This window comes from Pigmentiphaga sp. NML030171, from assembly GCF_002188635.1.
Classification (GTDB): Bacteria; Pseudomonadota; Gammaproteobacteria; order Burkholderiales; family Burkholderiaceae_B; genus Pigmentiphaga; species Pigmentiphaga daeguensis.
This window is the reverse complement of record NZ_NINX01000038.1, coordinates 55,935-169,395: the sequence shown is the minus strand read 5'-3', so window position 1 is coordinate 169,395 and position 113,461 is coordinate 55,935. Positions and strand designations below refer to the sequence as shown.

General features: G+C 68.0%; 99 protein-coding genes, 1 tRNA gene and 1 pseudogene (1 of these 101 running past the window's edge). 63 read left to right on the top strand and 38 right to left on the bottom strand.

Going from position 1 to position 113,461, the window contains the following annotated elements:
* On the top strand, positions 1–785 hold the 3' portion of the coding sequence (locus CDO46_RS18575; RefSeq protein ID WP_087839965.1) for a sigma-54 dependent transcriptional regulator. 559 nt of this gene lie to the left of the window's left edge; the window shows 785 of its 1,344 coding nt (coding positions 560–1,344); its start codon lies beyond the left edge, outside the window; it ends in the stop codon at positions 783–785.
* On the opposite strand, the gene CDO46_RS18570 is transcribed toward CDO46_RS18575, so the two are convergent.
* Positions 772–1,233 (bottom strand): STN domain-containing protein, encoded by a 462-nt coding sequence (locus CDO46_RS18570; protein WP_087839964.1) that lies wholly within the window; start codon positions 1,231–1,233, stop codon positions 772–774. The genes CDO46_RS18575 and CDO46_RS18570 overlap by 14 nt on opposite strands.
* An 87-nt stretch (positions 1,234–1,320) precedes the next feature.
* Positions 1,321–2,352, bottom strand: a complete 1,032-nt coding sequence (locus CDO46_RS18565) for an NADP-dependent oxidoreductase (protein WP_087839999.1) — start codon at positions 2,350–2,352, stop codon at positions 1,321–1,323.
* Positions 2,353–2,451: 99 nt separating this feature from the next.
* On the opposite strand from CDO46_RS18565, the gene CDO46_RS18560 reads away from it, so the two are divergent.
* A complete protein-coding gene (locus CDO46_RS18560) occupies positions 2,452–2,658 on the top strand; it encodes a hypothetical protein (RefSeq protein ID WP_087839963.1) in 207 nt (68 codons plus the stop codon).
* A 22-nt stretch (positions 2,659–2,680) separates the two neighbouring features.
* Here CDO46_RS18560 and CDO46_RS18555 read toward each other — a convergent pair whose 3' ends face one another.
* A complete protein-coding gene (locus tag CDO46_RS18555) occupies positions 2,681–3,763 on the bottom strand; it encodes an exonuclease domain-containing protein (protein ID WP_087839962.1) in 1,083 nt (360 codons plus the stop codon).
* Between the two features lie 126 nt (positions 3,764–3,889).
* Here CDO46_RS18555 and CDO46_RS18550 point away from each other — a divergent pair, with 126 nt between their 5' ends.
* The 8 genes from CDO46_RS18550 (at position 3,890) to CDO46_RS18515 (ending at position 11,407) form a co-directional block, all read left to right on the top strand.
* On the top strand, positions 3,890–6,121 hold the full coding sequence (locus CDO46_RS18550) for an acyl-CoA dehydrogenase (RefSeq protein WP_087839961.1): 2,232 nt from the start codon (positions 3,890–3,892) through the stop codon (positions 6,119–6,121).
* Between the two features lie 204 nt (positions 6,122–6,325).
* Positions 6,326–6,853: a MarR family winged helix-turn-helix transcriptional regulator gene (locus CDO46_RS18545; protein ID WP_087839960.1), complete on the top strand. Its 528-nt coding sequence runs from the start codon at positions 6,326–6,328 to the stop codon at positions 6,851–6,853.
* Between the two features lie 67 nt (positions 6,854–6,920).
* Entirely contained in the window at positions 6,921–7,454 is a 534-nt protein-coding gene (gene ectA, locus CDO46_RS18540) for a diaminobutyrate acetyltransferase (protein WP_087839959.1), read from the top strand.
* A 93-nt stretch (positions 7,455–7,547) separates the two neighbouring features.
* Positions 7,548–8,867, top strand: a complete 1,320-nt coding sequence (gene ectB, locus CDO46_RS18535; protein ID WP_087839958.1) for a diaminobutyrate--2-oxoglutarate transaminase — start codon at positions 7,548–7,550, stop codon at positions 8,865–8,867.
* Positions 8,864–9,262, top strand: coding sequence for an ectoine synthase (locus CDO46_RS18530; protein WP_087839957.1), 399 nt, complete (start codon positions 8,864–8,866; stop codon positions 9,260–9,262). Before ectB ends, CDO46_RS18530 begins: the two co-directional genes overlap by 4 nt.
* Before the next feature lie 67 nt (positions 9,263–9,329).
* Positions 9,330–10,262, top strand: a complete 933-nt coding sequence (thpD, locus tag CDO46_RS18525; protein ID WP_087839956.1) for an ectoine hydroxylase — start codon at positions 9,330–9,332, stop codon at positions 10,260–10,262.
* 148 nt (positions 10,263–10,410) lie between these two features.
* The gene (gene panD / locus CDO46_RS18520; protein ID WP_087783350.1) at positions 10,411–10,776 is read left to right on the top strand and encodes an aspartate 1-decarboxylase; all 366 of its coding nucleotides are present in this window, start codon (positions 10,411–10,413) and stop codon (positions 10,774–10,776) included.
* Positions 10,777–10,792: 16 nt separating this feature from the next.
* Positions 10,793–11,407 (top strand): LysE family translocator, encoded by a 615-nt coding sequence (locus CDO46_RS18515; protein ID WP_087839955.1) that lies wholly within the window; start codon positions 10,793–10,795, stop codon positions 11,405–11,407.
* A gap of 67 nt (positions 11,408–11,474) precedes the next feature.
* Here CDO46_RS18515 and CDO46_RS18510 read toward each other — a convergent pair whose 3' ends face one another.
* Positions 11,475–11,936, bottom strand: coding sequence for an MmgE/PrpD family protein (locus CDO46_RS18510; RefSeq protein WP_087839954.1), 462 nt, complete (start codon positions 11,934–11,936; stop codon positions 11,475–11,477).
* A gap of 10 nt (positions 11,937–11,946) precedes the next feature.
* On the opposite strand from CDO46_RS18510, the gene CDO46_RS18505 reads away from it, so the two are divergent.
* Complete coding sequence (locus CDO46_RS18505) at positions 11,947–12,723, top strand: LysR substrate-binding domain-containing protein (protein WP_087839953.1); 777 nt, start codon at positions 11,947–11,949, stop codon at positions 12,721–12,723.
* Here CDO46_RS18505 and CDO46_RS18500 read toward each other — a convergent pair.
* Positions 12,720–13,760, bottom strand: a complete 1,041-nt coding sequence (locus CDO46_RS18500; RefSeq protein ID WP_087839952.1) for an NAD(P)-dependent oxidoreductase — start codon at positions 13,758–13,760, stop codon at positions 12,720–12,722. The genes CDO46_RS18505 and CDO46_RS18500 overlap by 4 nt on opposite strands.
* Positions 13,761–13,792: 32 nt before the next feature.
* Here CDO46_RS18500 and CDO46_RS18495 point away from each other — a divergent pair, with 32 nt between their 5' ends.
* The 3 genes from CDO46_RS18495 to CDO46_RS18485 all read left to right on the top strand — a co-directional run bounded on the left by CDO46_RS18495 (position 13,793) and on the right by CDO46_RS18485 (position 18,535).
* Positions 13,793–14,839, top strand: coding sequence for a CDP-6-deoxy-delta-3,4-glucoseen reductase (locus CDO46_RS18495; protein ID WP_087839951.1), 1,047 nt, complete (start codon positions 13,793–13,795; stop codon positions 14,837–14,839).
* A 68-nt stretch (positions 14,840–14,907) separates the two neighbouring features.
* Entirely contained in the window at positions 14,908–16,098 is a 1,191-nt protein-coding gene (locus CDO46_RS18490) for an acetylornithine transaminase (protein WP_087839950.1), read from the top strand.
* A 100-nt stretch (positions 16,099–16,198) separates the two neighbouring features.
* Entirely contained in the window at positions 16,199–18,535 is a 2,337-nt protein-coding gene (locus tag CDO46_RS18485) for an ATP-dependent DNA helicase (protein ID WP_087839949.1), read from the top strand.
* Here CDO46_RS18485 and CDO46_RS18480 read toward each other — a convergent pair.
* From CDO46_RS18480 to CDO46_RS18465, 4 genes are read right to left on the bottom strand one after another with little or no spacing between them, the layout of a single operon-like run.
* Entirely contained in the window at positions 18,523–19,683 is a 1,161-nt protein-coding gene (locus CDO46_RS18480) for a hybrid sensor histidine kinase/response regulator (protein WP_087839948.1), read from the bottom strand. The genes CDO46_RS18485 and CDO46_RS18480 overlap by 13 nt on opposite strands.
* Positions 19,684–19,695: 12 nt before the next feature.
* Positions 19,696–20,310 carry a chemotaxis protein CheB gene (locus CDO46_RS18475; RefSeq protein ID WP_087839947.1) on the bottom strand — a complete coding sequence of 205 codons (615 nt, stop codon included), beginning with the start codon at positions 20,308–20,310 and terminating at the stop codon, positions 19,696–19,698.
* Position 20,311: 1 nt separating this feature from the next.
* Complete coding sequence (locus CDO46_RS18470; RefSeq protein WP_087839946.1) at positions 20,312–21,133, bottom strand: protein-glutamate O-methyltransferase CheR; 822 nt, start codon at positions 21,131–21,133, stop codon at positions 20,312–20,314.
* A 20-nt stretch (positions 21,134–21,153) separates the two neighbouring features.
* Entirely contained in the window at positions 21,154–24,285 is a 3,132-nt protein-coding gene (locus tag CDO46_RS18465) for a response regulator (protein WP_087839945.1), read from the bottom strand.
* Between the two features lie 296 nt (positions 24,286–24,581).
* Between CDO46_RS18465 and CDO46_RS18460 the strand changes: the two genes are divergently transcribed.
* From CDO46_RS18460 to ugpQ, 12 genes are all read left to right on the top strand, one after another.
* Positions 24,582–25,745 (top strand): ABC transporter substrate-binding protein, encoded by a 1,164-nt coding sequence (locus CDO46_RS18460; protein ID WP_087839944.1) that lies wholly within the window; start codon positions 24,582–24,584, stop codon positions 25,743–25,745.
* A gap of 10 nt (positions 25,746–25,755) precedes the next feature.
* Entirely contained in the window at positions 25,756–26,619 is an 864-nt protein-coding gene (locus CDO46_RS18455) for a branched-chain amino acid ABC transporter permease (RefSeq protein ID WP_087839943.1), read from the top strand.
* Entirely contained in the window at positions 26,616–27,614 is a 999-nt protein-coding gene (locus tag CDO46_RS18450; RefSeq protein WP_087839942.1) for a branched-chain amino acid ABC transporter permease, read from the top strand. Before CDO46_RS18455 ends, CDO46_RS18450 begins: the two co-directional genes overlap by 4 nt.
* A complete protein-coding gene (locus tag CDO46_RS18445) occupies positions 27,611–28,351 on the top strand; it encodes an ABC transporter ATP-binding protein (RefSeq protein ID WP_087839941.1) in 741 nt (246 codons plus the stop codon). Before CDO46_RS18450 ends, CDO46_RS18445 begins: the two co-directional genes overlap by 4 nt.
* On the top strand, positions 28,348–29,067 hold the full coding sequence (locus CDO46_RS18440) for an ABC transporter ATP-binding protein (RefSeq protein WP_087839940.1): 720 nt from the start codon (positions 28,348–28,350) through the stop codon (positions 29,065–29,067). The genes CDO46_RS18445 and CDO46_RS18440 overlap by 4 nt, the downstream gene beginning before the upstream one ends.
* A 33-nt stretch (positions 29,068–29,100) precedes the next feature.
* Positions 29,101–30,300 (top strand): cytochrome P450, encoded by a 1,200-nt coding sequence (locus CDO46_RS18435; RefSeq protein ID WP_087839939.1) that lies wholly within the window; start codon positions 29,101–29,103, stop codon positions 30,298–30,300.
* Positions 30,301–30,311: 11 nt separating this feature from the next.
* Entirely contained in the window at positions 30,312–30,632 is a 321-nt protein-coding gene (locus tag CDO46_RS18430) for a 2Fe-2S iron-sulfur cluster-binding protein (RefSeq protein WP_087839938.1), read from the top strand.
* Between the two features lie 34 nt (positions 30,633–30,666).
* Positions 30,667–31,239, top strand: a complete 573-nt coding sequence (locus CDO46_RS18425) for a MarR family winged helix-turn-helix transcriptional regulator (protein ID WP_087839998.1) — start codon at positions 30,667–30,669, stop codon at positions 31,237–31,239.
* Positions 31,236–32,447 (top strand): NAD(P)/FAD-dependent oxidoreductase, encoded by a 1,212-nt coding sequence (locus CDO46_RS18420; protein WP_087839937.1) that lies wholly within the window; start codon positions 31,236–31,238, stop codon positions 32,445–32,447. Before CDO46_RS18425 ends, CDO46_RS18420 begins: the two co-directional genes overlap by 4 nt.
* A 139-nt stretch (positions 32,448–32,586) precedes the next feature.
* Positions 32,587–33,837: a D-amino acid dehydrogenase gene (locus CDO46_RS18415; RefSeq protein WP_087839936.1), complete on the top strand. Its 1,251-nt coding sequence runs from the start codon at positions 32,587–32,589 to the stop codon at positions 33,835–33,837.
* 42 nt (positions 33,838–33,879) lie between these two features.
* Complete coding sequence (locus tag CDO46_RS18410) at positions 33,880–35,331, top strand: extracellular solute-binding protein (RefSeq protein ID WP_140416876.1); 1,452 nt, start codon at positions 33,880–33,882, stop codon at positions 35,329–35,331.
* Complete coding sequence (gene ugpQ, locus CDO46_RS18405) at positions 35,328–36,104, top strand: glycerophosphodiester phosphodiesterase (RefSeq protein ID WP_087839934.1); 777 nt, start codon at positions 35,328–35,330, stop codon at positions 36,102–36,104. The genes CDO46_RS18410 and ugpQ overlap by 4 nt, the downstream gene beginning before the upstream one ends.
* Before the next feature lie 4 nt (positions 36,105–36,108).
* Here the strand turns inward: ugpQ and CDO46_RS18400 are convergent, their stop codons facing one another.
* The 3 genes and pseudogenes from CDO46_RS18400 to CDO46_RS28830 form a co-directional block, all read right to left on the bottom strand.
* Positions 36,109–36,852, bottom strand: coding sequence for a metallophosphoesterase (locus tag CDO46_RS18400; protein WP_087839933.1), 744 nt, complete (start codon positions 36,850–36,852; stop codon positions 36,109–36,111).
* Between the two features lie 49 nt (positions 36,853–36,901).
* A complete protein-coding gene (locus tag CDO46_RS28700; RefSeq protein WP_254914630.1) occupies positions 36,902–37,024 on the bottom strand; it encodes a hypothetical protein in 123 nt (40 codons plus the stop codon).
* A gap of 28 nt (positions 37,025–37,052) precedes the next feature.
* Positions 37,053–37,559 (bottom strand): annotated as a pseudogene (locus tag CDO46_RS28830) (LysR substrate-binding domain-containing protein); the annotation flags it as partial.
* 19 nt (positions 37,560–37,578) lie between these two features.
* Between CDO46_RS28830 and CDO46_RS18390 the strand changes: the two are divergent.
* The 10 genes from CDO46_RS18390 (at position 37,579) to CDO46_RS28065 (ending at position 48,297) form a co-directional block, all read left to right on the top strand.
* Positions 37,579–38,037 carry a tripartite tricarboxylate transporter substrate binding protein gene (locus tag CDO46_RS18390; RefSeq protein WP_132979226.1) on the top strand — a complete coding sequence of 153 codons (459 nt, stop codon included), beginning with the start codon at positions 37,579–37,581 and terminating at the stop codon, positions 38,035–38,037.
* Between the two features lie 139 nt (positions 38,038–38,176).
* Entirely contained in the window at positions 38,177–38,983 is an 807-nt protein-coding gene (locus CDO46_RS18385; RefSeq protein ID WP_165963056.1) for a TcpQ domain-containing protein, read from the top strand.
* A 54-nt stretch (positions 38,984–39,037) separates the two neighbouring features.
* A complete protein-coding gene (locus CDO46_RS18380; protein WP_132979227.1) occupies positions 39,038–40,597 on the top strand; it encodes a hypothetical protein in 1,560 nt (519 codons plus the stop codon).
* A 6-nt stretch (positions 40,598–40,603) separates the two neighbouring features.
* A complete protein-coding gene (locus tag CDO46_RS18375) occupies positions 40,604–41,917 on the top strand; it encodes a type 4b pilus protein PilO2 (RefSeq protein ID WP_087839929.1) in 1,314 nt (437 codons plus the stop codon).
* Complete coding sequence (locus tag CDO46_RS18370) at positions 41,904–42,434, top strand: hypothetical protein (RefSeq protein ID WP_087839928.1); 531 nt, start codon at positions 41,904–41,906, stop codon at positions 42,432–42,434. Before CDO46_RS18375 ends, CDO46_RS18370 begins: the two co-directional genes overlap by 14 nt.
* A complete protein-coding gene (locus tag CDO46_RS18365) occupies positions 42,431–44,356 on the top strand; it encodes a GspE/PulE family protein (protein ID WP_087839927.1) in 1,926 nt (641 codons plus the stop codon). Before CDO46_RS18370 ends, CDO46_RS18365 begins: the two co-directional genes overlap by 4 nt.
* On the top strand, positions 44,353–45,456 hold the full coding sequence (locus tag CDO46_RS18360; protein ID WP_087839926.1) for a general secretion pathway protein: 1,104 nt from the start codon (positions 44,353–44,355) through the stop codon (positions 45,454–45,456). The genes CDO46_RS18365 and CDO46_RS18360 overlap by 4 nt, the downstream gene beginning before the upstream one ends.
* A gap of 9 nt (positions 45,457–45,465) precedes the next feature.
* A complete protein-coding gene (locus CDO46_RS18355; RefSeq protein ID WP_087839925.1) occupies positions 45,466–46,050 on the top strand; it encodes a prepilin-type N-terminal cleavage/methylation domain-containing protein in 585 nt (194 codons plus the stop codon).
* Positions 46,051–46,059: 9 nt separating this feature from the next.
* Positions 46,060–47,628 (top strand): type II secretion system protein, encoded by a 1,569-nt coding sequence (locus CDO46_RS18350; RefSeq protein WP_087839924.1) that lies wholly within the window; start codon positions 46,060–46,062, stop codon positions 47,626–47,628.
* Positions 47,629–47,637: 9 nt separating this feature from the next.
* Positions 47,638–48,297: a hypothetical protein gene (locus tag CDO46_RS28065; RefSeq protein ID WP_132979228.1), complete on the top strand. Its 660-nt coding sequence runs from the start codon at positions 47,638–47,640 to the stop codon at positions 48,295–48,297.
* A 29-nt stretch (positions 48,298–48,326) separates the two neighbouring features.
* Here the strand turns inward: CDO46_RS28065 and CDO46_RS18345 are convergent, their stop codons facing one another.
* Positions 48,327–49,187, bottom strand: a complete 861-nt coding sequence (locus CDO46_RS18345) for a CAP domain-containing protein (RefSeq protein ID WP_165963057.1) — start codon at positions 49,185–49,187, stop codon at positions 48,327–48,329.
* Positions 49,188–49,559: 372 nt separating this feature from the next.
* On the opposite strand from CDO46_RS18345, the gene CDO46_RS18340 reads away from it, so the two are divergent.
* The 4 genes from CDO46_RS18340 to CDO46_RS18325 all read left to right on the top strand — a co-directional run bounded on the left by CDO46_RS18340 (position 49,560) and on the right by CDO46_RS18325 (position 54,030).
* Positions 49,560–49,751, top strand: a complete 192-nt coding sequence (locus CDO46_RS18340; protein ID WP_087839922.1) for a YqaE/Pmp3 family membrane protein — start codon at positions 49,560–49,562, stop codon at positions 49,749–49,751.
* A 164-nt stretch (positions 49,752–49,915) separates the two neighbouring features.
* The gene (alaS, locus tag CDO46_RS18335) at positions 49,916–52,531 is read left to right on the top strand and encodes an alanine--tRNA ligase (protein ID WP_087839921.1); all 2,616 of its coding nucleotides are present in this window, start codon (positions 49,916–49,918) and stop codon (positions 52,529–52,531) included.
* Between the two features lie 38 nt (positions 52,532–52,569).
* Complete coding sequence (locus CDO46_RS18330) at positions 52,570–52,797, top strand: sulfurtransferase TusA family protein (RefSeq protein ID WP_087839997.1); 228 nt, start codon at positions 52,570–52,572, stop codon at positions 52,795–52,797.
* A gap of 108 nt (positions 52,798–52,905) precedes the next feature.
* Positions 52,906–54,030: an SGNH/GDSL hydrolase family protein gene (locus tag CDO46_RS18325; protein WP_087839920.1), complete on the top strand. Its 1,125-nt coding sequence runs from the start codon at positions 52,906–52,908 to the stop codon at positions 54,028–54,030.
* Positions 54,031–54,047: 17 nt separating this feature from the next.
* Here CDO46_RS18325 and CDO46_RS18320 read toward each other — a convergent pair whose 3' ends face one another.
* From CDO46_RS18320 to CDO46_RS18295, 6 genes are all read right to left on the bottom strand, one after another.
* Positions 54,048–54,350: an addiction module antidote protein gene (locus tag CDO46_RS18320; protein ID WP_087839919.1), complete on the bottom strand. Its 303-nt coding sequence runs from the start codon at positions 54,348–54,350 to the stop codon at positions 54,048–54,050.
* Positions 54,347–54,655 carry a type II toxin-antitoxin system RelE/ParE family toxin gene (locus tag CDO46_RS18315; RefSeq protein ID WP_087839918.1) on the bottom strand — a complete coding sequence of 103 codons (309 nt, stop codon included), beginning with the start codon at positions 54,653–54,655 and terminating at the stop codon, positions 54,347–54,349. The genes CDO46_RS18320 and CDO46_RS18315 overlap by 4 nt, the downstream gene beginning before the upstream one ends.
* 155 nt (positions 54,656–54,810) lie before the next feature.
* The gene (locus CDO46_RS18310) at positions 54,811–57,660 is read right to left on the bottom strand and encodes a valine--tRNA ligase (protein ID WP_087839917.1); all 2,850 of its coding nucleotides are present in this window, start codon (positions 57,658–57,660) and stop codon (positions 54,811–54,813) included.
* Between the two features lie 108 nt (positions 57,661–57,768).
* Complete coding sequence (locus CDO46_RS18305; RefSeq protein ID WP_087839916.1) at positions 57,769–58,173, bottom strand: hypothetical protein; 405 nt, start codon at positions 58,171–58,173, stop codon at positions 57,769–57,771.
* 6 nt (positions 58,174–58,179) lie between these two features.
* A complete protein-coding gene (locus CDO46_RS18300) occupies positions 58,180–58,611 on the bottom strand; it encodes a DNA polymerase III subunit chi (protein ID WP_087839915.1) in 432 nt (143 codons plus the stop codon).
* A gap of 13 nt (positions 58,612–58,624) precedes the next feature.
* Entirely contained in the window at positions 58,625–60,133 is a 1,509-nt protein-coding gene (locus CDO46_RS18295; RefSeq protein ID WP_087839914.1) for a leucyl aminopeptidase, read from the bottom strand.
* Positions 60,134–60,209: 76 nt separating this feature from the next.
* Between CDO46_RS18295 and lptF the strand changes: the two genes are divergently transcribed.
* From lptF to CDO46_RS18280, 3 genes are all read left to right on the top strand, one after another.
* Positions 60,210–61,289 carry an LPS export ABC transporter permease LptF gene (gene lptF / locus CDO46_RS18290; RefSeq protein WP_087839913.1) on the top strand — a complete coding sequence of 360 codons (1,080 nt, stop codon included), beginning with the start codon at positions 60,210–60,212 and terminating at the stop codon, positions 61,287–61,289.
* A gap of 159 nt (positions 61,290–61,448) precedes the next feature.
* Positions 61,449–62,396, top strand: coding sequence for a CysB family HTH-type transcriptional regulator (locus CDO46_RS18285; protein WP_087839912.1), 948 nt, complete (start codon positions 61,449–61,451; stop codon positions 62,394–62,396).
* Positions 62,397–62,517: 121 nt separating this feature from the next.
* A complete protein-coding gene (locus tag CDO46_RS18280; RefSeq protein ID WP_087839996.1) occupies positions 62,518–62,910 on the top strand; it encodes a DUF2325 domain-containing protein in 393 nt (130 codons plus the stop codon).
* Here CDO46_RS18280 and CDO46_RS18275 read toward each other — a convergent pair.
* Positions 62,864–63,499 (bottom strand): C40 family peptidase, encoded by a 636-nt coding sequence (locus CDO46_RS18275; protein ID WP_087839911.1) that lies wholly within the window; start codon positions 63,497–63,499, stop codon positions 62,864–62,866. The two genes, CDO46_RS18280 and CDO46_RS18275, sit on opposite strands and share 47 nt — an antisense overlap.
* A gap of 252 nt (positions 63,500–63,751) precedes the next feature.
* On the opposite strand from CDO46_RS18275, the gene CDO46_RS18270 reads away from it, so the two are divergent.
* Complete coding sequence (locus CDO46_RS18270; RefSeq protein WP_087839910.1) at positions 63,752–64,159, top strand: heme-binding protein; 408 nt, start codon at positions 63,752–63,754, stop codon at positions 64,157–64,159.
* Between the two features lie 23 nt (positions 64,160–64,182).
* Positions 64,183–65,508 carry an MFS transporter gene (locus CDO46_RS18265; RefSeq protein WP_243724413.1) on the top strand — a complete coding sequence of 442 codons (1,326 nt, stop codon included), beginning with the start codon at positions 64,183–64,185 and terminating at the stop codon, positions 65,506–65,508.
* Here CDO46_RS18265 and CDO46_RS18260 read toward each other — a convergent pair.
* The 3 genes from CDO46_RS18260 to CDO46_RS18250 form a co-directional block, all read right to left on the bottom strand.
* Complete coding sequence (locus CDO46_RS18260; protein WP_132979234.1) at positions 65,489–65,887, bottom strand: hypothetical protein; 399 nt, start codon at positions 65,885–65,887, stop codon at positions 65,489–65,491. The two genes, CDO46_RS18265 and CDO46_RS18260, sit on opposite strands and share 20 nt — an antisense overlap.
* A gap of 184 nt (positions 65,888–66,071) precedes the next feature.
* Positions 66,072–67,583 carry a fumarate hydratase gene (locus CDO46_RS18255; RefSeq protein ID WP_087839908.1) on the bottom strand — a complete coding sequence of 504 codons (1,512 nt, stop codon included), beginning with the start codon at positions 67,581–67,583 and terminating at the stop codon, positions 66,072–66,074.
* Positions 67,584–67,650: 67 nt separating this feature from the next.
* Positions 67,651–68,289, bottom strand: a complete 639-nt coding sequence (locus CDO46_RS18250) for a YqhA family protein (RefSeq protein WP_242621400.1) — start codon at positions 68,287–68,289, stop codon at positions 67,651–67,653.
* A 239-nt stretch (positions 68,290–68,528) separates the two neighbouring features.
* Here CDO46_RS18250 and acs point away from each other — a divergent pair, with 239 nt between their 5' ends.
* Together acs and CDO46_RS18240 are read left to right on the top strand one after the other, a co-directional pair.
* Positions 68,529–70,508: an acetate--CoA ligase gene (gene acs, locus CDO46_RS18245; protein ID WP_087839906.1), complete on the top strand. Its 1,980-nt coding sequence runs from the start codon at positions 68,529–68,531 to the stop codon at positions 70,506–70,508.
* A gap of 424 nt (positions 70,509–70,932) precedes the next feature.
* Positions 70,933–71,022: transfer RNA gene (locus CDO46_RS18240), tRNA-Ser, on the top strand.
* Between the two features lie 137 nt (positions 71,023–71,159).
* Here CDO46_RS18240 and arsH read toward each other — a convergent pair.
* From arsH to CDO46_RS18215, 5 genes are read right to left on the bottom strand one after another with little or no spacing between them, the layout of a single operon-like run.
* Positions 71,160–71,900: an arsenical resistance protein ArsH gene (gene arsH / locus CDO46_RS18235; protein WP_140416875.1), complete on the bottom strand. Its 741-nt coding sequence runs from the start codon at positions 71,898–71,900 to the stop codon at positions 71,160–71,162.
* Positions 71,878–72,300 carry an arsenate reductase (glutaredoxin) gene (arsC, locus tag CDO46_RS18230; protein ID WP_087839905.1) on the bottom strand — a complete coding sequence of 141 codons (423 nt, stop codon included), beginning with the start codon at positions 72,298–72,300 and terminating at the stop codon, positions 71,878–71,880. The genes arsH and arsC overlap by 23 nt, the downstream gene beginning before the upstream one ends.
* Before the next feature lie 21 nt (positions 72,301–72,321).
* A complete protein-coding gene (arsB, locus tag CDO46_RS18225) occupies positions 72,322–73,389 on the bottom strand; it encodes an ACR3 family arsenite efflux transporter (RefSeq protein ID WP_087839904.1) in 1,068 nt (355 codons plus the stop codon).
* Positions 73,390–73,398: 9 nt separating this feature from the next.
* Positions 73,399–73,890 (bottom strand): arsenate reductase ArsC, encoded by a 492-nt coding sequence (locus CDO46_RS18220; protein ID WP_087839903.1) that lies wholly within the window; start codon positions 73,888–73,890, stop codon positions 73,399–73,401.
* 31 nt (positions 73,891–73,921) lie between these two features.
* A complete protein-coding gene (locus tag CDO46_RS18215) occupies positions 73,922–74,266 on the bottom strand; it encodes a helix-turn-helix transcriptional regulator (RefSeq protein ID WP_176400786.1) in 345 nt (114 codons plus the stop codon).
* 313 nt (positions 74,267–74,579) lie between these two features.
* On the opposite strand from CDO46_RS18215, the gene CDO46_RS18210 reads away from it, so the two are divergent.
* Positions 74,580–75,323, top strand: coding sequence for a sulfite exporter TauE/SafE family protein (locus tag CDO46_RS18210; RefSeq protein ID WP_087839901.1), 744 nt, complete (start codon positions 74,580–74,582; stop codon positions 75,321–75,323).
* A 19-nt stretch (positions 75,324–75,342) separates the two neighbouring features.
* On the opposite strand, the gene CDO46_RS18205 is transcribed toward CDO46_RS18210, so the two are convergent.
* A complete protein-coding gene (locus CDO46_RS18205; protein WP_087839900.1) occupies positions 75,343–77,286 on the bottom strand; it encodes an FAD-binding monooxygenase in 1,944 nt (647 codons plus the stop codon).
* Positions 77,287–77,405: 119 nt separating this feature from the next.
* On the opposite strand from CDO46_RS18205, the gene CDO46_RS18200 reads away from it, so the two are divergent.
* A complete protein-coding gene (locus tag CDO46_RS18200; RefSeq protein ID WP_087839899.1) occupies positions 77,406–78,788 on the top strand; it encodes a GntP family permease in 1,383 nt (460 codons plus the stop codon).
* A 31-nt stretch (positions 78,789–78,819) separates the two neighbouring features.
* Here the strand turns inward: CDO46_RS18200 and CDO46_RS18195 are convergent, their stop codons facing one another.
* From CDO46_RS18195 to CDO46_RS18185, 3 genes are all read right to left on the bottom strand, one after another.
* A complete protein-coding gene (locus CDO46_RS18195) occupies positions 78,820–79,299 on the bottom strand; it encodes a bacteriohemerythrin (protein WP_087839898.1) in 480 nt (159 codons plus the stop codon).
* Between the two features lie 94 nt (positions 79,300–79,393).
* Positions 79,394–79,870 (bottom strand): hemerythrin domain-containing protein, encoded by a 477-nt coding sequence (locus CDO46_RS18190; protein ID WP_087839897.1) that lies wholly within the window; start codon positions 79,868–79,870, stop codon positions 79,394–79,396.
* A gap of 61 nt (positions 79,871–79,931) precedes the next feature.
* Entirely contained in the window at positions 79,932–80,825 is an 894-nt protein-coding gene (locus tag CDO46_RS18185) for a LysR family transcriptional regulator (protein ID WP_087839896.1), read from the bottom strand.
* Between the two features lie 115 nt (positions 80,826–80,940).
* Here CDO46_RS18185 and CDO46_RS18180 point away from each other — a divergent pair, with 115 nt between their 5' ends.
* Genes CDO46_RS18180 through gtdA form a run of 3 tightly spaced genes read left to right on the top strand, consistent with a single transcriptional unit; the run spans position 80,941 to position 84,031 of the window.
* Positions 80,941–81,816, top strand: coding sequence for a fumarylacetoacetate hydrolase family protein (locus tag CDO46_RS18180; protein ID WP_087839895.1), 876 nt, complete (start codon positions 80,941–80,943; stop codon positions 81,814–81,816).
* Positions 81,813–83,003 (top strand): 3-hydroxybenzoate 6-monooxygenase, encoded by a 1,191-nt coding sequence (locus CDO46_RS18175; protein WP_087839894.1) that lies wholly within the window; start codon positions 81,813–81,815, stop codon positions 83,001–83,003. Before CDO46_RS18180 ends, CDO46_RS18175 begins: the two co-directional genes overlap by 4 nt.
* On the top strand, positions 83,000–84,031 hold the full coding sequence (gtdA, locus tag CDO46_RS18170; RefSeq protein WP_087839893.1) for a gentisate 1,2-dioxygenase: 1,032 nt from the start codon (positions 83,000–83,002) through the stop codon (positions 84,029–84,031). Before CDO46_RS18175 ends, gtdA begins: the two co-directional genes overlap by 4 nt.
* 9 nt (positions 84,032–84,040) lie before the next feature.
* On the opposite strand, the gene CDO46_RS18165 is transcribed toward gtdA, so the two are convergent.
* Positions 84,041–84,934, bottom strand: a complete 894-nt coding sequence (locus CDO46_RS18165; RefSeq protein ID WP_087839892.1) for a LysR substrate-binding domain-containing protein — start codon at positions 84,932–84,934, stop codon at positions 84,041–84,043.
* A gap of 107 nt (positions 84,935–85,041) precedes the next feature.
* On the opposite strand from CDO46_RS18165, the gene CDO46_RS18160 reads away from it, so the two are divergent.
* Together CDO46_RS18160 and CDO46_RS18155 are read left to right on the top strand one after the other, a co-directional pair.
* Complete coding sequence (locus CDO46_RS18160) at positions 85,042–86,025, top strand: tripartite tricarboxylate transporter substrate binding protein (protein ID WP_087839891.1); 984 nt, start codon at positions 85,042–85,044, stop codon at positions 86,023–86,025.
* A 22-nt stretch (positions 86,026–86,047) separates the two neighbouring features.
* Positions 86,048–87,727 (top strand): FAD-dependent monooxygenase, encoded by a 1,680-nt coding sequence (locus tag CDO46_RS18155; protein ID WP_087839993.1) that lies wholly within the window; start codon positions 86,048–86,050, stop codon positions 87,725–87,727.
* A 123-nt stretch (positions 87,728–87,850) separates the two neighbouring features.
* Here the strand turns inward: CDO46_RS18155 and CDO46_RS18150 are convergent, their stop codons facing one another.
* The 4 genes from CDO46_RS18150 to CDO46_RS18135 all read right to left on the bottom strand — a co-directional run bounded on the left by CDO46_RS18150 (position 87,851) and on the right by CDO46_RS18135 (position 95,439).
* Positions 87,851–88,792 (bottom strand): VOC family protein, encoded by a 942-nt coding sequence (locus CDO46_RS18150; protein WP_087839890.1) that lies wholly within the window; start codon positions 88,790–88,792, stop codon positions 87,851–87,853.
* Positions 88,793–88,826: 34 nt separating this feature from the next.
* Positions 88,827–89,663, bottom strand: a complete 837-nt coding sequence (locus CDO46_RS18145) for a fumarylacetoacetate hydrolase family protein (RefSeq protein ID WP_087839889.1) — start codon at positions 89,661–89,663, stop codon at positions 88,827–88,829.
* Positions 89,664–89,885: 222 nt separating this feature from the next.
* The gene (locus CDO46_RS18140) at positions 89,886–90,908 is read right to left on the bottom strand and encodes an amidohydrolase family protein (RefSeq protein ID WP_087839888.1); all 1,023 of its coding nucleotides are present in this window, start codon (positions 90,906–90,908) and stop codon (positions 89,886–89,888) included.
* A gap of 193 nt (positions 90,909–91,101) precedes the next feature.
* Entirely contained in the window at positions 91,102–95,439 is a 4,338-nt protein-coding gene (locus CDO46_RS18135) for a DEAD/DEAH box helicase (protein WP_087839887.1), read from the bottom strand.
* A 205-nt stretch (positions 95,440–95,644) separates the two neighbouring features.
* Here CDO46_RS18135 and CDO46_RS18130 point away from each other — a divergent pair, with 205 nt between their 5' ends.
* On the top strand, positions 95,645–96,637 hold the full coding sequence (locus tag CDO46_RS18130) for a tripartite tricarboxylate transporter substrate binding protein (RefSeq protein WP_087839886.1): 993 nt from the start codon (positions 95,645–95,647) through the stop codon (positions 96,635–96,637).
* 3 nt (positions 96,638–96,640) lie between these two features.
* On the opposite strand, the gene CDO46_RS18125 is transcribed toward CDO46_RS18130, so the two are convergent.
* Complete coding sequence (locus CDO46_RS18125; protein WP_243724414.1) at positions 96,641–97,363, bottom strand: TetR/AcrR family transcriptional regulator; 723 nt, start codon at positions 97,361–97,363, stop codon at positions 96,641–96,643.
* A 72-nt stretch (positions 97,364–97,435) separates the two neighbouring features.
* On the opposite strand from CDO46_RS18125, the gene CDO46_RS18120 reads away from it, so the two are divergent.
* The 8 genes from CDO46_RS18120 (at position 97,436) to CDO46_RS18085 (ending at position 113,440) form a co-directional block, all read left to right on the top strand.
* A complete protein-coding gene (locus CDO46_RS18120; protein WP_087839885.1) occupies positions 97,436–98,452 on the top strand; it encodes an HlyD family efflux transporter periplasmic adaptor subunit in 1,017 nt (338 codons plus the stop codon).
* Positions 98,449–100,209, top strand: a complete 1,761-nt coding sequence (locus CDO46_RS18115) for an ATP-binding cassette domain-containing protein (RefSeq protein WP_087839884.1) — start codon at positions 98,449–98,451, stop codon at positions 100,207–100,209. The genes CDO46_RS18120 and CDO46_RS18115 overlap by 4 nt, the downstream gene beginning before the upstream one ends.
* Entirely contained in the window at positions 100,206–101,345 is a 1,140-nt protein-coding gene (locus CDO46_RS18110; RefSeq protein WP_087839883.1) for an ABC transporter permease, read from the top strand. Before CDO46_RS18115 ends, CDO46_RS18110 begins: the two co-directional genes overlap by 4 nt.
* A 3-nt stretch (positions 101,346–101,348) precedes the next feature.
* The gene (locus CDO46_RS18105) at positions 101,349–102,464 is read left to right on the top strand and encodes an ABC transporter permease (protein WP_087839882.1); all 1,116 of its coding nucleotides are present in this window, start codon (positions 101,349–101,351) and stop codon (positions 102,462–102,464) included.
* Positions 102,465–102,477: 13 nt separating this feature from the next.
* Positions 102,478–104,100, top strand: a complete 1,623-nt coding sequence (locus CDO46_RS18100) for an efflux transporter outer membrane subunit (protein WP_087839881.1) — start codon at positions 102,478–102,480, stop codon at positions 104,098–104,100.
* A 39-nt stretch (positions 104,101–104,139) separates the two neighbouring features.
* Complete coding sequence (locus tag CDO46_RS18095; RefSeq protein WP_087839880.1) at positions 104,140–104,544, top strand: Hsp20/alpha crystallin family protein; 405 nt, start codon at positions 104,140–104,142, stop codon at positions 104,542–104,544.
* Between the two features lie 44 nt (positions 104,545–104,588).
* Positions 104,589–107,018, top strand: a complete 2,430-nt coding sequence (lon, locus tag CDO46_RS18090; protein WP_087839879.1) for an endopeptidase La — start codon at positions 104,589–104,591, stop codon at positions 107,016–107,018.
* A 146-nt stretch (positions 107,019–107,164) separates the two neighbouring features.
* Entirely contained in the window at positions 107,165–113,440 is a 6,276-nt protein-coding gene (locus CDO46_RS18085) for an autotransporter outer membrane beta-barrel domain-containing protein (RefSeq protein WP_087839878.1), read from the top strand.
* The last annotated feature ends 21 nt before the right edge of the window (positions 113,441–113,461 follow it).

Below are 113,461 nucleotides of genomic sequence, written 5' to 3'. Positions count from 1 at the left end.
TGCACGACCACAGCAACCGGCGCGATCGCCATTTCTCGGCCTTGAACTGCGGCGGCATGCCCGAGACGCTGTTCGAGAGCGAGGTGTTCGGCCACGAGGCCGGCGCGTTCACGGGCGCGGCCAAGCGGCGCATCGGCAAGATCGAGTATGCGCGCGGCGGCACGCTGTTCCTGGACGAGATCGAGACCATGCCCATGGTGTTGCAGATCAAGCTGCTGCGCACCTTGCAGGAGCGGGTGTTCGAACGGCTGGGGTCGAACGAGCCTCAGCCCATGGACTGCCGGGTCGTGGCCGCCACCAAGAGCGACCTGCTGGCCGAATCGGAGCGGGGCGCGTTCCGGGCCGACCTGTACTACCGGCTGAGCGTCGCGGTGCTGGAGATCCCGCCGCTGCGCGAACGGCGCGAGGACATCCCCCTGCTGTTCGAGCATTTCATCCTGCAGGCGGCCCTGCGCTATGGGCGGGATGCGCCGGTGCTGTCGGGGTCCCAGTTGCAGTCGCTGATGGCGCATCACTGGCCGGGCAACGTGCGCGAACTGCGCAACGTGGCGGACCGCTACGTGCTGGGGCTGGCCAAGGACGGCCCGGCCGGCGCGGCGGCCAGCGCAAGGCGCTCGCTGGAAGAGCAGATGACCAGCTTCGAACGCCTGCTGATCGAGGACGCGCTGAAGAACTGCTCGGGCCGCACGGCGGCGGCCAGCGAGATGCTGGGCCTGCCGCGCAAGACGCTCTACGACAAGATGCACAGGCTGGGCCTGAGCACCGACGACTTCAAACAGGCGTAAGGGCGCCCACCAGGCGCGGTCCGCTGGGCGGCCGCTTGCCGGCCGAGGCGGGCGGCTCGGGAATCAGGACGTAGCGTCCGCCTTCCTGGGCCGCGGTATACCCGGTGCCCCGCAGCAGGGTGTCCAGCCCGTCCTGGATCGTGTAGCGGCCGGTCAGCCCGGGCGTCGTCAGGCCGGCCACCAGGGCAGGATCGAACGACAGCCGTATGCCCGCCTGGCGGGCATATTTTTCGAGCGCAGGGCGCAGGTCGCCGCTGGAAATGGCGAAATCCAGCCGGTGCTCGGCCGAGGCCGTCGGGCCGGCCTGCGCATGCGGCATGCCGGGCAGGGCCAGCAGCCAGCCTATCGACAGGGCCACGGGTACCGCGACCATCCACGATTTGCCCGGCACGGTGAACGTCCGCCGTTTGGCGCGGCGTGGCCGCAGGGGAATCACTTGGCACGTCATACGAGTCTCCTGTTGCGGGACTGCGCCGTGGCGCGACCTGCTTGTAATTGTTCGATGACGCCCCTAGGGTAGCACGCCGCGCCCCATCTAGTGGGCGACCCGCACCACCAGCTTGCCGAAATTGCGTCCCTCCAGCAGACCCATGAACGCGGCGGGGGCGTTTTCGAGCCCGTCCACCATGTCTTCCCGGTACTTGATGCGCCCGTCGGCGATCCAGTCCGACATCTGGCGGGTGAACTCCCGGTAGAGCGGTCCGTACCAGTCCGAGACGATGAAGCCCTGGATGCGCAGGCTCTTGGTCAGCGCCAGGCGCATCAGCATGGGCAGGCGGTCCGGGGCCTCGACGCCCGGCACGGCGTTGTACTGCGAGATCAGGCCGCAGAGCGGGATGCGGGCATGGCGGTTGAGCAGCGGCAGGACGGCGTCGAACACGGCTCCGCCCACGCTTTCGAAATAGACGTCGATGCCGTTGGGGCTGGCCGCGGCCAGGCGCTGGGCGAGGTTGGCCGCGCGATGGTCCACGCAGGCGTCGAAGCCCAGTTCGCGGATCGCATGGTCGCACTTGTCCGGTCCGCCGGCGATGCCCACCACGCGGCACCCGTGCAGCCTGGCCAGTTGTCCCACCACCGATCCGACGGCTCCGGTCGCGGCGGCGACGGCCACCGTCTCGCCCGCCTTGGGCGTGCCGATCTGCATCAGGCCCACGTAGGCGGTGAATCCCGGCATGCCCAGCACGCCCAGCGACCATGAGGGATGGGCAAGGTCCGCGGGCAGGCGGGTGAGCCCCTTGCTGGACGACAGCGCGTAGTCCTGCCAGCCGCTGGCGGCCAGGACCAGGTCGCCGGCGGCGAAGTCAGGATGGCGCGATTCGGCCACGCGGCACACCGTGCCGCCCAGCATGACGTCCCCGATGTCCAGCGGCTTCGCATACGAGGCCGCGTCGCTCATGCGGCCGCGCATGTAGGGATCGAGCGAGAGGTAGAGCGTGCGCAGCAGCACCTGGCCGTCGGCCGGACTGGGAACCGCCTCGGTTTCAAGGCGGAAATCCTCGGCCACCGGCGTGCCGGCGGGGCGCCTGGCCATGACGATGCGGCGGTTCATGGGCGCGGACGGGGGCATGTCGTTCTCCTGGCGGTCGTGGTCGGGCACGTCTCGTGCTGATCGGCGATGATCCACCCGCGGGTGGATCGGATCAACGATAAGCCGTCCGGAGCATTTATGAAACCTTCGTCCACCAAGCCTTCCGAGCCGGCCGCCCGGCCCGCCCGCAAGCCGGAGCGGCAGGCCGCCGAGACCGATCTCAAGCGAGAGCAGATGGCCCGCCAGAACGACCGGAATACTTCCGCCGATGACCTGGGCCGTTCGCCCAGGTCGAACAAGCTGTCGGGCAGCGGCATCGACGTGGCGGGACCGGGAGGGAAATAGCCGCCGGTCCGCCGCCGCGCCCTCAGTCCGTGCATGCGCGGTCCAGCCTCAGCAGCGGGACCTGCGCCAGCCGATCGCGCAGGATGCGGTGGACTTCGTGGTCGTATTCGGCGCGCCCGCCGTCCAGCAGGCCGTACAGGGCCTGGTCGTCGGTCGCGCTGCCCAGGAATTGCCAGCGTTCCACGACGTGGATGACGCGGGCCTCGCGTATCCCCACCGGACCTTCGTAGGGCCAGTGCGTGTCGCCGGCCAGGGCGGGCGTGCGCGCGCGGCGATTGTGCAGCGGCGCCAGGGTCCGCAACAGCCGGTTCTCGTGCAGCAGGGCGCCGATCGCGCCGCCCGTCTCCAGCCATTCGATGTGCCGGACCTGCTCGGCCAGGCGCCGTGCCTTGGCCGATTTCCAGGCGCCCGGCTGGAAATGCGCCAGCACCTTGTCCCGCAGCCTGGAGGCCCGCCCGACATACAGCGGCTGGTGGTTCACGTCGCGCAAGACGTAGACGCCGTGGCTGTCGGGCAGCAGGCGGGGCAGGGCCGGGTCCAGGTATTCGGGCCAGGGCACGCGGCCGGCCAGCGCATCGACGAGCTCGCCGAGCTGCCCGGCCGGAAACTCGCGGTGGATGTCCTGCCAGAAGTGCCACAGCAGGCGCGCATCGTCGAGCGCACGATGGCGGGCATGCACATGCAGGCCGTGCCGGGCGATCAACGCATCCAGGCTATGGCTGCGGTACTGCGGGTAGAGCTTGCGCGACAGGCGGACGGTGCACAGGACATCGGGCCGGAAGGGCCGGTCCAGCCGGTCGAACTCCTCGCGCAGGAAACCGTGGTCGAAGCGGGCGTTGTGCGCGATGAACAGGTAGCCGTCCAGGCGCCGGGCGATGTCGTCGGCCAGGGCCTCGAAGGGCGGGGCGCCAGCCACCATCGCGTCCGTGATGCCGGTCAGCGACTGAATGGCCGGGGGAATGGGGCGGCCCGGGTGGACCAGGCTGCTCCATTCGCGCATGCCGTCGGCATCCACCTGAACGATGCCGATCTCGGTGATGCGGTCGCTGCGCGGCGTCGTGCCCGTGGTTTCCAGGTCGACGAAGGCCAGGCGGGGAGGATGCATGGGAATGGGTGAAGAACGAGCAGCCCCTATTTAACCAGACCCTGCCTGCCCGGGCCGCGCGCGGCCGCGGTCGCGTCTTCCGGCCGGCTTACTATATGAGGTAGATAGTCGACAAGGAGACATCCGATGGCCGCATCCTCATGGCGCCGCGAATGGCTGTCCAAGCCGCTGTTCCGCTGGGCCGCGAAGGCGCTGCCGACCATGTCGGACACCGAGCGCGAGGCCATCGAGGCCGGGGACGTGTGGTGGGACGCCGACCTGTTCACCGGCAATCCGGAGTGGCGCCGCCTGCTGGACATGCCGCCGGCCAGGCTCAGCGACGAAGAGCGGGCCTTCCTGGACGGGCCGGTGGCCGAGCTGTGCGCCATGGTCGATGACTGGCGGGTCAACTGGGAACTGCATGACCTGCCCCCCGACATCTGGGCGTTCCTGAAGGCACGCAAGTTCTTCGGCATGATCATTCCGCGCAAGTACGGCGGACTGGGATTCTCGGCCTACGCGCATTCCGAAGTCGTGCGGCGGATCTCGACCCGGTCGCTGACGGCGGCGGTCACGGTCATGGTGCCCAACTCGCTCGGGCCGGGCGAGCTGCTGCTGCATTTCGGCACCGACGCCCAGCGCGAGCACTGGCTGCCGCGGCTGGCGGACGGCCGCGACATCCCGTGCTTCGGGCTGACCAGCCCCGAGGCGGGATCGGACGCGGCCGCCATGGTGGACCACGGCGTGGTCTGCAAGGGGATGTGGCAGGGACGCGAAGTGCTGGGCATGCGGCTGACCTGGCACAAGCGCTACATCACGCTGGGGCCAGTCGCGACCGTGCTCGGGCTCGCCTTCAAGCTGCGCGATCCCGACCGGCTGCTGGGCGACCGCGAGGACATCGGCATCACCGTCGCGCTGGTGCCTACCGATACGCTAGGGGTGGAGATCGGCCGGCGGCACCTGCCCGCGATGCAGGTGTTCCAGAATGGCCCGAACCAGGGCAAGGACGTGTTCATCCCCATGGAGGCGGTCATCGGCGGCGTCGAGCGGGTGGGGCAGGGCTGGCAGATGCTGATGACGGCGTTGGCGGCGGGCCGGGGCATTTCCCTGCCATCGCTGGCGGCGGCCTCGTGCGTATTCTCGGCGCATACCAGCGGTGCCTATGCGCGCGTGCGCCAACAGTTCGGCATTCCTATCGGCAAGTTCGAGGGCGTGCAGGAGAAGCTGGGCCGGATGGCGGCCCTGGCCTACCAGGTGGATGCCGCGCGCCGCCTGACCTGCGCAGCGCTGGACGCGGGGCACAAGCCCGCCGTGATCTCGGCCATCATGAAATACCACGCCACCGAACGCATGCGCATCGCGGTGAACGACGCGATGGACATCCACGCGGGCAAGGCGGTGATCGACGGCCCGCGCAACTACCTGTCCAACGTCTACCGCGCCATCCCCATCGGCATCACGGTCGAGGGCGCCAACATCCTGACCCGCTGCCTGATCGTCTTCGGCCAGGGGGCCATCCGAGCGCATCCGTTCCTGATGCGCGAGATGGCGGCGCTGGCCGACAGCGATCAGGCCAGGGGCCTGGAGGAATTCGACCGTACCTTCTGGCGTCATGCCGGCCACGCGACGGCCAACGCGCTCCGTGCCTTCGGCCGCGCCTGGACCGGTGGCCGGTTCGCGCCGGCACCGCGCTCGGTCGGTCCGGTCGCCCCCTACTACCGCGCACTGGGCCGCTATGCCTCGGCATTCGCGCTGGTGGCCGACGTCACGCTGGCGACGCTGGGCGGCGCGCTCAAGCGCAAGGAGATGCTGTCGGCGCGGCTGGGCGACATCCTGGCCGAGCTGTATCTGCTGTCCGCCGTCCTCAAGCGCTGGCACGACGAAGGCCGGCAACCCGACGACCTGCCGCTGGTGCAGTGGTGCATGGAAAGCGGCCTCGCCGCCATCGAGGCGAGCCTGGACGCGGTGCTGGCCAATCTGCCCGCGCGGGCGGCCACGGGGGTGCTGCGGTTCGTCTGCCTGCCCCGGGGCGTGCGCCGGCGCGGCCCGGCCGATGCCGTCACCCTGGCCTGCGCCGAGCGGCTGCTCGAGCCGTCGCCGGCACGCGATCGCCTGTTGCCCGGGTTGGCCCGGCCACGTCCGGGCGAGGCGCTGGACAGGCTGGCACAGGCCTTCGATCTCGCGGCGCGTGCCGCTCCGGTGCTGGACGAGCTGCGCCATGCCGGTGTCCGCGACTGGCGCGACGGCGTGCGCGCCGGAAAGGTGGACGCGGCCCAGGCCTTGATGTTCGAAGACCTGGAACGCGCCATCGCCGACGTCGTCGAGGTCGATAGTTTCGACCCTGCCGAACTGGCCGGAAAGCGCGTGGCGCAAGGCTGAACCCCGGTTTTTCATGTTTCAGCGGGATGTCGGCGGAATCGAAGCGGATAAGGGTAATTTCGGAGCCGTTGACATCGGAATCCAGGGTTTGTAGGGTTGACACCCCGAGTCTTTCTGACTAGAATGATTTGAGTTGAAATCATTGCTCTACATTGATTTGTGGGCAGTGATTTTTTTTCACCAAGCACTTTCGATTTCCTGGACATGGACCACATCGGCTCGGCCGCGGACACGGGCGTCAACTACAACCTGCGCATCCTGCGAGCCTTGCGTCGCATCACACGCAACATCGCGCTGCACTCCAAGCAGTTGGCGGCGTGCAGCCATATCACCGCGCCGCAGCTGGTCTGTCTCCTGGCCGTGATCGAGTCGGGGCCGCTGACGGCCACGGCCATCAGCCGTGAAATCTCGGTCAGCCCGAGCACGGTCGTCGGCATCCTCGACCGGCTGGAGGAGAAGGGCTGGGTCAAGCGGGAACGCAGCAGGGAAGACCGCCGCACGGTCCTGGTATCGGCCACCGATGCCGGCTGCGAGGTGGCCAGCCAGGCACCGTCGCCGCTGCAGAAGACGCTGGCCGATGCCCTGGGCGCGCTGCCGGAACTGGAACAGGCCACGATCACGCTCTCGCTCGAGCGCATCGTCAGCCTGATGGAGAACCCGGGTTCGGACACCTCGCCCATCCTGGACATCAATGCATCGGATACGTCTCCGGAGTCGGGCCTGGCGGTGTGACCCGGAGCCATCAAACCCAGTGCGTCGCCGCAAGGCGCCGGCGTGCGAAACATAGGAGGGTCGTAGTCTGAAAGCGATCGACGACACGCTCATCCAACCTGCGGTATTCAATCCGGCCCTGGAGAATTTCGATCTCCGGCCACCTGAAATCGAAGATGCCGCGGACGTCCAGCGACTCATACAGGAATCGCCGCCGCTGGATGTCAATTCCACCTACGCCTACCTTCTTCTGTGCCGGCACTTTCGCGATACCTGCGTAGTGGCCACCCGGCAAGGGCAATTGGCAGGGTTTGTTTCTGCCTACCTTCCGCCCAAGCAATCCAACGTGTTGTTCGTCTGGCAGGTTGCGGTCCATCCCATGGCACGCGGCCGTCGCCTGGGCCAGCGCATGCTCGAGCACCTGCTGGCCAGGCCGCTGCCGCAGCCCATACACAGCATCGAAACCACCGTGTCCCCATCCAACCAGCCGTCGCGGCGCATGTTCGCGGCGCTGGCGCAGGATCGCGGCGCCCAGTGCGTGGAGCAGCCCATGTTTCCGCCCGAACTGTTCGGCCAGGCCGAGCACGAGGACGAGCGGCTGCTGCGCATCGGCCCGTTCTAGCAAAGGCCGGATGCCCCTCGTATCCGTCCCGGTTCGTCCGGGTCCGCCTATACGTCTTTCACGCTTCTAGAAGCAAAACAGGAGGGAAAAACCATGGATCTCAAGATCTTCGACCGTCTCGAATCGGAAGTCCGCGGCTACATACGCTCGTTTCCGGTCGTCTTCAGCAAGGCCAAGGGCTCGCTGCTGTTCGACGAAGAGGGCCGGCAGTACATCGACCTGTTTGCCGGCGCCGGCACGCTGAACTACGGCCACAACAACCCCGTGCTGAAGCAGCCCCTGCTGGACTATGTCCAGGCGGACGGCGTGGTGCACGGCCTGGACATGGCCACCTCGGCCAAGAAAGATTTCCTGGAAGCGTTCGAGCGGCTGATCCTGAAACCGCGCGGCATGAAGTACACGCTGCAGTTCACCGGCCCGACCGGCACCAACGCCGTGGAGGCCGCGCTCAAGCTGGCCCGCCGCGTCAAGCAGCGCCCGAACATCGTTTCCTTCACGCACGGCTTCCATGGCGTGAGTGCCGGCTCGCTGTCGGCCACGGCCAACGCCAAGTACCGAGAGGCAGCCGGCGTGAGCCTGGGCAACACCACCTTCATCCCGTACGACGGCTATTTCGGTCCGGACGTGGACACCATGGCGTACTTCGAGCGCATGCTGGAAGACCGCAGCAGCGGCATGGACACCCCAGCCGCGGTGATCGTCGAGACCGTGCAGGGCGAAGGCGGCGTGAACGTGGCCACGCTGCGCTGGCTGCAGGAGCTGCAACGCCTGTGCCGCCGCCACGACATGCTGCTCATCGTCGACGACATCCAGGTCGGCTGCGGCCGCACGGGCACCTTCTTCAGCTTCGAGTCGGCCGGCATCCAGCCCGACATCGTCACGCTGTCCAAGTCCCTGAGCGGCTTCGGCCTGCCCATGGCCATGGTGCTGATCAAGCCCGAACTGGACATCTGGAAGCCCGGCGAGCACAACGGCACCTTCCGCGGCAACAACCTGGCCTTCGTGACCGCGCGGCAGGCGCTGGAACATTACTGGAGCGACGGCGCCTTCACCCGCGAGATCCAGGCCAAGGAGACGCTGGTGCGCGACTGGCTGGAGAACATGGTCCACAGCCATCCGGAGGCGGACCTGTCGGTGCGGGGACGCGGCCTGATCCAGGGCCTGGTCAGCGGCGTGCCGGGACTGGCCAACAAGATCGCGGCCCAGGCGTTCAAGGGCGGGGTGGTCATCGAGACCTCCGGCGCCAACGACGAAGTGCTCAAGCTCCTGCCCGCGCTGACCATCGAGGAAGGCCAGCTCCGGCAGGCGCTGGAAGTGCTGGACCGCGCGGTGGCCGAGGTGGTGGCCGCCGAGCAGCTGGCCCAGAAGCAATCGAATGCCCGTGTATTGAAATTTGGAGGAAAGGGACGATGATCGTACGCGACATCAAGGACATCATAGGCACCGAGAACGAAGTATCCACGCCGACCTGGACCAGCCGCCGCGTGCTGCTGAAGAAGGACGGCATGGGGTTCTCGTTCCACGAGACCATCATCCATCCCGGCACCGAGACCCACATCTGGTACAAGAACCACGTCGAGGCCGTCTGGTGCATCGAAGGCGACGGCGAGATCGAGACCGTCGCCGACGGCAAGGTCTACAAGCTCGGCCCGGGCGTGGTCTACGCGCTCAACGACAACGACGAGCACTACCTGCGCGGCGGCAAGGAGCCGCTGCGGGTCATCTGCGTCTTCAATCCGCCGCTGACCGGCCAGGAAGTGCACGACGCCGAAGGCGTCTATCCCCTGGACGAAGCGAAGGTCGCCTGACGGCCCTCGGCAAGGGGCCGCGCCCGCCGGCGGGCGGGGCGGCGCCCATGAGAATAGGAGGACAACCATGATTACTCCCGCACGCGATATCTATTCCTCGCGCGCCGACCGCGCCGCCGGCATCGTGCAGCGGCGCGACCCCGTGGTGTACGGCAGCGCCAAGGTGGAGCCGGGTACCGGCCTGGACGCCGAGCAACTGGGCGGCTACGAGCGCAACGGCTATATCCTGCTGAAGAATTTCTTCTCCGCGCAAGAGACCCAGGCGCTCAAGCGCGAGGTCGAGCGGCTGGTGCGCGACCCCGCCATCCGCCGCCGTGAAGAAGCCATTACCGAGAAGGGCACCGACGTCGTCCGGTCGGTGTTCATGGTGCACAAGCTGAGCAAGCTGCTCGGCCGGATGTCGCAGGACATGCGATTGGTCGGCATCGCCAGGCAGATCCTGGGTTCCGATGTCTACATCCACCAGTCGCGCGCCAACATGAAACCGGGTTTCAAGGGCAAGGAGTTCTACTGGCACTCGGACTTCGAGACCTGGCACGTCGAGGATGGCATGCCGGCCATGCGGGCGCTGAGCTGCTCGGTGCTGCTGACCGACAACGACGCCAGCAACGGGCCGCTGATGGTGGTGCCCGGTTCGCACCGCCAATTCGTCTCGTGCGTGGGCGAGACGCCGCAGGACCACTACAAGCAGTCGCTGAAGAAGCAGGAATACGGCGTGCCCGACCCCGTCAGCCTGCAATTGCTGGTCGACCAGGGCGGCATCGACGTGTTGTCGGCGCCCGCCGGTTCGGTCGTGTTCTTCGACTGCAACATCATGCACGGCTCGAACAGCAACATCTCGCCCTATCCGCGATCGAACGTGTTCATGGTGTATAACAGCGTGGAAAATACCCTGAACCCCCCCAGGTACGGCCTGAATCCGCGGCCGGAGTTCATCGCCACGCGCGAAAGCTTCGCGCCCATCCAGGCGGTGGAGCCCGGCTATCTGCGATCGGTCTGACGGCGCGCCGTCGGTCCGGCCGGCAAAGGGCGCCTGCGGGCGCCCTTTGCCGCTGGAGGCGGCGCCAGGCCGCCATTGGTGCGGTCCGGCCGGGATCGGGTATAAACGCACCTGGCCGTTTGCGGCCGCTTCCTAGGACACCCGAGTTATGCAACGCATCATGCTTCGCGCCAAGATTCACCGTGTCGCGGTGACTCAGGCCGATCTGAACTATGAAGGCTCGTGCGGAATCGATGAGGATTTCCTCGATGCCGCCGGCATGAAAGAGTACGAGCGCATCGAGCTCTACAACATCAACAACGGCGAGCGCTTCTCCACCTACATCATCAAGGGCAAGCGCGGCAGCGGGGAGATCTCGCTGAACGGCGCGGCCGCCCGGCGCGCCCACGTGGGCGACCTGATGATCATCTGCACCTACGGCCCGATGACGGACGAGGAAGCGGCCGAGCACAAGCCCATCGTGGTCCTGGTCGACGAGAACAACCGCATCAAAGAAGTGATCCGGAAGTCCTGAGCCTGCCGGTGCGCCGATGCAGGCCGATCTGCTGCTCTTTCTTTCCCTGTCGGTGGGCGTGACCATCGCGCCCGGCCCGGACAACCTCCAGGTACTTGCCCGCTCCCTCAGCCAGGGCCGCGCCGCCGGCATCGCGGCCGCGCTGGGCTTCGCCTCGGGCTGCCTGTTCCACACCACCTTGGCCGTACTGGGCGTGGCGGCGCTGCTCCGGGCGTCGCCCATGGCGTTCGACGCGATCCGCCTGGCTGGCGCCGCCTACCTGATGTGGCTGGCGGTGCAGGTACTGCGCAGCCGAGGCGGCTTCTCGCCCACGGGCGGCCCGCCGCCGCTCGGCTTGGCGCGCATCTTCGGCCAGAGCGTGCTGGCCAACATGCTGAATCCCAAGGTCACGCTGTTCTTCCTGGTCTTCCTGCCCCAGTTCGTCAATCCCTGGGTCGGGCATCCCGACTGGCAGATGCTGTGGCTGGGAGTGATCTTCATGGTCCAGGCGGCGGTCGTGTTCTGCCTGATCGCCTGGTTCGCCGGCCTGCTGGGGCAGTTGCTCAGGCGCCGGCCGCAGGTCGGCGTATGGCTTGACCGGCTGGCGGGCCTGATTTTCCTGTTCCTGGCGGTACGCATCGTGTGGGAATAGGCAGCCTGCGGCCACGCATGCTCCGGGCCATGGCTGCGGGATGCCTCGCCGGCATGAAGCCTGGCAGTCAGAGGCGTGTGAGCGATGACAGGAACTCGTCGGCAGGCCAGTTCGCGGCGCTGGCGGCGTCGTTCAGCCGTATCCATAGGTCGCGGCCGCGTCCGTCGGGCCATCGGCGGGCTGAAAGCGCGTGGAATTTGTCAGCCAGCAGCGGGAGGGCCTGATCGCGACGCGACGGGTCGCCTGCGGGAAACCGCGTCTCGATCCAGGGCGACGCCGTACCGTCGTCCAGTGTCACCCGCACGGCATTGGCGCAACTTCGAATGGCCGGATCGTGGTGCTCCCGGGTATAGGCCGGATCCTCGGCCAGGCGGGTCAGCGCGCGCAGGCGGTCGATGCGGGGGTCGGCAGCGGTGGCGTCGTCATAATCATGGTGGTCGAGGCGCCCCTTGAGCAGCGCCACGGCCACGACGTACTGCATCGAATAGTCGCGCGCCGCCGAGGAACTGTGCGTATCGCACGGCGCCATCAGCAAGCAGGTGCTGAATCTCGAGCGCTGGCTGGGCGCGGCGCTGTTCGACCGGCGCGGACGCCGGCTCGAGCCCACCGTGGCAGGGCGGGTGCTGGCGGGCGAACTGCGAGACGCGTTCGACCGCATGGCGGGCGCGGTGGAGCGCGCCCGTCCCGAGGCCGGCCGCAAGCTGGTGGTCAGCGCGCCGCCCACCATGACCCTGCATTGGCTCGTGCCCAGGCTGACCGGGTTCCTGCGCCAGTATCCCGACATCCAGATCCAGCTGAACAACCGGCGCGATCGCGCGCACGCGCTGCCGGGCGGGGTCGATGCGGCGATCCGGCGCGGCCGCGGCGGCGAGCCGCACCTGGTCGAGACACCTTTCATGAAAGAGGCGGTGACGCCGCTGCGGGCCGGACCGCTCAGGCGCCGGCCCGCCTCGATCGACTCGCTGGCGCGGGAAACCTGGCTGACGGCCGACATGCGGCCCGACGACTGGCAGCGCTGGCTGGCGGTGGCCGGCGTGCCGCATCTGCAGCCGCGGGCAAGCCTGGGCTTCGATCATACCTATCTGGCGGTCGAAGCCGCGCTCGACGGACTGGGTATCGTGATGGGTCCCCGCTACCTGATGCAGGAGGAACTGGAGGCCGGACGGCTGGTGGCGCTGTTTCCCGAGGTGCTGGCGCCGGCCGACGATTATTTCTTCGTGCACGACAAACAGCGGTCGGCCGATCCGGCCATCGCGACGCTGCGCGCCTGGCTGCAGGCCGAGGGGCAGGCGCACGAGGCCCGCATCCGGGCCTAGCCGGCGGGCCGATACCACGCGTCCAGTGCATGCCGGACGGTGGGATGACGCAGGCGCACGCGCAGCTCGGTCACCAGGCGGCGGTTGTCCAGCCGCCGTGACTCCTGCATGAAGGACCACATCGCCGGACTGACCGCGGCGCGGACGCCGGCCGCCGGCAGGCTGGGCGGGCGAGGCAGGCCGGCGGCGTCGGCGACGGCATCGAAGTAGTCGCCCATCTTCAGGTCCTGGCCGTCCGCGGCATGGACGATGCGCTGCGGCCGTCCGCGATACAGGGCGGCCTCCAGGGTTCGAGCCAGGTCGCCGATTTCGATATGGTTGGTGTAAACGTCCTCGCCGGGGGCCAGGCGCGGCAGGCCGGCGCGCAGCCGCTCCAGCGGCAGGCGGTCGCGCCCGTAGATGCCGGGAATGCGCAGCACGACGGCGCGCCAGGGAGCCAGGCCCAGGCGCGCCCGGCGAGCCCGGGCCGGGCCGGGCGTGCGCCAGGCGGCCTCGGCGTCCACCCGGCGCCGGCTGCGGGGGGACGCGGGGTGCACGGGCGCGGTTTCTGGCAGCCGGCGGCCCCGGGCGTCGCCATAGACGCCGGTGGTGCTGGCGTAGACCACCGTGAGCGCCCCGGCGGCCAGGGCGCCGCGGCGTGGTTTGGCTACAATGGGGGGATGCCGGATTTGCCGTGGGCCGGGGCCCATCGCAGCCGGCCGGACGCGCGCTTTCGGGGCCGGCCGCCGCAGGACGGCCGCCAGCCTGCGGGAGCGAGGATCGCCTTCGCCCTGTCCGGGCGGGGGGGCCAGCATCAGGACGTCGGCTGCCAGACCGCGCAGGCGGGCCAGTTGCCGCGGGCAGTCCAGGTTGCCCAGCAGCGGGATGGCGCCCGCGGCGCGCAGCTCGGGCAGCCGCTGCGGGCTGGACGTCAGCGCGAAGACCCTTCTGCGGCCCGCCAGCCGCTCCAGGACGTGCATGCCCGTGTCGCCGCAGCCGACGATCAGCAGGCGCGGGCGACCCAGGCGCGCGGCATGCGCAGGCTGCGGGATGTTCATCGTATTTCCACCGTTTTCATAGGATCCAGGTGATGAGTCATCAGGTCACCGTTCTGCCCAGCGGTCATCGGTTCACGGTCGAACATGGCCAGACCGTGCTCGATGCGGCGCTGCAAGCAGGCGTAATGTTGCCCTATAGCTGCAAGAATGGGGCATGTTCGTCGTGCAAGGGCAAGCTGGTCGCGGGCGAGATCGAGCTCGGACCCCACCAGGCCCAGACGCTGACGCCCGAAGAGGCCGAGCTGGGCCTGACCCTGTTCTGCGTGGCGCGCCCGCTGACCGATCTCACCATCGAGGCGCGCGAAGTCATGGGCATCGCCGACATCCCCATCCGCAAGATGCCTTGCCGCGTCCAGGGGCTGGCCGAGGCGGCGCCGGACGTGCGGATCGTGCGCCTGCAATTGCCGGCCACCGAGCAACTGCGCTTCAACGCCGGGCAATACGTCGAGATCATCATGAAGGACGGCCGGCGCCGTTCGTATTCCATGGCGAACGCACCCCACGAGGAAGGCGGGCTGGTGCTGCACATCCGCCACCTGCCCGGCGGCGCCTTCACCGACCACGTGTTCGGCGCGGGCGCGACCCAGCTGAAGGAACGCGACATCCTGCGCTTCGAGGGCCCGTTCGGTTCGTTCTTCCTGCGCGAGGACAGCCACAAGCCCATCGTCATGCTGGCCAGCGGCACCGGCTTCGCGCCGATCAAGGCCATGGTCGAGCACATGATCCACAAGGACATCCGCCGTCCGGTCCATCTGTATTGGGGCGGCCGCCGCCCGCGCGACCTGTACATGGACGAGGTGGCCCGGGAGTGGGCCGCGGCCCGCCCGGATTTCCGGTACGTGCCGGTGGTGTCGGACGCGCTGCCCGAGGATGCCTGGACCGGCCGCACGGGCTTCGTGCACCAGGCGGTGATGGACGACCTGCCGGATCTTTCCGGCCATCAGGTGTACGCCTGCGGCGCGCCCGTCATGGTCGAATCGGCGCATAGGGACTTTGTACAACAGTGCGGACTGCCCGATGACGAGTTTTATGCGGACTCTTTCACGTCCGAGGCAGACATCGCCCGCAACACGGTGTAATGTTTATCGACCCGCCGCGTCGGCGGGTTTTCCATTTTTCGCCCTCGGGCACGCAAGGAGTTTGAGTCATGGAATTCGGCCAGTTCAACGTCAACGCCCTCATGGAGATCACGCAGCGCCCGGACCTCGTGTTCGTCCGAGGGCAGGGGTCGTGGCTGGAAGACCATGCAGGCAAGCGCTATCTCGACTTCATCCAGGGCTGGGCGGTTAATTGCCTGGGGCATTGCCCGCCGGAAATCGTCAAGGCCGTGGAGACCCAGTCGCGCCAGCTGCTGAACCCGTCGCCGGCCTTCTACAACCTGCCGTCGATCGAACTGGCCACGCGCCTGACCCAGGCTTCGTGCTTCGACCGCGTGTTCTTCGCCAACAGCGGCGCCGAGGCCAACGAGGGCGCGATCAAGCTCGCGCGCAAGTGGGGGCAGGTCCACAAGCAGGGCGCCTTCAAGATCATCACCTTCAACCACAGCTTCCATGGCCGCACGCTGGCGACCATGTCGGCCTCGGGCAAGCCGGGCTGGAGCACGATCTTCGCGCCCCAGGTCGACGGTTTCCCCAAGGCTGAGCTGAACGACCTGGCATCGGTCGAGGCGCTGATCGACGACCAGACCGTGGCCATCATGCTGGAGCCGGTGCAGGGCGAGGGGGGCGTCATTCCCGCGACGACCGAATTCATGCAAAGCCTGCGCAAGCTGGCCGACGCGCGCAAGCTGCTGCTGATCGTGGACGAAGTGCAGACCGGCATGGGCCGTACGGGCACGATGTTCGCCTACGAGCAGGCCGGGGTGCGCCCCGACATCATGACGCTGGGCAAGGGCATAGGCGGGGGCGCACCGCTGGCGGCGATGCTGGCGCGCGAGGAGGTCTGCGTGTTCAAGCACGGCGACCAGGGGGGCACCTACAACGGCAACCCGCTCATGACGGCCATCGGCGTGGCGGTGTTCGACGCGCTGGCCGCGCCCGGCTTCATGGAAGGCGTGCGCGAGCGCGGCCAGTACCTGTCGCAAGGCCTGGTGAAGCTGGCCGCCAAGTGGGGCATGCCCGGCGAACGCGGCAACGGCCTGCTGCGGGCGCTGGTCATGGACCGCGAGGACGGCCCGGCCATCGTCGAGCGCGCACGCACGCTCGAGCCCAATGGCCTGCTGCTGAATGCGCCGCGCGGCAACCTGCTGCGTTTCATGCCCGCGCTGAACGTATCCACGGACGAGATCGACCAGATGCTCGAGCAGCTCGACGGCATCATCGCGTCGATGCGCAAGTAGGCCGGCGCCCGGCACCGGCCGGACCCGAAGCCCCTCGTCCCACGGACGAGGGGCTTTTTGCATGCGCCGCCGGCGGCGGGCGGGCTGCTATGATTACTGTATGGATATACAGTCTTCCGGGACCGCCCCGGCGCGGGACGAGCTCCCGTCGCCCGCGTACGTCGTGGCCGTGCGCACCCTGTGCGAGTTCACCGCGCGCCAGGGGGATCTCGACCTGCGCTACACGCCCGCGCCGACCGCCCAGGAGGGCCAGGCGGGACACGTCCTGGTCGCGGGACGGCGTGGAGACGGCTACGAAGCCGAGATCGCGCTGTCGGGGGACTACGGCGTGCTGCGCGTCCGGGGCCGCGCGGACGGCTATGATCGCGCGGCGAACCGGCTCGAGGAAATCAAGACGCACCGTGGCCGGCTCGATGCGCTGCCCGGACACCGCCGCGCCCTGCATTGGGCACAAGTCCGGATGTATGGGCACTTGCTGTGCCGCGAGCGGGGATTGACGGAACTGGAACTGGCCCTGGTCTACCTCGACGTCGCCAGCCGGCGCGAGACGGTGTTGACGGAACGGCTTTCCGCCGCCGAGCTCGAGGCCTTCTTCAACGAACAATGCGAACGTTTCCTGGCATGGGCGCTGGCCGAACGGTCCCATCGCCAGGACCGCGACAGCGCCCTGGCGTCGCTGGCGTTCCCGTACGCCAGCTTGCGCACCGGCCAGCGCGAACTGGCGGTGGCCGCCTTCCGGACGGCACGCGACGGCCTGTGCCTCATGGCGCAGGCGCCCACCGGCATAGGCAAGACGCTGGGCACGCTTTTTCCCACGCTGAAAGCCTGCGCGGCGCAACGCCTGGACAAGATCTTCTTCCTGACCGCCAAGAGCTCCGGCCGCGCGCTGGCCCTCGACGCGATCGACCGGCTGGCCGCGGGCGCCGCAGGCAGGCTTCCGCTGCGCACGCTGGAGCTGGTGGCGCGCGACAAGGCTTGCGAGCATCCAGGCCGCGCGTGCCATCCCGACGACTGCCCATTGGCCCGCGGCTTCTATGATCGCCTGGCCGCGGCGCGCGCCGACGCGGTCGCGGCCGCAGGCCGCTGGGATCGGCCGCGCGTGCGGGAGATCGCGCTGTCCCATGGTCTATGTCCCTACTTCCTGGCACAGGAACTCGCGCGCTGGAGCGACGTCGTGGTGGGCGACTACAACTACTACTACGATGGCAACGGACTGTTGTACGCGCTGACGGTTACCCAGGGCTGGCGGGTGGCCGTACTGGTGGACGAAGCCCACAACCTGGTGGAGCGGGCGCGCGGCATGTACAGCGCGTGCGTCGACCAGTCCGCGTTCCAGGCCGCGCTCGCCGCCGCGCCTCCCGCGCTGCGCCGCCCGCTGAATGCCGTGCGCCGGCAGTGGAGCGCATGGAACCGCCAGCAGACGGCTCCCTATCAATGCCATCCGGCCGTGCCGGCCGCGTGGCTGGCCTCGTTGCAGCAAGCGACGGCATCGATTACCGACCGCCTGGCCGAGACGCCCGTGGGAATGGCGCCGGCGTTGCAGCGCTTCTACTTCGATGCGCTGCACTTCATCCGCCTGGCGGAGCAGTTCGGCTCCCATTCCCTGTTCGACGTGACGCTTGCACCCGGGCGCCGCCCGGTTTCCACGCTATGCCTGCGCAACGTGGTGCCGGCGTCCTTTCTCGCGCCCCGCCATGCGGCGGCGCACGCCACCTTGCTGTTCTCGGGCACGCTGGCGCCATCCGGCTTCTATCGCGATACGCTGGGCCTGCCGGTGTCCACGGGCTGGATGGAGGTGCGGGCGCCGTTCAGGCCCACGCAGTTGTCGGTGCGGATCGCCGGACACATCTCCACGCGTTTCCGCGATCGCGAGCGCTCGGTGCCGGCCATCGCCGGCCTGATCGTGCGCCAATACGCGGCCAGGCCCGGCAACTACCTGGTGTTCGCCAGCAGCTTCGACTACGTGCGGCGCCTGGCCGAGGGCGTACGGGAGCATGACGGGCAGTGGCCCATCTGGGTGCAGACGCCGGACATGGACGAGGCCGGCCGCGCCGGCTTTCTGGCCCGTTTCGTCGAAGGCGGACAGGGGCTGGGCTTTGCCGTGCTGGGAGGCGCCTTCGCCGAAGGCGTGGACCTGCCGGGTTCGCGGCTGATCGGCGTGTTCATCGCCACCCTGGGGATGCCGCAGGTCAATCCCGTCAACGAACGCATGCGGGACGTCATGCAAGCCCGCTTTGGCCGGGGATATGACTACACCTACCTGTATCCGGGCCTGCGCAAGGTGGTGCAGGCCGCCGGACGGGTGATACGGACCGAGCACGACGAAGGCGTGCTGGTGCTGATCGATGATCGGTACGGGCGGCCCGAGGTGCGGCAGCTCTTTCCCGCCTGGTGGCGGGTGGGGCCCGGGGCGGACGAGCCCCTTCAGCGGCGGTGAGCCAAGGGCGCGGCCAGCGAGGCCGGGACCTTGTTTTCGCCGGCGGTTCCGGATCGGCGCGGCAGGACGACTTCGAAGACCGTCAGCCCCTCGGTGTCGCAATTCACCGTCAGCCGGCCCTGGTGGATGGCTACCAGTTCCTTGACGATGTAGAGGCCCAGCCCGAGCCCGCCGGAGGGCCGCGACCGGCCCGCCGTGGTGGCGAAGGGTTGGAACAGCCGGGTGCGGACGTCGGGGTCGAGCGAGCCTGAATTGGCCACCTTGACCGTGACGGAGCCGTCATTCGTTCCGTCTATGCTGATGGACACCGGTTCTCCCGGCATGCCGTGCTGCAGCGCGTTGCCGAGCAGGTTGGAAAAAACCTGTTGCAGGCGGTCCTGGTCCCAATGCCCGTGCGTGTCGCCGGAGCACTCCAGCCGGATCGCGCGCCGGTCGTCCAGCGGGTCCAGTTCCTGCACGATGCCACGGCACAGACCGGCGAGATCGACCGGCTCGTGTCCGATGGCCAAGGTGAGCGTTCCCGTGCGCATGTGCGCGAGGTCCAGCATCTGGTCCACCATGCGCGACATCCGGGTCCCGCTGTTCCGGATGCGGCCCGCCCAGTCCCGCGTGCGGTCGTCCGTGGCGGTCTGGACCAGGACTTCCGAGATGTTGACGATGGCCGACAGCGGGTTGCGCAGGTCGTGGCCCAATACGGCGACGAACATTTCGTTGGTGCGCAGCAGCTGCGTCAGTGTGTCGAGCTGTTCGGCCAGTTGCAGGCGCTGGTGTTGCAACTGTATGAAGACGTCGATCTTGCTGCGGAGTATGTGGGGGTCGAGGGGTTTGTAGAGGAAATCCACCGCGCCGGCTTCGTAGCCTCGGAACGTCCGATGGGTGCTGCGGTCGGCGGCGGTCAGGAAAATGATGGGGACGTGGCGGGTACGGGGACTGCCGCGCATCAGTTCCGCGAGTTCGAAGCCGTCCATGCCCGGCATGTGCACGTCGAGCAGTGCCAGGGCGACGTCGTGTCCGAGCAGCAGCTCCAGCGCCTCCGGCCCCGAATTGGCCCGCAGCAGCTCCACGTCGGGACGCTGCACGAGCGCCTCCAGCGCGACGATGTTTTCCTCGATGTCGTCCACCACGAGAATCTTCACTGAGCGTGGCATGCGTTTTTCCTTCTAGATCTGGTCCGCCGGCGCGCCGCCCCGGGCCGTGCCGAGCTTGCGCAGGGCGGCCGCCATGGCCGCCAGTGGCAATACGGCGTCGGCCGCGCCGGCCTCGATGGCGCTGCGTGGCATGATGGGAGCGGGCGCCGTATCCGGGTCCTGCGCCCAGGTGATGCCGCCCGCGCGGCGGATGGCGAGCAAGCCGGCCGTGCCGTCGCTGCTGTTGCCGCTCAGGACGATGCCGAGCAGGCCGCGGCCGTAGACGTCGGCAGCGGTCTCGAACAGCACGTCGATCGACGGCCGGGAATGATTGACCGGTTCGTCCTGCGTGAGCGACCACGTCCGGTCGCCTTCGGCCTGCAGATGATAGTCGGGCGGTGCGAAATAGACATGTCCCGCCTCGGCGGGCTGTTTGTCGTCCGCCTCCACCACGGGCAGCGCGCAGCGGCCGGCGAACAGGGCGGCCAGCATGCTGCGCTGGGCGGGGGCGATGTGCAGGACCACGGCAACCGTGGCCGGCAGGCCGTCGCGCAGCGCCGGAAGCAGTTCGCTCAATGCTTCGATGCCGCCGGTGGAAGCGCCGATGGCTATGGCCTCCAGGTGCGACGGGAAGGGCGCCGTGTCCATGTCATTGTTTCCGATAGATCTTCTCGGCCGGGACGAAGTCTTCGAATGCCTCGCTGGCGGCGGTGAACCGGATGTTCTCCTTGCTGCCCAGTCCCAGGAATCCCCGCCGCACGAGCGCGTCGCGGAACAGGCCCAGGGCCCGGTCCTGCAGCGTGCGGTTGAAATAGATGAGCACGTTGCGGCAGGACACCAGGTGCACCTCGGAAAACACGCTGTCCGTCGCGAGGCTGTGGTTGGCGAAGACCACCTGCGGCTTGAGCGAGCGGGCGAACGACGCCGCTCCGTACGCGGCATGGTAGTAGTCCGACAGGGAGCGCTTGCCCCCGGAGGCCAGGTAGTTGCGGCTGAACTCGCCGATACGTTCGGTGGGGTAGATCGCGGCCTCCGCGGCGCGCAGGGCTTGCTGGTGGATGTCCGTCGCATAGAACAGCGTGCGGTCGCCCAGTCCTTCCTCCTCCATCAGGATGGCCAGCGACCACAGTTCCTCCCCGGTGCTGCAGCCGGCCACCCAGATCTTGATGGATGGGTAGGTTCTCAGCACCGGCACGACGTGCTCGCGCAGCGCCCTGAAATAGCCGGGATCCCTGAACATCTCGCTGACCTGGATGGTCAGGTACTGCATCAGCCTGGGGAACGCCTCGGGTTCGTGCAGGATGCGGTCCTGCAACTGGGACAGCGTCCTGCAGTCGAACGCGGGGAGCGCCTGCGCGATGCGCCGGCGCAGCGAAGTGGGCGAGTAGTCGCGGAAGTCGTACTGGTACTTGAGATAGATGGCTTCCAGCAGCAGGCCGAGTTCCAGGTCGAAATCCTTGTCCGTGGGCATGAGGGCTCCCTGGTCCTTTCCTATTGAGGCAGCCATACCCGGCATAGCGAGAGCAGTTTGTCGACGTCCAGCGGCTTCGAGATGTAGTCGCTCGCGCCCGCGTCAAGGCAGCGCTGGCGGTCGGCGGGCATGGCCTTGGCCGTGAGCGCGATGATGGGCAGCTTGGCGAACTGCGGGCGGCCGCGGATTTCGCGGATGGCGGTCAATCCGTCCATCTCGGGCATCATGATGTCCATCAGCACGAGGTCGATGTCGCTCGAGCGGGCCAGGGCTTCCAGCGCTTCGCGGCCATTGCGGGCGATTTCCATCTGGGCGCCGAGCGGTTCGATGACCTGCGACAGCGCGAAGATGTTGCGGATGTCGTCCTCGGCCAGGAGGATGCGCCGCCCCTCGAACGCGGAGTCGCGGCTGCGTGCTTCCTTCAGCATGCGCTGCTGCTCCGGCGGCAGGTCCGACTCGACGCTGTGCAGGAACAGCGTGACTTCGTCCAGCAGGCGCTCCGGCGACCGGGCGCCCTTGATGATGATGGACTTCGAGTAGCGGCGCAGCCGCTGCTCTTCGTCGGTGGTCAGCGAGCGTCCGGTGTAGACGATGACGGGCGGGAAGGCGTAGGGACCGTCGCCGGCCATTTTCTCGAGCAGGTCGTACCCCGAGCCGTCGGGCAGCGCGAGGTCCATGATGACGCAATCGAAGCTCCTGGTGCGCAATTGCTCCAGCGCGTCGGCCATGGTGCCGACGCCCGTCTGTTCGAGTCCGGGGGATTGCAGCAGCAGCTGTATGTTGCCGCGCAGCGCCGCGTCGTCCTCGATCACGAGGATACGGCGCAAGCGCTGCCTGAGCCGGGCTTCCAGCGATTGGATCGCGCCGGCCAGCTGTTCGCGCGCCGACGGCTTGAGGGTGTAGCCGATGGCGCCCAGTTGCAGGGCTGTCTCGGTGTAGTCGGAAACGGAGACCACGTGGACCGGCACGTGCCGCGTGGCCGGATCGCGCTTCAGGCGTTCCAGGACGCTCAGGCCGGAATCGTCGGGCAGGCCCATGTCCAGCAGGATGCCGCAGGGCTGGAGCTTGCGGGCCAGTTCCATGCCTTCGACCGCGGTCATGGCCAGCACGCAATCGAAATCCAGCTCGTGGGCCAGGTCGTACAGTATCCGGGCAAAGGCGAGATCATCCTCGATGGCCAGGATCAGCCTGCCTGTCCGCGTGAGCTGGTGGCGATCGTCAGGCATGGCGTCCTGGCGCGGTGTCGCGGGCGCTTCCGGGGCGGCGGGCGAGGCGCGCTGCGCGGGCACGTCGGGTACTGCGGGCGGCGTCGGCTGGACAGGCGCGGCGTTCCGCGCAGGAGGCCCGGCCGGGGAGGCGGCTTCCTGCGGCGCATGGATCGCCACCGTGAGCGAGAAGGTGCTGCCCGCGCCGACCTCGCTGGAAACGGTGATGTCGCCTCCCAGCAATTGCGCGAACTCCTTCGAGATGGACAGCCCCAGGCCGCTTCCGCCGTATTTCCTGCTGGTGGTGCCGTCAGCCTGGCGGAACGCCTCGAAGATCACGCCTTGCTGCGACGGCGCGATGCCGATGCCGGTATCCACCACGTCGAAGCGCACCTGCTCCTCGCCGGCCGGCGCCACGCGCAGGGTCACGCTGCCCGTCTCGGTGAACTTGAAGGCGTTCGACAGGAGATTCTTGAGGATCTGCTGCAGTCTCTGGTTGTCCGTCACAAGGACTTCGGGGGCATGCTGGCCGCGTTCGACGCGGAATTGCAGTTGCTTCTGGCCGGCGACAGGTTCGAAAGACCGCCGCATCGCATCCAGAATGCTGTCGACGGTGACGGGCTCTGCCTGGATGTCGATATGGCCCGCTTCTATCCTGGACAGATCCAGGATGTCGTTGATCAGCAGCAACAGGTCGGTGTTGGACGAGTGGATGGTCTGCGCGTAGCGGATTTGCTCGTCGGTCAGGTTGCCGTGCCGGTTCTCGGCCAGCAGCTTGGCAAGGATCAGCGAACTGTTGAGCGGCGTGCGCAACTCGTGGGACATATTCGCCAGGAATTCGGACTTGTATTGGTTGGCCCGTTCCAGCGCGCGGGTGTTCTCGGCCAGGGCGCGTTGCGCGGCGATGAGATTGTTCTTCTGCCGCTCGAGGCTGTCGGTGTATTCCTCCAGCTGGCGGTTGGTCTGCTCGAGCTCGGCCTGCTGGGTCTCCAGCCTGGACTGGGAATCCATGAGCGCCCGGCTCCGTTCTTCCAGTTCCTCGTTGGAAACGCGGAGTTCCTCCTGCTGGACCTGCAGCTCTTCGCTCTGGCGCTTGGTCTCGGCCAGGAGGGCCTCCAGGCGGGTGCGGTACTGCGCCGCCCTGAGGCCGGCGCCTATGCCTTCCGTGGCAGCCTGCACCATGTCGATGACGTCCGCCGTGGCGCCATCCGTTCCCAGGAAACCGAGCTCGATGGCGCCGACGACGGCGCCGTCCGCGAGCAGCGGTGCCGCCACGATGCCGGCCGGTTCCGTGGAGCCGAGCGCCGAGCCGATCTTCAGGTGGCTGGACGCAAGGCCCTGCAGGACCAGTGGCCGCCGCTCGAGCACGGCCTGGCCGATGGCGCCGTCGCCGATGGGTATCTCGGCCGGCGCCCGTTCGCCCTCGGGCAGCGCCCAGGCTGCGACCCTGCGCAGCCTGCCGGCATCCAGGGAATAGAGCACGCCCACCTTCGCGTCCAGATAGTCCGCCAGCGCGCGCAGCACGCCGGTGGAGAAATCCGCTTCGCTGTTCTCGCCCTGCACCGCGGTGGCCATCCTGACCCTGCCTTCCTGTATCCAGGCGATGCGCCGGAGCCTGGCGCCGGAGTCGATGTACAGCGAGGCGACCGTCGCCAGCGCGAACAGGGTGATGGCCCCGATCACCCGGTTGATGGCCGCCATCGCCGTCAGCTCGGCGTTGGTCGGCGACCAGACGTAGCCGATGGCAAGCAGGATGGTGCAGGCGATGGCCACGAAGTAGGGGGCCATGCGATCGCGGGACAACAGGCAGCCGGTCACCGGCGCGATATAGAGGATCCACTCCACGAAGCCGATGGGAGTGAAGATGTCCGTGATGAAGACCAGGGCGGCCATCGCGCCGGTCAACAGGTAGACGTGGAAGGACGACAAGTTGCGGGGCAGGGCCATGGGCGTCTTCGTGCGCGGGAGCCGGGCGGGCCTGCATAGGCGCATGCCCGGCGTCGAAAGGGAAGGGGCCGAGGGAGTGGCTCGCGGGCGGCTCGGCCGGCAAGCGCAAAAGCATATATCGGTATCAATCGAGGTGCAAAACCGGCGCCGCCCGGAGCGATCCTCAGCGTCGGCGGGCCTGCCCCGTACGGTCGAGCTGAAAGTTAGGGTAATCAACTAGTTGATTAACCAACTTTCTTGCCACAGAATCGCCCTCACTGCACAAAAGATTCGCCACGAGACGAGGAGCAGGAGACATGAGGAAGCTGATAGGCGGGGCCATCGCGGCCGCGGCGGTGGCCTGTGCCGCCCAGGCGCAGGCGGCGACGATCAAGGTGGGGGTCATCGGTCCGTTCTCGGGCCCGTTCGCCCACTACGGCAAGCTCTACAAGGACAGCGTGGAGGCCTATCTGGCCAGCCACGCAGGCAAGCTTGCCGGGCACGAGGTGCAGGTGCTCTACCGTGACAACGGCGGTCCCAATCCCAGCGGCACGAAGGCGCTGGCGCAGGAACTGATCGTCAAGGACAAGGTGGACTACCTCGGGGGCTTCGTCTTCACGCCCAATGCGATGGCGGTCGCGCCGCTCATCACGCAGTCGAAGACGCCCACGGTCATCTTCAACGCCGCGACCTCCGACATCACCGAGAAGTCGCCCTATTTCATCCGTACGTCATACACCCTCTGGCAGGTAACCGTTCCCGCCGCGCGCTGGGCCTACAAGCAGGGCAAGCGCAAGATGGTCACCGCGGTCACTGACTACGCTCCCGGCGTCGATGCCGAGACGGCCTTCAAGACCGAGTTCGCCAGGCTCGGGGGCACCGTGGTCGAGTCCATCCGCATGCCCATCAGCACCACCGACTTCGCTCCTTTCGTGCAGCGGATCAAGGCCAGCGGTGCGCAGGGCGTCTATGTCTTCCTGCCCGGCGGGCCTCCCAACCTGGGGTTCGTGAAGGCCTACAACGAGAACGGGCTGCGCGCGGCCGGCATCGACTTCCTGGGATCGGCGGAGACCGATGAATTCGACCTGCAGAAGTTCGGCGACGCCGCGCTGGGCCTGACCACCGCATTCCATTACTCGGCCGCGCACGACTCCGACGCCAACCGTAAATTCATCGAGGCGCTGCGCGGGCAGAGCAAGGATGCGATCGCGAACTACGCGTCGGTGGGCGCCTGGGACGGCATGGCCGTCATCCACAGGATGATCGAGGCCACCGGCGGCAAGCGCGACGGCGCGGCGGCGATCGAGGCGGCCCGCAAGCTGTCCTGGGAAAGCCCGCGCGGACCCGTGTCCATCGATCCGGCCACGCGCCACGTGACCCAGAACGTCTATCTGCGCAAGGTCGAGCGCAGCGGCGGCCAACTGGTCAACCGCGAAATCGAGAACTTCGGACCGCAGCCGGACTTCGGGCTCAGGAAGTAGGCGCCGCCTCATGCACATTCTCGCCAACATCCTGATCGACGGAATTTCCTACGGCATGGTGCTGTTCATCATCTCCGTGGGGCTTTCCATCACCCTGGGGCTGATGCGCTTCATCAATCTCGCCCATGGCGCCTTCGCCATGACCGGCGGCTACCTGGCCGCCTGGCTGGTGCGCACCCAGTCCTGGGGCTACGCCGCGGGCGTCGCCGCCGCGGTCGCGCTGACGGCGGCGCTGGGGGCGGTGCTGGAAGCCGTCGCCCTGCGGCGCCTGTATCGCCGGTCGGAGCTCGACCAGGTCCTGTTCACCATCGGCCTGGCCTTCGTGTTCGTGGCCGCCACCAATCTCGTCTTCGGGCCGCAGGTACAGCTGATTCCGCTGCCGCCCTGGCTGGCCGGCTCGGTCGACCTGGGCATGCGCACGCTGCCCATGCAGCGCATGCTGGTCATCGCCATGGGAGCCGCGGTGGCGCTGCTGTGCGGCCTGGTGGTCTCGCGCTCGCGCTTCGGCGTCTGGCTGCGGGCGGCGGTCGACAACAAGGATGCGGCCGCCGCGCTGGGCATCAACATACGCCTAGTCGGCGGACTGACCTTCGCCGCCGGCTGCGGGCTGGCGGCGCTGGGCGGCGTGCTGGGCGCCGAACTGATGCCGCTCGAACCCTACTATGCCCTCAAGTACCTGGTCCTGGTGCTGGTGGTCGTGGCCGTGGGCGGCATGGGCAGCATTGCCGGCACGCTGGCCGCGGCGCTGCTGCTGGGCGTGATCGAGACGGCCAGCAAGTACCTGGCCTCGGAATACGGCAGCCTGTTCTTTTTCGTCGCCATGATCCTCGTGCTGTCGGCGCGGCCCCAGGGGCTGCTCAGGAGGGCCGCATGAGCCGTGCGGATATCGAGCGCGCGCTGGCGCCGTCGTCGCCGCTGCGGCATTGCGCCATCATCGCCGGCGTCGGCCTGTGCGGCCTGCTGTTGCCCGACCAGTGGCCGCTGCTGGCGCGCATCGCCGTGATGGCGTTGTTCGTCCTGTCGCTGGATCTGGTGGTGGGTATCGCGGGGCTGGCCACGCTGGGCCACGTAGCCTTCTTTGGCATGGGCGCCTACGCGGCCGGCATCGTCGCGCTGCGCTGGAGCGCCGACCCGTTGCTGGGGCTGGCGGCGGGCGCGGCGGCGGGCGCGGCGACCGCTGCCGTCTCGGGCCTCCTGGTGCTGCGCTACCAGGGGTTCACCTTCCTGATGCTGACGGTGGCCGTCGCGCAGATCCTGCACAGCCTGGCCAACAAGCTGCGCGGATGGACCGGCGGCGACGACGGGCTCTCGGGCTTCGTCATCGATCCCGTCCTGGGTATCGCGCCGTTCGACCTGGAAGGCAAGGTTGCCTATCTGTACGCGCTGGCGGTGCTTGTCGGCAGCTATTACCTCGTCAAGCGCATCGTCGATTCCCCCTTCGGCCTGTCGGTGCGCGGTATCCACCAATGCCGCCCGCGCATGCCCGCGCTGGGCACGCAGGTCGGGCTTCAGTTGTGGAAGATCTACGTGGTCGCCGGCCTGTTCGCGGGCATGGCGGGCGCGGTATCGGCGCAGATCAGCGGCATCGTGGGGCTGGACAGCTTCGGCTTCTCGCTGTCGGCCGAGGCGCTCGTCATGCTGATACTGGGCGGGGCCGGACGCTTGTACGGCGCGCTCGTCGGCGCAGCGATCTTCATGGTCCTGCATCACACGGCGTCGTCGATCAATCCCTACCACTGGCTGTTCGTCATCGGCGGCCTGCTGATGGCGATCGTGCTGGTGCCGCGCGCATCCCTGGCGGCCTGGTTCCGGGCGATGCCGCGGCCATGGGCCCATGGCGCGCGGGCCGGCAAGCAGGAGGCCGCATGACGCTCAGCGTACGCAAGCTCGACAAGTCCTTCGGCGGCCTGCACGTGACGCGCGCGGTGTCCTTTGACCTGGCGCGCGGCGAACGCGTGGCCCTGATCGGCCCCAACGGCGCGGGCAAGACCACGCTGGTCAACCTGATTTCGGGCACGCTCAAGCCCAGCGGCGGCGAGGTCCTGCTGGAGGGCCGGCGGCTGACGCACCTGCCGCAGGCCCGGCGAGTGGGCTGCGGTCTGGCCCGCACTTTCCAGATCACCACGCTGCCCGCGCGCATGCCGGTGCTGGACCAGGTCGAGATGGCCATCCATGCGCGGCAGGGCATGGCGCATCGGTGGTGGCGCCCTGCCAGCGTCTACCGCGAGGTGCGCGACGAGGCCTGGGCCATCCTGGAGCGCCTGTCGCTGGAGCCGGCGGCGGGCCGGACGCCCGGCGACCTGGCCTACGGCGAGCAGCGCCTGGTGGAGATCGCGCTGGCCCTGGCGCTGCGGCCCTCGGTGCTGATGCTGGACGAACCCATGGCCGGCGTGCCGCGCGGGGAAGGGCGCACCGTGCTGCGGGCGCTGGAGGAGCTGCCCGGCAGTCTTTCCATCCTGATGATCGAACACGACATGGACCTGGTCTTCAGTTTCGCGCAGCGCATCATCGTGCTGGCCGAGGGACGCATCATGGCCGAGGGCACGCCGGACGAGATCCGCCGCCACCCCCAGGTGCGGGCGGCCTACCTGGGAGCGAAGGCATGAACCCCGGCGCTCCCTTGCTGGAACTGCAGGGCGTGGTGGCCGGCTACGGCCCGGTCACGGTGCTGAACGGCCTGGGCATGGCCGTGGAGGCGGGCAGCCTGACCGCGCTGCTGGGCCGCAACGGCGTGGGCAAGTCCACCACGCTGAAGGCCATCATGGGCCTGGCCCAGGTCAAGGCGGGACGCATCCTGTTCGAGGGGCGCGACATCACGCGCTGCCGGCCGGACGAACGCGCCGGCCTGGGATTGGGCTACGTGCCGCAGACCCGCGACATCTTTCCTTCCCTGTCGGTGGAGGAAAACCTGGTGGCGGGCCTGAAGCGCTTTCCCGCCGGCGATCTCGACCAGGCCTACGCGCTATTCCCGCGACTGCGCGAGCGGCGGCGCAACCGGGGCAACCAGTTGTCGGGCGGCGAACAGCAGATGCTGTCCGTGGCCCGCGCGCTGCTTGGCCGTCCGCGCCTGCTCCTGCTGGACGAACCGCTGGAGGGGCTGGCGCCCGTGATCTGCCAGGAACTGCTGGAAGCCTTCCGCCGGCTGGCGGCCCAGGGCGGGCCCACCATGCTGATCGTCGAGCAGCAGGTGCAGGAGGTCCTGGCCTTCGCCCGCCAGGGCGTCATTCTGGAGCGCGGGAGCGTGGTCCACCAGGGAGACTGCGCGCAACTGCGTACCCGCGACGACATTCTCGATCGTTACCTGGGCATGGCCGTCGCGTGACGGCCATGCCCCGAACCTACCCGTGAGGCGAACATGACCGATATAGCCGCCGACATTCCCGTGGTCGATTTCGACCCGTTCAGCGACGAATTCCTGACCGACCCCTACGACTACCACCGCCGGATGCGGGATGCCGGCCCGGTGGTACACATTCCGAAGTACGGCATCCTGGCCGTTGCCCGGCATGCCGAGGTCCATGGCGTGCTGAACGATTGGCAGACCTTCATCTCGTCGGCGGGCGTCGGACTCGCCAATTTCCGCACGGAAAAGCCGTTCCGGCCGCCCAGCCTGATCCTCGAGGCCGATCCGCCGCAGCATACGCGCTCGCGCACGGTGCTGGGCCGCATCCTGTCGCCCAGGACCGTGCAGCAGATCCGTCCGCAATTCCAGGCGGTGGCCGAGGCGCTGATCGACCGGTTGGTGGAGAAGGGCACGATAGACGGTGTCAAGGAACTGGGAGAGGCCTATCCCCTGAAAGTGTTTCCCGACGCGGTCGGCCTGACGGAAGACGGGCGCGAGAACCTGCTGGCCTATGGCGACATGGTGTTCAATGCCTTCGGCCCTCGCAACCAGCTGCTGGTCAATGCCGCCAAGCGGGTCGAGCCGCTGACGGACTGGATCATGACCAACTGCCAGCGCCGGAACCTGCGCCCGGGCGGATTCGGCGACCAGATCTACCAGGCGGTCGAGACCGGCGAGCTGACCGAGACCGAGGCGCCGATGCTGGTGCGCTCCTTCCTGTCGGCGGGCGTGGACACCACGGTGAACGGCATCGGCAATGCACTGTGGTGCCTGGCGAACCATCCGGACCAATGGGACAAGCTGCACGCCAATCCTGCGCTGGCCCGCCAGGCCTTCGAGGAGTCGCTGCGCTTCGAGGCGGCGGTGCAGACTTTCTTCCGCACCGCCAGCCGCGATTGCGAACTGGCCGGCGTGCCCATCCGCTCGGATACCAAGGTGCTGACCTTCCTGGCCTCGGCCAACCGCGATCCGCGCCAGTGGCAGGACCCCGACGTGTTCGACATCGAGCGCCGTGCCACCGGCCACATGACCTTCGGTTCGGGCCTGCACGGCTGCGTGGGGCAGGCCGTGGCGCGGCTGGAAGGCGAACTGATCCTCTCGACGCTGGCCCGCCGCGTGCGCCGCATCGAGCCGCTGGGGCCGCCCACGCGGCGCCTGAACAACACGCTCAGGGCGCTGGCGAGCCTGCCCCTGAAACTCCACGCAGCATGAAGGAAGGATGTATGCCCGAAGTTCATCTGATCCAGCCCGACGGCCGGCGTGTCACCCTGGACGTGCCGGTGGGCACCAGCATCATGCAGGCGGCGGTGTCGGCCGGGGTGGCCGGCATCGTCGCCGAATGCGGCGGTTCGTGCATGTGCGCCACCTGCCACGTCTATGTGGACGAGACCGCCCTGGCCCGGCTGCCCGCCATGCTGCCCACCGAGCACGAGATGCTGGAGTGCACGGCCGCCGAGCGCCGTCCCGGCAGCCGCCTGAGCTGCCAAGTTAAAATGACGGAAGACTTGGCCGGGCTGTCGTTCACGCTGCCGGAGAGCCAATAACCCATTATCCACGCACGCCATGCGTGCCCGAGGCATGACCGCCAGACAACGAGAACGTCCGACGCGCACCGACGCGCCGCAGGGCCCCGCCGTCGACCTAGACCGCTATACCCCCGCGTATTTCACCTTCATCGCCAACAAGCTGGCGCGCGGTGCGTCCAAGCATTACCTCGAGACCTACGGCGTCGGCATCGAGACCTGGCGGATCATGGTCATGCTGGCGATCGAGGGCAAGGTCACCGCGCAGCGCGTGTGCCAGCTCATCGGCATGGACAAGGCCTCGGTCAGCCGGACCTTCAAGAGCATGCATGCGCAGGGCCTGATCTCGTTCAGTTCCGACGACCACGACGGCAGGTTGCGCCACGCCGCGTTCACGCCGCGCGGACGCGAGATGCACGACAGCATCATGAAGTTCGCGCTCAACCGCGAACAGGCATTCCTGTCGGTGCTCGCGCCGGACGAGGTGGACGTGCTGATCGATCTGCTGCGGCGCCTGCACGAGAACCTGCCCATGGTGGACGCCACCTCCGACGCCTTCATGGAAACCCAGCGAGCCCGGGGGCTGGTCCCGCCCCGCGGTCCGCGCCGACGCAAGGTAAGCACATGACCCGACTCGTTATCGTGGGCGGCGGACACGCCGCCGCGCAGCTGGCCGCCTCGCTGGCGGAAAAGCAGTTTCCCGGCAGCATCGTCCTGGTCAGCGACGAGCCCGAGATCCCTTATCACCGGCCGCCGCTTTCCAAGACCCTGATCAAGGATCCGGAGGCGCCGCTGCCCGAGCTGCGCGGCGCGTCCTTCTACGAGCAGGCCGGCATCACGCTGAGGCTGGGCACCCGCGCGCTGTCCATCGACCGGGCCGGCAAGCGCCTGCGGCTGTCGTCGGCCGCGGGGCAGGAAGACCTGGCCTACGACCACCTCGTGCTGGCCACGGGCGCGTGCGTGCGCGAACTGCCGCAGGCACCCGTGGGGACGCCCGGCGTGCACTATCTGCGCACCTATGCCCAGGCGCGGGCACTGCGCGATGCGCTGCCCGGCGCCCGGCGGGTGGTGGTGCTGGGCGGCGGCTTCATCGGTCTCGAGATCGCGGCCACCGCCCGCCACCTGGGCAAGGAAGTGACCGTGTTCGAATCCATGCCGCGCCTGTTGACGCGCTCGGTGTCGCCCGAGATCTCGTCCTTCCTGCTGGAGACGCATCGCGCGGCGGGGGTGGACATACGCCTGGGCAGTTCGGTCGACGGCCTGGAGATGGCGCAGGGCAGGGCGGTGGGCGTGGTGTCGGGCGGCGCGGCCGTCCCCGCGGACATCGTCATCGCCGGCATCGGCGCGACGCCCAACGTGGACCTGGCACGGGACGCCGGCCTGGCCTGCGACAACGGCATCGTGGTCGACGCCACCCTGTCCACCGAGGATCCGGCCATCTCCGCCATCGGCGATTGCACGTCCTTCCCGCATCCCGCATGGCCGCAGCCGCTGCGGCTGGAATCGGTGCAGAACGCCAACGACCAGGCCCGCACCCTGGCCGCCCGGTTGTGCGGCGATCCCCAGCCCTATACCGCCGTGCCCTGGTTCTGGTCGGACCAGGGCGAGGCGCGCCTGCAGATCACCGGCCTGTGGCGCCCGGGCTACCAAAGCGTCGTGCGGCCGGCGGCGCGCGGCACCGGCTTCTCGGTGCTGCATTTCGACGGGGACGCGCTGCGGGCCATCGAGTCGGTGAATTCGCCGGTGGACCAGATGACGGCCCGCAAGCTCATGCAGGCCGGACTGTCGCCCGCCAAGGGCACGGCGGCCGATCCGGCCGTGCCGCTGAAGGCCTGAGGCCAGGCCCGGCCGAACTCCTCCGGCCGGAGGCCGGGCGCTTGCATGCCGCCGCCTCGGGAGCGATACACTTACGCTTTCCGCCGCCTGCCGGGGCGGCGCCGCGGTGGACATGGTCCGCCAGGCCCGAGGAGCAAGAATGAGAGTTGTCGTATTAGGTAGCGGTATCATCGGCACGTCCAGCGCATGGTGGCTGCGCCAGTCCGGCCACGACGTCACGGTGATCGACCGCCAGCCTGGTCCGGCGCAGGAAACCAGTTTCGCCAACGGCGGCCAGATCTCGGTTTCGTATGCCGAGCCCTGGGCCAATCCGCAGGCTCCGCTCAAGCTGGCGCGCTGGCTGCTCCGGGGCGACGCGCCGCTGCTGTTCCGGCTGCACGCCGACTGGCACCAGTGGCTGTGGTGCATGGCCTTCCTGCGCGAGTGCCTGCCCGGCCGGCTGCCGCGCAACGTGCGGGCCCTGGTCAATATGGCGGCCTACAGCCGCAAGACCCTGCAGGACATGCGCGCCGAACTGGGCATCCCTTACGATCATCTCGAGAAAGGGATCATCAATTTCTATCGTGATCCGGCCGAATTCGACGCTTCGCAGAAGGCGGCCGACCTGATGCGCGAATACGGCGTCGACCGCCGCATCCTCAGTACCGAGGAACTGGTGGCGCTGGAGCCGGCCCTGGCGCCGCAAAGCCACCGCATCGTCGGTGCCGACTACACCGCGGCCGACGAAAGCGGCGACGTCTATCTCTTCACCACCGCATTGGCCGAGAAGGCCGCCGCGGCGGGCGTGGAATTCCGTTTCTCCACCCAGATCACGCGCCTGCTGGACGAGGGCGGGTGGGTCAAGGCGGTGGAGACCATCGACGCCCACGGTCGCTACGCCAAGGTGCAGGGCGACGTATTCGTGGCCGCGCTGGGCAGTTTCACGCCGGAGCTGGTGCGCCCGCTGGGCGTTTCCTGCATGGTCTATCCGGCCAAAGGCTATTCGGCGACATACCCCGTTACGGATTCCACCCGCGCTCCCACGGTCAGCCTGACGGACAGTGCCCATAAGGTGGTATTTTCGCGGCTGGGCGACAGGCTGAGAGTCGCGGGAACCGCGGAACTCAGCGGCTATTCCCGCGCTCTGAACACGGTGCGCTGCCAGGCGCTCACCACCTTGACGCGGGAGCTCTTTCCAGGAGCGCTGGACTTCGACAAGGTGTCGTACTGGTCGGGACTGCGCCCCGCCACGCCGTCGAACGTGCCCCTGATCGGCCGCACGCGCCTGCCCAATCTGTACCTGAACACCGGGCACGGCACCTTGGGGTGGACCATGGGCTGCGGATCCGGGAAGGCCTTGGCCGACCTGATATGCGGCCGCCGGCCGCAGGTGGATTTTCCCTTTTTGTGAGTGTGTCTCTTGAGCTTGACCATGTTTTCGGAGAACGGATCGATGCAGCCGACTAAGCGCTGGTTGAAATGGGGTGTGTCGGTGTTCGCCGCCGGCGTCCTGGCCGTGGGCGGCCTGGGCACGGCAGCGGCGCAGGGCGCCAAGAAGGGCAGCGCCAAGCCGGCGACCAAGGCCGCGCCGGCCAAGAAGCCGGCGGCGGGCGCCGCCAAGGCCGCTGGCGCCGCGGGTGCCGCCGGTGCCGCCGCCGCGATGGCCGCGCCTTCCGGTCCGATCGAGTTGCAGGTGTGGCATACCCTGAACCCGCAGCAGGCGGCGGAGTTCGATTCGCTGGTGCAGCGCTTCAACGAACAGCAGCACGGCTTCACGGTCAAGGTCACGGCCAAGCCTTCGGTCGAGGCGCTGATCGAGGATGGCACGGCCGCCGTGCGCGCGCGCCGCGCCCCGCACCTGGTCGAGCTGCCCGACAACCGTTCGCCTGAGTTCATCGCGCGGCAGGGAGCCATCCTGCCCATGTACGAATTGCTGGCCAAGTATCCGATCAAGGACCTGCGCTGGTTCCTGCCGCAGACCACCGCCGGCATGAGCGATGCGAAGGGCCGCCTGCTGGCGCTGCCCTGGATGGCCGACATCCCCGTCTATCTCTACAACCGCGACCTGTACCGGCGCGCGGGCCTGGATCCCGATACCCCGCCGCGCACCTGGCGCGACATGCAGGCGCATCTGATCGCGCTGCTGCAGAATGGCGTCAACTGTCCCTACGCCACGAGCTGGCAGACCTGGGTGCACGTGGAAAACCTCTCGGCCATGCACAACACGGCCTACGCCACGCGCAACAACGGGCTGGAAGGGCCCAACGGCGCCCAACTGCTGGCCAACGACCTGCTGCACGTCCGCCATCTGGCCCTGATGATGAGCTGGGTCCGCAGCCACCTGTTCCCGGTGCGCACCGACCAGGACCAGGCCGATGCCGCGTTCGCGTCCGGCGAGTGTGCCGTGCTGACCAGCGGCAGCAGCGCGCTGGCCCAGGTTCAGGGCAAGGCGACGTTCTCGTACGGCGTGGCGCCGCTGCCCTATTACGAGGAAGAGGCGTCGCGTCCCAGCACGCCGTTCGTGGGCGGTTCCGCGTTCTGGGCGCTGGGCGGCCACTCCACCGCCGAACAAAAGGCGCTGGCCACCTTCATCGCCTACCTGGCCACGCCGGTGGTGGCGGCCGAATGGCACCAGAAGACCGGCTTCCTGCCGCTGACCGAAGCGGCCTACCGCGCCTCCGAGGTGTCGTTCTACAAGAACATCCCCGGCGCCGAGAACGTGGTGCGGGCCATGGCCAATCCGCCCGCCAAGTTCACGCGGGGCTTCCGCCTGAACAACTACGATCGCGTGACCGACATCATCAACAGCGAACTGAACGCCGTCTGGAACGGCGTCAAGCCGCCCAAGCAGGGGCTGGACGATGCCGTGGCGCGGTCGTCGGCGGTGATGAGCGCGAAGAAATGACCGCCGGGGAAGGCGCCGTTTCCATCAGGACCTGGCCCTATCCCCGCGTGGTGGCTCATAGGGGTGGGGGCGCGCTGGCCCCCGAGAACACCCTGGCGGGCATGCGCGAGGCCCATGCCCGCCGCATCGGCGGCGTCGAGTTCGACGTCATGCTCGCCGCCGACGGCGTTCCCATCCTCATGCACGACACCCGGCTCGGACGCACCGTACCCGGCGTGGGAGACGTGGGGGCATTCGCGTCCGCAGACCTGGCGCGCATGGACGCCGGCGCCTGGTTCGATCCGCGCTTCCAGGGCGAGCCCGTGCCGCGCCTGGAGGACATCGTGCAATGGCTGCGCCGCCATGGCGTCTGGATGAACATCGAGATCAAGCCCATGCCGGGCCACGACGTGGATACCGGGCAGGTGGTGGGGCAGATGGTGCAGGATCTGTATGCGGGGGTTGCCGATCCCGCCGGGTTGCCGCTGTTCTCGTCCTTTTCCGCCAAGGCGCTGGGCGCCGCGCGCGAAGCCGCGCCGGACATTCCGCGCGGCCTGCTGGTGGAGGGCGTGCCGCCGGACTGGCGGACCCGGCTCGAAGCCCTGGATTGCGTGTCCCTGCACTGCCGGCACGACCTGCTCGATGCCGGGCTGGCGCGCGACATCAAGGCCGCGGGGTACGGCCTCATGTGCTACACGGTCAACGATCCGGAGCGGGCGCGCGAACTCTTCTCATGGGGCGTGGATGCCCTGTGCACCGATCGCTACGACCTGATCGGCGCCGACTTCCGGTAAACCGTCAGATCTCCACTACCAGGCCGGGGTCGAATTCCCCGTTTTCGCCCGGATAGCCGCCCGGGTTCGCCACCACGCGCGCCTTGCCGATGCGATAGTCGAAACAGGTGTGGGTATGGCCATGTATCCAGAGGTCGGCCTTGGCCGCCAGGTCGTCCAGGTTGGACGAGAAGGCCGGCGACAGCTGGTTGCCCTTGTACTGCTGCGGCACCGAACGTTCGCTGGGCGCATGGTGGGTGACGACCACCGTGGGGCCGGCGTGGGGCGTGTCCAGCTGTTGTCCCAGCCAGGCGCGAGCAGCCTGGTGCAGGGCGATGCAGGCCGCCGGCGTGAACTTTCCCTGGTCGGTGTCGATGCAGCTGAAATCGGGCATCACGCGCACGGCCATGGCTTGCGCCAGTTCATCGCCGGGCGATCCATACAGCGCGAAATCGGCCCAGAGCGTGGTGCCCAGGAAGCGCACGCCATCCAGCTCCACCGCTTCGTTCTGCAACAGGTGCACGCCGTGCCGGCGGGCCGTCTCGCGCATCTTGCGGTCCAGCCTGCCCATGTGGGCGGAATAGAACTCATGGTTGCCCGGCACGTAGACGACCGGCGTCTTGCCGAAGGCCCGGCCGGCCCAGGCGATGCCGAGATCGTGCGTATGGATGTCGCCGGCCAGGACGACCAGGTCGGCGTCGACGTCGGGCAACGGGCGATTGCCGTTGAAGTGTTCGTGGTGGAGGTCGGACAGAATGCGGATGCGCATGGTCGTCGGAATCCGAGGCGATGGCACGGATCGACTAGCGTAGCACGGCCTACCGGGCCTCTTGCAGTGCCGCCCGGACCGCGTCCCGCGTCAGGTGCGGAGCGAACATCCTGATGAAGTCGAAGGTGTGGTTGCGCAGATAGGCATTGATGCGCAGGGAAATCGACGTCATGCTGGGTTCGAACAAGGTGGCTGGCGTCGATCACTTTCCATCGCCCGCTGAAAGCCGGGTCGTGCGTGATGATCGGATAGGCCGCCACGTCGCGCAGGGTGGGCTTGCGGATCTTGAGCAGCGGATGACCCACCTTGGTGATGATGGAACGCTCGAGCTCGAAACAGTCCATGCGGACCAGCGTCGGGAAGGCTCGCGTGGTTTCCGTGCCCACGGCAAGATCGGCCACGCCTGCTTCCACCATTTCGCAGATCTGCGTCGGATTGCCCTGGCGCAGGTGCAACTGCACCTTGGGATGCTGGCGGATGAAGCGCTCGATGACCTGGGGCAGGACGTAGCGGGCCTGCGTATGCGTGGTGGCGATGGTCAGGCTGCCCCCTTCGCGCGAGGAAAGCTCTTCGCCCAGCCGTTTCAGGCTGTCGATGTCGTTGAGCACGCGCTGGGCGATGGCCACGACTTCTTCGCCGGGTTCGGTCAGGCCGACGATGCGGTTGCGCTTGCGGGCAAAGACCTCGAACCCGAGTTCTTCTTCCAGTTGCTGCAGATGCTTGCTGATGCCGGGCTGTGGCGTCGACCTGACGCCAGTCCATTACAAAGGGGATTCGGCCGCCATCGTCGACCTGCTGGGCGGCCAGGTGCAGATGATGATGTCCAGCATCTCCGGCCTGCTTCCCAACGTGCAGAACGGCAAGCTGCGGCCCATCGCGGTAACGGGCAGGACGCGGTCCCCGACCATGCCCGACCTGCCTACCATCGCCGAGTCGGGCTATCCCGATTTCGAGGTCATCACCTGGTTCGGCCTGGTCGCGCCGGCCAGGACCCCGGATGCCGTCGTCGCGCGCCTGAACCGGGAAGTGCTGCAGGTGCTCAAGCAGCCGGAGGTCAGGGAGAAACTGTCCGGCATGGGATTCGAGGTGGTGCCGAATTCGGCGGAAGCGTTCTCGCGCTTCATGGCCGAGGAGAACGTCAAGTGGGGCTCGCTGGTGCGCGAACTGGGGCTGAAGGGACAGTGATGGATGTCCTGCCCGCATCGCCGGACCTGGATGAAAACATCCGGCAGTAAGTAGTTCACACGCTACCCGGGCACAGAGCTGCCCGGCACGATGCATGCCTGGGCGCGGTCTGGCCGCGCCGCTTTGCCAAGGGTCCTCTATGCATCCGTGTCTCATCACCATCGCCGCCGCATGGCTCGCCTGCGGAACCGCCGCGGCGCAAGCCCTGCCTGCGCCGCACGCCGGCAGGGATGGCGCTTTCGATTTTTCCTATCGCATCGTGGGCGACAAGCGCGTGGCGCCCGTGCAGGTCTTCGACGACGGGCGGCAGACCTATCTGCAATTTCGCGTCGGGCAGGTGTTGCCTGCCGTCTTCAGCGTCGGCGCGCAAGGGGAAAGGCTGGCGCCGGTCGCATGGCAGGGCGGCTACGCGGTGGTGGCCGGCACGGCGGGCGAGTACCTGTTGCGGATAGGCGAAGTCGTGGCGCGTGCCCAGTACCACGGGGGCCGCGGCCGCGCCGGCACGAGTGGTTCCGGCGGAGCGGGCGGCTACCCATCCGACCCGGACGATTCGTCTTTCGCCGCACCAGGCTATCCCGGGCCAGTCCAGGGGCAGACGGTCGCCATCGGCAGCGGGCGTCCCGCAGCGGACCCCGCGCCCGTCCGTCGGGGAACGTACGACGCCACGCCGGCGGACCGGACCATGCGCCAGGCCCTGCGGCGGTGGGCCATGGCCGCGGGCTGGACCTTCGACCCCGAACACTGGACGGTCGACGTCGACATACCGCTTGCCGGGTCGGCCAGCCTGGGCAGCGACTTCAAGACGGCCGTGCGCGAACTGCTGGCCTCCACCGAACTGTCCACCCATCCCCTGCAGCCGTGTTTCTACTCGAACCGCGTGCTGCGCGTCGTCCCCCATGCGGAATCGTGCGACCGTACCAGCACGCCGACGGGACGCCAGGGGTAGGCCATGGTCCATGCATGCAGTGTGTCGCCGCGGTTCCTCCGCGGCACGGCGGCCATGGTTCTTTTCGTGTCGGGCTGCGGGCAGTTCGAGGCCATGCGCCACATCGACGCCGACGCGGCGCGTGCGTCCGACAACATCGCCACCGCCCGCATTCCGTTCCAGCAGTCCGTGGCGGGCGGGCCCGGGCGCGCACGTGCCCAGGAAGTCGCCCGGCCCTGGCTGGCGGGCAAGCCCCAGCCATTGTCGCGCGAGGTCACGCTGCCCGAGGCGCTCCGGGCGTCGGTCGAGACGGCATTGATGTTTCCCGGAGGCCGGGTCGACCTGCCCACGCTGGGCGAGCAGATTGCGCTTGCCACCGGCATACAGGTGCGTATCCAGCCGGACGCGCTCCTGCCGCAGGAAGCCTTTCTTCCGCGCCTGACCCTGGCGCAGGCGGCCGGCGCGGGGACGCCGTCCGCCGTCCAGGTCAGCCTGCCGACGGGGCTGCATCCGCTGCCCCGCCTGCTGGACCTGGCGGCCAACCGCCTGGGCGTGCACTGGAAGTACCAGGCCGGCGCCATCGTCTTCTTCCGCACGGATACCCGGGTATTCAACGTACGCGCGCTTACCTTGAAGGCCTCCGCGGCCGCCAGCCTGGGACGGGCGGGCGGCGGCAACGCAGGCGCTTTCGAAAGCACATCGTCCACGCGCATCGAATCGACGGGCAGCGACGCCCTGGGGGCGGTCAAGGCCAAGCTCGAACCCTTCCTCACGCGTGCCGGCACGCTGGTCGCCAATGGCGACGCCTCGGGGCTCATCGTCGTCACCGACACCCCCGAGGCGCTGGACCGTGTCGCGGCTTTCCTGGAACGCGAGAACAAGGCCCTGACCCGGCGCGTGCGCCTGATGTTCGAGGAGATCGAGCTGGTGGCCAGGAACCAGACCGAGCAAGGCATAGACTGGAATCTGGTCTATCGCCGTACACGGGATGCCGCCCAGGCCGGCTCCCCGGCATCGCTGGTGTCGGACGTCGCGGGGTCGGGCCTGGGCCTGTCCATCGCCGGCGGCCGTTGGGAGGGCTCGGCGGTGGTACTGAAGGCACTGAGCGAGATCGCCACCATCACCCGCCATACCACGGTGCCGTTGCAGACCCTGAACCGGCGCCCGGTCACGCATGCGGTCCGCACCACCTTCACTTATATCGACCAGGTGCAGGTCACTACCGTCGCGTCGTCGGCGGGCACGTCCACCGCGCCGTCAGTCACGCAGAAGGAGGAAACCGTCGGGTCCTTCCTGACCGTGATTCCCGATGCGCAGGACGACGGCCAGATCCTCCTCACGATCGCCTACGACAACACGGTCGCCCAGCCTCTCAAGACGCTGACTTTCGGCGCCAGCGGCAACCAGGTCCAGTTGCAGCAGAAAACCGTGGATGGCATGGGGACCGTGCAGCAGGTCGAGCTGAGGCCCGGCCAGCCGGTGCTGGTGTCGGGTTTCGAGCGCTCGCAGGACCAGTACGACAAGCGCCGGCTGGACGAGGGGGCGCCGATGCTGCTGGGCGGCTCGGGCAAGACCGCGCGCGAGCGTCGCAATACGGTCGTGCTCATCACCGCGCAGGTCGAGGAAGGCTTCTGACTCGCCATGAACGATTACGTCCTGCTTCGATTCGACGGCGACGAGCGCGTGCTGGTCCTGGGCATGCGCTGGCACACCATCCTGGGCAGCCGGCTGGACCAGCGGGCGCGCCAGAAGGCTCGGGAGGTCAGGGCTTCGCACTATGCCCATGCGCCCGGTTCGGAGGCCGTCGGCGTGGTCCGTCTGAGCCGTGCCGACCGTGGCCTGGCGGCCAGTCTCCACAGCGGGGCGTTGGCCTTCGCCGCCGACCACAGGCAAGGGGTGGTCGCGCTGCGGGCGGTGCTGCCCGACGGGCGCATATGGGTGGTCGCCTCGCAGGGTGGCAAGGTACTCACGCATTCGGACCGCGTCCATGATACCGCCGCCGATGCCCAGGAGGCCCTGGACGCCCTGGCCGCGCATCACGGCGACGAACTCGTCGTCCTGGGCGCCGACTCGGAAGATTCCGGCGACGTCTCGCTGCCGGCGCTGCTGGGCGAATCGCCGGATCCATACCGGCTCCAGCCATGCGGTTGGAGCATGCCGACGCTGCCGCGGCCGCTGGTCGTCGCGACCCTGGGGTGTGCCGCCGCATTTCTGCTGCGGGCCGGCTGGGACTGGTATCGCCACCTGGGCGGCACCCAGGCGCCCGCGCCGGCAAGCATCGATCCCGACGCGGCATGGGCCCGCGTGTTCGAGACCTTTCGACAGCGGGTACGCCTGCACGCCCAGGAGGACGGGCTGGCCGTCCTGGATGCGCTGGCCGAGCTGCCCGCCGAATTGGGAGGCTGGAAGCTGTCGTCCGCCCAGTGCACGCGAGATGCCGGGCCGGGCTGGACGTGCCGCGCCGGGTATGGCAGGGGGCATCGCCTGGCCACCAACGCCAGCTTTCTCGCGGCCCGCCCGCCAGGCTGGAAAGAGACATGGCAACCCATGGATGCCGTCGTAGCGCACTTTTCCATCGCCGGCGGCGGCCAGGCGCTCGAGCCATCGCGGCTCAGGAGCCAGGAGGAGCATGACGACCAGACCGTCACGGCCCTGCAGCAGGTCATGCCGCTATTGTCGGGCATCACGCTGGGAGACGCGGCGCCCGCGCGGCTGGAGCCTCCACGCGACGAATACGGGGCCGTCATTCCCGCGCCGCCTTCGATGCCGGCCATATTCGAGCGGCCGTTGGCGCTGGAAGGACCGTTGCGGTCCCTGTTCCTGATGCCGGAGCTGCTGGCCGGCCAGGTCGAATGGCGGTCGGCCTCGCTTACCGTGGCTCCCGACGCCGAACTTTCCTTGAATCGGAGCCGGCTCATGGCCGGCATTTCTGGAGTCCTCTATGCGCGTGATTGAGTGGGGCGGGCGGCCCGCCGTGGCCATGATCGCCGCCCTGTTCCTGATCCATCCCCGGGTGGAAGCGGCTGAAAGCGAACTGGACAAGGTGCGCGAGATGCTACGCATCGATACCGCCCGCGCCCTGGCCGCGGAGCGAGCCCGCCAGGCGCCTGCCCCGAGGGCGGCCGCGGCGCCGGCCCGCCATGGCGACAAAATCGTCCTGACTTCCCTGTATGGCTTGAGCGGGGGCTTGAACGCGGTCGTGCTGGTCAATGGCGAATCGCGGCTGTATCGCCAGGGCAGCGAGCTGCCTCGCGGTACGACCCATCCGGGCCGGGAATATCGGTTGCAGCGTATCGACGACGGCTGCGTCTATCTGAAAAAAGGCGCGGAAGAACGTTCGGCCTGCATCCCGCCCGCCGTGCCCATGCCGGCCGCGGCGGCGGGAGCCGGTTCGGCCGGCATGGCGCCGGTGCCGGCGCCGGCGCCGGCAATGCTGCCCATGCTCGTTCCCGCACTCGGAGCGCGGCCATGAGCCCGCTCATCTGGGGCCGGCCGGGCGTGTCGGCGCTGCTGGCCGGCAGCCGCCTGAGGGCGTCGGGCGCTACCGCCGCGGCGTCCGCGGACAAAGAAAAGGATCCGTCCGCATGCAAGGGCATCGCGTTCCCGGAGCTCGTCATGCGGCTGGACGGCCGCGACCAGCTCGCCCGGATGACGCCAGCCTTCCGGCGGGTGCTGCGTTCCGGCTTCGACGTCGGCAACCTGCTGGACAAGCTCTGTCCCGTCGAACTCGAGGACGGCCGGGTGGCCCTGTTCACCGTCGATGATTATGCGCGCAGCGAGCAGATCGAGGAGTTCGAGCGCATGGTGCAGGCGCGCGGCCGAACGCTGGCCAGTCCCGCCCGCGTCGTGGTGCCGGCGACGCTGTTGCTGTCGATCGTGCGTGGCCAGATCACGGGGGATACCCTGCGGTCGCGCCGCCGGGTACTGCTCGATCCCGTCAAGAGCTCCATGGCTTCGGCTTTCCACGACATCGTCGCCTGGGGCGCGCGCCACGGTGCGAGCGACATCCATGTCAACCTGCGATCCGCGCATCCGGAATCCGAGATCCGATACACCCTGGGCGGCCGCTACGTGATGCCCGAACGCTTCCGTGGCATGCAGACCAGTACGCTGCGCGAGGTGCTGGCCGTCGCCTATATGGATATACAAGGCGGCAACGGCGCGGTCTTCGACCCGATGATCGAGCAGCAGGGCAGCATCCTGCACGATGTGGAAGGGGTGTCGTTCATGTTGCGCTGGGCGTCGCTCGCCACCGATGCCGGGGCGTCGGTCACCATGCGCCTGCTGCGCATGGACATGCGTGAACAGCCCCCGGATTTCGCCCGGCTGGGGTATCTGCCTTCCCAGGTACGAGTGGTCGAACGCGCCTTGGTGGCCGAAGGGGGAGCCATCGTGCTGGCAGGGGTGGTGGGATCCGGCAAATCGACCACCATCGCCTCGATGATGTCCCGCATCCCGTCCACCCGCAAGGTCATCACGCTCGAGGACCCGGTCGAATATCTCATTCCCAACGCGCTGCAGAACAGCGTCAGCCGGTCGCTCGACGGTTCGGTTTCCAACGAGTTCGACGCCAAGCTCAAGACCATCAAGCGATCGGCCATGAACGACCTGCTCATCGGCGAGATACGCGATCGCTCCACCGGCAGGGCGTTCATGGACCTCGCCAGCTCGGGCAGCAACCTGTACACCACGACGCATGCGGGCGGCGCGGCCCTGATCCCGGACCGCCTGGCCTCGGACTTCATCGGCGTTTCCCGAAGGCTGCTGGCGACGCCCGGGATACTGAAGCTCCTGGTCTATCAGACGCTGTTGCCGGCGTTGTGCCCCGCCTGCGCCTTGCCGTTGTCCAGCCTGTTCGACCGGGCCGGCGGGGGCGGCATGGCCAGCCACGAGCCCGATCACTGGCGACGCTATGCCGATCGGCTCCATGCCTTGTACGCCATCGACGTCAACGCGCTGAAGGTCCGCAATCCCGATGGATGCCCCGCCTGCCGGCAGAGCACCCTGCCGGAACTGCATGGCTACGCCGGGCGCACCGTCGCCGCCGAAATGATCGATCCCACCGTCGACGACGGGTTCCTGCGGCTGGTGCGCGACGCGGACACGCTGGCGTTGCGCGACTACTTCCGGTTCCAGCGGCGCAGCGCGTTCGATCATGCCGACATGACGGGCAAGACGGCGATGGAGTGCGCGATCTACAAGGCGTCGCAAGGGCTGGTCGATCCGCGCGACATCGAACCGAGATTCGTCAGTTTCGAGACCGTCGAACTGCGGAGGACCCGCGCGCCACAGGTGCCGCCTGGGCGCAGGCGGCCCCGCAGGTTGGCCTCCGGCCGGGTGCAGGCGCCGCTCGGGCGCCGCCGGGATGCCGAACGGGGAGGCCGTCCGGCATGAACACGCTTCGCGAACGCGCGCGCATCGCGTGGTGCGCGGCGCAGTTCCGGCCCGGCCGCGCCGATTACTACGACTATCTGGCCGATGTCATGGACGCCTGCAATGGCCGCAAGACATTGCGCGATATCTTCCTGGACGACGCCCGGCGCTATGGAGACCATCCGCGGGGCGTGTTGTCCGCGTACTGGGCGGCGCGCTATCAGCATGCGGGCGGCGATCTCCACGAGACCTTGCGTTCGACGCTGCCGGACGACGACCTGGTCCTGCTTCGCATGGCCCAGCGAGGCGGCGCGGGTGCGCTCGAACAGACCTTGCGCGACGTGGCGGCGGTGACGAGATTGGCCGACGAGGCACGGCGCACGTTGTCCGCCACGCTGTCGGCGGCCCTTGCCGCCGTGCTGGTCTCGTTCGGCATGATCGTCGCCGTGCCCATGTTCACCGTGCCGCGCCTGAAGCGGGCGTTCGGTGCGGTTCCCGACGAGTTCCTGGGCAGCCTGACCCGGCGTCTCTATGCCTTCGCCGAACTCGTCCAGGCGCACCTGTTCGTGTCCGCGCTGGCCGTGGGCCTGGCCGTCTACTTCGTGGCCTGGTCCATGCCCAACCTTACCGGCCGTGTCCGCCGTGTGCTGGACCGGTATTTTGTCTGGCGCCTGTACCGGGACCTGCAGGGCATACGCTTCCTGGCGTCGCTGGCGACCATGGTGAAGCGGCGCGGCAACGTCAGTACCGCGCTGCGCGAAGCTCTGGAACTGCAGGTGGAGGGCGCCAATCCGTGGCGGCGCTGGCACCTGGAAAGAATGATCGCGAATATCGACGACGGCCGCGTGGGCAGCGCCACCTTCGACACCGGCATCGTCGAGCCCGAGACCTTGTGGTTCCTGGCCGACCTGATCTCGGCCCGCGGCATGGACAGCGCCTTGCAGCAGACGCGCGTGCGCCTGGAGGCGCGGTCGCTGGGACAGGTTGCCAGGAAAGCGGCCGCCGCCCGCTGGGTGCTGCTGCTGGCCGCCGTAGGCGTCGCGTTGTCCCTGGTCTTCTGGCATGTCGGCGTCGTCAACGAAATGCGTTCCGCCTTGACCAACTATTACTCCAGCCGATGAGGTATTCCCATGTCTCGCTTTCTTCACGTTCGTCCCGGGCGCCAGCAGGGCTTCACCCTGGTGGAGGTCGCCATCGTCGCCGCCATCGTCCTGATCGCCGCCATCATCGGCATTCCCGCCATCAACGGCTATGTCATCGAGAACAAGGTGCCGGCGGTGGGGCAGGAACTGCATCGCTTCATCGCGCGCACCAAGGTCTCCAGCCAGGGGTTGGGCAACACGCCCTATACGGGCATAGGAATCGCCCAGCTCGCCAATTCGCTGCGCAGCAGCAGCGTCATCACCGTCGCGGGCTCGGGGGCCACGGCCACGGTCCGGCATGGCCTGGGCGCCACGGACGGCAGGATCGTGCTCGCTGCCGATACCCTGACTTCGTCCGGGGATGCCTTCGGACTGACGCTGGACAAGGTCAACGAAGCGGCATGCCCGGCGCTGGCCGCGGTCATGCAGCGAGTGTCCGAGCGCATCGTCATCAACAGTGTCACCGTCAAGCAGCCGGGCACCGGCGGAGCGGCGGGCACCTATAACGCCGCCGGCGCGGACGCCGCCTGCACCAGCGGCGATACGAACTCCTTCTCGTTCACCGCACGATAGGGCGCGCCCATGTCGCATACGACGGCTCTCCATGCCGCGCCGGCTGCCCGCGCGGCACGCCAGCGCGGATGGACCCTGATCGAACTGGCCATCGCCGCCAGCATCGCCATGGTGCTGGCCGTCCTGGCGGGGAGCCGCCTGGTGCGCGAGGTGGACGACGCGGCGGCCCAGGCGACGGGGACGTACCTGCTCGCGATCAAGGGAGCCATGGATGGCTACCTGGTCCGGCACTACGACGCGCTGGCCGGCGGAGCACCCGTTGCCGGCGTGGCGCAGGCATTCGCGCCCACCCTGGCCGAACTGAGGGAGGCCGGCCTGCTGCAGCGCGGATTTCCCGATCGCACGCCGTTCAACCAGGCTGTCGCCATCCGTGTCGAGCGCAGCGGCTCCTGCCCAGGGACCGGATGCAGGGTGGATGCGCTGGTGCATACCGCCACGCCGCTGCGCGCGCCGGGGGCTTCCGAGCCGGATCCCGGCATCCTGGCCCAGGTCGTCATGGCCACCGCCGGATACGGCGCCGCCGCCTATCCCGACCAGCCGGCGCTGATGCGCGGCGCGACACACGTCCTTCCCAATCCATTGGGCGCGACGGCGGGTGTCGTGGGAGCCCTGGCAAGCCTGGATACGACCTTGTTCCAGCAGTTCGTGCGCATGCGGGATAGCCGCAATCCCGACCTGCAGGGGAGCCTGGATGTGCGAGGCGGCGTGCGGCTGCACGATTCCCTGGCGCTGCGGGGTACGGCCGGCGATTGCCTGACGGCGACCAACACCGGCGTGCTGACCGTGCAGTGCGCCGGCGTGCTGCAGACCAAGACCGGCCTGTTCCGGGCCGACAACGGCAGCATCGTCCAGATCGATCCAGTCTCGGGCATCGTCGCCAGCCAGCGGGTCCGTGCCGCCGCGGGACTGTCCACCGACCGGGGATCGATCTTCGACGCCGCCGACGCGCAGCCCACCTTGCGCGTGAACACGGGCCAGATGATCGTTGCGACCGGGGCCGGCCTTGCGCTCTCGGTCGTCGGCCGCGACCTCGTCGGACATGCCGGCGTGTCCGTCGATCGGCTGGGCGTCAGGGAGGTGGCCGCGGCCAACACCCCCTGCCTCTCACGGATATCCACCGAGGCCGGCGCCAACGCCGAATTCGCCCGCACGTCGGCCGGAGGCCTCCTGGTCTGCGCCGGCGGCACATGGCGCGAACTGGCAGCCATGGCATCGACCGGCACCGCCTGCGCCCCCAACGGCGCGTTCGCCACCGACTCCGCCTCGGGCACCGGCCTGGTCTGCCGCCTTGGCGTCTGGATGCGCGCCGACGACCTGCTGTCCAGCTACGTCATGACCGGCAGCCAGATCGTCGCGTCCGGCGACACCGTCCAGAAACCCGCCTGCGGCCGGCTTGGTACCGCCGCCGGCACACCGCTCATCTATCTGTTGCCCCAGATCGAGTCCTCCAAGGCTTCGTCGTTCACCCGCAAGGCAGTGGACGCCGGGACGGGCTGGCAGGTGCAACTGCTGGACTACGACGGAACGGTTCTTGGCGGTCCCGCCAAGGCCATCGCCCAGGTCTATTGCAAATACTAGGGAGGAAGAATGAAGCGAATCATCGCCGCGGGCGCGGGCTGCGTCCTGGTTTCATGGAACGCCGGCGCGCAACCGGCACCGCCGCAGATGCGGACACCTTGGGTGGATTCCACGCATATAACGGGGGTGGCGAAGAGGGTGATGCCGGATAGTCCGGTCACGTCTCCGCCGCCGGATATAACACCAGGGCCAGTAAGCCCGGCCAGTATTCAGGAGCTATTGGATCGAATGAACGGTGTCCAACTGTATTTTCGGGAAATCTGGGATGGTCGGAGTGGCTGGAACGAGCTTCCCGCAGTCTTGCGCGTCGAGGTGAGAGGAGATGGGGCAGAAATTCAATCGCATGGTCAGTGGAACAACTACTGGGCTCCGGTGTGTGTCTTGAACCCGACGAACACTCGCTGCGTTTTCTCGCCTGGCTCATTGAATGTGAACCTTGTAATGGAGATCAGTAGTTCGGCAATTACGATCGTAGGCGCCTCCTGCTCCGCCTGGACTAATGGGAGCGCCAATGCGTGGGCCACTTATACATGGGAGCAGTACAGCGCCAGTTCTGGCAAATTCTCCAACCAGAACCGTTACCAACAATCCGTTAATAACGGATATTCCGGCTATTTCTTCCAGAGCGGAAGTTTTCAATCATCTTGTTATTACGAGATGCCAGGGTAGATCTTGGGAGGGGACTCCCCTCTTGCAATCTAATGAACATGTCGGGTTGAGAACGTCCATGTTTTTTCGACGTTTTTCCCCGCCTGAGAAGCTTCGAGTCTTACTTCATAGGTCTTGCCAGATTCGAGTTCAACAATGGGAAGCAGGAAAATGCATCCTTGATGAATGGTACCGAGATTGGAGTCGATGACTACTTCGGCATTGACTCCTTCTCCGATTTCCACAGTTGAGTGGCGCAGAAGCCGGAGTGGTAGCTCATTGGACTCATGCTCTTTCCTAACCGCCACCCGAAGGACGTGCAGCGGGGCATAGTTGCCTTCCGAGCCGCAGAACATGATTGGTGTGCCGGTGACAGCCAAGTCAGGCGCAGGGTTTGGTGATTCTCCAGATGGGAGGAAACGGGGGGCGACGTCAGTCTGTCGATCGACGGGCCAGTGCCAGACGGGAGTAACGGGAAGAAGTCCGGGGGCCGTGGCCCCGAGCGTAATGCTGGTGCTGTTTAGAGGACCGGGAAGGGTAATTTGATCAATACCCAATCCGATTTGGTTAGCACGAGGCTCCAGTAATCCATACAGGTGGTACACCGAATGCAAGAAGGATTCTATGGCTTCGGTTCCCGGAGGGGCGTGAGTGATGACTTCTCCCATGACTCTTCCCGAATATCCCTGGGCTATGGCTCTTGCTGCATGGTTTGTCCCCGTGAACCACGGTTTATTCGGGTCTTCACCGTGTCCGACCACATAATTCCTAACCTGATACGTCGCATGAGCCTGGGCAGCCGCGTCTAATTGGGCATTCTGCTTTACAGCGCCAACCCCCGCCGCCAATCGGGCTTCGTTCAGCCGCACAAAGGCAGCGAGTTTGTCCCCCGTATGGCTCGACGTAGGCATCTCTGTGATGGGCTGGGTGATTTCCTGGCCGGGTGGGGGAGCAGGAGGGGCAGGAGGAGGGGAACCTCCTCCTTCTCCTCCGCCGCCGCAGGCGGCCAGTACCGCTGTGAGTGGAAGTGTGCAGATGAGGCCGGGGAAGGATCCCGGGCCAGCGGGTCGTGCCGGATGTTTCATGACTAGCCTTGGTGCGATGCCGTCTTGGGAGCGATCCCGCTGGCGGCGAATGAGCCCCTAGCCGGGGGATATCCGGTCTAACGGGTCCTTGGCCCGACACAAGATACGGGGCTCCACGTACGTGGTTGCCGAGGGGTCGCCCGGCTGGCGTCCTGCCTTACCGGTAGAATGTCCGCATCACCGTTTCCATTCCGTCCCATGCGTCTGCTTCTCGCGCTGCTCCTTCCCTGGCTCCAGTTCTTCACCATCGGCCGCCCCTTCGCCGGCATCTTCTGCCTGATCCTGCAATTGACGCTGATCGGCTGGATCCCGGCCGCGATCTGGTCGGTCTACGCGCTCAGCCAGTACAAGACCGATCAGAAGATCAAGAAGGCGATGGCAGGCCGGTAGCCCGGCTCCGGCGCTCGCCGGTCCGGCGATCCGCCCCCGTTTTCCCCGTTCCGGCCCGGGCGCGCACCCCGGGGCCGCCGTCCCTCTATAATTGACGATTCGATATCTATCCGGGGATGCAAACGGGTGCAGTTGGCGATTCATCCCCCTACCTGCGTGCAGCGATGAAATCCGCCGAGATCCGTCAGAAGTTCCTTCAGTTCTTCGAGTCCAAGGGCCACACCGTGGTGCCGTCCTCGTCGTTGGTGCCGGCCAACGATCCGACCCTGCTCTTCACCAACTCGGGCATGGTCCAGTTCAAGGACGTCTTCCTGGGCAACGAAGTGCGCCCGTACAAGCGCGCGACCTCGTCGCAGCGCAGCGTGCGCGCCGGCGGCAAGCACAACGACCTGGAAAACGTGGGCTACACGGCCCGGCACCACACGTTTTTCGAGATGCTGGGCAATTTCAGCTTCGGCGACTACTTCAAGCGCGACGCCATCCACTACGCCTGGGAACTGCTGACCACGGTCTACAAGCTGCCCAAGGAAAAGCTGTGGGTCACGGTCTACCAGGAGGACGACGAGGCCTACGGCATCTGGCAGAACGAGATCGGCGTGCCGGTCGAGCGCATCGTCCGCATCGGCGACAACAAGGGCGCGCGCTACGCGTCCGACAACTTCTGGCAGATGGCGGATACCGGTCCCTGCGGCCCGTGCTCGGAAATCTTCTACGACCATGGTCCCGAGATCTGGGGCGGCCCCCCGGGATCGCCCGAGGAAGACGGCGACCGCTACATCGAGATCTGGAACCTGGTGTTCATGCAGTTCGACCGCGACGCGTCGGGCACCCTGAACCCGCTGCCCAAGCCCTGCGTGGACACGGGCATGGGCCTGGAGCGGATCGCCGCGGTGTTGCAGCACGTGCATTCGAACTATGAAATCGATCTGTTCCAGAACCTGATCAAGGCCGCGGCGCGCGAAACCGGCTGTACCGACCTGGCGAACAACTCGCTGAAGGTGATCGCCGACCATATCCGCGCCTGCTCGTTCCTGATCGTGGACGGCGTGATCCCGGGCAACGAAGGCCGCGGCTACGTGCTGCGCCGTATCATCCGCCGCGCGCTGCGCCACGGCTACAAGCTGGGCCAGACCAAGCCCTTCTTCCATCGCATCGTCAAGGACCTGGTGGCCGAGATGGGCGAGGCCTATCCCGAGCTGGCCAAGGCCGAGGCGCGGGTCGAGCAGGTACTGCGCCAGGAGGAAGAGCGTTTCGGCGAAACGCTGGAACACGGCATGAAAATCCTGGACGGCGCGCTGGCCGCGCTCAAGCCGGGCGCCGCGCTGGACGGCGAGACGCTGTTCAACCTGTACGACACCTACGGCTTCCCGGTGGACCTGACGGCCGACATCTGCCGCGAGCGCAACGTGGACGTGGACATGGACGGCTTCGAGGCCGCGATGACCCGCCAGCGCGAGCAGGCCCGCGCCGCGGGCAAGTTCAAGATGGCCGCCGGCCTGTCGTACGACGGCGCCAAGACGGTATTCGAAGGCTATGCGCACCTGGCCGCGCAAGGCAAGGTCACGGCCCTGTACGTGGATGGCGCCTCGGTGCCGCGCATCGAGGCCGGGCAGGCCGCGGTGGTGGTGCTGGACCGCACGCCGTTCTACGCCGAGTCGGGCGGGCAGGTGGGCGATGCCGGCGTGCTGGTGCAGGGCGCGGCGCGTTTCGACGTGGAAGACACGCAGAAGATCCAGGCCGACGTGTTCGGCCATCATGGCAAGCTGGTCTCGGGCTCGCTGGCGGTGGGCGACACGGTCGATGCCCAGGTAGACGAAGTCCGCCGCGCGCGCACGATGCGCAACCACTCGGCCACCCACCTGATGCACAAGGCGTTGCGCCAGGTCCTGGGCGAGCACGTGCAGCAGAAGGGGTCGCTGGTGGACCCGGACAAGACCCGTTTCGACTTCGCGCACGACGCCCCCATGAGCGCCGACCAGATCGCGCAGGTGGAAGCCATCGTCAACCGCGAGGTGCTGGCCAACACGCCGGTGCAGTCGCAGCTGATGGCCTACGACGACGCGGTCAAGGGCGGCGCGATGGCGCTGTTCGGCGAAAAGTACGGCGACGAGGTGCGGGTGCTGGACATCGGCTTTTCGCGCGAGCTGTGCGGCGGTACCCACGTGGGTCGCACCGGCGACATCGGCCTGTTCAAGATCGTGAGCGAGGGCGGTGTGGCCGCCGGCGTGCGCCGGGTCGAGGCCATCACCGGCGACAACAGCCTGTCCTATCTGCAGAACCTGAACGCCACGCTGGCTTCGGCCGCGGGCGCGCTGAAGGTGCAGCCGGGCGACCTGCCGGCGCGCATCGGCCAGGTGCAGGACCAGCTGAAGGGCCTGGAGAAGGAAATCGCCCAGTTGAAGAGCAAGCTGGCCAGCAGCGCCGGCAATGATCTGGCGGCCTCGGCGGTCGAGGTCAAGGGCGTGAAGGTGCTGGCTGCCAAGCTGGACGGGGTCGATCCCAAGTCGCTGCGCGAGACCGTGGACCAGCTCAAGAACAAGCTCAAGTCCGCCGCCATCGTGCTGGCCGCCGTCGACGGCGGCAAGGTCAGCCTGGTGGCCGGCGCCACGGCCGACGTGTCCGGCAAGGTCAAGGCCGGCGATCTGGTCAATTTCGTGGCCCAGCAGGTGGGCGGCAAGGGCGGCGGCCGGCCGGACATGGCGATGGCCGGCGGCACGGATCCCTCGGGCCTGCCGCAGGCGCTCGCCAGCGTGCAGGGCTGGGTGGAAGGCCGCCTGTGAGCGGTGCGGCGGGAGAAGGCGCAATGAGTACCGAACCGGTGGCGTTCGATCTGGAGGTGGATGCCAAGGGGCTCAAGTGCCCCTTGCCCATCCTGCGTGCGAAGAAGGCGCTGGCCACGCTCGAGAGCGGGCAGGTATTGAAGGTGGTGGCCACCGACAAGGGGTCGGTGCGTGACTTCCAGGCTTTTTCCAAGCAGACCGGCAACGAGCTGCTGGCGCAGACCGACGATGGCGAAGTGTTCGTGCATTACATGAAACGCCGCTGACGGGCTACAGGTACTTTCTCCGCCCGCGGCGCTGAACCTGCCGTCGGGCGGCGTGTCATACCGCAGCTGGCGTTCGCCGGCGCGACCGTTCTCCCCAAGGTGACCCCCATGCGGCTACCGTCATTGCGTTGGCTTCTGGTCCTGGCGCTGCTCGTCGTGGGCGGCTTGGCGGCAATGGCCTTCCGCGACCGCGCCGTGCGCCCGATCGTGACCGGGCCGATCAGCGCCATCGTGTCCTTTGGCGACAGCCTGAGCGACGTCGGCACCTACAATCCCGGCGCAACCTATCCCGACCCGGCCACGCGCAGCGCGGCAGGGCAGCGTTTCACGACCAAGCCTGGGGAGGTCTGGGTGGAAGTGGTGGCCGACGCGCTGGGCCTGCCGATCAAGCCGAACCAGCAGGTCGATTTCGGTCCGCGCGGGCAAGGCGGCCGCATCGTGGACCTGGGCGGCAATGGCTATGCGCAGGGCGGTGCCCATATCGAGACCGACGCCGCGACGGCGCCGGCTCCGGATGGCATCCCGGCCGATGGCGGACTCCAGGGCGAGACCGCCGTTTCCATCAAGGCCCAGATCGACCGCTACCTGGCCACGCACAAAGGCTTCGACGGGACGGAACTGGTGCTGGTGCAGGGCGGCGGCAACGATTTCCTCGATGCCTTCCAGACCCTGGGAGACACCGAGCCCGAACCCGCGTCCGATGCCGACGACCGGATGGAGGCGCTGGTCCGGGCCAAGGCGGCCGCCATGGTGGCCCAGCTCAAGCGTCTGTCCGCGGCCGGCGCCAAGCGGATCGTATACGTCAACCTTCCCGACCTGGGCATGCTGCCGTTCATCCGCAATACCGAGCTGGAAGACCTGGCCACCGACGTGTCCGAGGGCTACAACGAACTCGTGGCCGGCGGGCTGTCGGGAACGGGCGTGCAGGTGTTCGACCTGGCCGGCCTGATCGACGATGCCGTCGACGACCCCGCCGCGGTGGGCCTGACCGTGACCGACAAGCCCGCCTGCACCAATTACGATGCGTCGCAGGGCGAGGTGGATGCACTGCTGTGCACCCCCGCCACGCTGGTGGAGCCGGACGCGGACCAGCACTATTTGTTCGCGGATTCCATGCATCCGACCACGGCCGGGCACCGGCTATGGGGGGAGAAGGTGGCGGCCTTCATCCACGATCGCTTTGGCGCGGTGGTCAAGCCGGTCCGGGTGGCCAGGGATACGACGGCTCGTTGAGCCGGGCAGGGCGAGCGTCACGGGGCTTTGGCTGCAATGGTGAAGACGACACCGAGCGAGTCCATGACCTTGCGCAGGGTCAGATAGTGCGGATTGGCCCCTGGAGCCAGGGCTTTGTACAGGCTTTGCCTGCCCAGTCCGGCTTTGCGCGCAATGTCGCTCATGCCGCGCGCACGCGCCACGGCTGCCAGCGCGGCAAGAAAGACGTCGGGGTTTGCGTCGCCGGCCGCTTCCGCGAGAAAGCAGGCGATGCTAGCTTCGTCTCGCAGGAATTCAGCCGCATCGAATTCGGCGGTGGTTGTTTTTGTCGGCGCTATCATGCGTGTCGCTCCCGCTTCAAGTCCCGCCAGATGGTCCTGGCGAGTTCGATATCGTGTTTCTGCGTGTCCTTGATGCCCGCACAGAGCAGGACGTAGATGTCGGCACCCTCCCGTGCGATGTAGAGCCGGTAGCCTGGGCCGATATGCAGGCGAAGTTCGTGGATGCCTTCGCCGATGGAACGCATGTCGCCAAAGAGCCCGTGCTGGACGCGCAGAAGCCGCATCAGGATGGCGCCACGGTCGCTTGGGCTTTTCAGCCGATGCAGCCATTCCGCGAACTGGTTCGTTCTCTTGATGATCAGCATGCCAAGTGTCTCCTCGTGGAGACAGTTTGTCAAGCATGCAGCGATATTTCAACCGTCGGGGTGATCTTTTTGTCATCCTTCGGTTCAGGGGGAGGGCGTTGCGGATAAGGAAACGGCCCCGGAAGGGGCCGTTCTCGCCGGTCGAAAATCCGCTGTCAGCCCAGTTTCGCCCGCTGCTCCCGCACCTTGTCCAGCGTATCGCTGAACTGGGCCAGCCGGGCGCGTTCCTGCTCCACCACGGCGGCCGGGGCGCGGTCGACGAAGCTGGCGTTGCCCAGCTTGCCGTTGGCTTTGGCGATCTCGCCTTCCAGGCGGGCGATCTCCTTGTCCAGGCGGATCTTCTCGGCGGCCACGTCGACCTCGATGTGCAGCATCAGGTGTGCGTCGCCGACCACCTGCACGGGGGCGCCGACGACGTCGGGCAACCGGTCGACCACCTTGACCTCGGTCAGCCGGGCCAGGGCCGCCAGGTAGGGGGCATTGCGTTCCAGGGCGGCGCGGTTGCCGGTGGCGTTCAGCGGCGCCTTCTGCGAGGGCGGCACGTTCATTTCGCCGCGCAGCGCGCGCACGGCGTCGACCTGGGCCTTGAGCTCGGCCATCGCGGCTTCGGCGGCCTCGTCGATCTTCTCGGCCTGGGCGGCGGGGTAGGGCTGCACGCCCACGCTGGTGGATTCGCCGGCGCGGCGCTTGCCGGCCACCACCGAGACCTTCTGCCAGAGTTCTTCCGTGATGAACGGGATGATGGGATGCGCCAGCCGCAGCACGGTTTCCAGCACACGGATCAGCGTCTGGCGCGTGCCGCGCTGCTGGGCTTCGTTGCCGGTCTGCAGCTGGACCTTGGCCAGCTCCAGGTACCAGTCGCAGTATTCGTCCCAGACGAAGCGGTACAGCGCGGTGGAGATGTTGTCGAAGCGATAGTCGTCGAAGCCCTTGGCGACCTCGGCCTCGGTGCGCTGCAACTGGCTGATGATCCACTTGTCGAACACCGACAATTCCACCGCCGCGCCGGCTTCCACGCCGCAGTCCTTGCCTTCGACGTTCATCAGCACGAAGCGGGTGGCGTTCCACAGCTTGTTGCAGAAGTTGCGGTAGCCCTCGCAGCGCTTCAGGTCGAAGTTTATGTTGCGGCCCAGCGTGGCGTAGGCGGCCATGGTGAAGCGCAGCGCGTCGGCGCCGAAGGCCGGAATGCCCTCGGGGAATTCCTTGCGGGTCTTCTTGGCGATGCTCTCGGCCTGCCTGGGGTTCATCAGGCCGGTGGTGCGCTTGGCCAGGAGGCCGTCGAGGTCGATGCCGTCGATCAGGTCGACCGGGTCCAGGGTGTTGCCCTTGGACTTGCTCATCTTCTGGCCTTCGGCGTCGCGGATCAGGCCGTGCATGTAGACGTGCCTGAACGGGACCTGGCCGGTGAAGTGCGTGGTCATCATGACCATCCGGGCGACCCAGAAGAAGATAATGTCGAAGCCGGTGACCAGCACCGACGAGGGCAGGTAGCGCGCCAGGTCGGGCGTCTGTTCGGGCCAGCCCAGCGTGGTGAACGGCACCAGCGCCGACGAGAACCAGGTGTCCAGCACGTCAGGGTCGCGGGTGAGCGCGCCGGCGTAGCCGGCGGCCGCGGCCTTGTCGCGCGCTTCCTGCTCGTTGCGGGCCACGAAGATGCGGCCGTCGTCGGCGTACCAGGCGGGAATCTGGTGGCCCCACCACAGTTGGCGCGAGATGCACCAGTCCTGGATATTGTTGAGCCACTGGTTGTAGGTGGTGGTCCAGTTCTCGGGGTAGAACCTGACGCGGCCGTCGGCCACCACTTCCAGCGCGACGTCGGTGATCGACTTGCCGGGATGGTGGGTGCCCTCGGGCGCCGGCTTGCTCATGGCGACGAACCACTGGTCGGTCAGCATGGGCTCGATGATGGCGTTGGTGCGGTCGCCGCGCGGCACCATCAGCTTGTGCTTCTTGACCTCGGCCAGCAGGCCCTGGGCCTCGAGGTCGGCCACGATGCGGGTACGGGCCTCGAAACGGTCCAGCCCCCGGTAGACCTCGGGCGCCTCGTCGTTGATGCGGCCGTCCAGCGTCAGGATGGAGATCATGGGCAGGCCGTGGCGCTGGCCCACGGCATAGTCGTTGAAGTCGTGCGCGGGCGTGACCTTGACCGCGCCGGTGCCGAATTCACGGTCGACGTAGTCGTCGGCGATGACGGGAATCAGGCGGCCGGTCAGCGGCAGGCGGACCTGCTTGCCGATCAGGGCCTGGTAGCGTTCATCCTCGGGATGGACCATGACGGCGACGTCGCCCAGCATGGTCTCGGGACGGGTCGTGGCCACGACGATGGCGGCATCGCTGCCGTCGACCGGGTAGCGGATGTGCCACAGGTGGCCGTCTTCTTCCTCGCTGACCACTTCCAGGTCGCTGACGGCGGTCAGCAGCTTGGGGTCCCAGTTGACCAGGCGCTTGCCGCGATAGATCAGGCCTTGCTCGTACAGCCGCGTGAAGACCTCGGCCACGCCGCGCGACATGTCCTCGTTCATGGTGAAGTATTCGCGCGTCCAGTCGGGCGAGGTGCCCAGCCGGCGCATCTGGCCGGTGATGGTGCCGCCGGAGTGCTGTTTCCATTCCCAGACCTTCTCGACGAACTTGTCGCGGCCCAGGTCGTGGCGGCTGACCTTCTGCGCGTCGAGCTGGCGCTCGACCACGATCTGCGTGGCGATGCCGGCGTGGTCGGTGCCCGGGATCCACAGCGTGTCGAACCCGCGCATGCGGTGGTAGCGCGTCAGGCCATCCATGATGGTCTGGTTGAAGGCGTGGCCCATGTGCAGCGTGCCCGTCACGTTGGGCGGCGGCAGCTGGATGGTGAAGGCCCGGCCGTTGTCGGGGCCCTGGACGTGTACCCCGGCCTTGAAGTCCCCCCGTTGTTCCCACAGCGGATACCAGCGCGCCTCGATGGCGGCCGGCTCGAAGCTCTTGGGCAGTTCGTCGGTCTCGGTTTGAGGTTGGGGAGAGGCTGAGGTCATCGGTGTTCCGGAAATACGTCGGTCGGGCGCGCGGCGGTGCGCCGCAGGCGCCAAACCGAGGATTTTAGTGGATTCTTCAGAGGCTGACGGCAGGCGGCCGGCGTCTCTTCAGCGCGGGGAAAGGGGCTTGCTCTCGACGGCGGCGCGCCGGATCAGTTCTTTCTGGACGGCCTCGTCCACCAGCCGGCCGAGTTCTTCCCGCAGGTTGTAGGCGATGTCTTCCAGTGCGCGGGCGGCCGCCACTTCCAGCGAGGCCCGCATGCGGGTCTTCAGCAGGGGTTCCACCCGGTCGAGCAGGTCCTGCAGGATGGCGGCGCGCAGCGCCTCGATGCCGTCTTCGTCATCCGGACCGGGCGGGGCGGCGGGGGCGGCGGCAGGCGCGGCCACGGGCCAGGATGGAGCGGGCGGCAAAGGGGCCGGCTCCGCCTTCCTGGCCGGCTGCGGCAGGTCCAGGACTTCGGTCAGGAGCGGGATGCCGGCGTCGTCGCGCGGAGGGAAAGAAGGGGCTTGCATATCGGCTCAGGGCAACTGGTGGCGCGACACGTCGTGCCGCACGATGTTGTGGCCGCACTCCTGGTAGAAGCGCCAGCGTGCCCGTGCCGCTTCGCGGTCGGCGGGATCGTTGGTGACGATCTCGATGACGCGCTGGAAGCGGGTGTAGATGGGCGGCCAGGTGTCGTCCAGGTTCAACAGCCAGTCGTGGTGGGGCGTGGGCGCGTCCGAGGCGGTCAGCACGATGGGCGTGTCGGCCGCCAGCGGATCGTTGACGCGGACGTGGGGGATGAAGGAAATGTCGTCCAGTGCCCAGAGCATCTGATCGAAGGCGTTCAGGCGCCCCGTGTCGCGGCAGTACACCACCAGCCGGTGCCCCGCCTGGTGGCGGCGGGTGGCGATCTGGCAGGCGGTGCGCAGCCGGTCGGGGGCGCTGAAGGCGAAGTCGATTTCGGTCATGGGCGGGACGGCGTCAGACCAGGGACAGCAGGTACTGCGTCAGCAGCGGGACGGGGCGGCCGGTGGCGCCCTTGTCCTTGCCGCTGCGCCAGGCCGTGCCGGCGATGTCCAGGTGCGCCCAGCGATAGCCCTTGGCGTAGCGCGACAGGAAGCACGCGGCGGTGACGGCGCCGGCCGGCGGGCCGCCGATGTTGGCCATGTCGGCGAAGTTGGACTTGAGCTGTTCCTGGTAGTCGTCGTCCAGCGGGAGGCGCCATACCGGGTCCAGCGCCTGGCGCGACAGGCTGGTCAGCGTGTCGGCCAGGGCGTCGTCGGGGGTGAAGAGGCCGGTGTTGACGTGGCCCAGCGCCGTGACGCAGGCCCCCGTCAGGGTGGCGATGTCGATGACGGTGGAGGGCTTGAAGCGCTCGACGTAGGTCAGGGCGTCGCACAGGATCAGCCGGCCCTCGGCGTCGGTGTTCAGGATCTCGACCGTCTGGCCGGACATGGTGGTCACCACGTCGCCCGGCTTGTTGGCCCGGCCGCTGGGCAGGTTCTCGCACGCGGGCACGACGCCGATCACGTCCAGCGGCAGGCCCAGCTCGGCCACGGCGCGCAGCGTGCCGAACACGCTGGCGGCGCCGCACATGTCGTACTTCATTTCATCCATGCCGGCGGCCGGCTTGAGCGAGATGCCGCCCGCGTCGAACGTGATGCCCTTGCCGACCAGCACGACCGGGCCGCCGGCGGCTGCCTTGCCGCGCCCCGCGGGCTTCTGCCTGGCGCCTTCGTAGCGCAGCACGATGAACTTCGGCGGTTCGTCCGAGCCGCGCGCCACGGACAGGAAGGAGCCCATCTTCAGCGCCTCGATCTGCTTGCGGTCCAGCACCTCGACCTTGAGCTTGTGCGACTTGCCCAGCTTCTTGGCGGTCTCGCCCAGGTAGGTGGGGGTGCAGACGTTGCCCGGCAGGTTGCCCAGGTCGCGCGCGAGCGACATGCCGTTGGCGATGGCGCTGCCTTCGCGCAGGCCGGCCTCGGCCTCCCTGGCCTCGGATCGCTCGACCGCGAGGACCAGGCGCGCCAGCTTGGGCCGGCTGACGGCATCGCGCTTGCCGAAGGTGGCGTCGAAGCGGTAGGTGACTTCGCCCGCCGCGATGGCAGCCAGCCGCGCGCGGGTGCGGACGTCGGCCGACTGCATGGGGACGGCGGCCAGGGCCGACACGGTCTCGGTCACGCCCAGCGCCGCGACGGCGGCGAGGGCGGCGCGATGGGCGGCGGCCAGCGCCTTGGGCGACAAGGCCTCCTGCGACCCCAGCCCGGCCAGCACGACCCGCTGGGCCGCCACGCCGGGCAGGGACCTCAGCACCAGCGTTTCGCCCGCCTTGCCCTTGAAGTCGGTCTTGACGGCGGCGCGCACCGCGCCCTGGGCCGCCCGATCGACGGCATCGGCCGCCTGCGTCAGCACGCCGTCGGCGTGCACGCCGACCACCAGCGCGGCGGTCTTGATTTTCTCGGGGGCGGAGGTCTGTGTGCTAAAGTCCATGCGCGATTCTTCCTGTATGTAGTCGCGAGATTGTCAATTATCCCGCAGATGCGGGCCCCTCGCACAGGCCAGTACCGTGTTCCTGTTCCAGCGCTCCGTCAAAGACGAACTGACCAGCCATGCCAGCGTCGTATTCTCCACGCTCGTGGTCGTATGGATCAGCGTGCTGCTGGTGCGCCTGCTGGGCGAGGCGGCGGCCGGCCGCATCGGCGCCGACGTGGTCACGGGCATCGCCGCGTTCTCATCCATCAACGCCCTGCCCACCATCATCGCGGTCTCGGTGTTCATCGCCGTGCTGACCACGGTCACCCGCAATTACCGCGAATCCGAGATGGTGGTCTGGTTCTCCAGCGGCCTGAGCCTGGCCGACTGGTTCAGGCCCATCCTGCGCTTCGCCATTCCGTCGGCGGTATTGATCGCCACCTTGACCCTGGCCGCCTCGCCCTGGGCCCAGAAACAGATCGCCGAGTACCGCCAGCGCTACGAGCAGCGTTCCGACGTCTCCAAGGTCACCCCGGGCCAGTTCCTGGAGTCCAGCGGGATCGACCGGGTGTTCTACGTGGAGTCCGCCAACGACGCCGTGGACCGGGTCAGCAACGTGTTCGCGCGCTGGATAGAGAACGGCCGGCTCAACGTGCTGGTCTCGGGCGGGGGCATGCTCGAGGACCAGCCCAACGGCGACCGCTTCATGGTGCTGGAATCCGGCCATCGCTACGAATTCGTACCCGGCACGCCGCAGTTCCGCCTGATGAGTTTCGAGAAATACGGCGTGCGGATGGAGAGCAAGGGCCCGCCTTCCGCCGATGACCTGTCCACCAAGGCGCGCTCGACCATGCAGTTGCTGCGCGAAGGCGGGCAGGGCGCCGCCGGCGAATTGCTCTGGCGCGTCAGCATGCCGCTGCTGGCCATCAACCTGGCGCTGCTGGCCATTCCGCTGGGCGCGGTGAATCCGCGGCTGGGCCGCTCCGGCGACATCGTGATCGCGCTGCTGGTGGCCCTGTTCTACCTGAACATGGTCAACCTGGCCAAGGCCTGGGTGAACAACGGCCGGGTGGACTTCTTCGTCGCCCTGGTCGGGTTGCACGGGGCGGTCGCCGCGCTGACGGCGGCCCTGATGTATTTCCGCCTCAGGGTGAAGGCGCCGAAAGGGGCCTAGCCGCGGGGGCTGCGCAGGTTCCGTGGCTTCCATGCTGCGAAATCCGACTATGCTAATTACTAAATATAATAAATAGCATGTTGTATATTACATTATGATCTATGGGTTGCCACGGCCCATCCGTCCGGGTTGGATGGCAGATCCATAGTGAATCGCACCATGAACCTGCAGCAATTCAAATTCGTCCGGGAAACCGTGCGCCGCGACTTCAACCTGACGGAAGCCGCGAGGATGCTCTACACGTCCCAGCCAGGGGTGTCCAAGGCCATCATCGAACTGGAAGACGAACTCGGCGTGAAGATCTTCGAACGCCATGGCAAGCGCATCAAGGGCCTGACCAAGCCCGGCCTGGCCGTCTCGCAGATCGTCGACCGCATCATGCGCGAGGTCGACAACCTCAAGAAGGTCAGCGACGAATATGCCCGGCGCGACGAAGGCGGCCTGACCATCGCCTGCACCCACACCCAGGCCCGCTACGCCTTGCCGCAGGTGATTCCCGCCTTCCGCAAGCTGTTTCCCAAGGTCCATCTGTCGCTGATCCAGGGCAGTCCGGGCCAGTTGGCCGACATGGTGCTGAACGAGCAGGCCGACCTGGCGGTCGCCACCGAGGCGCTGGCCTTGACTCCCGGCATGGTGACGCTGCCCTGCTATACCTGGGAGCATGTGGTGGTGGTCACGCCGGACCATCCCCTGGCCCAGCTGACGTCGTCCCAGGCCAAGAAACTGACGCTGGAGCAGCTCGCGCAATATCCCGTCATCACCTATGACCGCGCCTTCGCCGGCCGCAGCGCGATCGACCAGGCCTTCAGCTCGCAGGATGTCCACCCGGACTTCGTGCTCGAGGCCATCGATGCCGACGTCATCAAGACCTACGTGGAACTGGGACTGGGGATAGGGATCATCGCCGGGGTCGCCTACGACCCCCGACGCGACACCGGACTGGTCGGGCTGCCGGTGGGGCGCCTGTTCGGCATGCACACCAGCCGGATAGGCGTGAAGTCCGGCACCTTTCTGCGGGACTACGTCTACACCTTCGTCGAACTGCTGGCGCCCAGCCTGACGCGGGAAGTCGTCCAGAATGCGATCAAGCCATCGGACCAGGGCTGACAGGCTTTTCCTATCTCCGGAGCGATGTCGATCAGTTTAATCAAATGAGAATTCATATCATTCTTGTTGACTCTATAACGAGAATGATTATCATTTGGCGAAAGCAATCGACATCACGGAGATCGTCATGGCAGTCAGCGCAGTCGTGGTCGGGGCAGACCGGCTAGGCAACATCCCGGACCTGCTCAAGGGGCACAACATCGCCATCACCCACCATATCAGCGGGCGGGATCCGGCGCATCAGAAGAAGACGCTGCAACTGCCGTCGGGCACGGAGTTGCTGATCCTGCTGACCGATTTCCTCGGGCACAACGTGATGAAGGCCTTCCGCCAGGCCGCCCAGCGCGCGGGCATACAGGTGGTGGCGTGCCGGCGATCGGTGTGTTCGATGCAGCAGGCGCTCGAGAACTGTGGATTGTGCGGCGCCGAGGCGGGCGCGCCGTGCGCCCGCCTCGCGCAGGAAGAAGTCAGCGTGAAGCTGATTCCGAGGAAGCCAGGCGGCGGGCGCCGTTGAAGCGCTTCTTCCAGTAGGCCATGTCCATGCTTTCGACCCGCACGACCCCTCCCGACGAGGGGGAGTGCACGAAGCGGCCGTCGCCCAGGTAGATGCCCACGTGCGAGAATTTCCGGCGCAGGGTGTTGTAGAACACCAGATCGCCGGGTTGCAGGTCGTCGATGTCGATGGGGTCGCCCACCCGGCTGATTTCCTCGGCCCGGCGCGGCAGTTGCAGGCCCAGGACTTCACGGCTGACGTAGGCTACCAGCCCGCTGCAATCGAAGCCGGCCTCGGGCGACGAGCCGCCCAGGCGGTAACGCACCCCCAGGTAATTCAGGGCGTAGGCCGCCAGTTCGGCCTGGCCGCCCACGGTGGCGTCGGACTTGTCGTCCTGCCATTGGCCCGACAGGATCTTTTCCGGATCCAGCGGTTCGGTGCGGGACGGCACGGGGGAGATGCTGTCTTTCCACGACGGAACGGGGTGGCTGGGCAGACTGTACCGCGCCACGCGCTTGGCGGGCGTATCGGCAGCGGCCGAGGGACCGTTCTGCGGGGAGGGCGGCGATTGCGTGGCGCAGCCGGCCAGTATCGCGGACCCGACCAGCATGGCCAGCTTCCCACCCGCTTTCCGGACCTTCGCCCCGCCGGCCGGGAATCGTGGCCGGGATGCAGGGAGGCGAAGGGGAATGCGGGCCTTTTTCATTCGTATAGGGGGACGCTGGGCACAAGATGATACAAAAGTGGCGCTAAGATACCTCTTTGGCGGCGCCCAGGTCAATGCACTTGTGCGTGCAAAGCTATAAATCCGGCATGGGGACGCCCTACAATCCCCGTTTTTCCCCAACGAGGATTCCGCTCCATGAAGACCAAGCACGTCCTGACCGCCGACGACGTCAAGAAAATCCTGGCCGCCGCCGAAGCCGAGGCGCTCGCCAACAAGTGGGCCGTTTCCATCGCCGTGGTCGACGACGGCGGCCACCTGCTGGGCCTGCTGCGGCTGGACGGCGCTCCCGCGATCTCGGCCCACATCGCCCCCTCCAAGGCCCATACGGCCGCGCTGGGCCGCCGTGAATCCAAGGTCTACGAAGACGTCGTCAACAATGGCCGCACCTCGTTCCTGTCCGTGCCCACCATCCATGGCATGCTGGAAGGCGGCGTGCCGGTCGTGGTGGAAGGCGAGACCATCGCCGCGGTGGGCGTGTCCGGCGTGAAGTCCAACGAAGATGCGCAGATCGCCCGCGCGGGCATCGCGGCGCTCGGAATCTGAGTCCGCCAGCCGGGTTGGCCGCCATGTCCGGGCCGTCCATGCGCGGCGCCCTGAACCCGGGCGTCCGCCGGCGCGAGGTCTTCGCCTGGGCGCTTTATGACTTCGCCAACTCCGGCTACACGACGGTCGTCCTGACGGCCGTCTTCAATGCCTATTTCGTCGGCGTGGTGGCGGGCAATGCCCACTGGGCCACGCTGGCGTGGACGGCGACCCTGTCGCTGTCCTATTTGATCGTGATGCTGGCCATGCCCGGCCTGGGCGCCTGGGCCGATGCCCAGGCCGCCAAGAAGCGGCTGCTGGCGGCCAGCACCGTGGGCTGCGTGGCGGCCACGGCGGCCCTGGCGCTTGCCGGGCCGGGCGGCTTCTGGATCGCGGTACCCGCGATCATCATCTCCAACGTCTGCTACAGCGTGGGCGAATCGGTCATCGCCGCCTTCCTGCCCGAGCTCGCCCGGCCCCAGTACCTGGGCCGCGTTTCAGGCTGGGGGTGGAGCTTCGGCTACGTGGGCGGCATGCTGACCCTGGGACTGTCGCTGGCGGTCGTGATCGCGGCGCAGGCGGCGGGCCGGCCCGCCACCGACTTCGTACCCTGGACCATGCTGGTCACCGCCGCGGTCTTCGCCGCCGCCGCCGTGCCGGTCTTCCTGTTCCTGCGCGAACGCGCCCGGCCCGCGCGCGCGGCTGGCGGGCGGCCAGGCTTCATGCCGGTCATGCGCCAGCTCGCGGCTTCGTGGCGCGACTCGCGTGCCTTCCCCGATTTCCGCCGGCTGCTGATCTGCGGCGTCTTCTACCAGGCCGGCATCGCCGTCGTCATCACGCTGGCCGCCGTCTATGCCGAGCAGGTCATGAAGTTCGGCCAGACGCAGATCATGACCCTGGTGTTCCTGGTCAACATCGCGGCCGCCGCCGGGGCCTTCGCCTTCGGCTTCGTCGAGGACCGCATCGGCCACCAACGGGCCCTGGCCGCCACGCTGCTGGGCTGGATCGCGATGGTGCTGATCGCCTTCTTCGCCACCAGCCAGGGCGGCTTCTGGGCAGCCGCCACCATCGCCGGACTGTGCATGGGATCCAGCCAGAGCGCCGGGCGGGCGATGACCGGCGCCCTGGCACCGGCTTCCCGCCTGGCCGAATTCTTCGCCCTGTGGACCTTCGCCACCCGGCTCGCGTCCATCATCGGCCCGCTGACCTACGGCCTCGTGACCTGGGCCACCCAGGGCAACCACCGCCTGGGCATCCTGTCCACCGGACTGTTCTTCGTGATCGGATTGGCGGTGCTGCGGCACGTCGACATGGCCCGCGGCGTCAAGCGGGGCCACGAGGCCGAAGGGCTTACGCCTTCAGGTAGTTGAGCAGACCGAGCACCAGCGCGGTCGCCGGCACCGCCGAGGCGGCATACCACTTGACGTAACCGATTTCACGCCCGACCGAATCGATCTTGGTGTCGAGCCGGCTTTCCATGGCGCGCATTTCGCCGCGCAGTCCGGCCAGCGAGGCATCCGTGCGCTGCTCCATGGATTTCATCTCGCCCCGCAGGGCGTTCAAGCCGAGATCTATCTTGTGATCAAGAGCCTGTATATCCCGATGCAGGCTCTCGATGTCCCGCCGCATGCCTTCCTGCCCATAGTCGATTTTCGCATCCATAGCGGAGTCCATGGCAAGCACGACGGCCTTGGCGCGCTCTTCCGATACGCCCACAGCTGTCAGCGAGGTAAAAAGTTCAACATGCACGATGCCGGCTCTCGATCGTAGAACGAGGAGCGATCATAGGCAACATCTCGATCCTGCGGGCATAGGGTCGGACAATTCCATCCGCCTCGCCGTTGCCTCCGCAGTTGCCAGGGCACAGCGGATCCGGCTTTGCCGGTCCGCCAGTGCCGCCCCCTGGGGGGCGCGCGTAAGCGCGTAGGGGGGGTCAAGCCATCTCAGCGATCTTGACCTTCCACGTCTTCGGCCCGGTTTCATGCACCGACGTGCCGTTGGCATCCACGGCCACGGTCACGGGCATGTCCTGCACGTCGAACTCATAGATGGCTTCCATGCCCAGGTCCTCGAAGCCCACGACCTTGGCGCCGCGGATCGCCTTGGACACCAGGTAGGCCGAGCCGCCGACCGCCATCAGGTAGGCCGACTTGTGCTTGCGGATGGACTCGATGGCGACGGGGCCGCGCTCGGCCTTGCCGATCATCGAGATCAGGCCGGTCTGCTCCAGCATCATGTCGGTGAACTTGTCCATGCGCGTGGCGGTGGTGGGGCCGGCCGGTCCGACGACCTCGTCGCGCACCGGATCGACCGGGCCGACGTAGTAGATGACGCGGTTGGTGAAGTCCACCGGCAGTTTTTCACCGCGGGCCAGCATGTCCTGGATGCGCTTGTGCGCGGCGTCGCGGCCGGTCAGCATCTTGCCCGACAGCAGCAGGGTCTGGCCCGGCTGCCACGAGGCGACTTCTTCCTTGGTCAGCGTGTCCAGGTTGACGCGCGTGGACTTGTTGTAGTCCGGCGCCCAGTGCACGTCGGGCCACTCGTCCAGCGACGGCGGCGTCAGGATGGCCGCGCCCGAACCGTCCAGCACGAAGTGCGCATGGCGGGTGGCGGCGCAGTTGGGGATCATGGCCACCGGCTTGGAAGCGGCGTGGGTCGGGAACATGCTGATCTTGACGTCCAGCACGGTCGTCAGGCCCCCCAGGCCCTGGGCGCCGATGCCCAGCGCGTTGACCTTCTCGTACAGCTCGATGCGCAGTTCTTCCAGCTTGTTGCTGGGGCCGCGCTCGAGCAGTTCGTACATGTCGATGTCTTCCATCAACGACTGCTTGGCCATCAGCATGGCCTTCTCGGCCGTGCCGCCGATGCCGATGCCCAGCATGCCGGGCGGGCACCAGCCGGCGCCCATCAGGGGCACGGTCTTGAGCACCCAGTCCACCAGCGAGTCGCTGGGGTTGAGCATGACGAACTTGGTCTTGTTCTCGGAGCCGCCGCCCTTGGCCGCGACCTGCACGTCCACGGTATTGCCGGGAACCAGCTCCACGCTCAGCACACAGGGCGTGTTGTCGCGGGTGTTCTTGCGCTCGAACTGCGGATCGGCCAGCACCGAGGCGCGCAGCTTGTTGTCCGGGTTCAGGTAGCCGCGGCGCACGCCCTCGTCGCACAGTTCCTGCAGAGTGCGCCGGGTGTCGAAGCGCACGTCCATGCCGATCTTCATGAACACGTTGACGATGCCCGTGTCCTGGCAGATGGGGCGCTTGCCCTCGGCGCACATGCGCGAGTTGGTCAGGATCTGGGCGATCGCGTCCTTGGCCGCCGGGTTCTGCTCGCGCTCGTAGGCGCGGGCCAGGTGGCGGATGTAGTCGACCGGGTGGTAGTAGCTGATGAACTGGATCGCGTCGGCGATCGACTGGATCAGGTCTTCTTCCTTGATGACGGTAGTCATGGGCGCTCCGAAAAGAGAAGGGTGGGGCGCTGGCATGCCGCCGCGCCAGGAGGTTGTGGTCGTGCTGTCAGTGTCCGTGGGCGTCCTGCTTGAGCATGGGAGCCATGAGGCGGTCGCAATAGGCGATCGCCATTGCGGACAGCAGGAAGGCCAGGTGGATGCCGGCCTGCGCCAGGATGGTCTTGGCGTCGTAGTGCGCGGCGTTGATGAAGGTCTTCAGCAGGTGGATGGACGAGATGCCGATGATGGCGGTGCCCAGCTTCACCTTCAGGACCGAGGCGTTGACGTGGGACAGCCATTCCGGCTGGTCGGGATGGCCTTCCAGGTGCAGCCGCGAGACGAAGGTTTCGTAGCCGCCCACGATGACCATGATGAGCAGGTTGGAAATCATCACCACGTCGATCAGCCCCAGCACCACTAGCATGATGGTGGTCTCGGTCAGCTTGGTGGGCGGTGCGGCGGGCGCGGCGCCGGGCACGACCGGCATCACGGCCTCGGCCAGCATGGCAATGGCCTCCTTGTTGCCGAAGGCCGCTTCGATCAGGTGCACCAGCTCGACCCAGAAATGGTAGACGTACACCCCCTGGGCGACGATCAGACCAAGGTAGAGCGGCAACTGGAGCCACCGGCTCATGAAGATGAGCTTGGGCAGCGGGCGCAGGGGTTCCGTCCGGGAAAGCCCCGGTGGCATGAGAGGGGAAGACATGTTTTCCAGGTAGGCTGGGGCGCGCAGAATAACGGTTTGGCGGGAATTGTATGCCAAGAGGAAGGACCACCCCCTACGCGCTTCGCGCGCCCCCTCAAGGGGGCGGCACTGGCGGACCGGCGGAGCCGGATCCGCTGTGCCCTGGGTGGGTTTGTTGCAGTGCAGCGCGTACGGACCACCGGCTTTCGGTAACCTATGGGTATCCGCTCCCTATCACTTCCATCAAAGGACGCAAGGCGATGTCTACCATCGATTCAGTGCTGACCGAGACGCGTGTTTTCCAACCCTCGGCGGAGTTCGTCAAGCAGGCGAACGTTCCCGGCATGGCCGCCTACCAGGCCCTGTGCGACGAGGCCGAGCGCGACTTCGAGGGGTTCTGGGCGCGGCTGGCGCGTGAAACCCTGCAATGGAGCAAGCCGTTCACGCGGACGCTGGACGAGAGCAATGCCCCTTTCTACAAGTGGTTCGACGACGGCGAGCTGAACGTCTCGTACAACTGCCTGGACGTCAACCTGGCCAACGGCAACGCCGACAAGGTCGCCATCATCTTCGAGAGCGATGACGGCGCCGTCACCAAGGTCACCTACCGCGAACTGCATGCCCGCGTGGGGCGCTTCGCCAACGGCATCAAGGCCCTGGGCTACAAGAAGGGCGACCGCTCCATCATCTACATGCCCATGTCCATCGAGGCCGTGGTCGCCATGCAGGCATGCGCCCGCCTGGGCATCACCCACTCCGTGGTGTTCGGCGGCTTCTCGGCCAAGAGCCTGCAGGAGCGCATCGTCGACGTGGGCGCGACGCTGGTCATCACCGCCGACGAGCAGGTCCGCGGCGGCAAGACCATCCCGCTCAAGCCCGCGGTGGAAGAAGCCTTCGCCATGGGCGGCTGCGAGGCGGTCAAGAACGTCGTCGTCTATCGCCGCACCGGCGGCAAGGTGGCCTGGACCGAAGGCCGCGACCTGTGGATGCACGACGTGGAGAAGGGCCAGTCCGACCAGTGCGAGCCGGTCCAGGTCGAGGCCGAACACCCGCTGTTCGTGCTCTACACCTCGGGTTCCACCGGCAAACCCAAGGGCGTCCAGCATTCGTCGGCGGGCTACCTGTTGTGGGCCGCGCTGACCATGAAGTGGACCTTCGACCTCAAGCCGTCCGACGTCTACTGGTGCACGGCCGACGTAGGCTGGGTCACCGGCCATACCTACATCGCCTACGGCCCGCTGGCCGTGGGGGCTACCCAGATCGTGTTCGAGGGCGTGCCCACCTATCCGAACGCCGGCCGCTTCTGGGAGACCATCCAGAAACACCGCTGCTCCATCTTCTATACCGCGCCCACCGCCATCCGCTCGCTGATCAAGGCGGCCGAGGCCAGCCCCGACCACCACCCGAAGAAGTACGACCTGTCCAGCCTGCGCGTCATCGGATCGGTGGGCGAGCCCATCAATCCGGAAGCCTGGATGTGGTACTACAACAATGTCGGCGGCGAGCGCTGCCCGGTGGTCGACACCTGGTGGCAGACCGAGACGGGCGGCCACATGATCACGCCTCTGCCGGGAGCCACCGGCCTGAAGCCCGGATCCTGCACCCTGCCGCTGCCGGGCATCATGGCCGCCATCGTGGACGAGACCGGCGAGGACGTCGAGCTCGGCAAGGGCGGCTTCCTGGTGGTCAAGCGTCCGTGGCCGGCCATGATCCGCACCATCTGGGGCGATCCCGAGCGCTTCAAGAAGAGCTACTACCCCGAGGAACTGGGCGGCACCTACTACCTGGCCGGCGACGGCGCCAACCGCGACACCGACGGTTATTTCTGGATCATGGGCCGCATCGACGACGTCCTGAACGTCTCGGGCCACCGCCTGGGAACCATGGAGGTCGAGTCGGCGCTGGTGGCCCATCCCATGGTGGCCGAGGCCGCCGTGGTGGGGCGCCCGGACGACCTGACCGGCGAGGCCGTGGTCGCCTTCGTGGTGCTGAAGCGTTCCCGGCCGGACGACGCCGAGGCCGCCGAGATCGCCAAGGAGCTGCGCAACTGGGTCGCCAAAGAAATCGGCCCCATCGCCAAGCCCAAGGAAATCCGGTTCGGCGACAACCTGCCCAAGACCCGCTCCGGCAAGATCATGCGCCGCCTGCTGCGCGTGGTCGCCCAGGGCGAATCGGTCACGCAGGACGTTTCCACGCTGGAGAACCCGGCCATCCTGGAGCAGCTGGGCAAGGCGCTCTGATTGACGTAGAATGCACGGATTTGGTGCATTTGTATCCAAAGCTGTGGTGCGCACCGCACCATAATAGGGGTCAATCCCTAGTGTCACAGTCCAATTGCGGGCGCAGAATATCGTTATGCAGTGGAGGAGACAAAACCCCTGCAGTCTTTAGAAAAGCAAAACGCCCGCGCGGCCGACGACCTAGAGCGTCGGCCGCCGTGGCAATAACGGCAAGGCGCAGCGGTCTCCTCCATTCTCGCCAAATCGTTCGATCTGGTGCCCGGCTCACTCCCCATTCTGGTTCCCGTCTTGCCGCGTGGCACGGTTTTGTGCATTGCAATGTGCCATGCTGGACGCTTTTGCTCGGCCTTATGGCGGGGCTTGGCTGCATGGCCCGCAATCTGGTATTATTGCGGGCTCTTCTGCCCAGCCTCTTGGGTAGCAAGGACAGGTGGCCGAGTGGTTGAAGGCGCACGCCTGGAACGCGTGTATATGTGAAAGCGTATCGTGGGTTCGAATCCCACCCTGTCCGCCAAGGACACCGCAACGGTTAGCACCCGTTGCCCAAAAAGCCGCTTCTCCCCAGGGAAAGCGGCTTTTTCTTTGCCCGCCGTCGCCTGGCGTGAGCCAAAGTGTTGCGCCTGAATGAGAAGCCCGGTGATGCTTGGTTCGTCAGATCGATCGCTGATTCACGCGCTTCGATAGTTCCTCCGCACTCTCTTTCCGTTCGCTGTATCGATCCACCAGGTAGTCCCGAACACCGCGTGTGAGCAGCGTGAACTTCATCAGTTCCTCTATGACATCCACCACGCGGTCGTAGTAGCTCGACGGCTTCATGCGTCCTGCCTCGTCGAACTCCAGGAAGGCCTTGGGCACCGAAGACTGGTTGGGAATCGTGAGCATCCGCATCCAGCGCCCCAGGAGCCGCATCTGGTTGACGGCATTGAACGATTGCGAGCCGCCCGATACCTCCATGACCGCCAGCGTTTTGCCCTGTGTAGGACGGACGGCGCCGAGGGATAGAGGGATCCAATCGATTTGGGCCTTCATGATGCCGGTCATCGCGCCATGGCGCTCCGGCGAGACCCAGACCATGCCGTCGGCCCATTGGACGAGATCGCGCAGCTCTTGGACCTTGGCGTCGGAGTCCGGTACGCTGTCCGGAAGGGGAAGTCCGACAGGGTTGAAAATCCGGGTCTCTCCGCCCATGGCCTGGAAGAGCCGGCGGGCTTCTTGAGCCAGAAGCCGGCTGTATGACCGTTGACGAACGGAGCCATATAGCACCAGGAATCTGGGCGGTTGCCCAGACCGCGACCAGGGGAACTGAAACTGGCCCAGCTCCGGACGAGTGAAAAGCGTTTCGTCAATATTCGGCAAGTCTGGCCAACGTTCAGACACGACGGCCCTCCGCATCCACGACGACCTGGCCGTCTTCCTTCGTGTACGCCCCTTGCTGTGGACGAGGCAGGATGTCCAGCACTGCTTCGGACGGCCGGCACAGGCGGGTGCCGAGCGGCGTCACCACGAAAGGCCGGTTCATCAGGATCGGATGCTTACCGATGAAGTCGAGCAACTGTTCGTCGGTCCACTTTGGGTCGTCCAGGCCCAGCTCGTCGTAGGGTGTGCCCTTGACGCGCAACGCCTCCCGGACTGTCAGTTCCGCGTCGGCAATCAGCCGAGAGAGCGTTTCGCGCGACGGCGGTTCGTTCAGGTATTCGATAACGATGGGTTCTTCGCCGCTGTTGCGGATCATGGCGAGCGTGTTGCGCGACGTGCCGCAAGCCGGGTTGTGATAGATGGTGACGTTGCTCATGGGAGTGGTCCAGGTGGGATGTTAGGCACGCTCGTACCAGTTACGGGACCGGTTGACGACGCGCACCACCAGCAGCATGACGGGAACTTCGATCAGCACGCCTGCCACGGTCGCCAATGCAGCGCCGGACTGGAAGCCGAACAGGGCGATCGCGGCCGCCACGGCCAGCTCGAAGAAATTTGATGCGCCGATGAGGGCGGAGGGGCAGGCGATGTCGTGTTTCTCGCCGACACGCCGGTTGAGCCAGTAGGCCAGGCTGGAGTTGAAGAAGACCTGGATCAGGATGGGGACGGCCAGCATGGCGATGACCAGCGGTTGCTGGATGATGGCTTGGCCCTGGAACGCGAACAGCAGGACCAGCGTTAGTAGCAGGGCCGCGATGGACAGCGGGCCGATGCGGGCCATGGCGCGCTCGAAGGCGGCTTGGCCCCGCTTGAGCAGCGCGCGCCGCCAGAGCTGCGACAGGAGCACGGGGATGACGATGTAGAGCACGACCGAAGTCAGCAAGGTATCCCAGGGTACGGTGATGGACGAGATTCCCAGCAGCAGGCCGACGATGGGCGCGAACGCAAACACCATGATGGCGTCGTTCAGCGCTACTTGCGAAAGCGTGAACACGGGATCGCCGCCGGTGAGTCGGCTCCAGACGAACACCATCGCGGTGCAGGGCGCGGCGGCCAGCAGGATCAAGCCGGCGATGTAGCTGTCGAGCTGGTCCTGCGGCAGCCAGGGGGCGAATACCTGCCGCACGAACAGCCAGCCCAGGAAGGCCATGGAAAAGGGCTTGACCGCCCAGTTGACGAACAGGGTGACGCCGATGCCGCGCCAGTGCCGGCGCACCTGGCCCAACGCAGCGAAATCCACCTTGACCAACATCGGGATCACCATGATCCAGATGAGCAGGCCCACGGGCAGGTTGACCTGGGCGACCTCCATGTGTCCGATCGCTTGGAAGATGCCGGGGGCGATCTGGCCTGCTGCGATACCGATGACGATGCACAGCAGTACCCAGACGGTGAGGTAGCGCTCGAAAATGCTCATTGAAGGCGCCGGTGTGGCACATCCCAGCGCGGGATTCTGCGCAGACATGCCGGCCCCTTACCGCTTGCCGATGCTCTGCAGCTCGTGCTGCAAAGACATACCGTCCAGCTTCTGGATCGGCAGCGCCAGGAATAGCTCGATGCGGCGTTTGAGCGCGATGGCTGCATCGTGGAAGGCCTTGCGCTGTTCATCATCCCCTTCCACCGCGGCGGGGTCGGGCACGCCCCAATGGGCCGATACCGGCTTGCCCGGCCAGATCGGGCAAACCTCTCCCGCCGCGTTGTCGCAGACGGTGAAGATGAAATCGAGCGGCGGGGCATCGGCACGCGCAAATTCGTCCCAGTTCTTGCTGCGATATCCCGTGGTCGGCAAAGCCAAGCGCTCCAAGGTAACCAGTGCCTGCGGGTGCACTTCGCCTTTGGGATGGCTGCCGGCCGAGTAAGCGCGGAAGCGTCCCTTGCCCAGTCCGTTGAGCAAGCCTTCAGCCAGGATGGATCGAGCCGAATTGCCGGTGCAGATGAACAGAACGTTGTAGGCCTTGTTTTCCATGGGGGTCTCGCGAGCGCAGTTCATTGGGAAATCAACATGCGGTGCATGCGTCGGCGCCGGAGATTTCACAGGCGGCGCCCTGGCAGCAGTGTTCGGTCAAATAGCCGAGCAGCCCGTTCATCTGGGCGAAGTCGGCGCGATAGATCAGGTTGCGCCCCTGTTGCTCCACGGTCACCAGGCCAGCGTGCGCCAACTCTTTCAGGTGAAAGGACAGGGTATTGCGGGCGACCTGGAGCTGGTCTGCCAGGGTGCTCGGCGTCAGTCCGGCCGGCCCTGCCACGACCAGGGCGCGAAAGGTTCGCAGCCGTTGGGCATGGGCCAAGGCGGAGAGCGCATTGATGGCTTGGATCTCGTTCATTATTCTACGATACAACATTCATTGAACTATTGTGTGAGTAATATGTTGCAGGTTTTGGAAAGCGGAACGGTGCCAGTTGCGTCAGGTGAACGGCTGAAGTTTCACCATTGGCTGTGCTGGACGTAGATGCCGCCGAGCGCTTGACTGGCGGCACTGTCGGCAGGTCGGGACACGCGTTCCCCTTACAGGGTCAAGGAAATTCTCCTATTTTCTCACAAAATGATATCGATTCGCATTATTGTTCTTGCAGTGCGGCCAGCAGGGTTGCGGCGGGGCTATACTCGCCGGCGAAAAAAGAACCGTAATGAAACGGTTCCATGGGGGAGCAGCCATGACGGCTGGAATTTTCGCCATTGTCAGCCTGTTGACCGTATTTGCCGCCTTCCTGTCGGGCGTATTCGGCATGGCGGGCGGCATGGTGCTGATGGGCGCCTTGCTGTTGCTGATGCCGGTCTCGGCGGCCATGGTCGTGCAAAGCGTGGCCTTGCTGGCGTCGAACGTCTGGCGCGCGGTGCTGTGGCGCGCGCATACCGATTGGCGGATCGTGGGGCGTTTCGCCATGGGGGCCGCCGTCGCGTTTGCGCTGATGTTCAGCGTCCGGTTCGTTCCCAGCCGCAGCCTGGCGCTGATCGTGCTGGGGTTGAGCCCTTTCATCGCGCTGGCGGTGCCGGCCCGCCTGGCGCCCCAGGCGGAGCGGCGCATGGCCGCGGAAATATGCGGCTTCGTGTGCCAGGTCATGCATCTGCTCAGTGGCGTCACTGGGCCGCTGCTGGATATTTTCTTCGTGCGCTCGACCACCATGGACCGCCGGACCGTGGTGGCGACGAAGGCAACGTGCCAGGTGCTGGGACATGCCTCGAAGCTGGCGTATTTCGGCGGCGCGCTGGGCGCGGCGGAGCTGTCGGCCCAATGGTGGCACTGGGGGGCGATCATCGGGTGCGCCGTGGTCGGCACCTCGTTGAGCCGGGCCGTGCTCGAACGCATCACCGACGCGCAGTTTCGCCGCTGGACCCGGACGATCGTGCTGGGAATCGGGACCGTCTACCTGATCCAGGGCGTGGCGTCCATGATGTAGCTGGCGCGCCGCAGCCTTCCTAGCCTGCCTCCACCATGAAGCCGTCGAAGAACCCCGCCAGTTCGGCGTGGGCATCCAGCGGCAACACGTGCGCCACGTACTGGTCCGGCCGCACGATCACCACGCAGCCGCGCCGGCGGTCGATGCCGCGCATGTCGAAGATGTCCTGGCCGCTCTTGAGGTCGGGGCAGAACATTTTCTCGTAGTCGATCAGCCCATGGCGGCCCTTGCGCGGCAGCAGGAAGGACGGCATGGTTTCCAGCGCCAGCGTGCGATGGCCCTGCTGGAAGACCGCGCGCACATCGATCACGGCGTCGACGTCGGCCCCTGCGGGCGTGTATTTGCGGATCGGCGACTGGCTTGATCCGGCCAGGAAACGGCACAGTTCCCCGATGGCCGAGGACGGCGCGGCGGGGTCCGCGGCATCGGCAAAGGCGAACACGCGCCAGCGGCCGTCGGCCTTGACCGCGTGGCCCAGGTGCATGGGCTTGGCGTCGGCCAGGCGGATGACCGGGGCCGAGTGGAAGCGCATGCCGATGGTCAGGCCGCGCGCCAGTTCCTGGTGGGTCGGCTCCGCGCTGATGATGGACGGGTAATAGCGGGTTTCGGTGCCGGCGGTGAAGCGGCCCTGTTTGACGAAGTAGCGCTGGAATTCGGCCGGGTCGATGCCTTCGCTGTCGTCCCTGGAAGGATCCTTGGGCGCGGCGCTGAACATCTTGGCGAACTCGCGATCGAAGTCGATCAGTTCCTTGGCGACGGTCTGGCGTTCCTTGGAATAGGTATGCAGGATCTGGGGCGTGCTCTGGCCGCGCAGGACGGCGGCGAGTTTCCAGCCCAGGTTGAAGCCGTCCTGCATCGAGACGTTCATGCCCTGGCCCGCCTTGGGGCTGTGGGTGTGGCAGGCGTCGCCGGCGATGAAGACCCGGGGCAGGCGGGCGTGTTCTTCCTGTTCGGGCACGTCGTCGAACTTGTCGCACAGGCGCTGGCCGATCTCGTACACGGACCACCACGCGACTTCCTTCACGTCCAGGGTGTAGGGGCGCAGGATGCGCTGGGCGGCGGCGATCAGGCGGTCGGACGTGATCTGCCGGCTGGCGACGCGCTCGTTCTCGTTCAATTTGTCGAGTTCGATGTACAGGCGCACGAGGTAGCCGCCCTCGCGCGGGATGATCAGCACGCTGCCTTCGCTGGCCGAGTGGATGGCCGACTTGATGCGGATGTCGGGGAAGTCGGTGACGGCCAGCACGTCCATCACGCCCCAAGCCTGGTTGGCGGATTCGCCGTGCAGCGCGCGTCCGAGCGATTTGCGCACCGCGCTGTGGGCGCCATCGCAGCCGACCGCGAAGCGGGCGCGCACGGTCTCGACCTGGCCTTCGTGTCCGGCATCGGTGCGTTCGAAGCGCGCCGTGACCGGGTGGGTGGGCGTGCCGCCGGCCGGGGATTCGGCAACGGCCAGGTCCAGCAGGCGGCGCGAGTAGTGGGGCTCGAGCCGCGACGGCGCGTTGCGCATGACGTCCAGGTAGAAGTCGTGGACGCGGGCCTGGTTCAGGATCACGTGGGGGAACTCCGAGAGTCCGTCCTCGGTGTCCTGGATGCGGCCGCTGCGAACGATGTGGTCGCGCTGTTCGTCGTCGGGCTTCCAGAACGAGGTCTCGTTGACCCAATAGGCTTCCTTGAGCACGCGCCGGCTGAAGCCGAAGGCCTCGAACATCTCGACCGTGCGGCAGGCGATGCCGTCGGCCTGGCCCAGTCGCAGGGGACCGGGTTTCTGTTCGACGATACAGGTCTTGAGGTCGGGAAAGGCCGCCAGTTGCGTGGCCAGGGTCAGGCCGGTGGGGCCGCTGCCCACGATCAGGATGTCGACCTCGTCCGGCAGCGCGTCGGCGCGCGGGCCCGCGGCGTGCCCGGCAGGTTCGGAGATTTCAGGGTCGCCGGGCTTGAACCCGTTCAGATGGAATTGCATGGCGCATCGGATTCGGCAAAGTGACCCTGTCATTATCTCAGTTATCCCCCCGGGTGTTTCGTATAGACTGGGCAACGGTACGAGTTCTTTCCTACGGCTTCGGCATCCACAGGGAAACCATGACCCACGACGATATTCAGCTTCTGGTGGCCGCCCTGATCAGCGTGCTGGCGCTGGTCGGGCTCATCGTGTCGCGGCTGCGGCTGCATCCCTTGCTGGCGCTGCTGGTGGTGTGCGTGGGGGTGGGGTTCGCCACCGGCATGGCGCCCGACACCCTGGTCAAGGCCATCACCAACGGGGCGGGCAAGACGCTCGGAGCCGTGGGCGTCGTCATCGCCCTGGGGGCGATGCTGGGCAAGGTGCTGGCGGACACCGGGGTGACGGACGGATTGGCCGGGGCCATCCTGACGAAGGCGTCGCCATCCAGCATTCCATGGGCCATGGCGCTGGTGGCCTTCATCGTCGGCATCCCCATGTTCTTCGAGGTGGGTCTGGTGGTGCTGCTGCCGCTGATCTTCAGCGTGGCCCGCAAGCTGGAGGAGCAGAAGGCCATCAAGGGCTCCGCCTACGTCTACGTGGGCGTGCCGGTCATCGCCGCGCTGGCGTCCATGCACGGCATGGTACCGCCGCACCCCGGGCCCCTGACCGCCATCGCCACGCTCAAGACCAGCGTGGGCGCCACCATGATCTACGGTTTCATCGCGGCGATACCCTCGATCGTGCTGGGTGGCCCGGTCTATGCCCGCTTCATCGCGCCGCGGCTGACGGTGCGGCCCGACCAGGCGCTGGTGGACCAGTTCTCGGTGGGCAAGGCGGACCCCGGCCGGCCGGTCGGGATCGGGCTGGGCGTGCTGGTGGCGCTGCTGCCGGCCATCCTGATGCTGGTGCACGCGCTGGCCGAGATGCTGGTGCCCAAATCCTCGTTCACCTTCAAGATGGCGGCTTTCCTGGGCAATCCCATCATCGCGATGCTGATCGGCGTGCTGTTCGCGGCCATCGTGCTCGTCTACGCCCGGCACGGCGACGCCGAGAAGCTGCGCGATGCGCTGGGCGCCAGCCTGAAGCCGGTGGCCGGCATCCTGCTCATCATCGCCGGCGGCGGGGCGTTCCAGCAGGTATTGACCGACGCCAAGGTGGGCGATGCCATCGTGCACCTGACCCAGGCCTTCGCGCTGCCGCCGCTGGTACTGGGGTGGATGATCTCCATGCTGCTGTCGGTCTCCACCGGCTCGGCAACAGTGGGCATCGTGGGCGCCTCGGGCCTGCTGGCGCCGCTGGCCGGCGCCGACCCGACGCTGAACCTGCCGCTGCTGGCCCTGTCGATCGGCTGCGGATCGCTGTTCTTCAACTACGCGAACCACGCCGGCTACTGGATGGTGAAGGAGTCCTTCGGCATGACCATGGGCGAGGCGACGAAGACGATCTCGGTGGTGCAGTCCATCGTGGCCGTGGTCGGCCTGGCCATGGTGCTGCTGATGAACCTGCTGCCGCCGCTGGCGTAGCGCGGCGGCCTTCCCGCCTTATATTTCCACCTTATATTTTGCGCCGCAGCACGATGGGCTTGCCGCCGTAGGCGCGCTTGCTCATCCAGGCGGCCAGCGCCGCGTCCAGGTAGTCGGCATGGCCGGGGAACCACTGGAACAGGTGCAGGGCGAAGTCGTGCACCAGCGCCACGTCGGCCTGCCCGCTCAGGAACAGTTCGCGCACCTCGCGGGTGGATTTCATGACCGCTTCGTGTTCCTGCACGTGGCAGTCGGACGGCGGGAAGTCGGTGGTACGCATCCACTCTTCTTCCTGGCCGAAGTGCGATTTCACGTGTTCCTCGAACGCGTCCAGCGCGGCCGGCGCGGAGTCCTGGGTACAGGTCAGCAGCCGGAAGGCGACGTCGTAGAACTCCTTGTGCGACTCGTCCATGGGGTGGAATCCGAGCAGCCGGGCATCGGACCAAAGAAAGCTGGTGTCGCTTTCCGGGCGAGGAGCGCTGTCGTCGCGCAAAGTCGGTTCTTGCTTCATGGGGCTTCTGGGTAGTATCGACAAGCAGGTGGACATGGTACCCCGCTTTTGGGGGCAGCCGGGCAGCGAAGCCTCCCGCCCGGCTGCCCGGCCGTCAGGCCGGGACGGTGCCCATCAGCTCTTCCTTGCGCGTTGCCATCATGTCCGCCGCTTCCCGCAGGTCGATCTTCTTGCTGACGATCTTGGGAAACAGTTCCTCTTCTTCTTCCTTGACGTGATGGTTGATGTATTCGCCCAGGACGGTGACCTTGGCATCGTACATCTCGTCGGTGGGCTTCATCGCCTGGATCTGCGCGATCAATTCCTTGGCGCTGGCATGCTCCACGACCGCCTCGTCCAGCAGGTCTGCAAAGGGTTCCCCGCCTTCCTGCCGGACCAGGGGATAGAAGATTTCCTCTTCCAGCTTGGTATGGATGGTCAATTCTTTACAGACCGTCTGGGCGATTTCTTCCTTTTCCGCGTCGGATCCCGCGTCCTTGAACTGCTTGAACAGCTTCTTGGCATTGCGATGGTCGTCCAGCAACAGGCTCAGGGCGGCCTTTTGCGGGGCCGGTATGGTCGATTTGTTCATAAGGGTTTCTCCAGAGTGCCCCTCTCACTGAGGTGGGGACCCTTAGCAAACGCCGTGCCCGCTACTCCTGGAACACGCTGGCCGCGACCGCCCGCAGCCATTTGCAGCCTGGATCGCGGTGATAGCGCTCGTGCCAGTACTGGCGCACCAGGTAGGACGGCAGATCGAACGGCACCGCCAGGTAGCGGATCGTGCCGTGGGCGGCCAGGATGCGAGCCAGGTGAATGGGGGCCAGCGCGAGCAGGTCGGTCCTGGCGACGATTTCCTCCAGGCCCAGGAAGGACGGTACCCACAAGGCCGTCTTGCGGACGATGCCGGCGTCGTCGATCGCCTTGTCCAGCAGCCAGTGGGCCGTGCCGGTGGTCATCACGGCCACGTGGGACTCCGACAGGAACTGGGATTTCGTCAGTTTCGCCTTGACGCGCGGATGGCCGGCACGGACCAGGCAGACATAGTGTTCGCTGAACAGCGTCTGCTGGTGGAAACCCGCCTGCATGCTGGTCGTGTAGCCCATGGCCAGGTCGGCATCCCCGGTTTCCAGGCGGCGCGGCGTGTCCGGATCCAGGTCTCGTATCTCCAGGCGTACGTGGGGGGCGATCTCGGCCAGGCGGTTCAGCAGACGGGCCAGGACGACCATCTGGCCGGTGTTGGTCATGCAGATGCGGAACACCCGGTCGGACGTGGCGGGATCGAAGTCCGGGTCCCGGCCTTCCGTACCGTCGAACAGGGCGAGCGCGCCCTGCACCGCGGAGGTGAGCGAGGCGGCGCGGGGCGTGGGCACCATGCCGGCGGACGTGCGCACGAACAGCGGGTCCTTGAAGTGCCGGCGCAGCTTGCCCAGCCGGATGCTGACCGACGGCTGGCTCAGGCCCAGTTCGTCGGCCGTGGCCGATACGGTGCCGGTCTGGCCCAGGGATTGCAAAAGGCGCAGGTCCGTCAGGTCGAGTTTGCTCATGGAGGGCGAGAAAGGGATATTGTATTTTTAAATATGATGAATAAATTCTAGTCGATTGACGCAATAGTGCGGCATCCCTAGTCTTCCTGCCTGACATTCCTGCAAGGAGACATCCATGCTGCTTTGCCGCTTCGACGCGGACCGGCTGGGGCTGGTGGAAGGGGACCGGGTCCGCGACGTCACGCCCGCTCTTGCCGTCCTGCCCGCCCATACCTATCCGCTGCCGCCCTTCGACCCGCTGATCGCCAACCTGGACGTGGTCCGGCGCTGCATCCGCGACCTGTTGCCGGGGGCGCCCAGCCTGCATTTGAAGGACGTTTCCCTGCTGAGCCCGGTGGCCAGCCCGGGCAAGATCATCGCGGCGCCGGTCAACTACCTGAAGCACCTGGACGAAGCCCGGAGCGATGCGCAAATCCATCATCGCAACCAGGTCGGCGAAATCCAGCGCGTGGGCCTGTTCCTGAAGGCCACCAGTTCCCTGGTCGGTCCGGCCGCGGGGGTCGCCCTGAAGCATCCGGATCGCCGCAACGACCACGAGGCCGAGGTGGTGGTCGTGATCGGCCGGCGCGGCCGCGACATTCCCGCCGCGCGGGCGTACGAGTACATCGCCGGCTATTGCGTGGGGCTGGACATGACCACCCGCGGGCCGGAGGAGCGCAGCCTGCGCAAGTCCATCGATACCTATTCGGTCCTGGGACCATGGATGGCGACGCCCGACGAAGTACCGGATCCGGCCAACCTGGATTTCTGGCTGACCGTGAACGGCCAGCCGCGCCAGCGGGCCAATACCCGGGACCTCGTGCTGGGGATACCCGAGCTGATCGAGCTGGCCTCGTCGTTCTACACGCTGCATCCCGGCGACCTGCTGTTCACGGGGACGCCGGAAGGCGTCGGGCCGGTCGAGGCGGGCGACGTCATCGACGTCGAGGTGGCCGGCGTGGGCCGGATGACGGTGGCCGTGCGCCAGGCGCAGGCGGGAGACCCGGCATGAGCGCGGACGATACATCCAGGGTCCTGGTGGCGGGGGGCGGCATAGGCGGTCTGGCAGCGGCGCTGGCGCTGGCGCGCACCGGGCGCCCGGCGACGGTGTTCGAGCAGGCCGAGACCTTCAAGGAAATCGGCGCCGGCATCCAGCTGGGCCCCAACGCCTTCCATACTTTCGATGCGCTGGGCATCACCGACAAGGTGAACCGGCTGGCCTCGTTTCCCGACGACATCGTCGCGATGGACGCGCTGTCCGGCGAACGGTTGGTCCAACTGCCCGTCGCCCGCCTGTTCCCGCAACGCTTCGGCCGGCCCTACGGACTGATCCACCGCGCGGATTTGCATGCGGTCCTGCTGGAAGCCTGCCGCGAAAGCGGGCGCGTCACGCTGCATGCCGCCACCAAGGTGCAGGACTACAAAGACACGCCGGACGGCGTCGTGGTCCGTACCCAGCGTGAGGAGACGTTCACTGGCGCGGCCCTGATCGGCGCCGACGGGCTCTGGTCCACCATCCGCGCGGGCATCGTGGGCGACGGCAAGCCCCGCGTCTCGGGCCATATCGCCTACCGCGCGGTGCTGCGCGCCGACGAAGTGCCCGACAGCAATCGGCTGAACGCGATGGTGGTCTGGATGGGGCCCAAGTATCACCTGGTCCACTACCCCCTGCGCGGCAACGAGCTGTTCAACCTGGTGGCCGTGTTCCACAGCGATCGCTACGAGGACGGCTGGGATACCTACGGCGACCCGGAGGAACTGCACCTGCGCTTCCAGGGCGCGCATCCCCTGGTCCTGGGCATGCTCGAGAAGATCGAGTCCTGGCGCATGTGGGTGCTGTGCGACCGCGAACCCGTGGCCAACTGGAGCAAAGGGCGGGTCACGCTGCTGGGCGATGCCGCGCATCCGATGCTGCAATACCTGGCGCAGGGCGCCTGCATGGCGATGGAAGATGCCGTGTGCCTGGCCGGCAAGGTGCAGGCCCATCGGGGCGACATGGCCGCCGCGTTCCTGGACTACCAGCAGGCGCGCTACCTGCGCACCGCCCGCACGCAGCTGACGGCGCGGCTCTATGGGCATGCCTACCACGCCGCGGGCGCCACGCGCGACTTGCGCAACGCGTTCCTGGGCGCCAGGACGGCGGAGCAGACCATGGAAAGCATGGCCTGGATGTACGACCCGAAGGAGATTCCGCGATGACGGACGACATGCGCGCGCGGCGCGAGGCGTTCTACGGCCGCATCGACGCCAGCCATTGCACGCCGCTGTGGGAAGTGCTGCACGGCCTGATCACGCCCACGCCGTCCACGCCCTGCCAGCCTTGCCATTGGCCGTGGGCAACCATGTGGCCCTACCTGCGGGACGCGGGCAACCTGATCAGCGCCGAAGAGGCCGAGCGCCGGGTCCTGGTGCTGGAGAACCCGGGGCTGCGCGGCCGGTCCCGCATCACGCACAGCCTGTATGCGGGGCTGCAGCTCATCCTGCCCGGCGAAGTGGCGCCGCCGCATCGCCACTCGCAGTCGGCCATGCGTTTCGTCCTGCAGGGCAAGGGCGCCTATACGGCGGTGGACGGACGCCGGATCGCGATGGAGGAGGGGGACTTCGTCATCACCCCGTCGTGGGCCTTCCACGACCACGGCAATCCCTCCGACGAGCCCATGGTCTGGCTGGACGGGCTGGACGTGCCCATCGTGGAACTGTTCGACGCGCAATTCATGGAGAAGGGCGAGGCCGCGCCGTCGGGGCAGGGCGGCGATGGCGCGGACAACCTGGCGGCCTTCGGCGCGACGATGAAGCCGGTGGGTTTCGAGCCGGCCAGCCGGACCTCGCCGCTGTGCTGGTACCCGTACGCGCGCAGCCGCGAGGCCTTGCTGGCCTTCGCGCGGTCGCAGGCGCCGCATCCGTGCTGGGGCCACAAGCTGCAATACGTCAACCCCGTCACCGGCGGGTGGCCCATGCCGACCATGGGTACGTTCCTGCAGTACCTGCCGGCCGGTTTCGACGGCGCGGCCTATCGTTCGACCGACGCCACCGTCTATGCCGTGCGAGAAGGCAGCGGGACGTGCCGCATAGGCGGACGGGAACTGCGCTTTGGCCAGCGCGACGTGTTCGTCTGCCCGTCATGGATGCCCTACACCCTGCATGCGGATGCCGATACCGTCCTGTTCAGTTTCTCGGACCGGCCGGCGCAGCAGAGCCTGGACATCTGGCGCGAGCAGGCGGGCTGAGGGCCGCGGTCACATCGAGACCGCGGCGCGTTCGAACAAGGTGGACAGATAGGCCGCCGCCGGCGTCAAGGGTACGCCGGCGCGCGAGATCTGCACGATGTCCGGGCCCTCGATGTGCTCGCGCACCGGGATGGCCTCGATCACCCCTTCGAACAGGCGGGCCTGCAGCCACTGCCGCGGCAGCATGGCGAGCGCATCGGTCGAGCTGAGCAGCGCCGCCACGCCCACCATGGATTCGGCCTGGGTCATGGGCACCGGCGGGGGCAGCCCCTGGCTGGCGAAGGCATCCTCGAATTCGGCCTCCACGCGTTCGCGCACGCCCGTCAGGACCCAGTCCTCGTCGACCAGTTCCGCCAGGCTGGTGGCGTGGCGCCGGGGATGGCCCTTGCGGCCCACGACCACCCGGTCATTGTGGAACAGCAGGTCCACCTTGTAGCCGTCGCCGATGGGGCGCGCGGGCCGGGGACCGATGAAGAAATCCAGGGTACCGTCCTGCAGGCGGCCTTCCAGCATGGAGAAGAAGCCTTCCATCATGCGCAGCCGCACGCCTGGATATTTCTTGCGGAACCCCTGGTGCGCCCGCGCCGCCATGACCAGCCAGACCGCGCTGGACAGGCCGACGGTGACCGTGCCCGATGGGGTGCCCAGCAACTGCGCCACTTCTTCGCGCCCGCGCTGGAGTTCCGCCATGGCGGCGTGCGCGCGGCCGTAGAAGGCCTGGCCGATGGGGGTGAGCACCACGCCGCGCGCGTGCCGCTCCAGCAGGGGCGTGCCCAGTTCGCCTTCCAGTTCGCGCAGGCTGCGGGTCAGCGCGGGTTGGGCCAGGCCCAGCGCCCGCGCGGCGCCGCGCACGCTGTGCGCGTCGGCGATGGCGACGAAGTCGCGCAGGTGGTGCAGTTTCATGTCGATAACGCCTAGGTATCGATGGAAGGATTTTGCCATCTTTCTGTAAGCACTGACCTTACCTAGACTCGTCTCCGACAACAAGTACCCCATTACGGAGACAAACCATGACCCTAGCCAGATTCGCGGCAACCCTGTTCTGCGCCATGGCATTGCAGCCCATGGCCGCCGGCGCGGCGCAGCCGGATGCCTTTCCCACCCGGCCGGTGCGGCTGCTGAGCCCGTTTCCGGCGGGCAGCGGCCCCGATGCCGTAGCCCGCATGGTGGGCGAGCAGTTGTCCAAGGACTGGGGCCAGGCCGTCGTGGTGGAACCGCGGCCGGGCGGCAACGGCTTCATCTCGATGGAGGCGGTGCGCCGCGCCGCGGCCACCGGCTATGACCTGGGCGTCGTCGACGTGGGCCACATGGCGATCAATCCCAGCCTGTTCCGCAAGCTGCCCTACGACCCGGTCAAGGATTATGTCCCCGTCGGCGGGCTGTACCGGACCTCGTTCTTCGTGGTGGTCTCCAGCGGCAGTCCGGTCAAGTCGGTGGCCGAGCTGATCGCCGCGGCCAAATCTTCGCCGGGCAAGGTGACGTACGGTTCGTGGGCGGTCGGCAGCCCTGGCCACCTGGGCGCCGCGCAGGTCGAGGCGGCCACGGGCACGCAGATGCTGCACGTGCCGTTCAAGGACACCGCGCAACTGTACGCGGCCGTGGCCAACGGAGAAGTGACCTGGGCGCTGGGTTCGTACGCCACTGCCGGCGCGCTGATCCAGGCCGGCAAGCTGCGCGTGCTGGCGGTGGCCGACGGCCAGCGATCGTCGGCCCTGCCCGACGTGCCCACGCTGGAAGAGGCGGGCGGACCCCGGGGCGTGGATGCCTCCACCTGGGTCGCCCTGGTGGCGCCGGCGGGCACGCCGGCCGAGCGGGTCGAGGCGATCTCGCGCGCGGTGCGCGCGGCGCTGGACGTGCCCGAGGTCAAGGCCAGGATGGCCACGTTCGGATTCGTGCCCGCCGCCGTTCCCGGCGCGACGGTGTCCGAGTGGATGCGCAAGGACACTCCCCGCTATGCCGAGATGGTGCGGCGCACGGGGGCGACGACGGACTGAAGGAAGCCTTACCGTGAATACCATGCAGACAGAAGTCGCCATCGTCGGCGGCGGTCCCGCCGGCCTGATGCTGGCCATCGAACTCGGGTGCCGGGACATTCCCTGCGTCCTGCTGGAAGAGGATGCCGATCCGCCGGCCTTTCCCAAGGCCAACGCGACCTCGGCCCGGACCATGGAGCACTATCGCCGGCGGGGTTTCTCCGACGAGATCCGGGCCCTGGGCCTGCCGCCGGATTATCCGCAGGACGTGGTCTATTGCACGCAGCTGGCCGAGCACGAGCTGGCGCGGTTCAGGATCCCGAGCCGCGGCGAGGCGGCTCGGCGCAGCGAGGCCGGCGGCCATGCTCCGGACAATGCCGGCGACTACGGCAGCGATGCGTGGCCGACTCCCGAGCTGCCGCATCGGGTGCAGCAGATGCTGATCGAGCCGGTGCTGCGCCGGCGCGCGGCCGCGTATCCAAGCGTGCGGCTGTGCCTGGGGCAGCGCGCGGTGGCCGTCGAACAGGACGAGCAGGGCGTCACGGCCACGGTCGAACCCGAAGGCGGTGGTCAGGCGTGGCAACTGCAAGCGCGCTACCTCGTCGGGTGCGACGGTCCCCGCAGCCTGGTGCGCAAGTCGCTGGGCGTGGGCTATTCCGGACAGGGCAGCGAGCAGCGCGATTTCTTCGGCGGCCAGATGTTGTCCATCTACTTCCGGTCCAGGCGGCTCTACGACGCGATCGGCAAGCAGCCCGCCTGGCAGTATTGGGCCGTGAACGCGCGCCAGCGGGGGCTGCTGATCGCCGTGGACGGCATCGAGACCTTCCTCCTTGCCGTGCAACTGGCCCCCGGCCAGGCGCCTGGCGACATCGATCCGGTCGCCACCGCCCATGCCGTGGTGGGCAGGGAATTCGACTTCGAACTCATCGATCGCCTGCCCTGGGTGGCCGGCTATACGCTGGTGGCGGACAGGATGGCCGGTGGCCGCGTGTTCCTGGCGGGCGATGCCGCGCATCTTTTCACGCCCACCGGAGGCATGGGCTACAACACCTCGATCGACGACGTGGTGAATCTGGGCTGGAAACTGGCCGCCGTCATCCAGGGCGCGGCCCCGCCCGCGCTGCTGGACAGCTACGAGCGCGAACGCCGGCCCATGGCGCTGCGCAATACGGCCTTCGCGCGCAGCATGGCGGACAGCATCGGCAACCTGCGCGCCGGCGCCGACATCGAGGAAGAGAGCGAGGCCGGCGTGCGGGCGCGCGCCGAGCTCGGCCGCCGCCTGGCCGCGCACGTGGCCAGCGAGTTCAACATTCCCGGCCTGCAATTAGGCGTGCGCTACCTGGACAGTCCCATCGTCGCGGTCGAGCCAGGTCCCGCGCCGCAAGACGATCCGAACCGCTACGTGCCCCTGGCCTTGCCGGGGTCGCGCGCGCCGCATGCCGTCGTGCGCGGCAAGGTGCTGTTCGACTTGTTCGGGCGCGACTTCACGCTGCTTGCCTTTGGCGCGCTGCCGGCCGGCGAGCGCCAGGCGTGGCACGCGGTGGCGGACGAGTACGGCCTGGGCCTGGAGGTGCTGGAGCTCGACGATGACGCCGCGCAGGCGCTTTATGGCGCCGAGCGGGTGTTGATCCGGCCGGACCACCATATCGCCTGGCGGGGGCGGGCGGGGGCCGATGCGCGGTCGACGCTGGCCCGGGCGACAGGCCGGGGGCGGATGGGCTGACCGCCGCCGGCGGCACCATTGCGCGAACGCACCGTCCTCGACCGCTTCGCGTATTTCGCTGGCCAGGGCCAGCAGTGGGGTGGAGTCTGCATGCCGGTCGCATCGACCGGCATGTATGCTCGATCAGGCCTCGGTGTTGTGAATGAAGTCCGGCGGCACGTCCGGCCCCCACTGATACAGGCTGTCCTCGGGCGGGAAATCTCCCGAGGGCCACCCGTGCTCGGCCGAGATGTAATCGATGTCGGCCGAGTATTCGCAGTACGAACCCCACGGGTCGCGCACGTAGTGGAAGAAGTTCGATCCCAGCACGTGCCGGCCCGTTCCCCATCCGCGCGTGTAGCCCGCTGCGGCCATCTGCGCCGCTCCCTGGCCGACCTGGTCGATGCTGGCCACGTCCCAGGCCGAGTGATGCCAGCCGCGTGCCGAACTGCGGGCGAAGGCAACCAGGTGATGGTCGCAGCCATGCGGGGCGTGGGTGAAGGCGATGCCGTCGCCGGACCGGTCGGACAGCCTCAGGCCCAGCGTCTTTTCATAGAAAGCCAGCGCACGCGAGACGTCGGGCGTGAACAGCAGTACGTGGGACAGGCGGCGCGGGCGGACCTGCGCGACCTGGCTGCGGAAGCGGGCGCCGCGCGCGTCGGCTTGCACGTGGATGTCGTCCAGCGGGCTCTTGGCGTCCGGCGTGATCTTGGGGCCGGCCTTGACCTGGATCAGGTTGCCGTCCGCGTCGTGGAACCAGATGCCCTCGGCGGTGGCGTGCGGCACGCCGGCGGCCGTTGCGACGCCGGCCTGCTCCAGCTGAGCGCGGATGGCCGCCAGGTCGCCGGCATAGCAATTGAAGCTGAGGTAGGCCAGCGCCTTGCGCGGGCCCGCGTGGAGGCGGGCCGAGACGTGTCCGTCCCGCGCCCGCAGCGCCAGGCCATGGCCCTCGTCCTCGACCGTGAGGCCGAAGGCCTCGTGGAAATGGCGGGCGAGGGGCAGGTCCGGAACCATCAACGCGTAGTGGTCGATGGAATGCACCGCGGCTTGCCGGGTGCCCGCGCCATGCTGGGTCTGTATGCTCATGGGTCTCCTCCGTCGTGCGGCCGTGGCCGGACGTTCAGGCTTCGTCGGCGATCGGGTTGCGCAGGGTGGCGAAGCCGGTCACCGATATTTCGCAGACATCGCCGGCGCGCATCAGCAGCTTGGGCGTGCGGGCCCAGCCTATGCCGGCGGGCGTGCCGGTGACGATGACGTCGCTGGGTTCCAGCGTGATCGCCTCGCTGATGACGCTGATCAGCGTGGGGATGTCGAAGATCATGTCGTCGGTGCTGGCCGACTGGACCACTTCGCCGTTCAGGCGCGTTTCCAGGCGCAGGCCGCGCGCCGCGGGCGGCACTTCGCTGGCGGTGACCAGTTCCGGACCGAAGGCGCCGGTGGCGTCGAAGTTCTTGCCCACCGTCCATTGCGGGGACAGGAACTGGTATTCGCGCACCGAGCCGTCGTTGAACAGAGCATAGCCGGCAATGCAGTCGAGCGCGTCTTCCTTCCTGATGTGCCGCCCGCCGCGCTTGAGAATCACCGCCAGTTCGCCCTCGAAGTCCAGGGAGTCGGACACGCGCGGGCGGACGATGGGTTGGCCATGGCCGACCAGGCTGGTGTCGTAGCGCGGGAAGATGGTGGGATAGGCGGGCTGCTCGTACTTGCTTTCCTTGGTGTGGTCGGCGTAGTTCAGGCCGATGCAGAAGATCTTGGCCGGATGCTCGACGACGGGCAGGTAGGCGACGTCGGCCTCGTCCACCAGCTTGCCGCCGCCGCGGGTGCCGGCGTAGGTTTCGAGGTCGGTGTCGGCGACCAGCAGGGATTCGATCGATTCCTCGCCCAGGATCCGGATCTTGTTGCCCTCGCGGGTGCCGAGGTAGGGGGTGCCGTCATGGAGGAAGCGGACGTAGCGCATCGGGGATTCCTGTCTCTGTTATGGGGCGTGCGGGAAGAATGAGCACGCCCTTGTGCCCGATGCAAGCGTAAGGCGGGGGAGCGATGGGGAAAAGATGGCGGGTTTTCTCCACCGATACCTGACAAGTATCGGTGGAGGCCTTTGGAGGCCGGAATGCACATGGGGCCTGCCGGCGCGTCGATGACGCCGGCAGGCCCCGTCAGGCAAGGGGGAAACCGCGGTTTACAGTCCCCGTGCCTTCAGTTGCGCGTCCAGGCGCGGATAGACCCGGCGCGCGTTCAGTTCGAACACCTTGCGCTTGTCTTCCGCCGGGATGTCCAGCGCGTCGATGTAGCGCTTGGTGTCATCGAAATAGTGCCCGGTCTGGGGGTCGATGCCGCGCACCGCGCCCACCATTTCCGATCCGAACAGGATGTTGTCGACGTCGATGACCTCGAACAGCAGGTCGATGCCGGGCTGGTGGTAGACGCAGGTGTCGAAGTAGACGTTCTTCATCACGTGCTCGGCCAGCGGCGGGCGCTTGAGCATGTCGGCCAGCCCGCGGTAGCGGCCCCAGTGGTAGGGCACGGCGCCGCCGCCATGGGGAATGATGAAGCGCAGCGTCGGGAAGTCGCGGAACAGGTCGCCTTCGATGAACTGCATGAAGGCGATGGTATCGGCGGCCAGGTAGTAGGCGCCGGTGGCGTGCATCGCGCAGTTGCACGAACCCGAGACGTGGATCATGGCCGGCACGTCCAGCTCGACCATTTTCTCGAAGAACGGATACCACGAGCGGTCGGTCAGCGGCGGGGCGCTGAAGCTGCCGCCGGACGGGTCGGGGTTGAGGTTGCAGCCGACGAAGCCCAGTTCGGTGACGCAACGCTCGAGCTCGGCGATGGAACTGGCGATGGAGACGCCGGGCGATTGCGGCAGCTGGCAGACGCCGATGAAGGTCTCGGGGTACAGGTCGACGACGCGCTTGATCAGGTCGTTCGAGCGGCGGGCCCAGACCTGGCTGACGTTCTCGTTGCCGACGTGGGGCTCCATGGCGGAGGCACGGGGCGAGAAGATGGTCATGTCGGCGCCGCGCTCGCGCAGGAGGCGCAGCTGGTTCTTCTCGATGGTCTCGCGGATCTCGTCGTCGGAGATATCGGGATAGGCCGGGTCGATGTCGCCGCCGGCCTTGAAGTTGGCCTTCTGCTGGTCGCGCCATTGGTTGTGGGCGGCAGGCGAGGTCGTGTAGTGACCGTGGCAATCGATGATCATGCTGCGCAATTCCTGTGTGGCGAAGGATGGCGTCGGCCGGGGCCGCGGGGCCATCGATGGGGGAGAATCCGGACGGCCCGTGGGCCGCCTACGCAACGCGCAATTGTAGCCGCTTACACTTGCGCGATACCCGCTGTTTTCCGCATTTCTGCTTTTCGGGTTTGCGCGGCCGGGAGGGGCCGCCGGGGGGACTTCAGCGTCGCGCCACCAGCGCCGCGCGCAGCCGCTCGCGCTCGTCGGGCGCGGCCTCGACCAGATAGCGGATGTCGCCCGCGACGGCGGCGGCCACGGGCAGTCCGTCGCGATACAGTACGCGGTTGCCGGCCAGCGCGGGTATCTTTTCCCCGGGCAGCAGCACGCCCGCCAGGTTCAGCGGATCGGCGGCGCAGACGCAGGCCAGTTCGCCGCCGGGCTCGCGGCGCCGGATGCCGCGCAGCAGCGGGATGGCCTCGGGCAGCGCGAACTGTTCGCCCGCCAGGCCGGCCACGAAGCGGCCGCCCCGCACGTCGCCGCGGGCCTCCAGGCGGTGGAGCACGGGCAGCAGCTCGCGCCACGGCGGCAGCCAGCGGGCCTCGCGTTCCAGCAGGCGCCAGAAGACGACGCCGTAGCGGCGCAGGAGGACCTGGGCGATGTGTTCCAGGACCTGCGGATCCGTACGCGTACGTTTGCCGGGGGGCGCGGGGTCGGTGGCGGCGGGCCGGCGCAGCAGCGCCCAGCGGCCGGCCTGGTCCATCTGGTTCGGGGCCGTGCCGTGGCGCGAACGCCGACGCTGGTGGGCGGTGCGCTGGGACGCGGGGACGAGCAGCGCGCGCAGGCCGGCGTAGCTGTCGGCGTTCGCGGCGCCCGCCGCGACCAGTTCGCCCAGCGCCGTTTCCAGTTCATTGGGCAGCAGGCGGGTGTCGCCCAGCAGTTCGTCGAAGAACATCGCGCCGTGGCTGGCCAGTGCCTCGCGCACCCGCTGCGCGCGTGCCGACAATTCGGCCTGCTGGTCCGGCGGCACGAGCGCCTGCCAGGGGCCAAGGTGGCGCCGGGGCAGCAGTACCATGGGCGTGGCGCGCACCGGTCCGGCCGTGGACTTGCCCTGGCTCGCCAGGCGCATCCAGACCACTTTGCCGGCCTGGCTCAACCCGTCCAGCCAGCCGGGCGAGTAGGCGTCGAGCCGCGCCGGCAGGATGTCCGATTCCCAGGCTCCGGCAGCGGCTTCGTAGCCTTCCAACTGGTCGATGACCTGTGGCAGGGAGCCGGGGCCTTGCAGGCGGGCGTCCGGCGCGACGTGTTGCCACGCCAGCAGGAAGCGCATGAAGTCCTGCCGTTCGACCGGCTCGATCTCGCGGCGCAGGCGCTTGATGGTGTAGCGGTGGATACGGGCCAGCAGGTGCCGTTCGCACCATTCTTCCTGCCGTGCCTGCGGGTGGAAGCGGCCGCGCATGACGTAGCCCTCGGCCTCGAGCCGGGCGAGTGCCGCGGCGACGACGGTCTCGGGCAGCCGGAGGTCGGCGGCGATGCGCGGCAGCTCGAGCGGTCCGAATCCGGTCAGCCGCGCGCGCACGACTTCGACCAGGGCGGCGTCGGCCTCCCACGGTTCGTCGCAGCCGGCGGGCAGGGCGATGTCCGGTTCGGCGCGAGCTCCGGGGTAAAGGGCGCGCACGCAGGCCAGGCGCTCGACCGGTACCCACAGGGCGGCGCCGGGTCCCAGGCGCAGCCGTGTCGCCCGCCCTTCGTCCGCCAGCGCGCCCAGCCAGTCCCGCCAGCCGTCGTTGGCCGCCGCCTCGGCTTCGGTCACGCAGGCCAGACTTGCCAGCGCCTCCTGCATTTCATCGGTGCCGCGCGCCTGCGGCCAGGCTTCGGCGGCCACCGCTTCGATGGCGCCGGCATCCAGGGCGCCCAGGTCGTCCGCCGATTCCGGATCGGTCCAGCGGCGAGCCTGCACGGCCTGGGTACGGCGTTCCTCCAGCGGCGCGTCGTCCAGGAAAGCGTAGGGGCGCGCGCTGAGTATCTCCATGGCCAGCGGCGATGGGGTGGGCAGGTCACGCGCCACCAATTCGATTTCCCGCTTCTCGATCCGCCGCAGCAGCGCGAGCCAGCCTTCGGCGTCCATCGCCTCGTGCAGGCAGTCGCCGATGGTCTGCGCGACCAGTGGGTGGTCGGGGATCTCGCGTTCCCCGACCACGTTCTCGAGGCAGGCCGCCTGGTCGGGGAAAACCGCGGCCAGCAGGTCGTCGCTTTTCATGCGCTGCAACTGCGGCGCGACCTTGCGGCCGCCCACGTAGCGCGGCAGCGCCAGCGCGGTGGTGGCGTTCCAGCGCCAGCGCACGTTGAACAGCGGTGCGTCCAGCAAGGCCTGCACCAGCAGGTGCTCGGCGGTGTTCGAGCGCAGGTAGCGCCAGACTTCGTCCAGCGGGAAGCTGTGGCTGGTGGACAGCGACAGCACGATGGCGTCCTCGGTGGCCGCGGCCTGCAACTCGAAGTTGAAGCTGCGGCAGAAGCGCTTGCGCAGGGCCAGGCCCCAGGCGCGGTTGAGCCGGCTGCCGAAGGGGGAGTGCACCACCAGCTGCATGCCGCCCGACTCGTCGAAGAAACGTTCCATGACCAGCGCGTCATGGGTGGGCAGCCGGCCCAGCGCCGCTTTCGCGCGCGCCAGGTACTCGACGATCTGGCGCGCTGCCGAGGTGTTCAAGCCGATCTCGTCCATCAGCGCCTGGATGGCGCCCTCGACGTCGGGCGAGGTGTCGCCGGAGCGCGCCAGCAGGCTTTCGACCCTGGCGCGCAGGCGCGAGACGCCGGCCGACAGTTCGTCGCTGCGGCCGGGCGCCTCGCCTAGCCAGAACGGGATGCTGGGCGCGGCGCCGTGCGCGTCCTCCACGCGGACGCGGCCGGCTTCCACGCGCAGGATGCGATAGGACGTGTTGCCCAACTGGAAGACGTCGCCGGCCAGGCTTTCGACCGCGAAGTCCTCGTTGACCGTGCCGACCATCAGCCCTTGCGGTTCCAGCAGCACGGTGTAGTCGGCGTTGTCGGGGATGGTACCGCCCGAGGTGACCGCCGTGAGCTTGCTGCCGCGCCGCCCGCGCAGCGCGCCCGTCACCACGTCGCGGTGGATGTAGGCCGCGCGCACGCCCTGGCGGCCGGTGTAGCCCTCGGCCAGCATGCGCAGCACCGCGTCGTACGCCGGCCGCTCCAGGTCCGCATAGGGCGCCGCGCGCCGCACCAGCGCGTACAGGGCTTCCTCGCTCCATTCCTGGCAGGCGACCTCGGCCACCAGTTGCTGGGCCAGCACGTCCAGCGGCGCGATGGGCACGTGCAGCGCATCCAGCTCGTCGCGCCGCACACAGTCGAGCAGCGCTGCGCATTCGATCAACTCGTCGCGCGAGGTCGGGAACAGGCGTCCCTTGGGGATGCCGCCCACGTGGTGGCCCGAGCGGCCCACCCGTTGCAGGAAGGCGGATATCGTGCGCGGCGAGCCGACCTGGCAGACCAGGTCGACGTCGCCGATGTCTATGCCCAGTTCCAGCGAGGCGGTGGCGACCAGCACGCGCAGTTCGCCGCGCTTGAGCCGTTGTTCGGCGTCGAGCCGGTGTTCCTTGGCCAGGCTGCCGTGGTGGGCGGCCACCGCTTCCTCGCCCAGGCGGTCGGCCAGGTGGCGGGCAGCGCGTTCTGCCATGCGGCGGGTGTTGACGAAGACCAGCGTGGTGCGGTGCTGCCCCACCAGTTCGGCCATGCGGTCGTACACGCGGTCCCAGACATCGGTGGCCATGACGGCCTCCAGGGGGACGGGCGGCAGCTCCAGGTCCAGGTCGCGGCGCCGCACGTGTTCGACGTCGACGATCGCGCAGTCGTCCGCGTGGGCCGGCCCGGCCAGGAAGCGTGCCACGGCCGACAGTGGCTTCTGCGTGGCCGAGAGCCCGATGCGGACGGGACGCCTGCCGCACAGGGCGTCAAGCCGTTCCAGCGTGAGGGCCAGGTGGCTGCCCCGTTTGTTGCCCGCCATGGCGTGGATTTCGTCCACGATCACGGTGCGCACGTCGGCGAGCATGCGGCGCCCGCCGTCCGAACCCAGCAGCACATACAGCGATTCGGGCGTCGTCACCAGGATGTGCGGCGGCCGCTTGCGCATCGCCTGCCTGGCCTGCGCCTCGGTGTCGCCAGTGCGCACGGCGGTACGGATGCCCGGGTCGGGCAGGCCCATGCGGTCGAGTTCCGCGGCGATGCCTTCGAGCGGCGCCTGCAGGTTGACGCGGATATCGTTCGACAGCGCCTTCAGCGGCGAGACGTACACGACCATGGTGGCGTCCGGCAGCGCGCCGCCGGCGTCCACGCCCATTCGCACCAGCTCGTCGATGGCGGCCAGGAAGGCGGTCAGCGTCTTGCCGGAACCGGTGGGGGCGGCCACGAGCGTCGAACGGCCGGCGCGGATATGCGGCCAGGCGCGGCGCTGGGCTTCCGTCGCCGAGCCGAACGCCTGGCGGAACCAGGCGGCCACGGCCGGATGGAAGCCGTGCAAAGCGTCGACGGGGTGGCGGGCGATGGTCATGCCTGACTATATGGGGACGGCGCCGTGCATCGCAACCGCGGGCGCGGCGTGACGCATGAACATCTTGGAGACAAGGCGGGGTTCCTAGAAAACCCTAACTGTTTATAAAAACATACTGTATGTGTGTTAGAGTGAGTGCAGGAGCCATGAGCCGGCATGAACCGGCCGCGGCGGGCGACCCAGAACATCGTCAGGAGACAAAAGCATGAAAGGCGTCCTTTTCCCATCGCGGCTCGCGCTCGCCTTGACGTTGGTGCTGGGCACCGCGGCGGCCCACGGGCAGGCGGCGGGCAAGTCGGAGGGGGGTTACCCCTCCCGGCTCATCCGGATCGTCGTGCCCTATACGCCGGGCACGAGCGCCGACACGCTGTCCCGCCTGCTGTCCGAGAAGCTGGCGGCGCGGCTGGGCCAGAGCGTCGTGGTCGAGAACAAGCCCGGCGCGGCGGCCGCCATCGGCACCGCCTACGTGGCCAAGGCCGCGCCCGACGGCTACACGTTGATGATGTCCCTGAACACGCATGTCATCACCCCGGCTTCGCGCAAGACGCCCTACGATCCGGTCAAGGATTTCGCGCCCATCGGGCAGATCGCCTCGGGCCAGATGCTGATCCTGACGCACCCGTCCGTGCCGGCCAAGACCTTTCCGGAATTCGTCGCCTATTTGAAGAAAATGGGCGACGAGGTCAGCTACAGTTCGCCGGGCCCGGGCTCGACCACCCATCTGTATTCCCTGGTGCTGCAGGACATGTTGGGAACGAAGATGCGCCACATCCCGGCCAATGGCATGGGCGTGGCGGCCATGGACGTCATGCAGAACAGCTCGACCATGCTGATCAGCACGGTCGAGGCCTCGCGCGCGAACGTGGCCTCGGGCAAGCTCAAGCCCATGGCCCAGACCGGCAGGCTGCGTTCGCAACTGGTGCCCGATCTGCCCACGGTGGCCGAGTCGGGATATCCCGACTACGACCTGTCGATCTGGGTGGGCATGTACGCGCCGGCCGGCACGCCCAAGGCCATCGTCCAGCGCCTGCACGACGAGATCGGCGCGATCATGGGGGCGCCGCAGATGCGCAAGGACCTGCTCGAGAAGGGCTATGACGTCGTATTGACTTCGCCCGAGGAATTCGCGGAACTGAACCGCAAGGAATTCGCCCGCTGGAAGGACGTGGTCGCGCGCCACGGCCTGCAGGCGGAGTAGGCGTCAGCGCGGCTTGCGCGCGGACCGGCGCGGGGGGCGGGTGGCGACGATGGCATCCAGTCCCGCGAACGCATAGGTCTTCAGGTGCGCGGCCAGGTCCGCCGCCGGCTGCTGGAACAGTGCCTGGATGGGGCTGTTCATGTCGCGGTGGACGATCAGCAGCACCATGCAGGGCGCCATGACGCTCAGCACGCACCGGGTCAGCGCCGGGTCCCCGGCGGGGATGCCGGTGATCTCGCCGATGATGGCGCTGATGAGCCCGAACTTCGGCAGGGCCTCGGCCTCGATGATGCCGTCCAGGTGGGGCGAGGGCGCCAGCACCTCGCGTGCCCACAGGCGGATGTGCCAGCTGTCGGCATTGAGCAGGCTGGCCGTCAGTCCGTCCAGGAATTCCTCGAGCTTGCGCCGCGGGGGCTGGGCGCTGTGCGCCAGGCGCGTCAGGTAGTCCAGGCTGATCAGATGCTTGTGGACTTCCTTCAATAAAGCCAGGTAGAGACCGTCGCGGCTGCCGAAGTGGTAGTTGACCGCGGCCATGTTGCATTGTGCCCGCTCGCAGATGGCTTTGCTGGTGGTGTCCGCGTAGCCCCGCTCGGCGAACAGTTGCCCGGCGGTCTCCAGGATGCGGGCGCGGGTGGCTTCGCCGTCCATGCGTGGAGAGCGGGCGGGGATCGACGGTCGGGACGTGACGGCCATGCGGGAAGGCGCCGGGGACGCGGGAGTGGGCATGTAAAAATCATACATCAAATTGAAATTTGAGTTATATAATTTGCCGACCGACGGTTTCCAAGGGCGGCGGCGATGAAGAAGGTGCTGGCAGGGGGCGTGCTGGTGGCGGCGGTGCTGGCGGGGGCTGCGTGGTATGTCTTGCGCCCGGCGCCCGCACAGGATGGCTTGACGCTATACGGCAACGTCGATATCCGGCAGGTGACGCTGGCGTTCGACGGCAGCGACAGGGTGGTCCGGATGCGGGTCGAGGAAGGCGACCGCGTCAAGGCCGGCGACGTCCTGGCGGTGCTGGATGACCGTTCGCTGCGTTTGCAGGAGGTCCAGGCCCGCGCGCGTATCGCGGTGCAGGAGCAGGCGCTGCTGCGGCTGCGCAACGGCACCCGGCCCGAGGAAGTGGCGCAGGCGCAGGCACAGGTGGCGTCGGCCCAGGCCGAGGTCGAACTGGCGCAGCAGCAGCTCGCGCGCCTCCGGGGCATCGCCGCGAACACCGGCGGACGCGGGGTCAGCCAGCAGGACCTGGACAATGCCGAATCGCGCCTGCGGGTGGCGCGCGCACAATGGGACAGCCGCAGCAAGGGACTGCAACTTGCGCGTGTCGGACCGCGCAGGGAAGACATCGCGCAGGCCGAGGCGCAACTGGAGGTGTCGCGGGCCGAGCTGGCGCTGGTCGCCTACCGCCTGGAGCAGACCGAACTGAAGGCGCCGGCCGACGCCGTCGTGCGCGCCCGGCTGCTGGAACCCGGCGACATGGCCTCGCCCCAGCGTCCCGCCTATACGTTGGCGATCGCCGATCCCAAGTGGGTGCGTGTCTATGTGTCGGAGCCGCAACTGGGACGCGTCAGGCCGGGCATGGCGGCCGAGGTATTCACCGACAGCCAGCCCGACCGGCCCATCGCCGGACGTATCGGCTACATCTCGTCGGTGGCCGAATTCACGCCCAGGAACGTGCAGACCGAGGAGTTGCGGACCAGCCTGGTCTACGAGATGCGTGTGCTCGTGGACGACCCGCAGGACCGGCTGCGGCTGGGCATGCCGGCCACCGTGCGCATCGCGCCGGACCGGCGGGACGACGGAGCACCGGCCAGATGAGCGAGGCCGCCGTCGTCGTGGCGCGCGGCGTGCGCAAGCGTTTTCCGGCCGCGCGCGGGGGAAGCGAGGTCGTGGCGCTGGACGGCATCTCGCTGGACGCGCCCGCGGGCGCGCTGACCGCGCTGGTCGGGCCGGACGGGGCGGGCAAGACGACCTTGCTGCGCCTGGTCGCGGGGCTGATGAAGGCCGAGGGACAACTGCGGGTGCTGGACATCGACGTCGCCGCGGATCCCCAGGCCGTGCAGAACCGCATCAGCTACATGCCGCAGCGCTTCGGCCTGTACGAGGACCTGAGCGTGCAGGAGAACCTGGACCTGTACGCGGACCTGCATGGCGTGCCCCGGCAACGGCGGGGCGAGCGCTATGCGCGCCTGCTGGAGATGACCGATCTCGGCCGGTTCACCGCCCGCCCGGCGGGCAAGTTGTCCGGCGGCATGAAGCAGAAGCTGGGGCTGGCCTGCACGCTGGTCCGGTCGCCGGAACTGCTGCTGCTGGACGAGCCCACGGTGGGCGTGGATCCCCTGTCGCGCCGGGAGCTTTGGGAGATCGTCCGGCAACTGGTCGACGACGAGCGCCTGTCCGTGATCGTCAGCACCACCTATCTGGACGAGGCCGAGCGCTGCGCCCGCGTGTTCGTGCTGCATGAAGGCAGGCTGCTGGCGCAGGGTGGGCCCGAGGATATCCGCCGGCCCGCGCGCGGGCTGTGCTTCGTGGCGGCGCCGCCGCCGGGCGAGCCGGCCCGGCTGCTGCAGGCGCGCCTGCTGGACGACACGGCCCGCGTCATCGATGCCGTGCCAGAGGGGGGAGAGGTGCGCGTGATCCGTCGCCCGGCGGCGCGGGGCGAACCCGCGCAAGAGCCAGGACGCTCCCTGGCCTGGCGGCCGGTCGCGGCCAGGTTGGAAGACGGCTTCATGGTGCTGCTTCGAGAACGCCGGCCGGAAGCCGAGGCAGCGCCGTTGCCCGTGCCGAGCGCGACGGCCGCCAGCGGCGAAGCCATCATCGAGGTCCGCGACCTGGTGCGCAAGTTCGGCGATTTCGTCGCCGTGGACCGCACCAGCTTCACGGTGAACAAGGGCGAGATATTCGGCCTGCTCGGCCCCAATGGCGCGGGCAAGACGACGACCTTCCGCATGCTGTGCGGACTGCTGCCCGCCAGCAGCGGTTTCCTGCGCGTGGCGGGCGTGGACCTGCGTACGGCGCCGGCGCGGGCCCGGCGCCGCGTCGGCTACGTGTCGCAGCGGTTCGCGCTGTACGGCAACCTGAGCGTGATGGAAAACCTGACGTTCTTCGGCAGCGCCTACGGCCTGCATGGCGAGCGCCTGCGCGCGCGCATCGCGGCGGTGCTGGCGCAGTTCGGGCTCGAAACCCAGGCACGAGCGGCCAGCGGACGCCTGCCGGGCGGCTACAAGCAACGGCTGGCGATGGCGGTCGGCCTGCTGCACGAGCCCGACATCCTGTTCCTGGACGAGCCCACCAGCGGCGCCGACGCGCTGGCGCGGCGCGAGTTCTGGCGCCGGATCACGACGCTGGCCGCCGACGGCACCACCATCGTGGTGACCACGCATTTCATGGAAGAGGCCGAGTACTGCGATCGCATCGTCATTCAGGATGCCGGGCGGCTGCTGGCGCTGGGCACGCCGCAGCAGGTGCGCAAACAGGCGGGCGAGACGGCCGCGCATCGCATGAACATGGAAGAGGCATTCATCGGCATCGTCGAGCGTGGCCGCAGGCAGGAGACCGCGGAGGCCACGGCATGAGCGAATCCCGGTCCGGCGGCTTCTGGCGGCGCCTGGTCTCGCTGACGCGCAAGGAAGTGCGGCAGTTGCTGCGTGATCGCGCCAACCTGATGATGGGCATCGCGCTGCCCATCGTCCTGATCCTGATCTTCGGCTATGGATTGTCGCTGGATGTCCGGAACGCGCCCGTGGCGGTGGTGCTGGACGATGCCTCGCCGGTCGCGCGCGACGTGGTGGCCGGGCTGTCCACGCCGGGCTACCTGGCGCCCCGCGTGGTGGGCTCGGCGCACGAGGCCTACGCGCTGATGCGCGCGCGGGAGGTGGATGCCGCCGTGCTGGTGCCGGCGGATTTCTCGCGGCGGCTGGCCGCCGGCGACGCGCAGGTGCAGGTCCTGCTGCAAGGCGCGGACGCCAGCCGCGCGACCATGATACGCGGCTACGTCGCCGGCGCGCTGGCCTCGTGGAGCCAGAAGCGGGCCGACCGCGGCGAGGCTGCGGGGCCGGGCGCGGGCCGGGTCCAGGTGGTCGACCGCATGTGGTTCAACGCCGCCAACGACAGCACGTGGTACCTCGTGCCCGGGCTGATCGTGCTGATCATGACGCTGGTGGGGGCCTTCCTGACGGCGCTCGTCATGGCGCGCGAGTGGGAACGGGGTACGCTGGAGTCGCTGTTCGTCACGCCGGTGCGGCCGGTGGAAGTGCTGCTGGCCAAGATCATTCCCTATTTCTGCGTGGGAATGATCGGGCTGGCGCTGTGCCTGGCCGCCGCGGCCTTCCTGTTCCACGTGCCCATGTACGGATCGCTGCCGGTCCTGCTGTTCAGCGCCATGTTGTATCTGCTGGTCGCGCTGGGCATAGGCCTGGTGATCTCGTCGGTGACCCGCAACCAGTTCCTGGCCAGCCAGGTGGCCCTGATCGCCAGCTTCCTGCCGGCCCTGATGCTGTCCGGATTCATGTTCGACCTGCGCAACGTGCCGACGGCCATACGGGTGATCGGGCAGATCCTGCCCGCCACCTATTTCATGGAGTTGATCAAGTCGCTGTTCCTGGCCGGGAACAACTGGCCGCTGGTGGCCAGGAACTGCGCCATCCTGGCGGCTTACGCCGTCGTGCTGCTGGGCGTGGCGCGCCTGGTCACGCGCAAGAGGCTGGACTGACGCATGGATGCCTTCATCGACTTCTGGCGACGCCTGGCCCAGCTGTGCCGCAAGGAACTGCTGGCCATCCTGAAGGATCCCGCCAACCGGGCGATCCTGGTCGTTCCCGCCTTGCTCCAGAGCGTCGTGTTCGGCTATGCCGCGACCTACAACCTGACCAACGTGCCATACGCCGTGCTGGACCAGAGCCAGGGCGCGGCGTCGGCCCGGCTGCTGGCACGCCTGGACGGCACCGGGGTCTTCCATCGCGTCGCCACGCTGACCGCGCCCCGCGACATCGCGCGCGTGGTGGATGCCGGCGACGCCCTGCTGGTCCTGCAATTCGGGCCGGACTTCGAGGCCCGGCTGGCCCAGGGGCAGGAGGCCCCCTTGCAGGTCATCCTGGATGGCCGCAACTCGACCACCGCCGGCCAGGCATCGGCCCACGTCGCCGAGATCGTGGCGGCCTACAACGCCGAACTGCGCGGCGGTGGGATGCCGGTCACCGCCGTGCCGCGCGTCTGGTACAACCCCAACCTCGAGACGCGCTGGAACATCATGCCGGCCCTGATCGCCGCGCTCAGCATGATGCAGACCCTGATGCTGACCGCGCTCTCGGTCGCGCGCGAGCGCGAACAGGGCACGTTCGACCAGTTGCTCGTGACGCCCTATACGCCCATGGAGATCATGCTCGGGAAGGCCGTTCCGCCGGTGCTGATCGGCCTCGTGCAATCGTCCATCATTCTTTGCGTCGCGCTGTTCTGGTTCCGCATTCCCATGGCCGGGTCGCTGGCGACGCTTTACGCGGGACTGGCGATCTTCACCGTGGCCTGCGTGGGAATCGGGCTGTCCATCTCGGCCGTCTCGGTCAACATGCAGCAGGCCATGCTCTACACCTTCGTGCTGATCATGCCGCTGATGCTGTTGTCGGGACTGGCCACGCCGGTGCGCAACATGCCCGATCCCCTGCAGGTCGCTACCCTGGCGAATCCGCTGCGCTTCGCCATCGACCTCGTGCAGCGCGTGTACCTGGAGGGCGCGGGCCTGCCGTCGCTGTGGCGCAACCTCGTGCCCATGTTCGTCCTGGGCGCGCTCACATTGCCGCTGGCGGCGTGGCTGTTCCGCCATCGTCTGGTTTGACTGGAGGCCAAGCATGGCATGCGATCCGATCCGCCGGCCCGGGACCCGTTTTTTCCTGCAGGCGACCTTGCTCGTGTCGTGCCTGGGCGGTTGCGCGGCCGTGGGGCCGGACTTCACGGCGCCCGCCCCCGCGCAGCCCGCGGACTGGAACAGCTGGCGCGGCGCTCCCGAGGCCTTGCGCGATCCCGTCTCCACGGCGGCGCCATCGGAGCGCTGGTGGGAAACCTTCCAGGATGCGAGGCTGGACGCGCTGCTGGCGCAGGCACGCGAGGCGAGCCCGGACCTGCGGACCGCGGCGCTGCGTTTCGCGCAAAGCCGGCTCATGCGGCAGACCGTGGCCGCGCAGCGCGGGCCGGACGTGGGCTTGTCGGCGGGCGTGTCGCGCCAGCGCCAGAGCGAGTACGGCGCCGGCACCCGCCTGCTGGACGCGATCGCGCCCGACAACCGCGAGCAGCTCGTCTCGGTGCTGAGCGACCCGTTCACGCTGTACCAGGCGGGCTTCGACATGTCCTGGGAAATCGACTTGTGGGGCCGGGTCGCACGTTCGATCGAGGCGGCCGATGCCGACGTGGACGCATCGGCGGCGGCGCTGGCGCAGGCGCGGCTGTCGGTGGCCAGCGAGATCGCGCGCGACTATTTCGAACTGCGCGGCATCCAGGCGCAATTGCAATGGTTGCAGGAGGATATCGCCGCGGCGCGGGAGTCCCTGGACATCTTGCAGGCGCGGCGGGACGGCGGGCAGATCGATGCGCTGGACGTGTCGCGGCAACAGGCGTTGCTGGCCGACCTGACCGGCCGGCTGGCGCCGCTGCGCGCGCAGGAGGCCGCGGCGGCCAACCGCATTGGGTTCCTGGCCGGCCAGCCTCCCGGGGCGCTGCGGGACATGCTGGCGGAAACCCGGGACACGGACGCCCCCATGCCCGATTTGGCACTGGGGCTGCCTTCCGAGGTCGCGCTGCGCCGGCCCGACATACGGGCGGCCGAAGCGCGGCTGCATGCGGCCACGGCCGACATCGGCATCGCGACGGCCGACCTGTATCCGCGCATCGTGCTGGGCGCGAGTTTCGGCTACGAGTCGTTCAAGGACGGCAGGTTCGGCGAATGGGGCAGCCGGCGCTGGTCGGTCGGTCCCAGCCTGTCGTTGCCGCTGTTCGACCGGGGGCGGCGACGCTCCACCGTGGCGCTGCGCGAACTGGCGCAGCAGGAGGCGGCGGTGTCCTACCAGCAGACGGTGTTGCGGGCGTGGCAGGAGATCGACGATGCCCTGACCGGGTACGGCGCCGAACGCCGGCGCAATATCGAGCTGCGCCGCAGGCTGCGCGCCAGCAGCGACGCTCTCGAACTGGCCCGGGCCCGCCACGCCGGCGGGATGACCGATTTCCTGCCGGAACTCGACGCCCGGCGCACCTTGTCGCAAGCCAGGCGCGACCTGGCGCAGAGCGACAGTCAACTGCGTATCGGGCTGGTCGCGATCTACAAGGCCATAGGCGGGGGCGGGCAGGTGGCGCCGGGCGTCCCCGCCACTGACTGCGACATCTGTTACGAATCCGCGACCCCGCGCCCCGCGTGCGTTCCGGCCCGGCGGCGGGGTGCGGCCTTTCCATCCCCTATTGCCAGATGCCACGCGCCGCCTTAATTTGGAGCCATCGGGGCGCCCCGAGCAAGGACAAGGACCATGATCTATCGCAAACCGTCCAACGCCATGTGGATCGACGCGGTCAGGCTGCTGGAGCAGGCGGACAACCTGCACCGCCAATTCTTCCGTCCGGGCCACGGCGGCCCGCAGGGGCCCACCTGGGAACCCCCCATCGACATCTTCGAGACCGGCCGGGCGTTGTCCGTGCTGGTCGCGCTGCCCGGCGTCGCGCCCGACCAGGTCCAGGTGCTGATCGACGGGCCGACGCTTACCGTGGTGGGCGAACGCCCCTTGCCGGCGCCGGCCGAGGCCCACATCCGCCGCATAGAAATTCCCTACGGCCGCTTCGAGCGGCGCATCGCGCTGCCGCCGGGCGCGTTCGAAATCCGGGAGCACAGGATGGTGGACGGCTGCCTCCTGCTGACCCTGCTCAAGCTGGGATAGACCGGCGGCACGCCGCAACTCGAACCGGGGACAGGTAAGAAGCCATGGCAAACGAATTTCGAGACCAACAATCGGGGCAGGAACGGCAGGAGGCGCAGGGTGCGCAGCCCGCGGGCCAGGGGCCGGCGCCATCGATCGCGCTGCCGTCGGACGCGTTGACGCTGGTCCCGGTGCGCAATCTCGTGCTTTTCCCGGGATTGGTGGCGCCCATTTCCATCGGCCGCGACAGCACCGTGCGCGGCGCGCAGGAGGCCGCACGGGCCGGCCGCCAGGTGGGAGTCGTGCTGCAGCGCGACCCGGAGGCCGAGGAGCTGGGCGACGGCGACCTCCATCCCATGGGGACGGTGGCCAACGTCATGCGCTACGTGACCACGCCCGACGGCACGCACCACGTCATCTGCCAGGGCGTGCAGCGTTTCCGCATCATCGAGCTGCTGCAGGGCTATCCGTTCATGGTGGCGCGGGTCCAGCGCTTCGAGGATCCGGAGATCATGACCTCGGACATCGAGGCGCGCCTGATCCAGCTCAAGGCGCGCGCGCTGGACATCCTGCAACTGTTGCCGCAGGCGCCGGCGGAACTGGCGGGCTCCATCCAGAACATGACCTCGGCGCCGCTGCTGACGGATTTCATCGCCGGGCTGATGGAGATCCGGCCGGAGGAAAAGCAGGACGTGCTCGAGACCGTGGACGTCGTTGCCCGGGCCGACAAGGTGCTGGCCCTGATGATGCACCAGATCGAGGTGCTGCGCATCAGCCGCGACATCGACCAGCAGACCAAGGCGCGCTTCGAGGATCGCCAGCGCGAGGTCATGCTGCGCGAGCAGCTCAAGACCATCCAGCAGGAACTGGGCGAGGCCGAGGGCAACAGCGCCGAACTGGCGGAGCTGGGCGAGCGCATCGCCAAGGCCGGCATGCCGGAAGAGGCCGAGAAGCAGGCGCGCAAGGAGCTCAAGCGGCTGGAGGGCATACCCGAGGCATCGGGCGAGTACTCGATGATCCGCACCTACCTGGATTGGCTGATCGAGCTGCCCTGGTCGGTATCCACCGAGGACCGCATCGACATCGCCGAGGCCCGGCGGATCCTGGACGAGGACCACTACGGGCTCGACAAGATCAAGCGCCGCATCCTGGAGTACCTGGCCGTGCGCAAGCTCAATCCCACCGGCAAGAGTCCGGTGCTGTGCTTTGCGGGGCCGCCGGGAGTGGGCAAGACTTCGCTGGGCCAGAGCATCGCCAAGGCCACGGGACGCAAGTTCGTGCGGCTGAGCCTGGGCGGCGTGCACGACGAGGCCGAGATACGCGGCCATCGGCGCACCTACATCGGCGCGTTGCCGGGCAACGTGATCCAGGCCATCCACAAGGCCGGTTCGAACAACTGCGTGATGATGCTGGACGAGGTGGACAAGCTGGGCGCCAGCGCCCAGGGCGATCCCGCCGCGGCGCTGCTCGAGGTGCTCGATCCCGAGCAGCACGATACCTTCCGCGACAACTACCTGGGCGTGCCCTTCGATCTTTCCAGGGTGCTGTTCATCGCGACGGCCAACGTGCTCGACGGCATTCCCGGGCCGCTGCGCGACCGCATGGAAGTCATCACGCTGCCGGGCTACACCGAGGAGGAGAAGGCCCAGATCGCGCGCCGCTACCTGGTGCCGCGCCAGCTCGAGGCCAATGGCCTCGCGCCCACGCAGTGCGAGATCACCGACGCGGCCATCCACGAGGTGATCAACGGCTATACCCGCGAAGCCGGCGTGCGCAATCTCGAGCGCGAGATCGGCAGTACCTTCCGCCATGCCGCCATGAGCGTCGCCGAAGGGACGGCGCAGCACGTGCGCATCGACGTGGACGAGGTCCATGCGATCCTGGGCGCGCCACGCTTCGAAAGCGAGATCGCCATGCGTACCGGCCTGGCGGGCGTGGCTACCGGGCTGGCCTGGACGCCGGTCGGCGGCGACATCCTGTTCATCGAGGCCAGCCGCACGCCGGGCAACGGCAGGCTGATCCTGACCGGACAACTGGGCGAGGTCATGCGCGAGAGCGTGCAGGCGGCGTTGACGCTGCTCAAGGGCCGTGCGGCCTCCTTGAATGTCGATCCCGCGCTGTTCGAGCACAGCGACATCCACGTCCATGTTCCGGCGGGCGCGATTCCCAAGGACGGCCCCAGCGCCGGCGTGGCGATGTTCGTCGCGCTGACGTCGCTGATGACCAATACGCCGGTCCCCTCGGACCGGGCGATGACGGGCGAGATCAGCCTGCGCGGACTGGTCCTGCCGGTCGGGGGCATCAAGGAAAAGGTGCTGGCCGCGTTGCGGGCCGGCATCAAGACCGTGCTGTTGCCGGCGCGCAACCGCAAGGACGTCGACGACATCCCGGAGGAATCCCGCAAGCAGCTCCAGTTCATTTTCCTGGAGACGGTCGAGGACGCGATCCGCGCGGTGGGCCAGGCCGGCAAGCCGGGGGAGACGACGGCCAGCTGATGGCCTGATGTCATTCGTCGGCTGGCAGTGTCGATTCGTCGGCAGGGATTGCGGTGCCCGCATCCTGACAAATAAGATCGTTCGCGTACGACAAACGCACGGTTGCGTTCGTTTGTCGAGTTCTCGCGCATGGGACCCGTACGCACATGACGACGTATCCGCATTCCCCGACGGCCGCCGGCAACGAAGGCGCTTGCAGGCGGCCGTTCCGTCTGGACCTCCTGGCGGCGGCGACGCTGGCCGCCCTGTCGTCGCTGGCCGGTACCGTGCAGGCCCAGGTCGTCCACGACTACCGGGGCGCCGATGGCTCCTGCTGCCATGACCACAACGGCTCGGACGGCGGCAATGGCGCGGATTTCGTCGGCGCGTCCGATTCGTCGCTGAACGTCTCGGTCGGCGCCGGCACCGCGGTCTTCGTGGACGTGAGCGGCGGCCATGGCGGCGACAGCGAGGGTTCCACCGACCCGGGCGATACGAACTACAACCACTGGGGCGGCAACGGCGGGGAGGGCGCGACGCTGGGCTACAACCTGCTGGACAGCACCCTGCGCAGCGGCGGAGTCGGGCTGCGCGCCGCCTCGCATGGCGGCGACGGAGGCAGGTGGGCGATGCAGAGCGGGGGGCGGCGCTACGGCGAGGGCGGAGACGGCCACGACGCGAGCGTGGTGGTCTCGGGCACCGGCATCACGGCCGGGACCTATGGCATATGGGTCGATTCCCTGGGCGGCGCGGGCCAGGAACCCTCGATCCGCGACATCCTGCCGTCCGGCGATTCCGGGCGCGGCGGCAAGGCGGGCGCGGCCAGCGTGAACCTGAGCTATGGAACGTCCGTGACCGTGTCCGGCGGCACGGGGCAGTCGGAGACCGCCGGCGTGCTGGCCCAGTCCGTGGGGGGCCGGGGCGGGGACGGTTTTCACGGCGGCGTCGGCGGCGGACACAGCACGGCAGGGCAGGGCGGCGACACCGGCGATGTCAGCGTCAGCATCGACGGCAGCAGTTCCATCACTACCGACGGCACGGGAACGGCAGGCGTGATCGCGCGCACCCAGGGCGGCCGGGGCGGAGGCGCGGAAGGAAGCGACGAGGGCGAACCCGCCCAGGACGTGCGCGCCAATCGCGGTGGAAACGCCGGGCATGTCACCGTCTTGAACGCGGGCGCCATCACGACGCACGGCACGGCGTCCGCCGCCATCCTGGCCAGCAGCCAGGGCGGCAGGGGGGGCGATGGCGGGGCCGGCTCCTGGTCGTCAGGACATGACGGCGGCGACGGCGGGTCGGCCAGCGGCGTCACCATCGCCAATTCGGGCCGGATCGCCACCTACGGCGATTATTCCAGCGGCATCCAGGTCCGGGTCGCGGGCGGCGACGGCGGCAAGGGCGGCGATGGCGGGCTGTCGGGCCATAGCGGCAGCGGCGGTTCCGGCGGCGGCGTGGGCGCGCTGGCCTACGACATCACCAACAGCGGTTCGATCGCGATCGCCGGCGCGGGCGCCGAGGACGATGACGGGACCACGGGCACGGGATCCTTCGGCATCGTCGCCCAGGCGTCCGGCGGCGAGGGCGGCGCGGGCGCCGAGGCGGCCGGGTGGTTCGTCGTGGGCGGCAACGGCGGCGGCGGGGGCAATGGCGGCGCCGGCCGCGTGACCAATACCGGCAGCATTTCCACCACGCGCGACCAGAGCGGCGCGGTGCTCATGCAAAGCGCCGGCGGTGGCGGCGGCGTGGGCGGCGATGCCGACAGCACCGGCCTGATCGTGTCGATGGCGATAGGCGGCCGGGGCGGCGTCGCGGGCGATGGCGGCGACTTGTCGCTGACCTCGTCCGGACGGATCGCCACGCAGGGCGCGGGCTCCACCGGCGTGATGCTGCAAAGCATAGGCGGGGGCGGCGGGCACGGCGGATCGGCCAAGGCGGCCTCGGTGGGCGTGCTGGTCGGCGTCGCGCTGTCCACCGGCGGAGACGGCGGCGCGGGCGGGGCGGGCGGGCACGTCGCCATCGGGCTCGGTCCGGGCGGCTCGGTCACGACCTCGGGGGCCCTCAGCAGCGCGGTGGTCGGCCGGTCGGTCGGAGGCGGAGGCGGCAACGGCGCGTTCGCCGAGTCCGTGCAGGCGACCATCGCGCCGGAACTGGGGCCGGACATCCCGTCGGGCACGGCCAGCATCCAGGTTACGGTGGGCGGCCGCGGCGCCTCGGCGGGCAACGCCGGGGAGGTCGACATCGCCAATGCCGGCACGGTGGCCACCTCGGGGCACGAGAGCCACGGCATCTTCGCGCAAAGCAGCGGCGGCGGTGGCGGCAGCGGCGGCGTGGCGGCCGCGCCGCTGCGGCCGACGACGATAGGCGCGTCCAGCTTCACCATCAGCTACGGCGTCACGACCGGGGGCGAGGGCGGCAGCGGGGGGCACGGCGGGGCGATCTCGGTACACAACCAGGGCGGCGGCGCGATCACCACCGCCGGCGACCATGCCGTGGCCGTGCTGGCGCAGAGCGTGGGCGGCGGGGGCGGCAACGGCGGCCTCGTCCAGCAGGAGACCGAGCGTTCGTTCGAACCCGTGGTCGGGTCGCCCACCGCATTCCTGGAGACGTTGGCCAAGGTTTCCGAATGGCTGGAGGAAGCGCCCAGCTCGATCTCGTTCGGAGGGCTGAGCTACGCGCTCGATACCCGGGTCGGCGGCAACGGCGGGAGTGGCGGCAATGGCGGCAACGTCGCCGTCGCCAACGACGGCGCCATCGCGACACAGGGCCTGGCGTCGGCGGGCATCATTGCGCAAAGCATCGCCGGCAGCGGCGGGCGGTCCGGGGCCATCGGCTCGGCGGGCGCATCCAGCCTGCTGTCCGCGATCGACACCTTGCTGAAGGCCGCCAACGAAGGCGTCAGCAACGTGGTTTCCCTGGCGCCTTCGATAGGCACCAATCTGTCGGTGGGCGGGAATGCCGGCGATGGCGGGCAGGGGGGCACGGTGCAGGTGGCCAACACCGGCACGGTCTCGACCGCCGGCAAGGCCGCGGCCGCCATCCTGGCGCAAAGCGTGGGTGGCGGCGGGGGCGTGGGCACGGTCTCGGAACAGGACCTGGCCGAACTGGTGAAAGCGCACGGCGGCGACCAGGCCGCCGAGATCCTGGAGAAGATCGACCAGATCGCCGAACTCCTGGCGTCCAAGGGTATGTCCCTGACCCGCAACATCAACGTGACCGTGGGCGGCGGCGGAGGGGGCGGCGGCAATGGCGGCCTGGCCACGGTCGATGCCAGCGCGGCGGGCAGCGTGGTGGCGACGAGGGGCGACCATGCGCCCGGCATCGTGGCGCAAAGCGTGGGCGGGGGCGGTGGCAAGGCCGAGGTGTCGAGCTTCCTGGTCGGGGCCGGCGGGCTGGCCACGCCGGCCGGACAGACGGAAGCGCCGCTGACGATCACGATGGGAGGCAGCCGGACCCTGCCGGGCTTCATGTCGGAGGCGGCGGTGATGAGCGGTGGCGGCGCCTCGGTCACGACGAGACAGGTCCGTACCCAGGGCGACGATGCGCCGGCGGTGATCGCGCAGAGCGTGAGCGGCGGGGGCGGACTGGCCTCGATCAGCATCGACGGCCTGGACGCGGCGGGGCTGGGAGCCGGGCACGCGGCACAGGCGCCGGTCATTTCGCTGGGCGGGAAGATCAGCGTGGTGGGCGGGTTCTCGATTCCCCCCGTCTACGCCGGCGACGCGACGGTCACCACGACCGGCGGCAACATCGTCACGTCCGGCACGCTGTCCCATGGCGTGATGGCCCAGAGCATAGGCGGCGGAGGCGGAGCGGCGACGCTGGCCACCAGCGCCGCCGCGGCGCCGATGCTGGCGCCGGCGCAAGTGACGCTGGGCATGGATGCGTCGAACCAGGAAGCCGTGCGGACCGACGGCGGACACGTTTCCGTGACCACCGGCAAATACGACGAAGGGGCGAGCACGATCACCCATACGATGGTCCAGACCTCGGGCGACCTGGCCTTCGGCGTGCTGGCGCAAAGCGTGGGCGCGGGTGGCGGCTACGTGGGCCTGTTGAGTGGCGGGCAGGCGCAGGCCACCGCCAGCGTCGCGCTGGGAGCGCTGGGCGGCGCGGTGGGCGACGGCGGCCAGGTCGATGCGCGCGTGGCGGTCAACAGCTCCATCGACACGCGGGGCAGGAACGCCGTGGGGGTGCTGGCGCAAAGCGTGGGCGGCGGGGGTGGTATCGCCGGCCTGTCGACGGCCGCGGGCAGGACTACGCTGGCCGCGCCCGCGTCGCAGGGCTCGGGCGCGGGCGGCGCGGTCAACGTGAACGTCGAAGGCTCGGTGCTGACCGAAGGGGCGGGCGCCATCGGCGTGCTGGCGCAGAGCGTGGGTGGCGGCGGAGGCCTGGCCGGGGACCTGTCCTCGGTCAGCTACGACGACACCCTGGTCAAGGCCGTCGACGTGGCGGGGGGCGCAGGCAATGGCGGCGCGGTCGACGTGCAGGTGGGCGTCATGGTCGCCACGCAGGGCCGGAACGCGCCTGCCATCGCCGCGCTCAGCCTGGGCGGCGGCGCCGTCTTCTCGGAAGCCGGCATCCAGGTTCGGAGCAGCGGCGGCGGAACGGGCAGCGCGGGTGGGGCAATCAACATCGGGCTGGGCACGGGTTCCCTGGTCACCGCGCAGGGCGGCGGCGCGCCGGCCATCCTGGCCGTGAGCGCCGGCAGCGCGGCGCAGGACAGCGGCGGTGCCGTCACTATAGGCGTGGGCACATCGTCCGCCGTCTACGCGGACGTTGCCAGTGGCACGGCGATCCGGACGGTCACCGACAACGCCACCTCGGTCTCCAACCAGGGCCTGATAGCCGGCGCGACCGCGATCGATGCCTCCGGCCGGGTGGCCGTGGACAACTACGGCTTGTTCATCGGCAGCGTCACGAGCGGCGACGCTGCCCGAGGTACTTTCGTCAATCACCCGGGCGCGGTGCTGGCCAGCGGCCAGCGGCTGGACGCCTCCCTGGTCAACCAGGGGGTGTTCAACCCGGGAGGTCCGGTCGACCAGCGTGGTTCGTACCAGACGACGTTCATGCAGGGTTTCACGCAAGGCCCGGGAGGCGTCTTCCAGGCCGACGTCGATTTCAGCGCGGGCGGACTGGCCGACGTGATCGGCGTGAGCGGGCCGGCGCAACTGGGCGGCAGCCTGCTGGTGCTGGGGCACAACCTGGCCGGCGGCCAGCCCATGCTGATCGCCCAATTCAATACCACGCCGACGGGCTCGTTCAGCCTTGCGGGGCAATCGCCGGTCGTGAACTACGACGTGTCGCTGACCAGCGACGGCCAGCTATGGGTCACGCCCCAGGCGAATTTTCGTCCGCAGAACCTGGGCCTGACCGCCAACCAGGCCAGCATCGCCGGCTACCTGCAAACCCTGTGGGACCGGGGCGATCGCGGCCTGACGACGCTGTTCGATCCCTTCGCGCGGCTGGAAGGTACGGATGCGTATGTGAAAGCGCTGGGCGCGGTGGCCTCCGACGCGGCGCTGAGCCGCGCGAGCAACCGCACCTACGAACTTCACTCGGCGCTGGACCGGATGATGAGCTGCCCCCACTTCAGCGATCGAAGCGTCCAGCTGGCCGAGGGCGAATGCGCGTGGGCGCGTGTGATAGGCGGCCGCTTCGACCGTTCGGCGTCCGCCGACGGCGCAGGCTACGACAACCGGCAGACCACGGTGCAGTTCGGCGTGCAGCGCCAACTGGCGCCGGACTGGTTCCTGGGGGCCTCGGCCAGCTACAGCCGCACCAATACCTATTCCGCGGACAACACCGTGCGCATCGCCAGCGACAGCTTCCATGCCGGCCTGACGCTGAAGCGGCAGACGGGGGCCTGGCAGTTCGCCGGCGCGCTGATGGGGGGCTACGAGGAATCGGACCAGGCGCGAAGCATCGTGCTGCCGGGCATGGCCGCGCGAGCGACCAGCAAGCCCGATTCCTACCAGCTGGCGGCGCGTGCCCGGGCCGCCTATCAGTTCTCGTTCGGCGACTGGTACGCCAAGCCGTATGCGGACCTGGACCTCATCTACGATCGCACGCCGGGATACAGGGAGTCGGGCGCGGGCCTCTTCGACCTGGTGCACGACGCCAGCGACCGGTGGAGCGCGGTGCTGACGCCCAGCATCGAGTTCGGCGGCAAGGTCAGTATGGGCAAGGCGGTCGCGCGTCCCTATCTTGCGCTGGGCGTGGGGCTGGTGGCGGGGCGCAAGGTGTCGACCGATGTGCGGCTGGCGGTGGCGCCGCAGGATGCGTTCACGTTGTCGACCCGTGTGCCGGGGGTATTCGGCAGCGCGACGGCCGGCATCGAGGTGATGTCGGCCGATGCGTGGTCGCTGCGGGCGGAGTACGGGATCCAGGCGGGCGAGCATCTGGTGGCGCAGACGGCCAGCCTGAAGCTGGGGGTGCGGTTCTAGGGGTTGGGTTGAATTGGGTTC

Excerpts from the sequence above, each read along its gene's own strand:
- panD (WP_087783350.1), top strand. The coding sequence starts at position 10,411 with ATGCAACGCATCATGCTTCGCGCCAAGATTCACCGTGTCGCGGTGACT.
- CDO46_RS18465 (WP_087839945.1), bottom strand. The coding sequence starts at position 24,285 with ATGGCCCTGCCCCGCAACTTGTCGTCCTTCCACGTCTACCTGTTGACC.
- CDO46_RS18215 (WP_176400786.1), bottom strand. The coding sequence starts at position 74,266 with ATGTTGTATCGTAGAATAATGAACGAGATCCAAGCCATCAATGCGCTC.
- alaS (WP_087839921.1), top strand. The coding sequence starts at position 49,916 with ATGAAATCCGCCGAGATCCGTCAGAAGTTCCTTCAGTTCTTCGAGTCC.
- ugpQ (WP_087839934.1), top strand. The coding sequence starts at position 35,328 with ATGACCGCCGGGGAAGGCGCCGTTTCCATCAGGACCTGGCCCTATCCC.
- CDO46_RS18285 (WP_087839912.1), top strand. The coding sequence starts at position 61,449 with ATGAACCTGCAGCAATTCAAATTCGTCCGGGAAACCGTGCGCCGCGAC.
- CDO46_RS18360 (WP_087839926.1), top strand. The coding sequence starts at position 44,353 with ATGAACACGCTTCGCGAACGCGCGCGCATCGCGTGGTGCGCGGCGCAG.
- CDO46_RS18100 (WP_087839881.1), top strand. The coding sequence starts at position 102,478 with ATGGCATGCGATCCGATCCGCCGGCCCGGGACCCGTTTTTTCCTGCAG.
- CDO46_RS18370 (WP_087839928.1), top strand. The coding sequence starts at position 41,904 with ATGCGCGTGATTGAGTGGGGCGGGCGGCCCGCCGTGGCCATGATCGCC.
- thpD (WP_087839956.1), top strand. The coding sequence starts at position 9,330 with ATGATTACTCCCGCACGCGATATCTATTCCTCGCGCGCCGACCGCGCC.
- CDO46_RS18350 (WP_087839924.1), top strand. The coding sequence starts at position 46,060 with ATGTCGCATACGACGGCTCTCCATGCCGCGCCGGCTGCCCGCGCGGCA.
- arsH (WP_140416875.1), bottom strand. The coding sequence starts at position 71,900 with ATGCGGAGGGCCGTCGTGTCTGAACGTTGGCCAGACTTGCCGAATATT.
- CDO46_RS18150 (WP_087839890.1), bottom strand. The coding sequence starts at position 88,792 with ATGAGCATACAGACCCAGCATGGCGCGGGCACCCGGCAAGCCGCGGTG.
- CDO46_RS18120 (WP_087839885.1), top strand. The coding sequence starts at position 97,436 with ATGAAGAAGGTGCTGGCAGGGGGCGTGCTGGTGGCGGCGGTGCTGGCG.
- CDO46_RS18500 (WP_087839952.1), bottom strand. The coding sequence starts at position 13,760 with ATGAACATCCCGCAGCCTGCGCATGCCGCGCGCCTGGGTCGCCCGCGC.
- CDO46_RS18180 (WP_087839895.1), top strand. The coding sequence starts at position 80,941 with ATGCTGCTTTGCCGCTTCGACGCGGACCGGCTGGGGCTGGTGGAAGGG.
- CDO46_RS18385 (WP_165963056.1), top strand. The coding sequence starts at position 38,177 with ATGCATCCGTGTCTCATCACCATCGCCGCCGCATGGCTCGCCTGCGGA.
- gtdA (WP_087839893.1), top strand. The coding sequence starts at position 83,000 with ATGACGGACGACATGCGCGCGCGGCGCGAGGCGTTCTACGGCCGCATC.
- CDO46_RS18115 (WP_087839884.1), top strand. The coding sequence starts at position 98,449 with ATGAGCGAGGCCGCCGTCGTCGTGGCGCGCGGCGTGCGCAAGCGTTTT.
- CDO46_RS18275 (WP_087839911.1), bottom strand. The coding sequence starts at position 63,499 with ATGCTGGTCGGGTCCGCGATACTGGCCGGCTGCGCCACGCAATCGCCG.
- CDO46_RS18265 (WP_243724413.1), top strand. The coding sequence starts at position 64,183 with ATGTCCGGGCCGTCCATGCGCGGCGCCCTGAACCCGGGCGTCCGCCGG.
- CDO46_RS18095 (WP_087839880.1), top strand. The coding sequence starts at position 104,140 with ATGATCTATCGCAAACCGTCCAACGCCATGTGGATCGACGCGGTCAGG.
- CDO46_RS18155 (WP_087839993.1), top strand. The coding sequence starts at position 86,048 with ATGCAGACAGAAGTCGCCATCGTCGGCGGCGGTCCCGCCGGCCTGATG.
- CDO46_RS18145 (WP_087839889.1), bottom strand. The coding sequence starts at position 89,663 with ATGCGCTACGTCCGCTTCCTCCATGACGGCACCCCCTACCTCGGCACC.
- CDO46_RS18160 (WP_087839891.1), top strand. The coding sequence starts at position 85,042 with ATGACCCTAGCCAGATTCGCGGCAACCCTGTTCTGCGCCATGGCATTG.
- CDO46_RS18185 (WP_087839896.1), bottom strand. The coding sequence starts at position 80,825 with ATGAGCAAACTCGACCTGACGGACCTGCGCCTTTTGCAATCCCTGGGC.
- CDO46_RS18365 (WP_087839927.1), top strand. The coding sequence starts at position 42,431 with ATGAGCCCGCTCATCTGGGGCCGGCCGGGCGTGTCGGCGCTGCTGGCC.
- CDO46_RS18430 (WP_087839938.1), top strand. The coding sequence starts at position 30,312 with ATGCCCGAAGTTCATCTGATCCAGCCCGACGGCCGGCGTGTCACCCTG.
- CDO46_RS18220 (WP_087839903.1), bottom strand. The coding sequence starts at position 73,890 with ATGGAAAACAAGGCCTACAACGTTCTGTTCATCTGCACCGGCAATTCG.
- CDO46_RS18295 (WP_087839914.1), bottom strand. The coding sequence starts at position 60,133 with ATGGACTTTAGCACACAGACCTCCGCCCCCGAGAAAATCAAGACCGCC.
- CDO46_RS18560 (WP_087839963.1), top strand. The coding sequence starts at position 2,452 with ATGAAACCTTCGTCCACCAAGCCTTCCGAGCCGGCCGCCCGGCCCGCC.
- CDO46_RS18455 (WP_087839943.1), top strand. The coding sequence starts at position 25,756 with ATGCACATTCTCGCCAACATCCTGATCGACGGAATTTCCTACGGCATG.
- arsB (WP_087839904.1), bottom strand. The coding sequence starts at position 73,389 with ATGTCTGCGCAGAATCCCGCGCTGGGATGTGCCACACCGGCGCCTTCA.
- CDO46_RS18250 (WP_242621400.1), bottom strand. The coding sequence starts at position 68,289 with ATGTCTTCCCCTCTCATGCCACCGGGGCTTTCCCGGACGGAACCCCTG.
- CDO46_RS18400 (WP_087839933.1), bottom strand. The coding sequence starts at position 36,852 with ATGCGCATCCGCATTCTGTCCGACCTCCACCACGAACACTTCAACGGC.
- CDO46_RS18175 (WP_087839894.1), top strand. The coding sequence starts at position 81,813 with ATGAGCGCGGACGATACATCCAGGGTCCTGGTGGCGGGGGGCGGCATA.
- ectB (WP_087839958.1), top strand. The coding sequence starts at position 7,548 with ATGGATCTCAAGATCTTCGACCGTCTCGAATCGGAAGTCCGCGGCTAC.
- CDO46_RS18435 (WP_087839939.1), top strand. The coding sequence starts at position 29,101 with ATGACCGATATAGCCGCCGACATTCCCGTGGTCGATTTCGACCCGTTC.
- CDO46_RS18325 (WP_087839920.1), top strand. The coding sequence starts at position 52,906 with ATGCGGCTACCGTCATTGCGTTGGCTTCTGGTCCTGGCGCTGCTCGTC.
- CDO46_RS28700 (WP_254914630.1), bottom strand. The coding sequence starts at position 37,024 with ATGACGTCGATTTCCCTGCGCATCAATGCCTATCTGCGCAACCACACC.
- CDO46_RS18210 (WP_087839901.1), top strand. The coding sequence starts at position 74,580 with ATGACGGCTGGAATTTTCGCCATTGTCAGCCTGTTGACCGTATTTGCC.
- arsC (WP_087839905.1), bottom strand. The coding sequence starts at position 72,300 with ATGAGCAACGTCACCATCTATCACAACCCGGCTTGCGGCACGTCGCGC.
- CDO46_RS18565 (WP_087839999.1), bottom strand. The coding sequence starts at position 2,352 with ATGCCCCCGTCCGCGCCCATGAACCGCCGCATCGTCATGGCCAGGCGC.
- CDO46_RS18440 (WP_087839940.1), top strand. The coding sequence starts at position 28,348 with ATGAACCCCGGCGCTCCCTTGCTGGAACTGCAGGGCGTGGTGGCCGGC.
- CDO46_RS18415 (WP_087839936.1), top strand. The coding sequence starts at position 32,587 with ATGAGAGTTGTCGTATTAGGTAGCGGTATCATCGGCACGTCCAGCGCA.
- CDO46_RS18255 (WP_087839908.1), bottom strand. The coding sequence starts at position 67,583 with ATGACTACCGTCATCAAGGAAGAAGACCTGATCCAGTCGATCGCCGAC.
- CDO46_RS18470 (WP_087839946.1), bottom strand. The coding sequence starts at position 21,133 with ATGCCCACGGACAAGGATTTCGACCTGGAACTCGGCCTGCTGCTGGAA.
- CDO46_RS18195 (WP_087839898.1), bottom strand. The coding sequence starts at position 79,299 with ATGAAGCAAGAACCGACTTTGCGCGACGACAGCGCTCCTCGCCCGGAA.
- CDO46_RS18475 (WP_087839947.1), bottom strand. The coding sequence starts at position 20,310 with ATGGACACGGCGCCCTTCCCGTCGCACCTGGAGGCCATAGCCATCGGC.
- CDO46_RS18205 (WP_087839900.1), bottom strand. The coding sequence starts at position 77,286 with ATGCAATTCCATCTGAACGGGTTCAAGCCCGGCGACCCTGAAATCTCC.
- CDO46_RS18190 (WP_087839897.1), bottom strand. The coding sequence starts at position 79,870 with ATGAACAAATCGACCATACCGGCCCCGCAAAAGGCCGCCCTGAGCCTG.
- CDO46_RS18375 (WP_087839929.1), top strand. The coding sequence starts at position 40,604 with ATGAACGATTACGTCCTGCTTCGATTCGACGGCGACGAGCGCGTGCTG.
- CDO46_RS18380 (WP_132979227.1), top strand. The coding sequence starts at position 39,038 with ATGGTTCTTTTCGTGTCGGGCTGCGGGCAGTTCGAGGCCATGCGCCAC.
- CDO46_RS18390 (WP_132979226.1), top strand. The coding sequence starts at position 37,579 with ATGCCGGGCTGTGGCGTCGACCTGACGCCAGTCCATTACAAAGGGGAT.
- CDO46_RS18420 (WP_087839937.1), top strand. The coding sequence starts at position 31,236 with ATGACCCGACTCGTTATCGTGGGCGGCGGACACGCCGCCGCGCAGCTG.
- CDO46_RS18200 (WP_087839899.1), top strand. The coding sequence starts at position 77,406 with ATGACCCACGACGATATTCAGCTTCTGGTGGCCGCCCTGATCAGCGTG.
- CDO46_RS18125 (WP_243724414.1), bottom strand. The coding sequence starts at position 97,363 with ATGCCCACTCCCGCGTCCCCGGCGCCTTCCCGCATGGCCGTCACGTCC.
- CDO46_RS18570 (WP_087839964.1), bottom strand. The coding sequence starts at position 1,233 with ATGACGTGCCAAGTGATTCCCCTGCGGCCACGCCGCGCCAAACGGCGG.
- CDO46_RS18315 (WP_087839918.1), bottom strand. The coding sequence starts at position 54,655 with ATGCTGATCATCAAGAGAACGAACCAGTTCGCGGAATGGCTGCATCGG.
- CDO46_RS18530 (WP_087839957.1), top strand. The coding sequence starts at position 8,864 with ATGATCGTACGCGACATCAAGGACATCATAGGCACCGAGAACGAAGTA.
- CDO46_RS18085 (WP_087839878.1), top strand. The coding sequence starts at position 107,165 with ATGACGACGTATCCGCATTCCCCGACGGCCGCCGGCAACGAAGGCGCT.
- CDO46_RS18550 (WP_087839961.1), top strand. The coding sequence starts at position 3,890 with ATGGCCGCATCCTCATGGCGCCGCGAATGGCTGTCCAAGCCGCTGTTC.
- CDO46_RS18450 (WP_087839942.1), top strand. The coding sequence starts at position 26,616 with ATGAGCCGTGCGGATATCGAGCGCGCGCTGGCGCCGTCGTCGCCGCTG.
- CDO46_RS18555 (WP_087839962.1), bottom strand. The coding sequence starts at position 3,763 with ATGCATCCTCCCCGCCTGGCCTTCGTCGACCTGGAAACCACGGGCACG.
- CDO46_RS18130 (WP_087839886.1), top strand. The coding sequence starts at position 95,645 with ATGAAAGGCGTCCTTTTCCCATCGCGGCTCGCGCTCGCCTTGACGTTG.
- CDO46_RS18490 (WP_087839950.1), top strand. The coding sequence starts at position 14,908 with ATGGAATTCGGCCAGTTCAACGTCAACGCCCTCATGGAGATCACGCAG.
- CDO46_RS18110 (WP_087839883.1), top strand. The coding sequence starts at position 100,206 with ATGAGCGAATCCCGGTCCGGCGGCTTCTGGCGGCGCCTGGTCTCGCTG.
- CDO46_RS18460 (WP_087839944.1), top strand. The coding sequence starts at position 24,582 with ATGAGGAAGCTGATAGGCGGGGCCATCGCGGCCGCGGCGGTGGCCTGT.
- CDO46_RS18135 (WP_087839887.1), bottom strand. The coding sequence starts at position 95,439 with ATGACCATCGCCCGCCACCCCGTCGACGCTTTGCACGGCTTCCATCCG.
- CDO46_RS18355 (WP_087839925.1), top strand. The coding sequence starts at position 45,466 with ATGTCTCGCTTTCTTCACGTTCGTCCCGGGCGCCAGCAGGGCTTCACC.
- CDO46_RS18345 (WP_165963057.1), bottom strand. The coding sequence starts at position 49,187 with ATGCCTACGTCGAGCCATACGGGGGACAAACTCGCTGCCTTTGTGCGG.
- acs (WP_087839906.1), top strand. The coding sequence starts at position 68,529 with ATGTCTACCATCGATTCAGTGCTGACCGAGACGCGTGTTTTCCAACCC.
- CDO46_RS18445 (WP_087839941.1), top strand. The coding sequence starts at position 27,611 with ATGACGCTCAGCGTACGCAAGCTCGACAAGTCCTTCGGCGGCCTGCAC.
- CDO46_RS18485 (WP_087839949.1), top strand. The coding sequence starts at position 16,199 with ATGGATATACAGTCTTCCGGGACCGCCCCGGCGCGGGACGAGCTCCCG.
- lon (WP_087839879.1), top strand. The coding sequence starts at position 104,589 with ATGGCAAACGAATTTCGAGACCAACAATCGGGGCAGGAACGGCAGGAG.
- CDO46_RS18515 (WP_087839955.1), top strand. The coding sequence starts at position 10,793 with ATGCAGGCCGATCTGCTGCTCTTTCTTTCCCTGTCGGTGGGCGTGACC.
- CDO46_RS18320 (WP_087839919.1), bottom strand. The coding sequence starts at position 54,350 with ATGATAGCGCCGACAAAAACAACCACCGCCGAATTCGATGCGGCTGAA.
- CDO46_RS18510 (WP_087839954.1), bottom strand. The coding sequence starts at position 11,936 with ATGGCGCCGTGCGATACGCACAGTTCCTCGGCGGCGCGCGACTATTCG.
- CDO46_RS18105 (WP_087839882.1), top strand. The coding sequence starts at position 101,349 with ATGGATGCCTTCATCGACTTCTGGCGACGCCTGGCCCAGCTGTGCCGC.
- CDO46_RS18310 (WP_087839917.1), bottom strand. The coding sequence starts at position 57,660 with ATGACCTCAGCCTCTCCCCAACCTCAAACCGAGACCGACGAACTGCCC.
- CDO46_RS18140 (WP_087839888.1), bottom strand. The coding sequence starts at position 90,908 with ATGATCATCGATTGCCACGGTCACTACACGACCTCGCCTGCCGCCCAC.
- CDO46_RS18340 (WP_087839922.1), top strand. The coding sequence starts at position 49,560 with ATGCGTCTGCTTCTCGCGCTGCTCCTTCCCTGGCTCCAGTTCTTCACC.
- CDO46_RS18165 (WP_087839892.1), bottom strand. The coding sequence starts at position 84,934 with ATGAAACTGCACCACCTGCGCGACTTCGTCGCCATCGCCGACGCGCAC.
- CDO46_RS28065 (WP_132979228.1), top strand. The coding sequence starts at position 47,638 with ATGAAGCGAATCATCGCCGCGGGCGCGGGCTGCGTCCTGGTTTCATGG.
- CDO46_RS18545 (WP_087839960.1), top strand. The coding sequence starts at position 6,326 with ATGGACCACATCGGCTCGGCCGCGGACACGGGCGTCAACTACAACCTG.
- CDO46_RS18480 (WP_087839948.1), bottom strand. The coding sequence starts at position 19,683 with ATGCCACGCTCAGTGAAGATTCTCGTGGTGGACGACATCGAGGAAAAC.
- CDO46_RS18305 (WP_087839916.1), bottom strand. The coding sequence starts at position 58,173 with ATGCAAGCCCCTTCTTTCCCTCCGCGCGACGACGCCGGCATCCCGCTC.
- CDO46_RS18270 (WP_087839910.1), top strand. The coding sequence starts at position 63,752 with ATGAAGACCAAGCACGTCCTGACCGCCGACGACGTCAAGAAAATCCTG.
- CDO46_RS18300 (WP_087839915.1), bottom strand. The coding sequence starts at position 58,611 with ATGACCGAAATCGACTTCGCCTTCAGCGCCCCCGACCGGCTGCGCACC.
- CDO46_RS18425 (WP_087839998.1), top strand. The coding sequence starts at position 30,667 with ATGACCGCCAGACAACGAGAACGTCCGACGCGCACCGACGCGCCGCAG.
- CDO46_RS18495 (WP_087839951.1), top strand. The coding sequence starts at position 13,793 with ATGAGTCATCAGGTCACCGTTCTGCCCAGCGGTCATCGGTTCACGGTC.
- CDO46_RS18410 (WP_140416876.1), top strand. The coding sequence starts at position 33,880 with ATGCAGCCGACTAAGCGCTGGTTGAAATGGGGTGTGTCGGTGTTCGCC.